The sequence below is a fragment of the Pseudonocardia charpentierae genome, assembly GCF_031845345.1.
Lineage (GTDB): Bacteria > Actinomycetota > Actinomycetes > Mycobacteriales > Pseudonocardiaceae > Pseudonocardia > Pseudonocardia charpentierae.
Genome location: NZ_JAVREJ010000004.1, coordinates 56,456 through 171,798, shown reverse-complemented (window position 1 = coordinate 171,798; position 115,343 = coordinate 56,456). Strand labels below are relative to the sequence as shown.

General features: G+C 71.1%; 98 protein-coding genes, 3 tRNA genes and 5 pseudogenes (2 of these 106 running past the window's edge). 61 read left to right on the top strand and 45 right to left on the bottom strand.

Annotated elements, in window-relative coordinates; genetic code table 11:
- Positions 1-205: the 5' portion of a hypothetical protein gene (locus RM445_RS08480; RefSeq protein WP_311555575.1), read on the bottom strand. 218 nt of this gene lie to the left of the window's left edge; the window shows 205 of its 423 coding nt (coding positions 1-205); its start codon is at positions 203-205; the stop codon falls past the left edge of the window.
- Between the two features lie 533 nt (positions 206-738).
- On the opposite strand from RM445_RS08480, the gene RM445_RS08475 reads away from it, so the two are divergent.
- Both RM445_RS08475 and RM445_RS08470 read left to right on the top strand, forming a co-directional pair.
- On the top strand, positions 739-1,317 hold the full coding sequence (locus RM445_RS08475) for a helix-turn-helix transcriptional regulator (RefSeq protein ID WP_311555574.1): 579 nt from the start codon (positions 739-741) through the stop codon (positions 1,315-1,317).
- A 57-nt stretch (positions 1,318-1,374) separates the two neighbouring features.
- A complete protein-coding gene (locus RM445_RS08470) occupies positions 1,375-1,851 on the top strand; it encodes a DEAD/DEAH box helicase (protein WP_311555573.1) in 477 nt (158 codons plus the stop codon).
- Positions 1,852-1,940: 89 nt separating this feature from the next.
- On the opposite strand, the gene RM445_RS08465 is transcribed toward RM445_RS08470, so the two are convergent.
- The 3 genes from RM445_RS08465 to RM445_RS08455 all read right to left on the bottom strand — a co-directional run bounded on the left by RM445_RS08465 (position 1,941) and on the right by RM445_RS08455 (position 6,364).
- Positions 1,941-5,270: a DEAD/DEAH box helicase gene (locus tag RM445_RS08465; protein ID WP_311555572.1), complete on the bottom strand. Its 3,330-nt coding sequence runs from the start codon at positions 5,268-5,270 to the stop codon at positions 1,941-1,943.
- 426 nt (positions 5,271-5,696) lie between these two features.
- Positions 5,697-6,107, bottom strand: coding sequence for a type II toxin-antitoxin system VapC family toxin (locus tag RM445_RS08460; RefSeq protein WP_311555571.1), 411 nt, complete (start codon positions 6,105-6,107; stop codon positions 5,697-5,699).
- On the bottom strand, positions 6,104-6,364 hold the full coding sequence (locus tag RM445_RS08455) for an MBL fold metallo-hydrolase (protein WP_311555570.1): 261 nt from the start codon (positions 6,362-6,364) through the stop codon (positions 6,104-6,106). The genes RM445_RS08460 and RM445_RS08455 overlap by 4 nt, the downstream gene beginning before the upstream one ends.
- Before the next feature lie 309 nt (positions 6,365-6,673).
- Between RM445_RS08455 and RM445_RS08450 the strand changes: the two are divergent.
- From RM445_RS08450 to RM445_RS08440, 3 genes and pseudogenes are all read left to right on the top strand, one after another.
- Positions 6,674-7,365: pseudogene (locus tag RM445_RS08450) on the top strand (TOTE conflict system archaeo-eukaryotic primase domain-containing protein); the annotation flags it as partial.
- A gap of 372 nt (positions 7,366-7,737) precedes the next feature.
- On the top strand, positions 7,738-9,096 hold the full coding sequence (locus RM445_RS08445) for a DEAD/DEAH box helicase (RefSeq protein WP_311555568.1): 1,359 nt from the start codon (positions 7,738-7,740) through the stop codon (positions 9,094-9,096).
- Positions 9,063-10,202 (top strand): hypothetical protein, encoded by a 1,140-nt coding sequence (locus RM445_RS08440; RefSeq protein WP_311555567.1) that lies wholly within the window; start codon positions 9,063-9,065, stop codon positions 10,200-10,202. The genes RM445_RS08445 and RM445_RS08440 overlap by 34 nt, the downstream gene beginning before the upstream one ends.
- A gap of 644 nt (positions 10,203-10,846) precedes the next feature.
- Here the strand turns inward: RM445_RS08440 and RM445_RS08435 are convergent.
- From RM445_RS08435 to RM445_RS08405, 7 genes are all read right to left on the bottom strand, one after another.
- A complete protein-coding gene (locus RM445_RS08435; protein ID WP_311555566.1) occupies positions 10,847-11,011 on the bottom strand; it encodes a PIN domain-containing protein in 165 nt (54 codons plus the stop codon).
- Positions 11,012-11,014: 3 nt separating this feature from the next.
- Entirely contained in the window at positions 11,015-11,203 is a 189-nt protein-coding gene (locus RM445_RS08430; protein WP_311555565.1) for a hypothetical protein, read from the bottom strand.
- 20 nt (positions 11,204-11,223) lie between these two features.
- On the bottom strand, positions 11,224-11,421 hold the full coding sequence (locus tag RM445_RS08425; RefSeq protein WP_311555564.1) for a hypothetical protein: 198 nt from the start codon (positions 11,419-11,421) through the stop codon (positions 11,224-11,226).
- Between the two features lie 163 nt (positions 11,422-11,584).
- Positions 11,585-12,082: a helix-turn-helix domain-containing protein gene (locus RM445_RS08420; RefSeq protein ID WP_311555563.1), complete on the bottom strand. Its 498-nt coding sequence runs from the start codon at positions 12,080-12,082 to the stop codon at positions 11,585-11,587.
- Complete coding sequence (locus RM445_RS08415) at positions 12,025-12,321, bottom strand: helix-turn-helix domain-containing protein (protein ID WP_311555562.1); 297 nt, start codon at positions 12,319-12,321, stop codon at positions 12,025-12,027. Before RM445_RS08415 ends, RM445_RS08420 begins: the two co-directional genes overlap by 58 nt.
- Positions 12,322-12,430: 109 nt before the next feature.
- Positions 12,431-13,696: an IS701 family transposase gene (locus RM445_RS08410; RefSeq protein ID WP_449619175.1), complete on the bottom strand. Its 1,266-nt coding sequence runs from the start codon at positions 13,694-13,696 to the stop codon at positions 12,431-12,433.
- A 219-nt stretch (positions 13,697-13,915) separates the two neighbouring features.
- Positions 13,916-14,209 carry a hypothetical protein gene (locus RM445_RS08405; protein WP_311555561.1) on the bottom strand — a complete coding sequence of 98 codons (294 nt, stop codon included), beginning with the start codon at positions 14,207-14,209 and terminating at the stop codon, positions 13,916-13,918.
- Positions 14,210-14,486: 277 nt separating this feature from the next.
- On the opposite strand from RM445_RS08405, the gene RM445_RS08400 reads away from it, so the two are divergent.
- Positions 14,487-15,650: an MFS transporter gene (locus RM445_RS08400; protein WP_311555560.1), complete on the top strand. Its 1,164-nt coding sequence runs from the start codon at positions 14,487-14,489 to the stop codon at positions 15,648-15,650.
- Positions 15,651-16,031: 381 nt separating this feature from the next.
- Entirely contained in the window at positions 16,032-16,421 is a 390-nt protein-coding gene (locus RM445_RS08395) for a GNAT family N-acetyltransferase (RefSeq protein ID WP_311555559.1), read from the top strand.
- A gap of 3 nt (positions 16,422-16,424) precedes the next feature.
- Here the strand turns inward: RM445_RS08395 and RM445_RS08390 are convergent, their stop codons facing one another.
- Complete coding sequence (locus tag RM445_RS08390) at positions 16,425-17,633, bottom strand: hypothetical protein (RefSeq protein WP_311555558.1); 1,209 nt, start codon at positions 17,631-17,633, stop codon at positions 16,425-16,427.
- Positions 17,634-17,697: 64 nt separating this feature from the next.
- The gene (locus RM445_RS08385; RefSeq protein ID WP_311555557.1) at positions 17,698-18,804 is read right to left on the bottom strand and encodes a helix-turn-helix transcriptional regulator; all 1,107 of its coding nucleotides are present in this window, start codon (positions 18,802-18,804) and stop codon (positions 17,698-17,700) included.
- A gap of 358 nt (positions 18,805-19,162) precedes the next feature.
- Between RM445_RS08385 and RM445_RS08380 the strand changes: the two are divergent.
- The 3 genes and pseudogenes from RM445_RS08380 to RM445_RS08370 all read left to right on the top strand — a co-directional run bounded on the left by RM445_RS08380 (position 19,163) and on the right by RM445_RS08370 (position 22,538).
- Positions 19,163-20,004, top strand: a pseudogene (locus RM445_RS08380) (transposase family protein).
- A gap of 231 nt (positions 20,005-20,235) precedes the next feature.
- Positions 20,236-21,039, top strand: a complete 804-nt coding sequence (locus RM445_RS08375) for a hypothetical protein (protein ID WP_311555556.1) — start codon at positions 20,236-20,238, stop codon at positions 21,037-21,039.
- A gap of 131 nt (positions 21,040-21,170) precedes the next feature.
- Positions 21,171-22,538: a hypothetical protein gene (locus RM445_RS08370; protein WP_311555555.1), complete on the top strand. Its 1,368-nt coding sequence runs from the start codon at positions 21,171-21,173 to the stop codon at positions 22,536-22,538.
- A 127-nt stretch (positions 22,539-22,665) separates the two neighbouring features.
- On the opposite strand, the gene RM445_RS08365 is transcribed toward RM445_RS08370, so the two are convergent.
- The gene (locus RM445_RS08365; RefSeq protein ID WP_311555554.1) at positions 22,666-23,064 is read right to left on the bottom strand and encodes a helix-turn-helix domain-containing protein; all 399 of its coding nucleotides are present in this window, start codon (positions 23,062-23,064) and stop codon (positions 22,666-22,668) included.
- A gap of 768 nt (positions 23,065-23,832) precedes the next feature.
- Here RM445_RS08365 and RM445_RS08360 point away from each other — a divergent pair.
- Positions 23,833-24,342 carry a GNAT family N-acetyltransferase gene (locus RM445_RS08360; RefSeq protein WP_311555553.1) on the top strand — a complete coding sequence of 170 codons (510 nt, stop codon included), beginning with the start codon at positions 23,833-23,835 and terminating at the stop codon, positions 24,340-24,342.
- Here RM445_RS08360 and RM445_RS08355 read toward each other — a convergent pair.
- Positions 24,320-25,543, bottom strand: a complete 1,224-nt coding sequence (locus tag RM445_RS08355) for a hypothetical protein (protein ID WP_311555552.1) — start codon at positions 25,541-25,543, stop codon at positions 24,320-24,322. The genes RM445_RS08360 and RM445_RS08355 overlap by 23 nt on opposite strands.
- Positions 25,540-26,607, bottom strand: coding sequence for a helix-turn-helix domain-containing protein (locus RM445_RS08350; protein WP_311555551.1), 1,068 nt, complete (start codon positions 26,605-26,607; stop codon positions 25,540-25,542). The genes RM445_RS08355 and RM445_RS08350 overlap by 4 nt, the downstream gene beginning before the upstream one ends.
- Before the next feature lie 520 nt (positions 26,608-27,127).
- Between RM445_RS08350 and RM445_RS08345 the strand changes: the two genes are divergently transcribed.
- From RM445_RS08345 to RM445_RS08325, 5 genes are all read left to right on the top strand, one after another.
- Positions 27,128-27,868, top strand: a complete 741-nt coding sequence (locus RM445_RS08345) for a hypothetical protein (RefSeq protein ID WP_311555550.1) — start codon at positions 27,128-27,130, stop codon at positions 27,866-27,868.
- 30 nt (positions 27,869-27,898) lie between these two features.
- On the top strand, positions 27,899-29,284 hold the full coding sequence (locus RM445_RS08340) for a hypothetical protein (RefSeq protein ID WP_311555549.1): 1,386 nt from the start codon (positions 27,899-27,901) through the stop codon (positions 29,282-29,284).
- 399 nt (positions 29,285-29,683) lie between these two features.
- Positions 29,684-30,034, top strand: a complete 351-nt coding sequence (locus RM445_RS08335; RefSeq protein ID WP_311555548.1) for a hypothetical protein — start codon at positions 29,684-29,686, stop codon at positions 30,032-30,034.
- Between the two features lie 32 nt (positions 30,035-30,066).
- Positions 30,067-30,783, top strand: a complete 717-nt coding sequence (locus RM445_RS08330; RefSeq protein ID WP_311555547.1) for a hypothetical protein — start codon at positions 30,067-30,069, stop codon at positions 30,781-30,783.
- 229 nt (positions 30,784-31,012) lie between these two features.
- Positions 31,013-31,189 carry a hypothetical protein gene (locus tag RM445_RS08325; protein ID WP_311555546.1) on the top strand — a complete coding sequence of 59 codons (177 nt, stop codon included), beginning with the start codon at positions 31,013-31,015 and terminating at the stop codon, positions 31,187-31,189.
- Positions 31,190-31,439: 250 nt separating this feature from the next.
- Here RM445_RS08325 and RM445_RS08320 read toward each other — a convergent pair whose 3' ends face one another.
- Positions 31,440-31,640, bottom strand: a complete 201-nt coding sequence (locus RM445_RS08320) for a hypothetical protein (RefSeq protein WP_311555545.1) — start codon at positions 31,638-31,640, stop codon at positions 31,440-31,442.
- Positions 31,641-32,898: 1,258 nt separating this feature from the next.
- Between RM445_RS08320 and RM445_RS08315 the strand changes: the two genes are divergently transcribed.
- Both RM445_RS08315 and RM445_RS08310 read left to right on the top strand, forming a co-directional pair.
- On the top strand, positions 32,899-33,555 hold the full coding sequence (locus tag RM445_RS08315) for a hypothetical protein (RefSeq protein ID WP_311555544.1): 657 nt from the start codon (positions 32,899-32,901) through the stop codon (positions 33,553-33,555).
- Between the two features lie 7 nt (positions 33,556-33,562).
- Entirely contained in the window at positions 33,563-34,093 is a 531-nt protein-coding gene (locus RM445_RS08310; RefSeq protein WP_311555543.1) for a cysteine hydrolase family protein, read from the top strand.
- Positions 34,094-35,419: 1,326 nt separating this feature from the next.
- Here the strand turns inward: RM445_RS08310 and RM445_RS08305 are convergent.
- The 3 genes and pseudogenes from RM445_RS08305 to RM445_RS08295 form a co-directional block, all read right to left on the bottom strand.
- Positions 35,420-35,704, bottom strand: a pseudogene (locus RM445_RS08305) (IS3 family transposase); the annotation flags it as partial.
- A gap of 71 nt (positions 35,705-35,775) precedes the next feature.
- Positions 35,776-37,404 (bottom strand): tyrosine-type recombinase/integrase, encoded by a 1,629-nt coding sequence (locus RM445_RS08300; RefSeq protein ID WP_311555542.1) that lies wholly within the window; start codon positions 37,402-37,404, stop codon positions 35,776-35,778.
- Positions 37,405-37,482: 78 nt separating this feature from the next.
- A tRNA-Arg gene (locus RM445_RS08295) sits at positions 37,483-37,558 on the bottom strand.
- A gap of 226 nt (positions 37,559-37,784) precedes the next feature.
- On the opposite strand from RM445_RS08295, the gene RM445_RS08290 reads away from it, so the two are divergent.
- The 6 genes from RM445_RS08290 (at position 37,785) to RM445_RS08265 (ending at position 42,763) form a co-directional block, all read left to right on the top strand.
- Positions 37,785-38,195: an STAS domain-containing protein gene (locus RM445_RS08290; protein ID WP_311555541.1), complete on the top strand. Its 411-nt coding sequence runs from the start codon at positions 37,785-37,787 to the stop codon at positions 38,193-38,195.
- Positions 38,196-38,243: 48 nt separating this feature from the next.
- Positions 38,244-38,936 (top strand): response regulator transcription factor, encoded by a 693-nt coding sequence (locus RM445_RS08285; RefSeq protein ID WP_311555540.1) that lies wholly within the window; start codon positions 38,244-38,246, stop codon positions 38,934-38,936.
- A complete protein-coding gene (locus tag RM445_RS08280) occupies positions 38,933-40,360 on the top strand; it encodes a sensor histidine kinase (RefSeq protein ID WP_311555539.1) in 1,428 nt (475 codons plus the stop codon). The genes RM445_RS08285 and RM445_RS08280 overlap by 4 nt, the downstream gene beginning before the upstream one ends.
- A gap of 636 nt (positions 40,361-40,996) precedes the next feature.
- Positions 40,997-41,851, top strand: a complete 855-nt coding sequence (locus RM445_RS08275; protein WP_311555538.1) for a S1C family serine protease — start codon at positions 40,997-40,999, stop codon at positions 41,849-41,851.
- A 206-nt stretch (positions 41,852-42,057) separates the two neighbouring features.
- A complete protein-coding gene (locus RM445_RS08270) occupies positions 42,058-42,555 on the top strand; it encodes a MogA/MoaB family molybdenum cofactor biosynthesis protein (RefSeq protein ID WP_311555753.1) in 498 nt (165 codons plus the stop codon).
- 7 nt (positions 42,556-42,562) lie between these two features.
- Positions 42,563-42,763 carry a hypothetical protein gene (locus RM445_RS08265; RefSeq protein ID WP_311555767.1) on the top strand — a complete coding sequence of 67 codons (201 nt, stop codon included), beginning with the start codon at positions 42,563-42,565 and terminating at the stop codon, positions 42,761-42,763.
- A gap of 24 nt (positions 42,764-42,787) precedes the next feature.
- Here the strand turns inward: RM445_RS08265 and mscL are convergent, their stop codons facing one another.
- On the bottom strand, positions 42,788-43,258 hold the full coding sequence (gene mscL / locus RM445_RS08260; protein WP_311555752.1) for a large conductance mechanosensitive channel protein MscL: 471 nt from the start codon (positions 43,256-43,258) through the stop codon (positions 42,788-42,790).
- A gap of 31 nt (positions 43,259-43,289) precedes the next feature.
- Complete coding sequence (locus RM445_RS08255; protein WP_311555537.1) at positions 43,290-43,961, bottom strand: SAF domain-containing protein; 672 nt, start codon at positions 43,959-43,961, stop codon at positions 43,290-43,292.
- A gap of 69 nt (positions 43,962-44,030) precedes the next feature.
- Here RM445_RS08255 and RM445_RS08250 point away from each other — a divergent pair, with 69 nt between their 5' ends.
- On the top strand, positions 44,031-44,318 hold the full coding sequence (locus RM445_RS08250) for a hypothetical protein (RefSeq protein WP_311555766.1): 288 nt from the start codon (positions 44,031-44,033) through the stop codon (positions 44,316-44,318).
- Between the two features lie 14 nt (positions 44,319-44,332).
- On the opposite strand, the pseudogene RM445_RS08245 reads toward RM445_RS08250, so the two are convergent.
- Both RM445_RS08245 and RM445_RS08240 read right to left on the bottom strand, forming a co-directional pair.
- Positions 44,333-44,473 (bottom strand): annotated as a pseudogene (locus tag RM445_RS08245) (FmdB family zinc ribbon protein); the annotation flags it as partial.
- A 56-nt stretch (positions 44,474-44,529) separates the two neighbouring features.
- Positions 44,530-45,144 (bottom strand): 5-formyltetrahydrofolate cyclo-ligase, encoded by a 615-nt coding sequence (locus tag RM445_RS08240; RefSeq protein ID WP_311555536.1) that lies wholly within the window; start codon positions 45,142-45,144, stop codon positions 44,530-44,532.
- A gap of 148 nt (positions 45,145-45,292) precedes the next feature.
- On the opposite strand from RM445_RS08240, the gene glp reads away from it, so the two are divergent.
- The 4 genes from glp (at position 45,293) to RM445_RS08220 (ending at position 48,543) form a co-directional block, all read left to right on the top strand.
- Positions 45,293-46,516, top strand: coding sequence for a molybdotransferase-like divisome protein Glp (gene glp, locus RM445_RS08235; protein WP_311555535.1), 1,224 nt, complete (start codon positions 45,293-45,295; stop codon positions 46,514-46,516).
- Positions 46,517-46,576: 60 nt separating this feature from the next.
- Positions 46,577-47,185: a GNAT family N-acetyltransferase gene (locus RM445_RS08230; protein ID WP_311555534.1), complete on the top strand. Its 609-nt coding sequence runs from the start codon at positions 46,577-46,579 to the stop codon at positions 47,183-47,185.
- 168 nt (positions 47,186-47,353) lie between these two features.
- Positions 47,354-48,424 (top strand): divisome protein SepX/GlpR, encoded by a 1,071-nt coding sequence (sepX, locus tag RM445_RS08225; RefSeq protein WP_311555533.1) that lies wholly within the window; start codon positions 47,354-47,356, stop codon positions 48,422-48,424.
- A 46-nt stretch (positions 48,425-48,470) separates the two neighbouring features.
- Positions 48,471-48,543 (top strand) — tRNA-Ala (locus tag RM445_RS08220).
- A gap of 13 nt (positions 48,544-48,556) precedes the next feature.
- On the opposite strand, the gene RM445_RS08215 is transcribed toward RM445_RS08220, so the two are convergent.
- Positions 48,557-50,017, bottom strand: coding sequence for an MFS transporter (locus RM445_RS08215; RefSeq protein ID WP_311555532.1), 1,461 nt, complete (start codon positions 50,015-50,017; stop codon positions 48,557-48,559).
- 97 nt (positions 50,018-50,114) lie between these two features.
- On the opposite strand from RM445_RS08215, the gene RM445_RS08210 reads away from it, so the two are divergent.
- Positions 50,115-50,735: a cyclodeaminase/cyclohydrolase family protein gene (locus RM445_RS08210; protein WP_311555531.1), complete on the top strand. Its 621-nt coding sequence runs from the start codon at positions 50,115-50,117 to the stop codon at positions 50,733-50,735.
- Positions 50,732-51,595, top strand: coding sequence for a bifunctional 5,10-methylenetetrahydrofolate dehydrogenase/5,10-methenyltetrahydrofolate cyclohydrolase (locus RM445_RS08205; RefSeq protein WP_311555530.1), 864 nt, complete (start codon positions 50,732-50,734; stop codon positions 51,593-51,595). Before RM445_RS08210 ends, RM445_RS08205 begins: the two co-directional genes overlap by 4 nt.
- 20 nt (positions 51,596-51,615) lie before the next feature.
- Here RM445_RS08205 and RM445_RS08200 read toward each other — a convergent pair whose 3' ends face one another.
- Together RM445_RS08200 and RM445_RS08195 are read right to left on the bottom strand one after the other, a co-directional pair.
- Positions 51,616-52,755 (bottom strand): polysaccharide lyase family 7 protein, encoded by a 1,140-nt coding sequence (locus tag RM445_RS08200; RefSeq protein ID WP_311555529.1) that lies wholly within the window; start codon positions 52,753-52,755, stop codon positions 51,616-51,618.
- A 289-nt stretch (positions 52,756-53,044) separates the two neighbouring features.
- Complete coding sequence (locus RM445_RS08195) at positions 53,045-53,659, bottom strand: helix-turn-helix domain-containing protein (protein WP_311555528.1); 615 nt, start codon at positions 53,657-53,659, stop codon at positions 53,045-53,047.
- Between the two features lie 109 nt (positions 53,660-53,768).
- On the opposite strand from RM445_RS08195, the gene RM445_RS08190 reads away from it, so the two are divergent.
- Positions 53,769-54,593 carry a DMT family transporter gene (locus RM445_RS08190; RefSeq protein WP_311555527.1) on the top strand — a complete coding sequence of 275 codons (825 nt, stop codon included), beginning with the start codon at positions 53,769-53,771 and terminating at the stop codon, positions 54,591-54,593.
- Positions 54,594-54,626: 33 nt separating this feature from the next.
- On the opposite strand, the gene RM445_RS08185 is transcribed toward RM445_RS08190, so the two are convergent.
- Positions 54,627-56,216 (bottom strand): dolichyl-phosphate-mannose--protein mannosyltransferase, encoded by a 1,590-nt coding sequence (locus tag RM445_RS08185; RefSeq protein ID WP_397469262.1) that lies wholly within the window; start codon positions 56,214-56,216, stop codon positions 54,627-54,629.
- An 82-nt stretch (positions 56,217-56,298) separates the two neighbouring features.
- Here RM445_RS08185 and rsmI point away from each other — a divergent pair, with 82 nt between their 5' ends.
- Positions 56,299-57,174, top strand: coding sequence for a 16S rRNA (cytidine(1402)-2'-O)-methyltransferase (gene rsmI, locus RM445_RS08180; protein WP_311555526.1), 876 nt, complete (start codon positions 56,299-56,301; stop codon positions 57,172-57,174).
- 77 nt (positions 57,175-57,251) lie between these two features.
- Here the strand turns inward: rsmI and RM445_RS08175 are convergent, their stop codons facing one another.
- From RM445_RS08175 to RM445_RS08165, 3 genes are read right to left on the bottom strand one after another with little or no spacing between them, the layout of a single operon-like run.
- Positions 57,252-58,448 (bottom strand): cation:proton antiporter, encoded by a 1,197-nt coding sequence (locus RM445_RS08175; protein WP_311555525.1) that lies wholly within the window; start codon positions 58,446-58,448, stop codon positions 57,252-57,254.
- 4 nt (positions 58,449-58,452) lie between these two features.
- On the bottom strand, positions 58,453-58,935 hold the full coding sequence (locus RM445_RS08170) for a cation:proton antiporter regulatory subunit (protein WP_311555524.1): 483 nt from the start codon (positions 58,933-58,935) through the stop codon (positions 58,453-58,455).
- Positions 58,936-58,986: 51 nt separating this feature from the next.
- A complete protein-coding gene (locus RM445_RS08165; protein ID WP_311555523.1) occupies positions 58,987-59,397 on the bottom strand; it encodes a CoA-binding protein in 411 nt (136 codons plus the stop codon).
- Positions 59,398-59,450: 53 nt separating this feature from the next.
- Between RM445_RS08165 and metG the strand changes: the two genes are divergently transcribed.
- The 10 genes and pseudogenes from metG (at position 59,451) to RM445_RS08115 (ending at position 73,160) form a co-directional block, all read left to right on the top strand.
- Complete coding sequence (metG, locus tag RM445_RS08160) at positions 59,451-61,256, top strand: methionine--tRNA ligase (protein ID WP_311555522.1); 1,806 nt, start codon at positions 59,451-59,453, stop codon at positions 61,254-61,256.
- A gap of 17 nt (positions 61,257-61,273) precedes the next feature.
- On the top strand, positions 61,274-62,158 hold the full coding sequence (locus RM445_RS08155; RefSeq protein ID WP_397469261.1) for a TatD family hydrolase: 885 nt from the start codon (positions 61,274-61,276) through the stop codon (positions 62,156-62,158).
- A 199-nt stretch (positions 62,159-62,357) separates the two neighbouring features.
- A complete protein-coding gene (locus RM445_RS08150; protein ID WP_311555521.1) occupies positions 62,358-63,761 on the top strand; it encodes a transglycosylase family protein in 1,404 nt (467 codons plus the stop codon).
- Positions 63,762-63,989: 228 nt separating this feature from the next.
- On the top strand, positions 63,990-64,832 hold the full coding sequence (rsmA, locus tag RM445_RS08145; RefSeq protein WP_397469260.1) for a 16S rRNA (adenine(1518)-N(6)/adenine(1519)-N(6))-dimethyltransferase RsmA: 843 nt from the start codon (positions 63,990-63,992) through the stop codon (positions 64,830-64,832).
- Positions 64,833-64,966: 134 nt separating this feature from the next.
- Positions 64,967-66,439 (top strand): DHA2 family efflux MFS transporter permease subunit, encoded by a 1,473-nt coding sequence (locus tag RM445_RS08140; protein ID WP_311555520.1) that lies wholly within the window; start codon positions 64,967-64,969, stop codon positions 66,437-66,439.
- A 35-nt stretch (positions 66,440-66,474) separates the two neighbouring features.
- Positions 66,475-67,443, top strand: a complete 969-nt coding sequence (locus tag RM445_RS08135; protein ID WP_311555519.1) for a 4-(cytidine 5'-diphospho)-2-C-methyl-D-erythritol kinase — start codon at positions 66,475-66,477, stop codon at positions 67,441-67,443.
- The gene (locus RM445_RS08130) at positions 67,443-69,248 is read left to right on the top strand and encodes an ABC-F family ATP-binding cassette domain-containing protein (protein WP_311555518.1); all 1,806 of its coding nucleotides are present in this window, start codon (positions 67,443-67,445) and stop codon (positions 69,246-69,248) included. The genes RM445_RS08135 and RM445_RS08130 overlap by 1 nt, the downstream gene beginning before the upstream one ends.
- Positions 69,249-69,472: 224 nt before the next feature.
- Positions 69,473-70,431, top strand: a pseudogene (locus RM445_RS08125) (ATP-binding cassette domain-containing protein).
- A 68-nt stretch (positions 70,432-70,499) separates the two neighbouring features.
- On the top strand, positions 70,500-71,246 hold the full coding sequence (locus tag RM445_RS08120; protein ID WP_311555517.1) for an ABC transporter permease: 747 nt from the start codon (positions 70,500-70,502) through the stop codon (positions 71,244-71,246).
- Between the two features lie 81 nt (positions 71,247-71,327).
- Positions 71,328-73,160, top strand: coding sequence for a DUF2339 domain-containing protein (locus tag RM445_RS08115; RefSeq protein ID WP_311555516.1), 1,833 nt, complete (start codon positions 71,328-71,330; stop codon positions 73,158-73,160).
- Here RM445_RS08115 and RM445_RS08110 read toward each other — a convergent pair.
- The 3 genes from RM445_RS08110 to RM445_RS08100 are packed head-to-tail and all read right to left on the bottom strand — an operon-like array spanning position 73,091 to position 77,535.
- Positions 73,091-74,785, bottom strand: a complete 1,695-nt coding sequence (locus RM445_RS08110; protein WP_311555515.1) for an ATP-binding protein — start codon at positions 74,783-74,785, stop codon at positions 73,091-73,093. The two genes, RM445_RS08115 and RM445_RS08110, sit on opposite strands and share 70 nt — an antisense overlap.
- A gap of 17 nt (positions 74,786-74,802) precedes the next feature.
- Entirely contained in the window at positions 74,803-76,140 is a 1,338-nt protein-coding gene (locus RM445_RS08105) for an AfsR/SARP family transcriptional regulator (RefSeq protein WP_311555514.1), read from the bottom strand.
- Between the two features lie 21 nt (positions 76,141-76,161).
- Positions 76,162-77,535: a dipeptidase gene (locus RM445_RS08100; protein ID WP_311555513.1), complete on the bottom strand. Its 1,374-nt coding sequence runs from the start codon at positions 77,533-77,535 to the stop codon at positions 76,162-76,164.
- 80 nt (positions 77,536-77,615) lie between these two features.
- Between RM445_RS08100 and RM445_RS08095 the strand changes: the two genes are divergently transcribed.
- A complete protein-coding gene (locus RM445_RS08095) occupies positions 77,616-79,262 on the top strand; it encodes a fatty acyl-AMP ligase (protein WP_311555512.1) in 1,647 nt (548 codons plus the stop codon).
- A 132-nt stretch (positions 79,263-79,394) separates the two neighbouring features.
- On the opposite strand, the gene pth is transcribed toward RM445_RS08095, so the two are convergent.
- Positions 79,395-79,979 (bottom strand): aminoacyl-tRNA hydrolase, encoded by a 585-nt coding sequence (gene pth, locus RM445_RS08090; RefSeq protein WP_311555511.1) that lies wholly within the window; start codon positions 79,977-79,979, stop codon positions 79,395-79,397.
- Between the two features lie 3 nt (positions 79,980-79,982).
- Positions 79,983-80,606, bottom strand: a complete 624-nt coding sequence (locus RM445_RS08085; protein WP_311555510.1) for a 50S ribosomal protein L25/general stress protein Ctc — start codon at positions 80,604-80,606, stop codon at positions 79,983-79,985.
- Positions 80,607-81,001: 395 nt separating this feature from the next.
- On the opposite strand from RM445_RS08085, the gene RM445_RS08080 reads away from it, so the two are divergent.
- From RM445_RS08080 to RM445_RS08040, 8 genes are read left to right on the top strand one after another with little or no spacing between them, the layout of a single operon-like run.
- The gene (locus tag RM445_RS08080; RefSeq protein WP_311555509.1) at positions 81,002-82,477 is read left to right on the top strand and encodes a cation:dicarboxylate symporter family transporter; all 1,476 of its coding nucleotides are present in this window, start codon (positions 81,002-81,004) and stop codon (positions 82,475-82,477) included.
- A gap of 46 nt (positions 82,478-82,523) precedes the next feature.
- Positions 82,524-85,208 carry a pyruvate dehydrogenase (acetyl-transferring), homodimeric type gene (gene aceE / locus RM445_RS08075; protein WP_311555508.1) on the top strand — a complete coding sequence of 895 codons (2,685 nt, stop codon included), beginning with the start codon at positions 82,524-82,526 and terminating at the stop codon, positions 85,206-85,208.
- Positions 85,209-85,228: 20 nt separating this feature from the next.
- Entirely contained in the window at positions 85,229-86,542 is a 1,314-nt protein-coding gene (gene aceF / locus RM445_RS08070) for a dihydrolipoyllysine-residue acetyltransferase (protein WP_311555507.1), read from the top strand.
- A 35-nt stretch (positions 86,543-86,577) separates the two neighbouring features.
- Complete coding sequence (gene lpdA / locus RM445_RS08060) at positions 86,578-88,458, top strand: dihydrolipoyl dehydrogenase (protein ID WP_397469256.1); 1,881 nt, start codon at positions 86,578-86,580, stop codon at positions 88,456-88,458.
- A gap of 14 nt (positions 88,459-88,472) precedes the next feature.
- Positions 88,473-90,191 (top strand): NAD-dependent malic enzyme, encoded by a 1,719-nt coding sequence (locus tag RM445_RS08055; protein WP_311555506.1) that lies wholly within the window; start codon positions 88,473-88,475, stop codon positions 90,189-90,191.
- 25 nt (positions 90,192-90,216) lie between these two features.
- Complete coding sequence (locus RM445_RS08050; protein ID WP_311555505.1) at positions 90,217-91,401, top strand: acetyl-CoA C-acetyltransferase; 1,185 nt, start codon at positions 90,217-90,219, stop codon at positions 91,399-91,401.
- A gap of 4 nt (positions 91,402-91,405) precedes the next feature.
- A complete protein-coding gene (locus tag RM445_RS08045) occupies positions 91,406-92,155 on the top strand; it encodes a response regulator (protein ID WP_311555504.1) in 750 nt (249 codons plus the stop codon).
- 35 nt (positions 92,156-92,190) lie between these two features.
- Positions 92,191-92,916: a beta-ketoacyl-ACP reductase gene (locus RM445_RS08040; RefSeq protein ID WP_311555503.1), complete on the top strand. Its 726-nt coding sequence runs from the start codon at positions 92,191-92,193 to the stop codon at positions 92,914-92,916.
- Positions 92,917-93,052: 136 nt separating this feature from the next.
- On the opposite strand, the gene RM445_RS08035 is transcribed toward RM445_RS08040, so the two are convergent.
- Both RM445_RS08035 and glmU read right to left on the bottom strand, forming a co-directional pair.
- Positions 93,053-94,024 carry a ribose-phosphate diphosphokinase gene (locus RM445_RS08035; RefSeq protein ID WP_397469259.1) on the bottom strand — a complete coding sequence of 324 codons (972 nt, stop codon included), beginning with the start codon at positions 94,022-94,024 and terminating at the stop codon, positions 93,053-93,055.
- A gap of 5 nt (positions 94,025-94,029) precedes the next feature.
- Positions 94,030-95,532 carry a bifunctional UDP-N-acetylglucosamine diphosphorylase/glucosamine-1-phosphate N-acetyltransferase GlmU gene (glmU, locus tag RM445_RS08030; RefSeq protein WP_311555501.1) on the bottom strand — a complete coding sequence of 501 codons (1,503 nt, stop codon included), beginning with the start codon at positions 95,530-95,532 and terminating at the stop codon, positions 94,030-94,032.
- A 228-nt stretch (positions 95,533-95,760) separates the two neighbouring features.
- Here glmU and RM445_RS08025 point away from each other — a divergent pair, with 228 nt between their 5' ends.
- Positions 95,761-96,198, top strand: a complete 438-nt coding sequence (locus RM445_RS08025) for an OsmC family peroxiredoxin (protein WP_311555500.1) — start codon at positions 95,761-95,763, stop codon at positions 96,196-96,198.
- An 84-nt stretch (positions 96,199-96,282) separates the two neighbouring features.
- Here the strand turns inward: RM445_RS08025 and RM445_RS08020 are convergent, their stop codons facing one another.
- The 5 genes from RM445_RS08020 to RM445_RS08000 all read right to left on the bottom strand — a co-directional run bounded on the left by RM445_RS08020 (position 96,283) and on the right by RM445_RS08000 (position 100,282).
- Positions 96,283-96,501: a hypothetical protein gene (locus tag RM445_RS08020; RefSeq protein WP_311555499.1), complete on the bottom strand. Its 219-nt coding sequence runs from the start codon at positions 96,499-96,501 to the stop codon at positions 96,283-96,285.
- Positions 96,502-96,605: 104 nt separating this feature from the next.
- The gene (locus RM445_RS08015) at positions 96,606-97,799 is read right to left on the bottom strand and encodes a Gfo/Idh/MocA family protein (RefSeq protein WP_311555498.1); all 1,194 of its coding nucleotides are present in this window, start codon (positions 97,797-97,799) and stop codon (positions 96,606-96,608) included.
- Complete coding sequence (locus RM445_RS08010) at positions 97,796-98,797, bottom strand: LacI family DNA-binding transcriptional regulator (RefSeq protein WP_311555497.1); 1,002 nt, start codon at positions 98,795-98,797, stop codon at positions 97,796-97,798. Before RM445_RS08010 ends, RM445_RS08015 begins: the two co-directional genes overlap by 4 nt.
- Before the next feature lie 74 nt (positions 98,798-98,871).
- Complete coding sequence (locus RM445_RS08005; RefSeq protein WP_311555496.1) at positions 98,872-100,170, bottom strand: glycosyltransferase 87 family protein; 1,299 nt, start codon at positions 100,168-100,170, stop codon at positions 98,872-98,874.
- Between the two features lie 41 nt (positions 100,171-100,211).
- A tRNA-Gln gene (locus RM445_RS08000) sits at positions 100,212-100,282 on the bottom strand.
- A gap of 164 nt (positions 100,283-100,446) precedes the next feature.
- Between RM445_RS08000 and RM445_RS07995 the strand changes: the two genes are divergently transcribed.
- The 5 genes from RM445_RS07995 to RM445_RS07975 are packed head-to-tail and all read left to right on the top strand — an operon-like array spanning position 100,447 to position 104,621.
- On the top strand, positions 100,447-101,718 hold the full coding sequence (locus tag RM445_RS07995) for a class I SAM-dependent methyltransferase (protein ID WP_311555495.1): 1,272 nt from the start codon (positions 100,447-100,449) through the stop codon (positions 101,716-101,718).
- 4 nt (positions 101,719-101,722) lie between these two features.
- A complete protein-coding gene (locus RM445_RS07990) occupies positions 101,723-102,547 on the top strand; it encodes a sugar phosphate nucleotidyltransferase (RefSeq protein ID WP_311555494.1) in 825 nt (274 codons plus the stop codon).
- A gap of 21 nt (positions 102,548-102,568) precedes the next feature.
- Positions 102,569-103,255, top strand: coding sequence for a PIG-L deacetylase family protein (locus RM445_RS07985; protein WP_311555493.1), 687 nt, complete (start codon positions 102,569-102,571; stop codon positions 103,253-103,255).
- Between the two features lie 25 nt (positions 103,256-103,280).
- Complete coding sequence (locus RM445_RS07980; protein WP_311555492.1) at positions 103,281-104,306, top strand: NAD-dependent epimerase/dehydratase family protein; 1,026 nt, start codon at positions 103,281-103,283, stop codon at positions 104,304-104,306.
- A gap of 45 nt (positions 104,307-104,351) precedes the next feature.
- Positions 104,352-104,621 carry a DUF2277 domain-containing protein gene (locus RM445_RS07975; protein ID WP_311555491.1) on the top strand — a complete coding sequence of 90 codons (270 nt, stop codon included), beginning with the start codon at positions 104,352-104,354 and terminating at the stop codon, positions 104,619-104,621.
- Between the two features lie 148 nt (positions 104,622-104,769).
- Here RM445_RS07975 and RM445_RS07970 read toward each other — a convergent pair whose 3' ends face one another.
- Positions 104,770-105,978 carry a PQQ-dependent sugar dehydrogenase gene (locus tag RM445_RS07970; protein ID WP_311555490.1) on the bottom strand — a complete coding sequence of 403 codons (1,209 nt, stop codon included), beginning with the start codon at positions 105,976-105,978 and terminating at the stop codon, positions 104,770-104,772.
- Positions 105,979-106,041: 63 nt separating this feature from the next.
- Here RM445_RS07970 and RM445_RS07965 point away from each other — a divergent pair, with 63 nt between their 5' ends.
- Positions 106,042-109,374, top strand: a complete 3,333-nt coding sequence (locus tag RM445_RS07965; RefSeq protein ID WP_311555489.1) for a S41 family peptidase — start codon at positions 106,042-106,044, stop codon at positions 109,372-109,374.
- Positions 109,375-109,503: 129 nt separating this feature from the next.
- On the opposite strand, the gene RM445_RS07960 is transcribed toward RM445_RS07965, so the two are convergent.
- Positions 109,504-110,430 carry a phytanoyl-CoA dioxygenase family protein gene (locus tag RM445_RS07960; RefSeq protein ID WP_311555488.1) on the bottom strand — a complete coding sequence of 309 codons (927 nt, stop codon included), beginning with the start codon at positions 110,428-110,430 and terminating at the stop codon, positions 109,504-109,506.
- A gap of 213 nt (positions 110,431-110,643) precedes the next feature.
- Here RM445_RS07960 and mfd point away from each other — a divergent pair, with 213 nt between their 5' ends.
- Positions 110,644-114,198, top strand: coding sequence for a transcription-repair coupling factor (gene mfd / locus RM445_RS07955; protein ID WP_311555487.1), 3,555 nt, complete (start codon positions 110,644-110,646; stop codon positions 114,196-114,198).
- A gap of 32 nt (positions 114,199-114,230) precedes the next feature.
- Positions 114,231-115,343, top strand: partial view of a sensor histidine kinase gene (locus RM445_RS07950; protein ID WP_311555486.1) — the 5' portion only. It continues 60 nt past the right edge of the window; only the first 1,113 of its 1,173 coding nucleotides appear in the window; the start codon lies at positions 114,231-114,233; its stop codon lies beyond the right edge, outside the window.

The following is a 115,343-nucleotide window of genomic DNA, read 5'->3' as shown; positions in this document are numbered from 1 at the left end:
AGCCGAGGGCATCGAGGTAGAACAGCGCGGCGAAGAACCCGAGCGCGGCCGCGCCGCCGGCTGCGGCTGTCGCCTCGGGCTGGGTGGCCACCATGACGTGGGTGACCACACCCAGGTAGATGTGGCACACCGCGGTTGCCGCGGCCAACACGCAGATCGCGATCTGCAGTGCACCGAACCGCGTTGCATTGCGGGGGAGAGTCACCGTCATCACCTCGTCGGGGATCGCGGGAGAAGCTGTCGCCGGATCAGACGGCGGGAAGCTCCGAATCTCATCGATCAGCCGGACAACCCGTCTTCGCAGAGTCCATGACGTCTTCGCAAGGACGATCGGTCATGCGAGGACGCAACGGCCTCTGCGAGGACGTGGTCAGGAGGCCAGGCGCCGCAGGATTCGGGCGGCGGGCTCGTCGGTAGCGTCGCGCCAGCCGACGCCGGCCCACCTAGGATCGTCGAGATGCTGGTGCACGGCCACGAACCCGACGGCGCCCCGGACGGGCTGCCGTCACGGCTGGTGCGATCCAGCGACGCGCTGGGCTGGAGCACGGTCCGGGCCCTCACCTATGCCGATCCCGTCGAGACCGACCCGTTCGTCTCCAGCTCGGACAGCCTGCTCGTCGTGCTCGTCACCAGCGGGCGGTACCGCATCGAGAGCCGCCACGGGTCCTCCTGGCGGGCCGCCTCCTACCGGCCCGGGTCGATCGGGGTGACGGCCCCGGGCAACACCAGCGTGCTCCGGTGGCGCAGCACCTCGCAGGAGCCCATGACGTCGCTGCACCTCCGGCTCGATCCGGCCGCGGCGGCCGGCCTGTCGTTCCCGACGCGCTCAGCCTGGACGACCCGTACGTCGCCGTGTCGGTGCGCACCCTCGCCCAGGCGCTGGCCGCCGAGGCGCCCGCGCTGTACGCCGACTCCCTGGCGCAGGCGCTGGTCGCCCGTCTCGCCTTTCTGGCCGGCCAACCGGTGCGGCGCCGCGAGGCCCCGCGTGCGGCGGCGCTGCCGCTGAGCGAGGTCGAGACCAGGCGGGTCGTCGACCACATGCGGGCGCACCTGGGAGACGACACCACCGTCGACGACCTCGCCGCGCTGGCCCGGGTCAGCAAGTTCCACTTCATCCGCGCTTTCGCATTGGCGGTAGGGGTCACGCCGTACCGCTACCTGCGGCGGATGCGGCTCGAGACGGCGGCGGAGCTTCTGCGGCGCACGCCCGACAGCGTCACGCGGATCGCCTTGCAGTGCGGGTACCGGAGCACGGGGCAGTTCGCCCGCGCCTTCCGCGCCGAGTACGGCGTCCCGCCGACCCTCTTCCGGCGCTGAGCTTCGCAATCTTCGGTCGCAGACGAGTGCCGCAATCATCAGCTGGTTGCCGACATCGTGGCCGCACTCGATCGGGGCCGCCACTGCCTGCTTTTGACCCAGTGGACCGCGCACGTCCACCTGCTCGCAGAGAAGCTGCGCGTGGCCGAGTGCGGCCCGGTAGTGCTCCGCGGAGGCATGGGCGCCCGCGAGCGGGCTGGCGCGCTTGACCAGTTGAGGCCCGAAGACGGGCCGTTGCTGGTCGTCGCCACCGGTCCTTACGTGGGGGAGGGATTCGACTGCGCCGCGCTCGACACGGTGTTCCTCGCCGCACCGTTCCTCGCCGCACCGATCGCCTTCAGGGGCCGTCTGGTCCAGTATGTCGGGCGGATCCTTCGGCCCTACCCCGGCAAAGAAGTCGTCGAGGTTCACGACTACCACGACGTCGACACGGGTGTGCTGGCCTCGTCCCTGGCCAAACGCGCTCCTGGGTACACCAGCCTCGGCTTTCCCGATCCACGAAGGCTGCAGCACCTACCGCCGGATCGCACCTGAAGCGCCAGGAGTCTGTCGCCAACCGGTGCGGCGAGCCTGCCCGCCATGGGCCCGCCGCACGGGAGCAGTAGTTCGGGGCTCGGCGCCACTCAGGCGAGCAGGGCCTTGATGTCGTCGGCGTTCAGCTTGGAGCCGAACACCGCGCCGTCGTCCATTACTCCGGTGAACAGTTCGGCCTTCCGTTTTGCCAGGGCGAGCACCTTTTCCTCGATGGTGTCCTTGGCGATGAGGCGATACACCATGACGTTGCGGGTCTGCCCGATGCGGTGTGTGCGGTCCACCGCCTGCGCTTCCGTTGCGGGGTTCCACCAGGGGTCGAGCAGGAAGCAGTAGTCCGCCTCGGTGAGGTTCAGCCCGAAGCCGCCCGCCTTGAGGCTGATCAGGAACACCGGCGCCGCGCCGTTCTTGAACCGTCGGATGACCGACGGCCGGTTCCGCGTCGTGCCGTCGAGGTAGTTGTACTCGACGCCGGCTGAGTCGAGGCGCTCCCGGACGTGGGCGAGGAAACCGGTGAACTGGCTGAAGACCAGGGCGCGGTGCCCGCCGTCGATGACGTCGCGCAGCTGCCCCACCAGTGCGTCGACCTTGCTGGCGCCGAGGTGTGCGTGCTCCGGCTCGACGAGCGCGGGATGCAGGCTGAGCTGGCGCAGCAGGGTGAGCGACCGCAGGATGGTGAACCGGTTGCGGTCCACGTCGTGGACGAGCCCGAGGACCTTCTGTCGCTCGCGTTGCAGGTGCCGCTGGTAGATGCGGCGGTGGCGCGGGTCGAGGTCCACCTCGAGGACCTGCTCCTGCTTCGCCGGCAGGTCGGCGGCGACCTGCTCCTTGGTCCGGCGCTTGACCAGCGGCTTGATCCGGCGCCGCAGCCGGGCCAGCAGCTCAGGGTCGGTCTGTTTCTCGATGGGGCGGGCGTAGTGCTCGCGGAAGCGGGTGGGGCTCGGGAACAGGCCCGGCGCTGTGATCGACAGTAGCGACCACAGCTCCATGAGGTTGTTCTCCATGGGGGTACCGGTGATCGCCAGCTTGAACGGAGCCGGCAACTGGCGTGCGCACTGGTAGATCCGGGACTGGTGGTTCTTGACGAACTGCGCCTCGTCGAGGAGCAAACCCGACCACGTGACCGATGCGTATGCGTCGGCGTCGAGCCGGAACAGGGTGTAGGAGGTGACGACGATGTCTGCTCCGGTGATGACGTCGTTGAGGTCCTGGCCGCGCCGCCGAAAGGTGTCGGTGATCGTCACTACCGCGAGATCGGGTGCGAATCGCGTAGCTTCGGCCGCCCAGTTGGCCACGACGCTCGTCGGAGCGACGATGAGGAACGGGTCTCCGGTGGGGTCGACATGCTTGGCGTGACAGATGAGCGCGAGCGCCTGCAGGGTCTTACCCAGACCCATGTCGTCGGCGAGAATGCCACCGAGCTGGTGGCGCCAGAGGAAGCACAACCAGTTGAATCCCTCGCGCTGGTAGGGCCGCAGCTGTGCGGACAGGGTCGCGGGCGGCTCGGTTTCGGTGAGCTGGTCGAGCGACAGCAGGCCGGCGACCTGCTGCTGCCACGCCCGCGCCTGGCGCTCGACGACGCCCAACGCGGCCAGCTCCTCCCACAGGCCCGCCTGGAACCGGCTGATCCGCAGCGGGCCGCCGGTCCGGTCCTGCAGGGCCCGCGCCTCCTCGATGAGTGTGCGCAGCGCTTGCAGCTCGGGCTTCTGCAGGGAGAAGTACGCCCCGTCGGCCAGCAGCAGGTGCGACTCGCCCGAGGCCAGCGCCATGAACATGTCCGCGAAGGGGACTTCGCGTCCCTCGACGGTCACGGTGACGCCGAGGTCGAACCAGTCCGTCTCGCCTCTCACCGTGCTTGTCGACACGCCGATCTGCAGCGAGTCGCCCGCCTCTCGGTAGGCGGGAACGTCCCCGCTGAGCTCGATGACGACATCGGGGGCGTCGGCCAGCAGCGGGAGGACGTCGGTGGAGAACCGCATTGTGTCCAGGCCGGTCAGCCGTGCGTCGGGCGTGGGCTCCTGTTCCGGCCCGTCGCCGCGCAGCCCCAGCCGCTCCAGCGGGACGTCGAGCGCGTCCAGCACGGCTCGTTCCGCGACCGGGTCCCGGATGTCCTCGTCGACGACCGATGCCAGCGGGAGCCGCTTCTTCGCATCGCCTACCTCGTAGGCCCACTCCCAGCTCATCGTCAGGTCGTGACGGTCGCCGTAGGTCGCCCGCAGGACAAGGGTGGGCCCGGAGATGGCGGGCGGGGTGAAGGACCCGTCGGACGACGTGACCGCCCCGAGTCTGCGCAACCGCGGGTAGAACTCGTCGCGGAACCGGGCCTGTTGCCCCGCCGGCACCGGCAGGCGCTGATTCTCCAGGACCATCCGTTGGAGCGGCACCGTTGCCGGGGTGGCGAGCTTTGCGAGCCGGAGGCTCCAGTCGGCAGGGGCGTTCCTCTGAACCTGCGTTCGGGACACCAGCACGGCGCCATGACCCTGGGCGCCGATGAACAGGACCGGGATCGTGTCACCATGATCGTCGCCGGAAGGGCCGTCGACCTGCAGCATCGGCGCAATAGTCAGCGAGCCAGGATCTGCTCCCGCCCTGACGTCGAGGCACAGCTGTGCCTCGACGTACCGCTCGACCGGTCCGAGCCGTTTGCGGGCGTGCACGAGCTGCAGGCCGATTTCGGCGGCCTCGTCCAGCAACGGCCACAGCCGCCGGCTGTCGAATGCGGCGAGGTCGATCGTCTTGTCGTCGCGGGTGGAGTAGTAGCTCGGCGCTCCGGCGCGCGAGGTGTGCAGCGCGTACAGCTCCCGCAGTAGCTGCAGGTGCGAGGCGCGGCAGCCGCTGAAGTAGTAGGAGGTTTGGAGCCTGCCCCAGCTCATCTGGTCGCCCACCCACCCGGTGCGACCTGGCCGCACGAGTCGGGCCAGCAGTTTCGGCTTCGCCGACGCTCGGTTGCGCTGCGCCGCGGGAACCGGCGGCACGGAGAGGGAGAGTTCGAGGGCGAGCGGGACGTCGGCAGCGGATTGCGGTGAGTCCGGCCGGCCCGGTGGAATCAGCGCTCCCAGGCTCTGCTCCCACGACGGCGCCGGCTGCGCGCGCCCGGCCGCCGCGGTGGGAGCGGCCGCACCCGTCGCGGTGACTGCTGCGGCGACAACATGCTTGCAGTTGATCCCGACCGGGCACGTGCACTCGCCGAACGTGAACGCGAGTTCCGCTCCGCCCCGTGATGGCTTGAAGTACACGCTCGTCTCGTAGGCGTCGCCACTGTTGCCTCGCACCAGCGCCTGCAGCAGGGAGTCGACGTCGTCCCACTCCATGTGGAGAACCGCGCGCTGCCGCGCGTACGCGACACCCCTGCTGTACGTCTGTGCCCCGACCGCCAGCCGGAGGCTGGTCGGATCGATGCCATCGATGGTCACGAGCTGCATGCAGGCGACTCCTCGGACGGGTGGTTTCGCTGCGGGCGACCGTAACCACCGACCCCGACAAGACTGCGGCGGCGCGCCCGCGTCCGGCGAGCATCAACGCTCCGGACCAGCGGCTTTCCGAACTCGGATGCGACAAACGCCCAGGTAGGGGGCCTGCCCGGCGGATTCGAGTACGTGACGCCCGGTTTGAATCCATCCCCCAACTGCGTCTGAAGCAGGCCGGGCCCGCGGAAATCGCAGGTCACACGCGGTGCCCCCGGCAGGATTCGAACCTGCGACACACGGTTTAGAAAGGCTCGCAACATTGCCGACCGTGGCCGCTGCCAGCAACTTTCGTCGCGCCGTCTCTCGCTGTGGCCTCGTTGGCGTCGCTGGTTAGCTGTGGTTCATCCCCCAATCCGTTCCCCACGCCGGTGACCGGTGGCGCTACGGGAGCAGCTCGAAGGCGTCGACGTGGCGGGGGCGGACGATCGAGAAGTGGGTGCGGTCGAGGGTCAGGACCTGCCGGATGCCGAGGCGCTCTGCGACGGCGACGATGCTGGCATCGGCAGCGCCGAGGGGCAGGTCGGCGTAGCGCTCGACGAGCTGCGCGCAGCGTTCCAGGTCCTCGGGGGTGAGGGCGATGAGGTTGAAGGAGCCGACGGCGATGGAGCGCAGGAAGGCGGCCTCGGCCGCGGGTGTCGCCCGAGTCGAGAGGAAGTAGCAGACCTCCATCACCACGAGGGGTGTGATGAAGGGTGGCTCGCGCAAGCTGCTCAGTGCGGCGAGACAGGTGGCGTGGTGTTCGTCCCGGGTCGACGCAGCGGCGACGATGGGGCCTGTGTCGACCAGGATCACTTCTCGCCGAACTCGGCTCTCATGACTTCACGAGCGCGGCTGGCGAGGTGCTCGTCGTCGGTGACGATCGAGTCGACCCAGGCGGGCGGCCAGGGCTCGTGCCGTGTCGGTGCGCCGCCGTCGGCGAGGCCTCCTTCGATGACCTCGAACCGCACCCGGTCGCCGGCGTGCAGGGGTACGCCGAGCCGCTCGGCGACCTCGGCCAGCTCGGGCGCGACGACGAACTCGTGAGCGCCGTCGCCGGCAGGCATGCTCATCGTTGTCCACCTCCCCGTCCATCATCGCACCATCATCGGCGGTGTTGTACGTGTCGACGTGTCGACCCGATTGAGGTGGCCGATTCCACCGAGAATCTCGGACCGACGCTCGCCGGGCGTCGCTGCGTACTTCCTGTAGAAGCCGGTGGAGGCACCTACACCTCTCGCACCCTCAGGGTCACGGACGGCGTGAGCAGACCGGCAGCGTGAAATGGTGTCGGTGTGGAGCCGTCCGACCGAGCTGCGGAGCTTGAGCGGGAGTTGGCCCGGCTGCGGTCGGAAAATGTGCGGTTGCTCCGGCTGTTGGAGATGACGCCGCAGCAGGCGCGTCTACCGGAGGCGGCCCAGACGGGGTTGTTCCTCGAGCGGCCGGGTCCGGTCACGGCGTCGTCGCCTGCGGGAGACAAAATCCGGTTCTTCCGTTCGTTGTTCGCGGCCCGGCGGGATGTGTACGCGACTCGGTGGGAGAACGCACGCTCGGGCCGGTCGGGGTGGGCGCCGGCCGTCGCCGGCGGCTGGCGGAAGGGGTCGAACCGGCCCTATCTGGCCTTGACCGATGACATTGTCGCCGCGCATCTCATAGGCGAGGTGCACGTCGGGCTCTATCCGCTTCTGGACGGGGACACGTGCTGTTGGCTGGCTGCGGACTTCGACGGCCCGGCGGCCATGCTCGATGCGCTGTCGTATCTGAAGGCGGCTCGGGCGATCAGCGTGCCGGCGGCGTTGGAGGTGTCCCGGTCGGGGATCGGGGCGCATGTGTGGATCTTCTTCAGCGGTGCGGTGCCAGCGACGACGGCGCGGACGCTGGGGTCGGGGCTGCTGCGGGAGGCCATCGCGTTGCGCGGCCGTATGGATCTGTCCAGCTACGATCGGTTGTTCCCTCCCAGGACGCGCTCCCCGCATCGGGCAGCATCGGCAATCTGATCGCAGCGCCGCTGCAGGGGCGCTCGCGGAAGGAGGGCGCGACCGTCTTCCTCGAGCTGGGTACCTTGGAGCCGCAGGAGGACCAGTGGGCGTACCTGTCCAGCTTGCACCGGCTGTCGCCGCGGGAGGTGGACCGTCTCGCAGCGCGGGTGGGCCCGGTGCGGGTGGGTGCGGCGGTGGACCGGCTGACTCCGGCGACCGCGACGCGCACCCGGCCACAACCCGCGCCGCTGGTGCGCGCGACGCTGGGTGCGGGCGTCGCCCTCGATATGGCCGAGCTCACTCCGGCGGCGTTGGCCACGCTGAAGCACGCGGCGTCGATGCCGAAGCCTGCGTTCTTCGACCGGCAGCGGCGCCGGTTCTCCACCTGGGGGATCCCGCGGTTCCTGCACTGCTATGACGAGACCCTCGACGGCAAGTTGGTGCTGCCCCGAGGTTTGGCCGACGTCGTGGCCGCCGTCGTCGAGGAAGCAGGCAGCAAGCTCGAGTTCGCCGATGAGCGGGTGGGTGGGGAGTCGCGGCAGTTCGGGTTCACCGCCAGGCTGCGCGATGACCAGGCAGCGTCGGTTGCGGATCTCGCGGATCATGAGCTGGGGGTCCTGGTCGCACCGCCCGGCGCGGGGAAGACGGTGATCGCCTGCGCCGTGATTGCTCGTCATGCGACCTCGACACTTGTGTTGGTCGATCGCAAGACGTTGGCCGATCAGTGGCGGGCGCGCCTGCAGGAGCATCTCGGCGTGACCGCGGGCCAGCTCGGCGGAGGTCGGGCGAAGATGCGGGGAACCGTCGACGTCGCGATGCTGCAGACCCTGGCTCGGCGCGACGACCTGGCTGAGCTGACCGCCACGTATGGGCTGGTGGTGGTCGACGAGTGCCATCACATCCCGGCGGCGGCGTTCGAGAACGCGGTGCGGCAGATCGGGGCAAAGCGGTGGCTGGGTCTGACTGCGACTCCCTACCGGCGCGACCAGCTGGACGACATGATCGCGCTGCAGCTCGGCCCGGTCCGGCACACGATGTCGGCGCCCGCGCCTGGCACCTTGGCCGCTGCGGCGGCCGGGGGATCCCCGGACCGATCGCTCACCGTTCATCTGACCGCGTTCGTCTACTGCGGAGACGTCGATCCGTCGGCGCCTGGTGGGATCGCCGCGATCTACCGCGATCTCGTCGCGGACGAGAGCCGCAACCAGCAGCTGGTAGCCGACGTCGTGGCGGCACTTGACCGGGGCCGCCACTGCATGCTCTTGACCCAGTGGACCGCGCACGTCGACGTGCTCGGGGAGAAGCTGCGCGAAGCTGGCCGCGACCCGGTGGTGCTCCGTGGCGGCATGGGTGCCCGCAAGCGGGTTGGCGCGCTTGACCAGTTGAGGCCCGAGGACGGGCCGCTGCTGGTCGTCGCCACCGGTCCCTACGTCGGGGAGGGATTCGACTGCGCCGCGCTCGACACGGTGTTCCTCGCCGCGCCGATCGCCTTCAAGGGCCGTCTGGTCCAGTACGTCGGGCGGATCCTTTCGGCCTTACCCCGGCAAGGAAGTCGTCGAGGTTCACGACTACCACAACATCGACACCCGCGTGCTGGCCTCGTCCCTGAGCAAGCGCGCTCCCGGGTACACCAGCCTCGGCTTCCCCGATCCACGAAGGCTGCAGCACCTACCGCCGGATCACACCTGAAGCACCGGGAGCCTGCAACCGACCGAGCAACGTGTTGGCCTGCCGGCGGCGCTGACTGCCGCCCGGATAACCTCCGTCAGTGGCGGGGACGAGCCGGACCGACGTGGACGCCCTGGTTGTGCGCAGTGTCGAGCTGAAGCGGGAGCTGCTCGAATTCTCCCGCCAGCCCCGGTTCGACAGGGCATTCCAGGAGGCGATGGCGGCGGCCGGCCTGCATCCGGTTGTCACCGACGAGCAGCGGTTGACGATGGTGATCGATCATTTCCTGCTCGAGTTCCGGCTGCGGAACGGGCGGACCGTCGTGGAGCAGTTCGTCGCCGCGCGTCCGGACCTGCCCGACGCCGAGCGGGAGATGCTGCTGGGTTGGCGCGACGTCGTAGAGGGCATCTTCGAGGTGCAACGCCGCGACGGCGCGGGGCTTGTCATGGAGAACCTGATCGACGAGTTGACCTACCGAGTGCGGTCGAACACGGGGACCGCGGTGTTCCGGCAGATGCCGCGCCGCTCATACGTCGTCACCCGGCTGGTTCCCGTCGGCGACGAGTGGCTGATCAGCGGAGCGACGAGCGTGTTCCCGGCCCGGTACCGCGCGGAACTCCATCGGGCCGCCGCCGAGCAGGCCATGCGGTCCCCCGAGCTGGGCTTCCGAAACCCGGACAAGCTCGCGCAGGCCTGGGAGCTGCAGCGCGCGGACCGCGACCGGTTCGTCCGCTTCTTTGGTTCGGACCTGGTCGTGCTGCGGGGGGAGGAGGTCGAGGACCGGATGCGCGCATTCCGGGAGTTCTGTCACCGAGAGATCACGGCAGATCTGAAGGGTCCCGTTCCCGCGGTCGCCGAGTTCGGCGTCGACTCCGAATTGGCCGACGCCGAGTCCGTGGCCCTGGTCTACGACGAGGAGGACGGGCTGGGCTACTACGTGGAGTTCGGACTCGTCGAGAAGGCGTTCACCGATCCGTCGCTGCTACGCCGCCGGCTCTACCGGGAGCGGGTGCTCGACTATCTCGACGACGACAGCGTCCCGCCGCACGTGTTTCGCCGGCTCGCCACGCGCGATGTCGCCTGTGCCTCGGCGGTGTTCCGGACGCTACTGCGACGGCCCGGGTTCGACTGGACACGCGACGGGGAAGCGCTGCTGCGGGAGCGCAAGAAGCGGCACTTCGCACGGCCGCTCCGCCCGTCGATGAGTGCAATCGCGGAGCGGCTGCTGCCCCACCTCCCGTTGGCGGGGTCGCCGGCACGGTGAGGGCCGCCGCCCGCGCGCGCGTTCTCCGAGTGCTTGTCACCGTCGCCGCGTTGGCACCACGCGGAGCATTCGTCCGGATGGGGAGATCGTCCGGATGGGGAGATGACGCCTGCCTGGCGGGGACACCTTCTCCGCCCGCCGGGTTCAGGTGATCAAGCTCGTGCACAGGCGCTGGCCCGGATTCGCGGCGACGTAGGAACCAGTAGGCAGTCGTTCGCCCGGCAGGCCGACCCCGCTCCTCCCCGACAGCGACACGGTGATCGAGATAAGCGCGAGACCTCGCAATCCAAGCCGCAGAGTCTGTGGCCGAAGGTGATGAGGCTCCGAGGCTTGAGGTCACGTCCCTGGTAGAGAGGCTGCGCAGGAGGATTCGAGCGCGTGACGCCCGGTTTGATTCCATCCCCCACGAGCGTCCACGACAGACCGAGCCTCAAATAGTCGCAGTTCAGGACGGTGCCCCCGGCAGGATTCGAACCTGCGACACACGGTTTAGGAATCGCTCGACTGGGTCGTGCATGGCTGCTGATCTGCGGATTTACGAGCAGTGCTCCGCACGTTGTTGGCTCCACGGGCAGCAGTTGGCGGCAGTTCGCTCCACGAATGGCTCCACGGTACGGAGCCGGTCGCGAGTCCACGGTCCAGCGTCAGGTGCCGATCAGCGTCAAACCCTCGTGCTCGGCAAAGTCCTTGAAATCCTTGACGTTCAAGGTCGCGAGGGGAAGGTCGTAGGCCAGGCAGGTGGCCGCAATCCAGGTGTCGTTCTGCGGGCGGGGACGACCGCGTCGGGTCGCGTGGGCGGCACGGCGCATTTCTCAGGCGACATCCGAGCGGCGCATGGCGTAGAGGTCGGCCAGGAACTGCTCCACTTCGCCGTCATCGAATATGCCGTTGTGTGCGAGGACTTCGGCCTTCTGCACCGGATTGCTCGCGCCGAATACGTCGTCCACTGTCGGCATCGACGCTTGCCGGCGATTTGGTCGTTGCGAGTCGTCCGTGGTCATCGCGACCTCCTAGTGGCGCGTCACGCAGCCTTGGCCGGGTAATCGGTCCAGGTTCGGATCGGTGAGTCGGTGGCGAAGTTGACCTTCGGCTGTGCTCGGATGTTGTGCCAGCGGACGTAGCCGGCGATCGCGCTGTTCTGCTCGGCGTGGCTGCGGTGGTCGGTGCCGTTGAGGGCGAAGTAGCGCAGCGCCGCGAACTCGGCCTCGATCCAGTTCAACCACGAGCCGTAGGTCGGGCAGGAACACCAACTCGACGTCGTGGGCGGCGCACCATGCCTGGACGCGGGCGTGACGGTGCGGGGAGAAGTTGTCGCAGACCACGTACAGCTTCTCGGCCGGCCATCGCTCCCGCAACGCCTTGAGCAGGCCGAGGAACTCCATTCACCGCTTCCGTGTCCGGATCCGGTAGAACAGCTTCCCGGTGGCCAGGTCGAGTGCGGCGAGCATGTGCATCACCCCGTCGGTGCGGGTGTAGGTCGCCCGCAGCCGCCGCGGCGTGCGGCGCGGCCTCCACGCTTTGCCTTTGCGGGGCAGCAGGTTCAACGGCCCGAACTCATCGACACACACGACCCGGCCGTCCTCGGGTGGCTGGTCGTAGAGGTCCAGAATCCGGCGCATCTTCGGGATGAAGTCCGGGTCGGGAGAGGCTTTCCAGGTGGTCGTGGTCTGCCAGGAGATCCCGCCGTCGTGCAGGATCCGGCGCAGGGTCTCCCGGGACAGTTCGGCGACGATGCCCTCGGCGAGCAGGTGGTCACGCAGCTTGGTCAGCGACCAGGTCGAGAACCCGGTCAGGCCGCACTCGGCGGGGGACGTGCGGGCGATCAGGCAGATCCACTCGCGGATCTGCTCACCGATCCTCCTCGGGCGTCCCCGCTCCATTTTGGGTCCAGCGCGTCGAACCCGCGCTCGTTGAACGCGTGGATCACATCGCGCACGTAGTCCTCGCTGACCTGCAGCAACGAGGTGATGTCGCGGACGGTCTGGCCTTGGCCGGACATCATGACCACGATCGCGCGGCGCATCCGGACCGGGTCCTTGGACGTCCGGGTGATTCGCTGCAGCTTGCGGCCCTCGTCCATCGACAACGACCGGACGAACACGCTCGGTTTGCGCGCCACTCCTCACCTCCTGCACTCGTCGTGCAGGCAGGGTGGCCGCGTCGGCTAGCGAGATCAATTACCCGACCAACGATGCGTGTCGGGCCACTAGTACTCCAGCCGTAGATCGTTACGGTCGTCGCTGGGCTGCCTCCTGGCGGCTGTAGTGGCTGGTTCGGGCTCGGTGTTGATGACGTCGTCGCCAGGCTGACCAGGCTCGCGGGCAGGACGCCCGGCGGCGGGGTGTCACGACGAGGGCCAGGAGCAGGCGGCGGATCTCGCTGCAGGTCAAGGGGATCATCCCTGCGGGTGCGGGCTGGCCGGCATGCTCGTTAGCTGCAATCACCACGAGCAGCGCGTGGGCGATCATCGCCAGCAGTGTCCAGCGCTGCCACGACGTCCAGCGGCGAACCTGGTGCTCATCGAGTCCGGCCAGGCCCTTGCCCGCCTGGAAGGACTCCTCGATGCTCCAGCGGCGGCCAGCGACGCGGACCAGCTCGCGCAGCGGCACCACGTGTGGGGAGTAGCAGCGGTAGAACGCCAGCTTGCCGGTGTTGCGGTGGCGCCGGACCAGCAGCCACCAACACCCCGTGTCCTCGCTGTCGGTGTCACTGCTGGCGGCGTTGTCGGGGGGCAGGGTGATCCAGGCCCAGTCGTAGTAGCGCTCTCCCTTCGCACCCGCGCCGGCGGAGAGTTGCTGCCATGCCCAGCGGGGCAAGCTGGCGACCAGAGCGTCGGCGCGGATCGGACCGGCTGAGGTGCGGACGTGGCGGTCGCAGCCGATGGCCAGCACGTAGCCGATCTGCTGGGCCTCGCACTCGACGCGCAGGCCCGGATCGTTGCCGTAGACCTCGTCGCCGGTCACCCACCGGGCTGGGGTGCCCGCGCGCAGGGCGCGGGTGAGCATGCCGGTGGCCAGCGCGGGCTTGGTTGCGAAGTCGACCTCGTCGGGCACTCCGGCCTCGACCAGTCGGTCGGGGGCGTCGATCCAGCACTTCGGGAGGTAGAGCTCGCGGTCGATCATCGCGTGCCCGCGGCTGCTGGCGTAGGTCAGGTAGACCGCGACCTGGGCGTTCTCGATCCGCCCGGCCGTGCCGGTGTACTGCCGTTGGACACCGACCGTCGCGGCGCCCTTCTTCAGATCGCCGGTCTCGTCGACCACCAGCACCGCGTCGGTGTCGCCAAGCGCACCGACGACGTAGTCGCGCAGATCCTCACGCACTCCGTCGGTGTCCCAGCTTGCCCGGGCCAGCAGGTACTGCATGCCGTGCGGATCGGGGTCTCCAGCGTGCTCGGCGATGGTCCAGCAGCTCTTCCGCGGCAGATCGGCCAGCAACCCCAACACGAACCCACGAACCCGCCGCCGGGGCTCGACCCGGCCGAACCGCCCAGCCATCCGACCCAGCAGCCGGTCGGCCTCGGCGTCCCACCGCCCTGGTCCTACGCTGTGGCCCGCGGCCACCGCTTGATCTTCTGATGTCGACACAACGGACGATGATCACGCGGTGGCCGCGCCGCGTTCCGGGCCACCCCACCAGCAAGATCACGACTTACGGCTGTAGTACTAGCAGTGTCCGGCAGCCTGGTAGGCCATCCTAGCGTTTTCGTCCGACGGTCAGGCGGTCCTGGCCAATCTGGTGAACGAGAGCAGGAAGATCGAGGAGAGCACCCAGCCGAGGAGCGTGGCGAGGTTGAGCCACGTGTCCACGGCGGCTCCCCACGGTGCGGCACGGTTGGGGTACCAGGCGCTGCGCTGCCCGAGGGTGACGAGCGGGACAACGGTGTCGACCGCGTAGAACACCGGGTTGAAGCAGCGCACCTGCCCGTCACCGCAGGGGTCGGCGGTGGGCGGACGTCGGATACGAAGGGTCCACCACCTGCGGACCATCGTCTCGGCCACCACGGCCATCGATGAGGTCCGAATCGCTCTGCCCCGGCGGTGACCCGCCGTCTCGCGCGGAGCGAGATGTGCCGCTCCGGCCGTTGCCTGCCGAGGTAGTAGAGGCAGGCGGGGTCTCGGAGTCGACATCGCGGCGCTTCTTGAGGAGTTCCTGTCGCAGGTTGAGCCTCGCCCAAAATGAGATCGCCCGATCTCGTGGCCCGTCTGCGGGCCCTGTCCTCGCGGTGGTGGTTCGATTCTATCGATGACACCGGGCCGAAGTGACCGTCTTGGGGCGACCGCACGCTTGCGTCTTCCCTTCGACGTCCGGTTGCTGGTCGGGGCGGGCTTTGTGGTCGCGGTGGGCTACGGAATCGTCGCGCCGGCACTGCCCGAGTACGCGCGCAGCTTCAACGTCGGGATCACCGCGGCTGCGGCAGTGGTGAGTGGCTTCGCGCTGGTCCGGCTGGCCTTCGCCCCAGTGAGTGGCCAGCTGATCGACCGTCTCGGCGAACAGTTCGTGTTCTCATGCGGCCTGCTGGTGGTCGGTGCGTCCAGTGCGGCTTGCGCGTTCGCTAGGAGCTACGCGGAGCTGTTGATCGTCCGCTCCCTGGGGGGCGTCGGATCCACAATGTTCACCGTCGCCGCGGCTTCGCTATTGATCAGGAGGACGCCGTCCGGTATGCGCGGGCGGGCCATGGCTGCTTGGGCGACCGGCTTCCTCGCCGGCACCGTCGCGGGCCCGCTGGTCGGGGGCGCGCTCATTGGGATCAGCCTGCGCGCACCGTTCCTGGCCTACGCAGGCGTGCTCGTGGTCGTCGCTGCGGTGCTCGGCACCCGGTTGCGCGAACCCGGCGTCGGCCCGGCCGTCGTGCGGCGGGACGCCATACCGTCGCCGACCTTCGTCGCCGCGTTGCGGAGCTGCACCTACCGGGCCGCGCTGACGTCGAACTTCCTCGACGGCTGGGCCGTCTTCGGGATCCGCGTCGTCTTAGTGCCGCTCTTCGTGGTCGACGAGGTGGCTCGGTCGGGCAGTTGGTCGGGTCCCGCGCTGACCGCGTTCGCGGCGGGAACGGTCGTCACACTGCCACTCGGCGGGCATCTGGCGGACCGTTGGGGGCGCCGGCCGACTGTGATCGTCGGAACGCTGATCGTCGCGGTCACGACGCTGTGGCTGGGGGTCAGTACGTCGGTGGTCGAGTTGCTGATCGTGTGTGCCGTATCGGGTGCGGGCACCGGTCTCATGACACCACCGGTGGAGGCTGCGGTGGCGGACGTGGTGGCCGACGACGGCAATCGCGGCGGCCCGGCGTTGGCCGCTTTCCAGATGGTCGGGGACGTCGGCGCGATTTTCGGGCCCGTGCTGGGTGGGTGGGCCGTGGAGCTTGGGGGGTACCCGGCTGCATTCGGATTGACGGCCCTGATCGCGTGCGGGTCGATGCTGTGCTGGATTCCTGTATCAAGGAACTAACCAACAGATCCTACTCACAGGGCGTGAGGACTTGGTCGACGGTGCGGCACGCTCTGTAACAAGTCGACGCTACGCTTCGACCAGAACACAGCAGAGCGATCAGTCAGGCGATACAGTTCGCGCCGCCAGATTCGACAGCCACGTCGGCATCGGTGGCGGTGGTGGTGGTGCAGGTCCGGGCGGGCATGGCGCGCCCCGAGCAGACTCGGCGGCGGCGATGGACACTAGGTCATGACTCAGGTGCTCTCGCCCCTGGATGCGCTCGCGAGCGTGGTCGGCGATCCGGAGCCCTCGACGACATTCTCGTTCCTGCAGCCTGCCGACTGGGAGCACCTCAAGGTCATGCGCCTGGCGGCGCTCCGGGACGCACCGGAGGCGTTCGTGACGACCTTCGACGCGGAGGCGCGGCGGCTGCCCGAGGAGTGGATCGACATCCTCGATCGGTCGTCATGGGTGGTGGCCCGTCGGGGTGGCGAGACCGTCGGGATCGCGTGCCTGGCCGCGCCGGACGAGGAAGGACCGAAGAAGCGGTTAATCGAGTCCGTCTGGGTCGCGCCGAACCGACGCCGACGAGGGCTGGTGCGGCAGATGGTGCAGGAGTTGGAAGACCGGCTCGGCGCGACGGTGCCGAGAGCCTGCAGCTCTGGGTTCTCGACACCAACGACTCGGCAGCCGACGCCTACCTCAAGCTGGGGTTCGAGTGGGTGCACGATCGGGTGCAGGATTCCCCGAAACTCTGGCCTCAAGGTGAACCCGTCACGGAACATCTGATGATCAGGCCGCTGTTCCGATGAAGACCTGTCCTCGCGAATAATCGCTTCGGCCGATCACGTCCCACGTCGGCAGGTCCAGCTCGCGCATCACGTCCGTCGTCGCTGCGACGGAGCGTACGCGTTGGGTGGACCATTCCCACTCGCGAAGGTCACCCGCCCACGCGGCAACGTAGTCGGCACAAATGAGGGCCGACAACCGATCCAGCTGGCCTATTGCGGCGTCGAGGGAGTGCAGGGCGGCTGCGCAGCGGTCGGCGTCGTGGGCGTATTCGACGGCGCTTTCCAGGCTGAGGCTCGTCAGGGCGAGCGTCTCCCGGCGGGCCTCGATGTACCACTGCCAGTACCGCTCGTCCGCTGCGTCGAGTCGCTCGAAGTAGTCGATCTCCGGCGCCTGCTTCTCGAACAATGTGTAAAGGCCCTCGGCCAACAGGTCGCCGAACTCCTCCTCTCGGGCGCGCTGCGGGTCCGCGAACGGGTCGTAGGGCGCCTGTGTGGCGGTGCCCGCCAGGCCGAGTCGGCGCTCCGCCACCAGCGGCGAGAAGAAGAACCAGTCTTCGTTGTAGATGTCGGGGAAGAAGGGCACGGGCTGGTCGTTGCAGTTCACCGCCAGCGCCGCGCCGGACACGAAGGTGTCCTGCCGGTACCCGGCGAGCCGTCGAGCGTGGCAGACCACCGAGTTGTCCGGGAACTCGCGGCAGGTGAGGCCGGCGATCTGGCTGACGTCGAGCTCCGCGGCCAGCCGCCGCACGATCGGGGGCGGCACGCTGACCGGGGTTCCGTCGATGCTGTCGCCGATGTCGTCGTCCAGGAAGAGGATCTTTCCCCAGCCGTACAGCCGGGCCATCAGCAGCCCGAGGTTGCGCTTGAGGCTGGTATCCGACCGCCGGTGGGCGTTAGCCCCGCGGAGCCGCGGGGCGGTCGTCCTAGCCGGCAGCCAGTCGTGTCGGTAGGTCGTCGGGACGTCGACGACCAGAGCGCGGCAGCCGCGCACGTGGGCGACCCGGGCCGCCGCCTCAACGGCGCGCGTGTCCTTGCTGCACAGCGCGACGAGCGGAACCCCGAGCCGGGCCGACAGGTGCGCGGCACCGTTGAGTGCTGCCGCGCCGCGCGCCGCCGGGACGATGATCGCGTCGAACCGGCCGGACGGGGCATACGCAGACGGAGGCCGGATGCGCGAGACGTCGTGCGCCAGCGCTCGGTGCGACGACATGTCCGAAGCCATCGGCGGACCACACCGCTGAACCGGCGCAGCGGCGCAAGGAGCGGCCATAGGTTTAATACTCCTCCGCCGTCGGCTCCGGTGACCATTCGAAGAGTCGCGAGTGCGAATTCTGGAGATCGGCGGCGATCGGGTGGCCCGACACGACGGGCACTCGGACCAGCATGGCGAAGTCGCCTTGGGGGAAACGCTCGGCCAGGTACTCTTCGTTCGTCGGCCGAACCGTCTCGTCGGTAATGGCAAGTGCAGCACCGAGAACACCCTTGCTGAATATTCCGTTGCAGATCGTCATGGTGCGGCCGAAGTTGAACGAGTTGGGCAGGCGGGCGAGCAACCCCACGTCCTCGACCAGTTCTCTGTCGCCGTTCCCCTCGTCGCCGTCGAATATCGGCAGGTACGTGTGCTCGTCGCGGTCGATGCCCTTCCGGACGCGGAAGACTTCGCCCTCGGGCACGTTCACATCATCGATCTGCTCGATCGGCAACTCCGCCTTGAGGTGGAACAGGATCCGGCGGGTCGTGGAATTCCAACCGATACCACCGAGCAGGACGATGTGGCTCTGCAGGTCGGACTGCTTGACCTCGGACGGGAGTCGGTGGAAGACCTTCAGGTCCGGGTTCAGCGCGCGGATGTGTCCGAACACCTCGAGCAGCGCGTCCGCGTCGGCGAACCGATGCAGTCGGGTGTGGTTGAGGCTCTTCTCGTCAGCGAGTGGGCCGAGGGAGTCGAGCGGTGCTGCCGGGCAGACGATGACGACCGGGTCTGTGCCTGGGAACTGCAAGATCTGGCGCCGCCTAGGCTCGTCGGCGACCGGCTCGACGACCGGCTCCTTGTCGATCGCGGTATGCAGAGCGAACAGTTCGGTCTTGAGTTGCTCGAACCGCTCGCGTTCGTCTGGAGTGAAGCTTGAGATGTCGCAGAGCGTCGGGCCCTTCCCGTTCACCGACCGGCGGGTGGCGAAGAACTGGGCATAGGCGGTGAGGCGGGCGGTGGTCGGCGTCTTGGGAGCGGTTGGCGACTCGTAGGAGCTGACCGTGGCCGGCGACGCGTCCAGAGCGGTAGCCACATGGGCCTGCCGGACGGTGACTTCGTCCCACTCGCGCTCGCGCAGCTCCCGGAGGCGTTGGGCGAGGCGTAGTGCCGCGCCGCTCCCCGATGCCATGGCGTGCCCTCCACGTCAGCGACGAGCGGCAGAGATCACCGATCCCCCTCGTCCGCGAGGACTCTACCGTGGTGACTCGCACTACACGAGAGTGAAACTTGAAGTCAGAAGAGATCAGTGTTGACGATCAGTCAGTGGTGTCGCTATCGAGCTGAATTGTGATCATCGATGGCCTTTGGCGGTGCCCTGGCGATGATCGTCGGCACGAGGTTGCATCAGCGAGGTGATCTCAACAAGATCGGCGCTGGCTGCGGTGGCGACACGCCCATAACGGGCAATCGGAGCGGTGATGGTCGAGGGCGCGGGGTCCTCGATAGGGAGTTCTCACCACAAGATCGACCCTGCACGAGGACCCCGCGTGATCGCTTATCCTGCCATGCTCGACGTGCCTCGCGAACTGGTCCGGGAGGTCGCCCGGCTGCTACGCGCCGAGCGACGCTCGCGCGGTACCCGGAAAGGTGCGCGGGCGTTGACCTGCTGGTCCCAGGCGCTGCTGGGCCTCGCCTGGTTCCGCAGCCGGGCGGAGATCGCCCTGGTCGGGGCCGGGTTCGGGGTGTCGCGGGCGACCGCGTACCGCTACCGCGACGAGGTCATCGACGTGCTCGCCGCGCAGGCCCCGGACCTGCACGAGGCGTTGCAGGAGGTGGCCGAGCAGGGTTGGTCGCACGTCGTGCTCGACGGCAAGCTGATCAGTACTGGCCGCTGCGCTGAGACCACCGAGAGCGTCAAGGGCGAGACGATCAACGCCTGGTACTCCGGGAAACACCGCGCACCCGGCGGGAACATCCAAGCCGTCATCCGTCCGGACGGGATACCGATCTTCGTCTCCGATGCCGCGCCCGGTCACCAGCACGACCTGACCGTGGCCCGTGACGCCGGCGTCATCGCGGCGCTGAACTGGCCGCCGGCCAGCTCGACCTGCCCACCCTGGCCGACTCCGGCTACGAAGGCGCAGGCTAGGGCATCAAGACGCCGATCAAACAGCCCGCCGACGGGCATAACCTCGCCCCGGACAGCCGGGCCTACAGCACGCTGTTGCGCTCGACCCGCTGCCTCGGCGAACGCGGCTTCGCCCTGCTCACTGGCCGCTGGCGAGCCCTCCAACGCGTCACCGTCAGCCCCCGCCGAATCGGCGAACTTGCCCAAGCCGCACTCGTGCTCACACGAATCGATAACATCCACCTACGCACTTCTTGTTGAGATCACCTCAGCGACCGGGCGTGGTATTCGGAAATGGTTACTCAATTGTGCGGTGAATCTCGCGACGGTGGTTCCTGTCGTTCTATCCGTGTTTTACGAGTAGTTCGAGGCTTGACCGGCACGAAATCCGGGAACGTCCTATACGCTTGATCCGGCGCCGGTCGGAGTGATATCCGGAACTCCCCGGAGCCCGTTCAAGGAGGATGCCCCACCGTCCCGAGGCGGTTCGCCATGACTCAGCCCGATGTCCCCGTCCCCGTCCGGCTCGAACGTGTGGTCGACAGTCTCTTCCGTGGCGACTGGCGTACTGCGAGGGGGGAGCTGCGCCGCGGCGGTGACGCGGAGGGGCAGCGGGCGCTGGTCGATGTGATGAGCTGCCTCCGCCGTGTGGCCAACTGCCAGTGGCTGCAGTGCGCCCTCGGCGACGTGCAGGCGGCGATGGGTGAGCTGGATCGGGCAACGGACACGCTCGTCCGGCTCGGTGCCAAGTCGGCCGGAGGTGGCCGGCTGCTGATCGTGGCGGAACCCGCCTGCAGCACGCAACCGCAGCACCTCATGCGGACAACGACGCGGCTGGTCGTCCGGGAGCGCGCCGAGCTCGACGCACTTCGTCTGATCTTCAGCGACATCACGCGTGGCGGCCGCGAGCTGGTCTACGCCTGTGCCGAGCACCTGACGTGGGTTGAGTTCGACCCGTTCACCGTCCTGGTGCACGAGCACGATCAGGAACTGCTCGGCTTGGGCGACGCCGCATACCGGCGGTTCCGCATCGCCAACCCTCAGGACATCAGCGCCCGTGCCACCAAGCTGCGCCAGTTTGCCGCCGTCCGTCGGGGCTCGGTGACGTCCCAGACGTGGCACAGGATGGGTGGCTACGGGAGCGTGCGCGAGGCTGCCCTAATGGTGCTCGCCGGTGAGCAGCTCACCCGCGGCCGTGCTGACCTTTCGGTACGCCTCGGCCGCGCGTGTGCGGTGCAGTACGCCAAGCACTGGGCGAAGACACTTCGGCCCGACTTTGACGCAAACCTGGTCTGATTCCACAACACGATGCGACACTCAGCGCCGGTAGTGGTTGGGTGAATGCGGTCCGCCACCGGTCTCGCACGGTGTCGGGCGCCAGAACGCGTACGGGATCGGGTCGTGGACCGACGGAGGCGAGGCCGCGAATGTCCACCACGGTGAGCGCCCTTGGCGCGCGGTTGGCGTACACCGATCTCGCGGTCGAGCGGTCGGGTGCCCGCCGTGGCGAGCTCGAGTTCGCCGCCGAGGTCGTGCCCGGAGTAACGGTGACCTGGGATCCGGCGACGCCGGCCCGGTGCGTCGCGCTGTCGATCGGCAACGGCTCAAGAAGGGCGGCACCGGACGACCACCGCGATGTCGACCGCACGCCGTGGCTGCGGCTGGCCGCTGTCACCATGCTGGACCACCGGCTCTACCTGCCGCTGAACCGTGCGCTACTGAACGCCGAGATAGCGGTGGCGCAGGTCGGTGCCGCCCGAACGCTCGCCCGGGGCGAACCGACGCGGCGCGACCTCATCGACGGGGCCCTGGTGCGCGCGCGCTCGGCCGCCCACGAGCTGGTGGCGTACCTCGACCGGTGGACACGGCTCGACCAGCGCGCGCCCGCACCGCTGGCGGCCTCGCTCGCTGTGCTGGCCCAGGGCCTCAGGGCGATCGCCGCCGAGGTGGACGGTTACGACAGCGCTCTGGCCGCGGCAATCGAGGCCCTGGACCGGCTGATTAGCGGCACACCCCTGCGCGCACGTGGCCGGCGCGGGGCTGCACCGCCACCGGATGCGCCGTCGGGTACGGCCCGGATCGACCCGCGCTCGGTGCGAGCGCGGGTGCTGCGGCTGGGGCCGGCCGCCGACTCCGCGGAGATCCAGGTGGTGCCGGTGCGCCTGGCGGACCGCGCAGCGCTGCGCGTCCGCGTGCCCGCATTCGAGCCGCTCCCGAAGGCGATCGACCTTCCGGACCTCGCGGTGCGGCTGGTTCACCGACGCTCCGGACGGATCCACGGCTACGGCCTCCTCGGGCTGCTGGACCGCGTCAGCGACCGGTGCTTCGAGGTCGTCGTGTGCCTCACCGCCGCGGCCGGCCCGCGCGACGTCCGGGTCGAGCTGCACGACGCAGAGCGGGAGCCGCCGCCGGTGCTCACCGACAACGCCGAGCTGTGTCGTGTGCGGCGGGCCACGTTGTTCCTCGCCGGCTGGCGCGCGCTCGTGGCCGACACCCGACTCTGGGGCGCTAACGCCGCACCGACGTCCCGCCTGCAGGCGGTTGTCGGCACGCTCGCGCCCCACGGCGACGAGCCGCTCTGGTCCTGTGGCCCCTCGGTCTCTCACCTGAAGCGGATCGCCGAGCTGGGGGACCGCCCGTTGGCGGCCGTGTTGCGCGGCGGCAAGCCGGTTGCGGCCGGCGCGATCGCCGGTGACGACGGCGGCGCGGCCGAAGTCGTGAACTCCGTCGCCGGCCCCGGGGACCTGCTCGCCGCCGAGCTGGCGGCGGCGTACGAGCGCGCCGTCCCGGCGTAGCCCCGCAGAAAGTCGCCGGGCGCGACAGTCGTCCCCACCGGACGCGTCCGCGTCGTCTCCTGACACCGGGAGGCGGTCAGGATGAGCGAACTGGATGTGCGGTCGGCGCTGCCAAGCGGTGGGGCGCTCAGCGACTTCGTCGCGACGACCCGGCGGTGGACCGGGGTCCAGGTCGAGCTCGCGCCGGGTCCCGGCCGATCGCGGCATGCAGGGCGAATAGCTCGGCCTTGAGCTGCACGAACCGCTCCCGTTCGTCAGGGGTGAAGCTCGTGAGGTCGTGGAGCGTCGGGCTGTCCCCGTCGACGGACCGGCGGGTGGCGAAGAACTGGGCATAAGCGGTGAGGCGGGCGGTGGTCGGCGCCTTGGGAGCGGAGACCGACTCGTACGAACTGACGGTGGCCGGCGAGGCGTCCAGAGCAGTGGCGAGGTGGGCCTGACGGACGGTGCGATCGTCCCACTCGTGCTCGCGCAGCTCGCGAAGGCGTTGGGCGAGGTGTACCGCTGCGCTGCCGCTCCCCAAAGCCATGGCATGCCCCTCCCGTGAACTGACGAGAAGCAACTATTGCGGATCCGCCTCGTCCGCAAGGAGCTTAGCGTGGTGACTCGCACTCCACGAGAGTGTAAAGAGGAGTCCGGAAGCGACCGGTGGTGGCGATCAACCACAAATGCCATGCGCGAGATCGCCTGTGAGTACGGAGGCTTCACCTCCGCCAACGAGCGCAACGCAGCTAAACCATAGCCCCACAATGTTTGCGTCGGCTAGCGCGAGCAGTTCTTGCACTCAATGTGCTTCACTCGGAGGCGGCATATCGGTCAACCAGAGTCGGCTGGGCGATCTCGCGGTTGTGACCGGCGGCCCTCGGTCAGAGTAGCAGGTTCCCCTTGGCCGTGACCGTGTCGGAGGCAGAGGGAGCGAGCTGCGTGGAACTAGGCTGCGCCGTCCGCAGGCGCCGACTTGATCTGCGGCGAGAGCAATCCGGCGATTTCGCTTCCCAAATGTACGGTTGCGTAGTGTCGGGTACAGACTCTGCAGGTCAGCGTGAGGCCGTCCATCGGCCTGGCTGTCTCTGTTGGGCCGGAGGACGGAATTCGCTGCCACGTTGGATGGCCATCTCGTCTACTATGGATGATCAGGCTCCGGAGCGGCGGGCCCGGCCCCCTGCAAGGATGACAGTGAGCGCACTCACACAGGCTTTGACGACGGGGGCGACCCGTGCTCTGGTTCGAGCGGCTGGGGCGAGTCACTATGGAATGACATGCCCCGGCAGTGCGGGCTACACACCGTTGGGACTCAATGACGAACTCCATGTGGAACGTGCGGGAGCTGGTTGACGACGAATGGGAACTCCTGTGCGAGGCCCGTCTCGAGGCGCTCAAAGAATCACCCCAGGCGTTTCTCTCACGACACGATCACGTGTCGTCGTGGGGCGAGCCGGAATGGCGTGCCACATTTATCGCAGCGCGCTGGGTGGTCGTGGCGCCCGACTGCGACATCGTCGGGCTGCTGCATTCTGTCCGCGATCGCGCCACCCCGCGTTCACGGGAGGTCCAGTCGATCTGGGTCAGGCCTGAGTACCGCAAGCGCGGCGTCTTCCGCTCGATGTTGAACACGTTGGCGAAATGGGAGTGGGCCGCAGGGGCCCGCGACCTGTGGCTCTGGGTGCTGGAGGACAACCACGATGCCCAGCGGGCCTACGAGCACGTGGGGTTTTGCCTCGAAGGCGAGCCGCAACCGCTGCCCGATGTACCGAATCAGTCCGAGAGACGGATGCGAATGCCGCTCACCGGCTCGCCGAGTAGCTGAGCTGCAAGGAGCGGGTTCTCAGCCGCTGCGCCGAGCCGGCGTATGCGTCACCCCCGACCGCGTGACGCCACTTCCGTACGCCGAGCACGGCCATGGCTTCCCAGTAGTCGGACACCATGTTCACCGCGGCCGACGACATAGCCCAGTCCTTCAGGTCGGCTCGCCAGGCATCGAGGAACGCCACGCAGGTGTCGGCCTTGATCGTCACCAGCTGGTCCTCGGCGGCCGACAGCGAGCGCATCGCCTGCCGGGTCTCGACAGTGTCCGAGTCGGCAAGGTAGCTCTTGATGATCTCGTGGGTTTCCCTGCGGCCATCGATCCAGTCGTGCCAGAACTGCCACGTGGCCAGGTCCAGCAGCGCGTCGTAGCCCAAGGCTGCGCCGCCCGCGTCACCGATCAGCGAGTAGAGCCCCTCGGCCAGCAAGTCGCCGAACTCCTCCGACCGGGCCCGGCCCGGGTCGGCGAAGGGCTTGTAGGGAAGCTGGGTCGCGTCGCCGACACTGGTCAGCTCGTGGTTGACCACTGCTCGGCTAAAGAAGAACCAGTCCTCGTTGTAGATGTCGGGGAAAAAGGTGAGTGGCAGGTCGTAGCAGTTCACGCCCAGTACGGCTCCGGAGACGAAGTTGTCTTGGTGAAATCCGGCAAGCCGCAGCGCGTGGCATACGACGGAGTTGTCCGGATAGTCGCGACAGACCATTCCGGCCATATTACTGGTATCGAGGCTTTTCGATAGGCGTCGAAACACCGCCGTGTCGGTCAGCGTAATGTCGTCGTCAATGAAGGCGATCTTGCCCCAGCCCATGAGCCTCGCGAGGAGCAGGCCGAGGTTGCGCTTCGTGCTGAGGTCGCTGGCGCGGCCCCCGCTCGCATCCCGGAACTCGGGCGCCGCCGTCCGTCTCGGCATCTGCCGCAGCTGGAAGCCCTTTGGCACATCGATCATGAAAGCCTCCGCGAGCGGGTTTCTAGCCACCCGGTCGGCGACGTCCTCGACGGTGCTGTGCCTGCTGCACAGCACCACCAACACGGCCCCGAGCCGGGCCGACAGGTCGATGAGCAGGTCCAGCGACGACGCACGGCGAGCGGACGGAACGACGATCGCGTTCAGTCCGCCTGCCGATTCGACGTACGAGTCCTGCACGTCCGCCAGCAGTTCGGAGTGCGAGGACCGGTGACGCATCGGGCCGTCGAGAGGCCGGCTCATCCGCGTATTTCTGTGCTAGGAGCCCACTCGTAGAGCCGGGCATATGGGTCCTGAAGGTCGGGCGACAGGCTCGCGTTGGACACCACGGGCACGCGCAGGAGAAGGGCAAAGTGGCCCTCCGGGAAACGCTGGATGAGGTAGCGCTCGTTGGCCTCGCGAACCAATCTGTCGGTGAGACAGCGGACGCCACCGAGGACGCCGCGGCTGTGGATGCCGTTGCAGATTGTGAGCGTGCGGCTACTCTGGAACGGGCTACGCAGTCGGACGATCTGCGCGACGTCCTCCACGAGTTCGCCGGTGCCATCGGGGCCGTCGTCCCAGATCGGGTAGAACCGGCGTTCGCCCTCGGTGTCCTTCACCTTGAAGATGTCGCCGGTCTTAAGCGAGGGGTCATCGACCTGAGTAATGGGAACCTGCTTGATCGCCGACTGGATACGGCGGGTCATGTCGTTCCAGCCGACGCCGCCCAACAGGACTACGTGCGCCTGGAAGTCGTCCGCAGCAAGCTCGTTCGGCAGACGGAACCGCACCTCGAGGGCGGGGTTCTCAGCGCGGATGTGCCCCCAGATCTCTAGCAGCGCATCAATGTCGGCGAACTGCTGAAGGCGGTTGAAGTTGGGTTTGGTCTTGTCGGCGAGCGGGCCGCGCTCCTCCTCGGGCAGCTCCGGGCAGATGATCGTGATCGGGCCTTCGTCGAAGGAGAACGTGTTGCGCTGCTCGGGACTGCCCGTGTGGAACAGACCGAGAAGATGCTCTTCGAGTTCTTTGAACCGGTCGTGCTCGTCCGGAGTGAGCTGCTCGACGGGGAGCAGGTGCGGCTTGGGCTCCAGAGAACGGCGGCTGGCGAAGAACCGTGCATACGCGCTGAGCCTGCTCGGGGGTGGGGCCTTGGGGTTGCTGAGCGACTCCCACGAGCTGAGCGTTGCCGGGGCGACGCGACTTCTCTCCGAGCTCAACGCGGCGGCCAGCTGAGCCTGAGTGAGCGAGCTGTCGGGCCACTCCGACTCGCGGAGCTCACGCAGGGCGCGGGCAAGCCGTACGGCCTGGCGCGGCGCTAGCGCCACTGCGCCTCCCCTGCTCGTCGCGGTGCACTGCCGTGCCTGGTCGATACGGCTCGAAAGCCGCGGATTCTAGCTGACTCCAACAGACTATGCCACCTTTCACCGAGATCGGCCCGACTCGCCCACGGTGCCGCCCACTACGACTGACACCGCCAACCCTCCACTAAACCGGCCGCTGTCGGCCAACTCTACCCAACATTGGGAGAGCAAACTTCTTTTGCCGTGTTACGCTACCGCACTGAGACGACCTGGGTATGAAGTGGGGTGGGTCGTAATGATGTTCGGGTCTGACCACGGTTGGGTGTTGGCTGCCACTCCCACATCGTCGCCAGGTGTAGGCGAGAAGATCATGCCTTACGGCCCAGCCACCACCTATGGCACGACGGACGTGTACGCGCTGCCAGAAGGGACGTCCTGCGCGGGCTTCCGTTCCCCGGCATCAGTACGTCTCGGCTCCGACGCGTAGGCCATGACAGGCCCGGGCGTCCGGCCTCCCCGGCCACCCGAGTGGCTGGACGCGGCCGTGTGCGCGCTCGAGGCCGGAAACTGGCGCGATGTGCTGTACGTGATCTACCCACAGGTCGTGGGCGAGGCGCAGGGGCAGGCCGCGCGGCTTCTGTCAATGGTGCACGCCATCACCCGGGGAATGCGGTGGCGAGCTCTTGGCCAAGTGGTCGAGGCATGGGCGGAGTTCGGGGACGCCGCGCGGATGCTGCCGACGTCGTTCTGTCCGACGCGCGATGGCCAGGCCATCCCGTTGGCCGTCCTGGCCCCAGCACCCGAAGGGGACTTCGGGCACGCGATGCTGACGTGGCGGGCTGCGCAGACTGTCGTCCGCGAGCAGCAGGATCTCCTAGCCCTGCGGGCGCTCCTGGTCAAGCCGGGGTTGACGTTGTACGAGGTGCTCGTCTACGCCTACGCCGACTATCGCAGGTGGGTGGAGGACGACCCGTGGACCTGGCTCGAGCCATCGGCTGACACGCCGTCCGTCGTGCGGAACACGCCGATGACGTTCTGCGCGCGCGCGACCCGGATCCGGCGGTTCGGCAGGCCGTTCGCGGCGGACGTCGATCCGGCGGCGCTGCGGCGGGCAAAGGGGTTGCCGGGGCTCTACGCCGACACGATGCGCTACCTTGCAGCGGCCGCCGCTCCCGCCGAGGGCATTCCGCCGCGGCTCGGTTGGACGCGCGCCCACGAACTAGCGATCCGTTGGCTCGACGATGTTGAGAAGCGCTTAGATCTGTTAGCCTCCGGAGACCCGTGAATTGAGCCGTCCCCAGGGGGGCCATTCTCGATGATGGCCTGCGACGCTCATCTCAATTCCGTGCTGGCTTACGCTGCGCACATTGGAGCGGGTGTCTGTGTCGACGTCGATCTTGCGGCGCCGTGGCGGCCATGCCCGGTCTCCGCCGACGCGGTAGACGGCACCACGAATCCGCTGCTTAAAGCCCTGGTCGGGCCGCAAGCCATGCGCAGAGTCGGCCGCTCGGCGGAGCGTCCGCCGACGTTCAAGCCCAGTTCGGCGCCGCTGTGGGCCCGCGTCGCCATGATCGATGCACTGAACTTCTGGCTTCCGTCGGCGTTGGACCAGTCGCTGGTGGACGCGGAGCGCGGCGTGGCACGAGGGCGGGCTGCAAAGACCCTTCCGGTCGATTCTGAGGTCCGCGGCGTCATCCTCGGCGAGGCCGTGAATCTCGCGCGACGCGCGTCGCGCGGTGTGGTCCGCTATCTCCGGGCGCTGGCCGCCCACCGCGGTGTGCTGCCCGTGGGGCTCGTCCGCGTGTTGGAGCCGCTGGTCGCGGGCTACGGCGAGCTGCTCGCCGACGTGGACAATGCCGCCGACCGGCAGCTGTCCGACGTGCGGCGCGCCTGGGAGGCCGTCGCCGCGCTCCGGACGTCTTCGTATACGATGACGCCCGAGGCGCCGGCGCGGCGACCGCGACGGCACCCGACGCGCCCCCGACGGGCGAGCATGATCGATCCACGACAGGTCCAGGCGCGCGTTCTCGCGCTTTCCCGCAATCCGGGTGCAGCCGAGATCACGGTGGCCGATACGCAATTGGGAGACCGTCCCGCGCTTCTCGTCCGCGTCCCCGCCTATCGGCGCGCGCTCGACCAGCCCGTTGTGCAGCGCCTCCGGGTGCGGCTCCTCGATGGGCGCTCGGACGCGCCGCGCGGGCAGTCGCTGCTGACGGTAGAGGCGAAGCCGCCGCGCGGTTCGTCCACCGTGCATCTCGAGAGCATCGTCGAGCTGCCGGGCGCGGACGTCGCGCCGCTGCGTGTCGATGTCTTTGACGCGCTCAGCAAGGCGCCCCCGGCCCTCGCGGATACGGACGAGGAGCTCCAGGAGGTCCGCCGAGCCTTGGCGTTCCTGGACGAGTGGCGCCAATTGATGGCCGCGTCCCAGGTGTCCGGCACGTCGCTCGCCCCACGGCTCCGCGAGCTCGCCGAGTGCCTCGCCCCAGGCGACGTGCTCGAACGACCGCTGTTCCCGGGTGGTCCGTCGGGCGCCGACCTCCGAGCGCTGGCTCGCACGGGGGACGCCGCTCTGCTACGTCGCACGCGGACACTTGACGAGGACGGCGGCGGGGCGAGCGACCTGTTCGGCTTGACAACGGGAGCTGCGGGACTGCTCGCGGCGGAGGTCGCCACGGCCGACGCGGAGAACACGCGATTATAGCTCTCGAGCAGTACCGAAGCGAGCCTCAGTAGCCGCTTGGTAGCAGTTGTGTGACGGGTGGTGGCCCGGCTTCGAACATGGACGGCATGCTGCCGACCCTGCCGAGGAGATTCCACCTGTGCGATCCACCGATCCGACGGTACTGCCCGTCCCGGCCCTGCGGTGCAGAGCGGGCCCGTCGGCTAATCCGCTGGCAGACCCCTGGTCCGCTCACGGCTTCCGTCTTGCCTATGACGGGCGCCGGGACGCTCGCCGCGCCGGTCTCCGCGGGCGGCGGACGTGCACTAGCCCAAGGGCGCGCGTCGAAGAAATGAAATCGGCACGCGTCACCGGCGCTTCCGGTTCGTCACCCGAAATCTGTCTTCCTGAACCAATCCAGGATCCAAGAAGGGGGGCCGCATGACGGTCCTCGAGCTTACTCACGCTTCGCTTTTGCTGTACCCAATCCCAGCCAGCACCGCGGCGGTGGATCTGACCGCCCCGCTGCCGGTGGTCGTCCTGGTCGCAGGGCTGCTCGTGCTCACTGGCTTCGCCGCGGGCATCACATTCGAGCAGCTAAACCTCCGTGTACGCGAACGGCAGCTGGCTCGGGGGCGCCGTCTCCTGGCCGCCCAGGCCCGCGGCCTTCGCCGCCAGCTCGCTGAGCTCTACCAGCCCGCCCATGGCAAGGCACCCGACCTTGACGTCGTGAGCGTCGACGAGATCGACGAGACGGGGCGGCTCGAGCCGGGCACACCCGCCACGCGCTAGGGGTGCGACGGCCGGATCTGAGGGGGAGGAGCATGCTTGATAGGGACATTCAGAACGTCGGCGGCGACGTCGACCCCGGGGACGCCACCGTGCGCAGCTGGCGCCTCAACCGATGGATGCTCGTTGTGTCCGTGATCGGCGTCGTCGTCGCGCTCGTCTTCGGCTCGTGCGGCGGGCCGCCCACCTCGCAGCAGAGCGTTTCTCGTTCGGGCAACAATGCGAACCAAGGCGGCACCCAGATCGTCAACCAGGACACGGGCTCGCAGGACAACGGGAACAACATCAACTGCGGCCACGTGGAGGCCAACGCGCACTGCACGGTGCAGATCCAGGACGCCGTCGGTCGGCTCAGTACGTCGACGCCCAACGACGGCCAGTTCAAGGCCGAACTCGCGAAGCAGTCGACGACGGCCCCGTCGGGCGACGGTCCGTGGCCGTTCGTGGTAGTTGACACCGGGCCCGAGGGGTTGTTCGCCCGGTCGTCGGCGGACGTCGCGGCCAACCGCCTGGGTTACACGACCAACCGCAGCATCGTCTGGGCCGACTGCGTGCAGAAGAGCGCCTTCACGCCCCCGAACCCGATCAACGACGTCGGGCCGGTGTGGTTGCGCGTGCACTGGAAGAACGACGCGCCCAGTAAGGCCGCCCTCATGTCCGACCCGGGAGACGCCGAGGCCGCCTACATGTACCGGGGGCTCGTCGTGCCGTACGGCCACAACGGCGCCATCCCGGCCTGCACCAGCTCGTGACCCGGTCCTTGCTCCGCCCGGTCGTCCGGTTCCCGGAGGCGAATGTGGCTCACCGCCGAACCGCAGCGCCACCGCCATGATCCTGCTGCGGCCGCACCCCCGGCCCGCGGTCGTGCTCGTCGCGGTCGACTACGAGACGCTCGCCGGGCTGGTGCTCGCCCGGGGATCACCGTGACGTGCGGCAGACGATGCACCGGAAACTGTCGGTGCCCGGACGCACGATGAGGCCGTGACCGACGAACCGACTCCACGTAGCGTGCGGGACCTGCTGATGGCGGCCGGCCTGTCTGCCGAGCGGATCGATCAGCACATGACGGCCGGGCGGCTGCGGGTCGACGGCGAGCGGGTCACCGACCTCGACGCCCCGGCACCGGATGGGACACGGGTGGTCGTCTGGACCGAGTGACCCATCGGGTTCACGGCAGGTTCACCCTCTGGTGTCTGAGCAGCGGCGGGAGATGCTGTCGCCGTCACCCGCGTACTCGCCGATCCTTCGGCTGACATTCGGCCAAAGCGATCTGGATGGCGATCTGCGTGGTCGGTGTCCTGGTCGGCTGGCAGGCGGCGCAGCCGTGGTGGGCGATCGTGTCGTTTCCGCTGGGCTTTCCACTCGGACCTGCCGTGGTCGAGTTCAAGGATCGGCGTGGGCGCGGGCGTCAGGGCTTGTAGACGTCCGGGACGCGCCGCACCAACGGCCACGGGTCCAGCACGTCGGACACCTCATCGCAGAGCCACTGCGGGATCAGGCCGTCGTCGGGGACGTCGCCATCCTCGGCGAGGCCGGCGAGAACGACCTCGATGTCGTCGGGCTCGACGTAGAGGTGGTCGGCAAGCCCGCGGGGGGTCGCATCAGCCACTCGATCACCGTAGGTTCGCAGGCGGCTGAGCGGTAGGTCTGCTTGGCGCCACGGCGGCCAGGGTGCTTCCCCCACCCTGGCCCGGCCGCAGCGGATAGACCGTAGCAGTAACCGAACGAATGTTCGACTCGGTCTGGGCGGGACCACGGCTCTTGGCGGCGCCAGCTCCAGTTGCGCCGTTCAGGTGTTGATCGGCATTGAAGGCGGGCGAAGCGCCGGGCGGGGTACCTGCGCCGTGATCCGGCCCTGTCTTGCTGGAGGGGCGAGGTGGGGCCGGGCCGCATCTCGTGGAGGAAGCGCCGGGCCGGACAGCGAGGGGGCTGCGTCCGGCCCGGCTTGCCTACCTTAGTTGCACGCTCAGCCTCACGACGATCGGCAGACTGTTGGCGCTGGACGGAGGGACAGCCCAGCGCCGACGCGCGTGGCCTTCTTTGTGGCCTCCAGCGGAGTCCTGCCCGACGTGCACGGATGGACCCGCTGTGCCACCGCGTCATCGATACAGCACGTACACGTAATGCGTTGGTCCGGGTTCGACTCTTCAAGGCGGCTCGTTTCTGCCGCCACAGGGCGCGGTCATGTCCCGCTGCACTCGCGCCGGAGCATGCGGCCGAAGATCTTCGCCGCGAGGGCTGTCGATCTTTGGCCACGGTCCTGGCCACGAACTGCTGCCTACCGATGCCACCGATGCTCAGTCTGGCACCTGCCGCGCCTACGCGTGGCCACTTATCCGGCCCGTCGAGGCGTCAGTGTTCGGACTACGGATCAGAAGGCTGGCCTGCCTGGTCACTGGTCACGCAGGTTCCGTCCCGGGTACCGAGGGCCGGTGTCCATAAACCCTCCACCGCTCGGCATGAGTGCTGCCCAATCCTTACCCGCGGTCCATTCGGACAGCCAACGCTCGAACGTGTCGATCAGTTCCTCGGCGGCTTCCGGAGTCCCACCCAGGCTTCCGTAGGCGAGGAGCCAGCGCCTGGGCTGGTGATGTTCAAGCGCTCGCGCAGTAGCGCCACTGCCGGCGCAGAGGCCGGGGCAGTTCCGACCGTGTCATAAAGGTGCCACACAGAGATTACCAGTCAATGGCAGTAGCAACAACCACCCCGGCGACTGCCGGCTGAAGTTCAAAATCGTCGAAGAGCTGAACATACTCATTCTTAGGCCTATGCTGATAGGTGTGCCCGCACGTCGAGCAGCGCTTGGTAGATGGCAGCCCCTGACCAGCATCTCGGCCGACCACCTTCGACCGACGAGCATTGCAGAAGTGACGGTATGGCGTCGGCAGTCGTACCCAGTCAACATAGAGCAGGCAGCCGTCGGCCTCGCGTCCTACGACTGCCCGACGCTGAGTGAGCCGTACGTCCTCAGTGCGTACTGGGTCGAACAGATCCCCCTGGACATCGCCCGTCGCGGCTGCGCACTGAGACTTCTTACGATTCCGCGGGTCATGACCAGTCGTGACACTCCTCACGCAATCGCCGAGTACGATTCGGAACGTCACCGTGCCGCGGTCGTCGAACAAGCACTGCTGCGCGAGGGGTTCGACCATCCAGAGATCGTCGACTTCGGCGTCCTCGGGATTTCCTCGGCGTACGCCTCGTGGTCTGGGGTGGTCTACCACCCGACGGCGACTGCACGTGCACTGACAGAAAACGAACTCTTCGCCTGCGAGCTGTCCGTTCAGGCAGCGTGGTCGTACTCAGACTACGTTCCCGCTGAGGTCGAGGCGGACCGCGATCCTGTCGTCTCCGATACCTGCGGCTGGCGCTACTTACGGGGAGTCAAGTCGAGGCTGATGACGGAGCGCCCTCAGGAAACGTCCCAACACCGTGCAATGCGGGAAGCCATCGTCAGCACGAGCGGGCTCGCGCGACGGCTTAACCAAGCTCTAGGGGCGCTCAAGGATTGCGAGAGGACGTAGAGTCGCAGTGGAGACCGGCGCAGCTGCCCTTATCGTGGTCGACGTTCAGAACGGGTTCGTCACCGAGCACTCAGCACACGTCGTAAGACTCAGCGTCGATCTCGTCAAGCGGTGGCAAGCCGCTGGCCGCGACGTCGTATTCACTCGATACATCAACCACGAAGACAGCATCTTCGAGCGGCTGATGGGATGGACGAAGCTCCAGCACTCGCCCGCAATTGACATCGTACCGGATCTACAACCTTACGTTAATGGCGCGACCGCAGTGGTCGACAAGAGGGTCTACACGTTGTTCACGGACGAGGGTGAGCAGCACGCCAAGGATCGCGGCTGGACGGACGTCTACGTGTGCGGGATCGACACAGAGGTCTGCGTTTTGAAGACGGCCGTCGACGCTTTTGAGCGCAACATCGTTCCACGGCTTGTGGTCGATGCATCAGCTAGTCACTCAGGTCCGAAAGCACACAACGCAGGGCTAATTGTGGCGGCAAAGATGCTCGGGCCACGACAGCTGGTGCAGTCGGCCGACGCGAACTAGCCAACGCGGAAAAGTTGTTCCCGCTCCCGTCGAGCGCACGCCGCGTCCCCGGCTGCGCCAATCCACTACAGCCTAGAGTCCTGCGCGTCATCACTGCGCAACCCAGCCGCGAGCGGCGGAGCTTGGCCTACAGGCGTCACCGCTTCCACGATTGACGTCCCTACGAGGTGCATAGAGGGTATTGACTTTCCGGCTCGAGGGCAATAGCTTGACAAGCGCAACGCAAGGACGTCTCCGCTTGTCGCTATTACCGTTAAAGGAGTGCATGTTGGGTGCAATTATTTTCTACGAAGGGAACAGTGGCACGCAGGACGTTGTTGACGTTTTCAACGATCAACTTCCTCAGCTCGGAAAGCGCCCCAAGAAGAACGATGAAGCGCGGTCCGTTGTGCTCGCAGAAGTACGACGAGGTACGCTGATTTGGATTTACGACCGAACGAATGGCGGCAGGGACAATTTTTGCAGCATTAGCGTCATACAGCCGCATCCGTGGTACACGGTAGACACATTTCATAGGACATACAGAGACGAGTATGTGAAGGTCACGTACAAGCCGCCACACGGCGAGGAGGATCCCGATTTGGACGGCCAGGTTTCTTGGGTTAATGTAACAAATTGGGATGTGAACCCTTGGGACGAGCCGGTTTGATAGTGTGGATCCGTTGACGATCTGACGTCGCGAACCTAAAATGGCGTCGATAACCGAATCGAATAGCACCCTGTACTGCCACCCAGTCGTCCCCTCGACGACCTTGCCGGTAATCGTCAAGAAGCCACGAGTCTCCGTGCATGGCTCAAAAGATACAGCGGAGGCCGGCGACATGATCATAATTCGGGTTAGCTTCTGAGGTCAGCCGCGGGCACTGGAGCGCTGCTTCTGCTCTGATTCTTCGTGTTCTCGTCAGTCCTGGGATACGGCGGCGCCTAGCGGATCGACCGGTTGACCGGATCGGCGCACCCCTCGGCCATGGGCGGCGCGTACATCGTGTGCCCGCATCCGCCCATGTCGTCTTGGCAGTAGCGGTAGTGGTGTCCGCCGCACTTGCACGGGTGGCCATCCGCCTGCGAATTTGGGTCCTCGGGTCGGGGCGGGTGCTGGGATGCTGTGGGGTCATGTCCAGTGAGCCGCCGCCGCGGCGATCCCGCGGTCGTGCCCGCCTTGACGCGGGGCAGCATTCTAAGGTGATGACGAATTGAATCTGCCGCCATTTGCCGATGATCCCACTCTGGGTTCTGATTCGCGTCGGTGAGGGGTGCTGGTCGGCAGGTCGGTGTCGTTCTCCCGATAATCTTGAGGTGGACGGTGACGCCGGCAGGAACAGCGGGGGCGACCCAGGTGCGGTTCGGCGCAGGCGGGTTGAAACTGACAGCCCACCAGGTCGGTCGGCCGGTCGCCGCAGCGTCGGCGTGGGTGGTGCGGTGCCGGCGGCCGCGGTGGGCTCCGGCCAGCCCGAGGTCACGCATGAGCCGCTCGACAGCGCACCGGGCGACCGATGCCTTCACCGTTGAGCTGAAGCCACACCTTCCACCGCCGTAGACCTCGTAGTTCTCCGCGTGCACCCGCGCGATCTCGGCCTTGAGCTCGGCGTCGCGCAGCTGCCGCCGAGAGGGTCGTGGCACGGCGGCGCACGCGACGTTGGCCGTGGACGCGTCCGTGGAGTCATTCGTGGTGCGAACTGCAGTCAACCAAGGTGCCACGGTGAGGCTGCTGAGGTGGGGTGCGTTGCTATTGTTGCTGGTAGAGGTGGGAGTCGACGCGAACCGCTCGTCTTACACACTAGTGGTACGGGATGAGCTACGACTCCTCGCCGACCTCGTCCAATCTCGATCAGACCCTCGTTGTGGAGGAGCGCAAGGGCGCGCTGTGCCGTCCCTGCAGCAACCTGGTACCGAGCGCCAAGATCTTTCACCGTCGGCATCGGCGTCCCGGGTTGCAGCGCCCCGCACCTGATGCTGCCGCGCAGATCGGCAGCTATGCGTTGATATGGCGCGGATCTCTCTTGTGAGTTGTCAGTCTGGTAACGCGATGCGCGCGACGTGTCGCGGAGCCAATCGCCCGCCGCGACCTCGGGAAGACGCGCCGCGAGCGACGCAGCCGCTCGCTGATCCGCCTCGGCGACCCACGCGCTGTAGACGCGCAGGGTTGTCGTCCCACCGCCGCTGTGGCCGAGGCGTCCGGCGACAGTCCGCACGTCGACGCCGGCGGCTATCAGCTCGGTCGCGGAGAAGTGGCGCAGCTGGTGGATGTGCATGTCCCAGCCGAGTCGGCTGCACATACGGCGGTACCGCTGCGTCACGGTGTCGGGCCGGATCGGCGTGCTGCCGTCGGGAAGCGGGGAGAACACGAAGGCCTCCTCCGCCAGCTCGACGCTGAGCAGTGCAGCGCGTTGGGCCCGGTGGTTCAGGTAGGCGCGAAGCAGGGCGAGGGTCTGGGCGTCGACGACGATGCGCCGACGCTGGTGGGTCTTGGTGTCCTTCTCCCAGACCCGCGTCCCGAGCTGCCCGATGCTCGACCCGACGGCAAGGAGCGCCGTCGTGAAGTCGATGTCCCGCCAGCGCAGCGCGCACAGCTCGCCGCGGCGGGCGCCGGTCGTCATCGCGAGCCAGACGAGCATGCCCCAGTCGGGGTCTCGCCAGGCTTCAGCGACGATCCGCGCCGCCTGAGCTGGTTTCGGCGGCTGCGGGTCGGCCTTCGGCAGGGCCGGCGGCTCGGCCTGGCGGACGGGGTTGCTGCCGACCCAGCGCCAGCGCACGGCCCGGGTGAAGGCGCCGTTGAGGAAGTTATGGACCTGGCGGACAGACGAGTTGCTGAGCGGGCGGCAGCGGTGCGGGCCGCAGCGCTTGTTGCAGGTGTGCTCGCCGTCGGTGTGGTGCTCGTCGAACGGGCGGCGGTTGCAGTGCGTCCGGCAGCGGCGCAGCTCGCAATAGAAGGAGTCGAGCGTCTCGCCGTCGAGGCGGCCGACGCCGAGGTGGCCGAGCAAGGGCCCGATGTGCAGCCGGACGAGACGTTCGTAGCTGGCCCGCGTCGTGTCCTCGATCTGCAGGATCTCGAGGTAGCGCTCCATCAGCTGTGCGACCGTCGCCTTCGTGCGTGGGCTGCGCTTCTCGTCGACCTGGTTGAGCAGCCGGGTCCGCGCCTTCTCGGCGAGCTTCGCGGCGTCCTTCCCGGCCGGGATGACCTCGACCAGGTGGTGCTTCTTCCCGGATAACGGGTCGATGCCCGCGTACACGCGCACGCGCAGCGAACCGCTGGGCAGTGTCTCGATCTCGCCGCGCTGGCGCTGGCGCCGCGTGGAGCCGGTGGGCGGCATGCGGGCACCCTATCAGCGGTTGGGCTCCACGTATGGCTCCACGACAAGCGGCTGACGGTGGTACTCAACGCTCTGACCTGGTGCCCCCGGCAGGATTCGAACCTGCGACACACGGTTTAGGAAACCGATGCTCTATCCCCTGAGCTACGAGGGCGGACCGGCCGATCGTAGCCGCTCAGCGGGTGGGCCCGGCCGTCGCGGTCGTCCACGGCGGCTCTGCCGTCGGCCCCGCGCAGGCGGACCGCGTCGCCCGGAAAGCCGGCGTCGGTCGATCTACCAGCTACATGATCGGGTTCCGAGGGGCGATGCCGTGACATCTTCGTCACCCACCGTAGGCTGTCGATCGGTCCGCTCCTCCCGACCGACGTCTGGACACCTGCATGACCGACTCCCGCCTCGTCATCCCCGTCCCGCGCGGCGAGGACGACGAGCCGCCCGTGCTGCAGGTGGTGGCCACGGACGTCACAGAGGGGCTCGCGGTCGTCGAGGTCCGGGGCGACCTCGACACCTTGACCGCCACCGGGTTCGACCGCTGGGTGCGCGAGCAGCTCGAAGGGCACACCGACGTCGTGCTCGATCTCGATCATGTCGCGTTCCTGGCGTCCGCCGGCATCGCCGCGCTGATCAAGCTGCGTCAGGAGGCGGCGCGGCTCGGGATGCGCCTGCACGTCACCGGCCGCGGCAACCGCGCGGTGCGGCGACCGTTGCAGGTGTTGGGGCTGGAGACAATCATGGAACTGCGCGACGACGACGCCCGCGCCGTCGTCGCGCAGCTCGTCACGTCGAGCTGATCTGGAGCCTCTCAGGTGCCTCTCAGAGGCACCGTTCACACTGATCGCATGCGCATCCTCGTCGTCGACGACGACCGGGCCGTCCGCGAATCGCTGCGCCGCTCGCTCGCGTTCAACGGCTATCAGGTGGATCTCGCCTCGGACGGCAAGGACGCGCTGGAGGCCGTGCAGCAGCGGCGGCCGGACGCGATGGTCCTCGACGTGATGATGCCGCGGCTCGACGGACTCGAGGTCTGCCGGCGGATGCGCGAGGCCGGCGACGAGCTGCCGATCCTCGTGCTCACCGCTCGCGACGCCGTGTCCGACCGGGTCGCCGGGCTCGACGCCGGCGCGGACGACTACCTGCCCAAGCCGTTCGCGCTCGAGGAGCTGCTGGCGCGGCTCCGAGCGCTGCTGCGGCGCCGCACCGTCGACGACGACGCCGCGGGCCAGGGGACGGTGCTGCAGTTCGCCGATCTGAGCCTGAACCAGGACACGCGCGAGGTGCGCCGGGGGGAGCGGTCGATCAGCCTGACCCGCACCGAGTTCTCGCTGCTGGAGCTGCTGCTGTCCTACCCCCGCCGGGTGCTCACCCGCGCCCAGATCCTCGAGCAGGTCTGGGGCTACGACTTCCCGACCACCGGCAACGCGCTGGAGGTCTACATCGGCTACCTCCGGCGCAAGACCGAGGCGGACGGCGAGCTGCGGCTGATCCACACCGTGCGCGGGGTCGGGTACGTGCTGCGCGAGTCGCCGCCGTGACCGCACCGCCCGCGACCGCACCTCCGGAGACGCGCCGGCTGCGGCTGCCCGCGCCTCGGCACGTCTCGCTGCGAGCCCGGATCGGGGTGCTGACCGCGCTGGCCGCGGCCGGCGCGGTGATCCTCGTGTCGGTCGTGGCGTTCTTCATCGTCCGACAGAACATCCTCGCCACCCTTGACGCGAACCTGCTGCAGCGCGCGACGGCCGCCGCGCAGAGCGAGCTGGTCGACCCCGAGCGGCTCGCCGGCACGCCGACCGGCGCCCTCGGGGCCGGCGACATCCGGCTCGCCCTGCTCTACGCGAACGGGCTGGCGCAGTCGGCGCGGGGCGCGGTGACGGCGCCACCGCTGGGGGAGCAGGAGCTGGAGGTGGCCCGCGGCGACGCCGACTCGTCGGTGCGCACCGCCACCGACGGTCGGGTGCAGTACCGGGTGGTGGCCGTGGCTGCGGGCGACGGCCGGGCGCTGGTGATCGGGCAGCGGCTCGACGCCACCCGGGCGGTGCTGACCCGGCTCGGCGTCGCACTACCGGCGATCGGTGGGGTGGGTGTGGCGCTGGCCGCGCTCGCCGGCGTGGCGGTGGCCCGGACTGGTCTGCGGCCGGTGCAGCAGCTGACCGCGGCGACCGAACGGGTCGCGTCGACCGGTGATCTGGAGCCCATCCCGGTCGACGGTTCGGACGAGCTGGCGCGGCTGACGGCGAGCTTCAACGACATGCTCGGTGCGCTCGCGGCGTCCCAGGAGCAGCAGCGCCGGCTGGTCGCCGACGCCGGGCACGAGCTGCGGACCCCGCTGACCTCCATGCGCACGAACCTGGAACTGCTCACCGCGGCGTCCCGGCCCGGAGCGCCGCCGCTGCCCGAGTCGGACCACGCCGAGATCCTCGACGACCTGCAGGCTCAGATCGCCGAGCTGTCGACGCTGGTGGGCGACCTGGTCGAGCTGGCGCGGGAAGACGCCCCCCAGGTCGTGCACGAGCCGGTGGAGCTCACGGACGTCATCGAGCGGGCTCTCGAGCGGGCCCGCCGTCGGGCCGGCGACGTGGAGTTCGACGCGACGCTCGTGCCGTGGACGCTCATCGGCGACGCGACCGCGCTGGAACGGGCGGTGCTCAACCTGATCGACAACGCGGCCAAGTGGAGCCCGCCGGGTGCGACGGTGCGGGTGCAGATGCGGCCGCTGGACCCGTGGTCGGTGCTGGTGGAGGTGGCCGACTCGGGCACGGGGATCGCCGAGCAGGACCTGCCGCGCGTCTTCGACCGCTTCTACCGGGCGGCCGGGGCGCGGACCATGCCCGGCTCGGGGCTGGGGCTGTCGATCGTGCGTCAGGTGGCGGTCCGGCACGGCGGCGCGGTCTGGGCCGGACGAGCCCCCGAGGGCGGCGCCCTGCTGGTGTTGCGCCTCCCGGGGCGGGCTCCCGCCTGAGAAGGGCGGTTCCGGGTACTGGTGGGTCGGGCGGAGTCGCCCGACAGGAGCCTCACGTGTGACGCCGTAGGCTCGCCGACCACAGTCCCCGATGCCGGAGAGGGCATGGCGAACGACAACCCCGATTCCGCATCCGAGACCTTTGAGCAGGGGCCCGGCACCCCACCTCGGCCCGACGACCCGGCCGCTCGGCCCGACGACCCCGCCGCACGGACCGCCGAGCACGACTACGCCACGTGGGGACCACCGAGCCCCGGTCAGCAGAATCCGGGTCAGTCGGCGTACGGACCGCCCGTGTTCGGTCAACCGCCGGCGTACGGGCAGGCCTTCGGACAGCAGGCCTACGGGCCACCGGCGTACGGGCCGGGTCCAGGGGGCCCGCCGACCACGATGCTGCCTGCCGCCACCTCCGAGGGCCCGCGGTCCCGACGCGCCGGTCTCGGGACCATCGCCGCCGTCGGCCTGGTCACGGCACTGCTCGGCGGAGGGATCGGCGGCTACGTCGGGTACGAGTCGGCGCGGGGCGCCGGGACGGGCAGCTCGGCGGGTGTTCTCGCGGACCCGCTGCCGCCGGCAGATCCCGACGCCACCCCGCTCAGCCCGGTCGAGGCCGTGGCCGCTCGTGTGTTGCCCAGCGTGGTCCAGCTGCAGGTCGAGGGGGTGCGCGCGGCCGGCGAAGGCTCAGGCATTGTGCTCAGCGCAGACGGGCTCCTGCTCACCAACAACCACGTCGTCGAGGCCGCGGCGAACGGCGGCCGAGTTGTGGCGCTGTTTCAGGACGGAACCAGCGCGCCCGCGCAGATCGTCGGTCGCGACCCGAGCTCGGACCTCGCCGTGCTGCGGGCTCAGGGTGTCTCCGGGCTGACGCCGGTGACCATCGGCAACTCCGACTCGTTGCGCGTCGGCCAGCAGGTGGTGGCGTTCGGTGCACCGCTGGGCCTGGGGGGCACCGTCACCACGGGGATCATCAGTGCGTTGAACCGGGCGGTCAGCGTCGGGCAGGAGTCCGGTGCGAGCGAGGCGACCGTGCTGAGCGCGGTGCAGACCGACGCCGCCATCAATCCGGGCAATTCCGGCGGGCCGCTCGTGGATATGCAGGGCGCGCTGGTCGGAATCAATTCGGCGATTGCGACGACCGGCGCGCAGGGTGGATCCATCGGAGTGGGTTTCGCGATTCCGATCAACCAGGCCAAGCGGGTGGCGGAGGAACTCGAACGGACGGGGCGGGCGACGCGAGCCATCCTGGGCGTCTCCCTGAGCGCGGGCGACCGGACCTCGAACGGTGCGACGATCGGCCAGGTCACTCCGGGCGGGCCGGCCGAGCAGGCGGGCCTGCGCGCGGGCGGAGTGGTCACCCGGGTGGACGACCGACCCGTCACCAATGGGAACGAACTGGTTGCCGCCATTCGAGACCATGCCCCCGGTGATCGCGTCACTCTGACGGTCGATGGTCGACAGGTGGACGTCACTCTGAGCGGCCAGACGGGGTGACTATCTCGCTCACGCCGCACAAATTGATGAAAGGGGTGGCATCATGGCGGTGAACCGTGGACGGTCCGCGGCCGTGGTGCCCCGCGGTCGGCGGACATAAGGATCGCGTCGGCGCCGGTACCCCCTCCCAGCGCCGGCGCGGTCCGCTCCCGGGCCTCCTCCCCGCCGTCGTCTCCCCGGGCCCCCGCTACGGTGACGCCATGGAGATGGTCCCGCCCCAGATCGGTCGCGCGCTCGTCGTGGTCGTGGACGACCGCGTCAGCCACGGGGAACGCGAGGACACCACCGGTCCCCTCGTCCGCGAGCTGCTCGAGGAGGCCCGGCTGCTGGTCGACGGTGTGGTCGTGGTGCCCGGCGACACTGTCCGGATCCGCAACGCCCTGAACACCGCCGTCATCGGCGGCGTCGACCTGGTGATCACGATCGGGGGGACGGGCGTGTCGCCGCGCGACGTCACCGCGGACGCGACGGCGGGTGTGCTGGACCGGCCGATCCCCGGCATCGCCGAGGCCATCCGGGCCTCCGGGTTGGCCGCGGGCGCGGTGGACGCCGGGCTGTCGCGCGGGCTGGTGGGGGTCTCGGGCAGCACGCTGGTCGTGAACCTGGCGCCGTCGCGGGCTGCGGTGCGCGACGGGATGGCGACGTTGACGCCGCTCGTGCGGCACGTCATCGCGCAGCTGTCGGGCCTCGACTCGGCCGTCTGAGCTCGGCGTGACGGGCGGGTCGAGCGACGGCGAGCCGGCGGCACCGCAACCCCCGGCACTGGCGGACCCGGTGCGCCGCCGCCTCGACGAGATCTTCGGCGAGGTGCTGCCCGAGGTCACCCGCGACGAGAAAGCCGACGCTCCGGACGAGCCGGCGACGGGGGACGAGTGGCTGCGCGCCAACCGTCCCCCGCACCACGGCGGCTGACGACCGCTGTCGGACGGAGGCGGGTCAGACGCGCCGCTCGTCGCTGCGGCCGTCGCCGACGACCGAGGCGCTCCCGCCGGTCGTGTAGCGGCCTGCGGCGACCCCGTTGCGGCCCTCGGCGAGCAGGTCGCGGATCTGGACGAGCAGCTCGACGTCCGTCGGCTCGGCGGGGCCGCTCTCCTCGCCGCTCTTGCGGCGCGCCTTGAGGGCGTTGAGCGGCAGCACGATGACGAAGTAGACCACTGCGGCGACGATCACGAAATTGATCACCGCGGTGAGGATGGCCGCGACGTCGATGTAGGTGTTCTCCTTGCCCTCCACCAGTTGGATCCCGAAGCCTGGGCTGCTCGGCGGGGTCACCGCGTTGATGAGCGGCTCGATGAGGCTCTTGGTGAACGCCGTGACGATCGTGGTGAACGCGGCGCCGACCACGACGGCGACGGCGAGGTCGACGACGTTGCCGCGCAGGATGAAGTCCTTGAAACCCTTGAGCACTCGCCTCGTCACCCCTCGAGTCGGATTCGATTCAGCGCAGGGTAACGGCGACCTGCTCGGACAGCGCGGCTGCCGCGACGCGGGCCGCATCCGCGCGGGGCAGGGCGACGAGCACCAGCCGTCCGCGTGACCCCTGCCCGGGTGAGATCGTGTCGGCTTCTGCGGCGACGACCGTGAGCACGGCGGCGTCGGCGGCGAGCACGACGGGCCGGTCGCCGTCGGGTGCCGGTGTCACGACGTCAACTCGGCTGCCGGGCTCGAGCAGTCGCGCCACGTCGGGGTCGGCGAGCCGGATCGGCACCGCAGCGTCGCCCGGCCGGCCCGTCACGCGCCCGGCCGCATCCGGCCCGGCCAGCCGTACGTCGGTGATCGGTTCTCCGGCCCGGGCCGCTCCGGCGAGCACGCGGCCGGTGCCGTCGGCCGGTGCGGTCAGCACGCCGGCAGGGACGAGATCGCCTGGCCAGGTGGCCAGGGTGAGGTCGGCGGGGGTGAGTGCGGTGCCCGACGGAAGGTCGCGTGCGGCCACCACCACCGGGCCGCGGGATCCGGCGTCAGCGGGGCGGAGCGCGAGCGCGAGGGCCAGCGCCGCGAGGAGCAGGGCCGCGGTGCGCCGCATCAGCAGCGTCCGCCGCCAGCCGGAAGTGCGCAGCGTGGCGAGCAGCCGCGCGGACCGGCGCATGCGGTGCGGTGGTTCGCGACCCATGGTCGTCCCCTCTCGTCGGGGACGACGCTAGGGCGACGGGCAGCTCACCAGGCGCGGGACGGCGAACCTGTGGACAACGGACGCCGATGTGGACAACTCGGCGCCCGGTGTGGGAAGCGTCAGGCCGACGCGGCTGCGGCGGGGGCGCTGCTGGTCGACGAGGACGAGGACGAGGACGACGACGAGGACGTCGAGCCCGAGTCGGCCTTCTTCGTGGACGAGTCGGAGGTCGAGGAGCTCTTCGCGTCGCCGGACCCGCTCGAGGCCGAGGAGTCGGCGGACACCTTCTCCTTGGCTGAACCCTCCTTGCCGGGGCCGGCGGCGTCGACCGAGGCGGCGCGGCTGTCCGTGCGGTAGAAACCGCTGCCCTTGAACACGATGCCGACCGATGAGAACACCTTGCGGAGCCGACCGGCGCACTCGGGACAGTCGGTCAGCGACGAGTCGGAGAAGGACTGGACAGCCTCGAACCGGTGTCCGCAGGCGGTGCAGGCGTACTGGTAGGTCGGCACGGTTCCTCCGCAGTTGGCACTCTCACCCAGAGAGTGCCAAGTCTACCGCGTCGGGATCATTCTGTACCGCCGAGCATCGTCACACCGGTTTCGGGAAGAAGCGCGGACGAGACGCGGCGGTCGTGCGGTTCGGCGGGCAGGGCGTCGACGAGCTCGCCCTCGTCGAGCACGACGACCAGCGGGACATCGGCGTCGACCAGGGGAAGGGTCCGGTCGTAGAAGCCTCCGCCCTGCCCGAGCCGCACACCGCTGCGGTCGGCGGCCAGTGCGGGGAGCAGCACCAGGCGGCCACGGCGCACGGCGTCCGGCCCGAGTCGGGTCCCCGAGGGCTCCCACAACCCGAACGGGCCCGCGGCCAGGGCGTCCGGGCCGTCGTACCGGGCCCAGTCCAGCGGCCCCGCCGGATCGGCGACCACCGGGAGGAGCACCTCGTGGCCGGCCGCGTGCAGTGCCTCCACCCCCGACGGCGACCACGGTTCGACGCCGACCGGCAGGTGGGCGCAGATGGGCCCGCCGATCTCGCCGGCCAGCTCGAGCGCCGCCTCGGTGAGCAGTTCGGCGTGGCGGGCGCGGACCTCGGGGTCGCGGGCGCGGCGGGCCGCCCGGATCCGCCGCCGCCAGGCCGCCTTCTCGGCCGCGATGTCGGTCCAGTCCGGTGCGCGAGCCGTCACGCCTCCACGCTACTGCCGCCGATAGGCTCCGCTCCCAGAAGCCGGACCGCGCTGCAGCATGGCCGTTCCGGAAGCGACGAGGGGTGGCGATGGAGCAGGGGGCGTCCGGTTCGGCAGGCGTGACCGAGCGGTGGGCGGTGTAGTGCCGGTGCGGTCGGTCGACGAGCAGCTCGCCCTGGTCCTGTCCGGGGCGGTCCGTCCGGCACCGGTCCGGGTGCCGATCGCCGAGGCGCACGGTCTGCGCAGCGCCGAGGAGGTGATCGCGGGCCGTCCGCTGCCGGGCTTCGACCAGGCGGCGATCGACGGCTACGCCGTGCGCAGCGTCGATCTCTCGGGGGCGAGCGAGCAGACGCCCGTCGTGCTGCCCGTCGTCGGGGAGATCCCGGCCGGGTCACGGCATCCGCTGCGCCTGCAGCCCGGTCAGGCGGTGCGCGTGATGGCGGGTGCGCCGCTACCCACCCTCGCCGACGCGGTGGTGCCCGTCGGTCACACCGACGAGGGCACGGCCAAGCTGACCGTGACGCGCGGCGTGCCGTCCGCCGCGTTCGTGCGGCGGGTCGGAGAGGACGTCCAGCCCGGCGACGTCGCCGTCCGCCGCGACGCCGTGCTCGGCCCGGGCCAGGTCGGCATGCTGGCCGCGACCGGCCGCGACAAGGTGCTCGTGCACCCGCGGCCCCGGGTGTCGGTGCTCGCGGTCGGCGACGAGCTGGTCGACGTCGCGCGCATCCCCGGAGCAGGGCAGGTGCCGGACGTCTGCTCGCACGCGCTCAGCGCCGCCGCGCGCGACGCGGGAGCCGAGGCGGGACGGGCGGGGCTGGTGCGCAGCGACCCTCGTGAGTTGGCCGCGGCGGTGCAGGACCGGCTGCCGTTCACGGACGTCCTCGTGGTGTGCGGAGCCATCGGAGGCACTGCCGGGGCACAGGTCCAGGCCGCGCTCGCGGACCTCGGTGAGCTCGACACCACCCGCGTCGCCATGCACCCCGGGTCGACGCAGGCCTTCGGCCGGCTGGGCCCGGACGCCGTTCCTACCTTCCTGTTCCCGTCGCACCCGGCCACCGCGCTGCTGCTGTTCGAGGTGCTGGTCCGGCCGCTCGTCCGGTTGGGGCTGGGGCTGACCGACCCGTACCGACGGGTGGTCTCCGCCCGGCTGACCTCGCCCGTCAGCTCGATCGGCGGGCGTCGCGGCTACCTGCGTGGCCGGCTGCTGCGCGACCGCACGGGCGACTACCTCGTGCAGCCGCTGGGCACGGCCGGTACGCACCTGCTGTCGTCGTCGGCCGACTGCAACGGACTGATCGTGCTGCCCGAGCAGGTGACGGAGGCGACCGTCGACGAGAGTGTCGCGGTGGCCTTCCTGCCGACCCGAGCCTGACGGCCGACCGTGGCCCACGCGCTACCCGAGACGGGTCGGCACCCGGGCTGGCCGGCCCGGGTGGGAGCGCTCCGTACGGCGGCGGGCGTCGTCGAGCTGCGGCCGGTATGGCTGCGCGACGGCCCCGCGTGGTCGGAGGTCCGGCTGCGCGACGAGCGCCACCTCGCGCCGTGGGAGCCGACCCCGCCGGGAGGCTGGATCGCCGGGCACTCCGCCGCCGAGTGGCCGGGCCGCTGGTGGACGCTGCGCGCGGCCGCCCGGCGCGGCTCCGTGCTGCCGTTCGCGATGACGGTCGACGGCGCGCTCGCCGGTCACGTCATGATCGGCAACGTCGTGCGGGAACCGCTGCTGTCGGCCTACGTCGGCTACTGGTGCGACACCCGGTGGACCGGCCGCGGCGTCACCACGGCCGGCGTCGCCCTGGCCGTCGACCACTGCTTCGGGCCCGTCGGACTGCACCGCCTGGAGGCGACGGTGCGTCCGGAGAACGCCGCGAGCCTGCGGGTGCTGGCCAAGCTCGGCTTCCGCGAGGAGGGGCTGTTCCGCCGCTACCTCGACGTCGACGGCGCGTGGCGCGACCACCTCTGCTTCGCGATGACGGCCGAGGAGCCACCGACGGGCGGCATCGTCGGACGGGTCGTGGCGTCGGGATGGGCCGAGCAGGTTTGAGTCGCCGTGTTTGAGCGGGCGCTGTCGATCCCGTCACGGCGAAAGACCCTGAGTCCGGCGCGTCGCACCCGGATCCGCGCGGGGCCGCTGACTACCGTGAGCAGCGGGTGATTCGCCGAGTGGCCGTCCACCCTTGCCCGTATTGCGCCGACCGGGGGAGGAGGCCGCATGCCCAGCTCGTTGATCTTCACCGGTTTGGTCGTGTTGTGGCTGCTGATCCTCGTCCCGGCGATCGCCCGGCACCAGCAGGAGGTGGCGCGGCCTAGCGGCGCCTCCCTGGCCGGACGGGTGCTGGACCGGCCGCGGCGCCGGATACAGGCGCGCCGAATCGGGCGCCTGCCGACCGAGGAGGGGGACAGCGTGGACCCTGAGCGCCTGGACCAGGACGACACGCCGACCGCCCGCGAGCCGGAACGGCCCTGGGTGTCGGCCGCGCGCGCGGCCCGGCTCGACGAGGCGGCGGCCGACGAGCACGACGAGCACGACGACGTCGACGAGCGCGATCCCGACTCCGAGCCTGACGTCGCGGACTCCGACGACGACGAGTCGGACGTCCGCTGGGAACGGCCGCCTCCCCGCTACCGGCCCGGCCGCGGCGGGTACGACCCCGAGGCCGATGCGGAGACGGCCCGCGCCCGGTACGCCTTCCGCCAGCGCGTGGTGCTGCTCCTGCTGGTGTGCGCGCTGCTCACCGGGATCGCCGCGGCGGCTGCATTCCCGGTGGTGTGGTGGGCCCACGGCGCGATCGACCTCGTGCTGGTGGTGTACCTGGTCTACCTGCGTCGCCAGGTGCGGCTGGAGGCGGCGATCCGTGAGCGCCGGGCCGCCCGCATGGCCGGGACCCGGCGGACCCAGGCCGCCGACGACCGCGATCTCGACGAGTGGGCCCGACGCGGGCGCGAGGTCACGCGCCGCCCGTCCGCGGAGAACGACGCCGATCCTGAAGCCGAGGTCGATGAGGCCGAGGTCGCGGAGGTGGCCGACACGTGGGTCGACGAGGACGACGACGCCACACGCGTCCGCGGGGTCGGCGAGCCCGTGGGCCTGCTGCCCGCCCGGCGGCGCGGCGTCGCCGACGAGAACGCCGAGCCGGAGAGCGCCCTGCCTCCGCTACAGCCGGCCCCGCCGCCGCCGCTCCCGCCGGGGACGTCCCTGGTCGTGGTGGACGACGACGAGCTCGACCTGCACGACCTCGGCACCTCGGCCCGGGCGCCCCACCGGTCTGCGGTGGGCGAGTGAGGGGCTGATAAGGTCGTCTCGTCCGTCGGCGACGGCGGGCGAGCACGGGGCTGTGGCGCAGTTGGTAGCGCGACTCGTTCGCATCGAGTAGGTCAGGGGTTCGATTCCCCTCAGCTCCACCCGTCCACGAGTTCAGGCCGAGGCGGTCTCCGCGCCGGTCGGCTCCGCCTTCTTCTCCTCGACCTGTGCGCGCACCTTCGGCATCAGCAGGCCGGCTACCACTGTCAGCAGGGCCGCCACCAGCACCCCGAAGAACACCGCGGCACCGGATGCCGTCGCGGCCGTCGGGTCGGTCTCCGGACGTCCGGATGCTGCGACGACGCCGTTCGCGACCGCGCCCAGCACCGCCGCACCCACCGCGCTGCCCAGCGACCGGGCGAACATGTTCGTGCCGGTCGCGACGCCGCGCTCGTCCCACCCGACGCTGGCCTGGGCGGCAATCAGCGACGGAGTCGCGACGAGGCCCATACCCAGACCCGTCACGAAGCAGGTGACGGCCACGATCGCCACCGAGGGCCGGTGTGCGAGCAGCGCGAGCGCCCCGGTTCCGGCGACGACGAGCCCGAGCCCGATGAGGACGGTCGGTCGGAAGCCGAGCCGCAGGTAGAACAGTCGACCGGAGACGCTGGCGGCCAGCGGCCAGCCGAGCGTGAGCGCGGCGAGCGCCAGCCCCGCGACAAGCGGCGACACGCCGAGCGCGTTCTCCAGGTAGGTGGGCACGTAGGAGGCCAGCCCGATGAGCATCACGCCGATGCCCAGCGCCAGGAAGGTCGTCGTCGCGAGGAGGCGGCGGCTGAACACCCACAGCGGGAGGATCGGCTCGACGGCGCGGCGCTCGGCGAACACGAACGCGACGAGCAGGGTGGCCCCGCCGGCGAACACCGCGATGCTGACGGCCGAGCCCCACGCCCAGGCCTGTCCGCCCTCGAGGACGCCGAGGAGGAGCAGCGACATGCCGCTCGTGAGAAGCACGGCGCCGAGGTAGTCGATGTGCTGCTCGCGGCGCTGCACGGTCTCGCGGAAGTTCCGCAGGATGAGCACGCCGGCCAGCAGGCACACGGGCACGTTGACGAGGAAGATCCAGCGCCACAGCCCCAGCTGTGAGAAGACGCCGCCGAGCGTGGGCCCGACGACGGACGAGACCGCCCAGACGCTCGCGATGTAGCCCTGGGCAGCGGCGCGCTCGGCCACGGAGTAGATGTCACCGGCGATGGTGATCGCCATCGGCTGGACGGCGCCGGCGCCGAGGCCCTGCACGGCGCGGAAGGCGATGAGGGCGGGCATGCTCCAGGCCAGGCCGCACAGCACGCTCCCGACGAGGAACAACCCGATCCCCAGCAGCATGATCGGTTTGCGTCCGACGACGTCCGCGAGCTTCGCGTACACGGGCACCGACACGGCCTGGGCCAGCAGGTACACCGAGAACAGCCAGGGGAACTGCGCGAAGCCGCCGACGTCGCGGACGATCGATGGCACCGCGGTGGCGAGGATCGTCGCGTCGATGGCGATGAGGCCGGTGGACACCATGAGCGCGAGCAGGATGGGGCCGCGCTCGGAGCGCAGGCCGACAGCGGCGCGGGACGACGGACTCACCTGTTGGGCAAGCCGTTCGAGGGACGGCGCATTCCCGCGGGCCGGCGACGGCGGGCGGTCGACGGGACGTCGGGCACGTGGTCGATAGGCTTGCGTCATGTTCGACGCACGCATGTCCGACTGGCTCGGCCAGCTGGCGGAACGCACTCCCGCTCCTGGTGGGGGCGCGGTGGCGGCGCTGTGCGCGGCATCCGCCGCCGCATTGCTGGAGATGGTCGCCAACTACACCACCGGCAACAAGTGGGCCGACCGCGAAGAGGCGATGAAGGCGATCGTCACCGAGGCCGCCGAACTGCGGGCCCGCGCGGCGCAGCTGGCCGTCGACGACGCCGCGGCGTTCGGGGCCGTCGGCGAGGCGTACGGGCTGCCGAAGGCGACCGACGAGGAGAAGGCGGCCCGCAGCGCGGCGATCCAGGACGCGACGCTCGGCGCCGCCGAGCCGCCGATCCAGGTCGGCCGGGTGGCGATGCGGATCGTGGCGATCGCCGACGAGATGGTCGAGCCGGCCAACCCGAACGTCCTGTCCGACGTGGGCGTCGCCGCGGCCACGGCGCGCGCCGCCCTGAGCGGCAGCATCACGAACATCGCCGTGAACGCTGCCTTCCTGACCGACGACGACGCCGCGCGCGGTCTGCTGGACCGGGTCGGCGAGCTGGAACGGGCCATGAAGCAGGCGGACGACGTCGCCGCCCGCATTGTCGAGAGGCTGAAGAAGTGACCCGACCGCAGACCACCCAGCTGCTCGAGGGAAAGAAGTCGGCCGCCGCGATCCGCGAGGAGGCGGCCGCGATGGTGCAGGAGCTCCGCGCGGCGGGCACCGTTCCCGGTCTGGCGCTCGTGCTCGCGACGGCGGACGAGTCGGCCGCCTGGTACACCCGCGCGATCGCGCGTGCGGGGGAGAAGGTCGGCATCGACGTGCGGGTCGAGCGGCTGGCCGACGACGCCTCGGCCGACGTCGTGAGATCGGCGCTGCAGCGGCTGTCGGCCGACGACACCGTGCACGGGATCATCCTGCAGACGCCGCTGCCGCCGGGCGTCGACGGCGTCGAGGTCGCCATCGCGATCGCGCCGGAGAAGGACGTCGACGGGGGGAACCCCGTCAGCATCGGACGGCTGACGGCAGGTCTGCCCGCCTTCGCGCCCGCGACCGCGGCCGGGGTGATGCGGATCCTCGACGACCACGGGGTCGAGCTGGCGGGCAGGCGGGTGGTCGTCGTCGGCCGGAGCCTGGTCGTCGGCAAGCCCGCGGCGATGCTGCTGCTGGCGCGCGACGCGACCGTCACGATCTGCCACTCGCGAACCCGTGACCTGGCGGCGCGCACAAGCGAGGCGGAGGTTCTCGTCGCGGCGGTGGGCCGGCCGCGGATGATCGGAGCCGAGCACGTCGGCGCGGGCGCCGTGGTGATCGACGTCGGGACCACTCCGGACGAAGACGGCAACCTCGTCGGCGACGTCGACGCGGAGGCCGTCACGGGTCACGCGGGTGCGCTGACGCCGGTGCCGGGTGGCGTCGGGCCGGTGACCACGGCGCTGCTGCTGCTCAACACCGTCACGGCGGCGGCCCGGGCGGCCGGCTGACCCGGCCGCCCGCCGCGGTTTCAGGCGTCGTCGGAGCCGGACCCGCCGGAGTGCGAGATGTCCGCCTTATAGACGACGACCTCGCCGGCTGAGCCGCTGCCCTCGCCCTTACTGGCGTTCGACTGCACGTACGCGCCGACCTTCCAGTACCAGCCCGATCCGGACAGCGGGAGCTCGGCCTTCTTCTGGCCGTTGTAGAGCACGTCCACCTTGCCGTTCGCGGCGACGATCTTCGTGTCGAACGGTGTGCCGAGCTTGTAGTCCGGGTCGAGGACGGCCTCGGATCCACCGTCGTTGTACTGCACCATCAGCGTCTTGCCCTCGAGCCGGATCTGCATGACGTCGTCCTCGGCGTCGTGGATCTGGACGCCGACGACCTCGGGCTTCGAGTCGGGCAGCTTGGTGAACGCCTCGCGGACCTCGAGGACGTGCGTGCCCGCGGTGTTCGACCAGGAGGCCTTCTCGCTGCCGTTCATCTCCCGCAGTTCGGAGCGGGGGTAGTGGCTGTTCTTGGTGGTGACGCCGTCGGCGCCGGCGTGGAAGACGATCCCGTCGCGCTTCCCGGTGAGATTGAAGAACTTGGAGTGGTAGGTCGCGAGGTTCGAGCCCTCGACGGTGTCCGGGCTGCCCTCCTTGCCGGTGGGCAGGGTCAGGTACCACTCGTTCGTGTCGATCAGCTCGCCCGGGGACTTCAGCGCGGCGCGCCCCGACTCGGGGGCGATGCGCGACCGGGGGGCGGTCGCGACGTCGGAGTCGCCCTGCGCATCCCGCTTCTCCGCGAGGCGCTTGCCCTCCTCGTTCGCCTGGCGGACGGTGTCGGCCAGCGCGCTGGTGTCGAGCACCGGCGACGGAGGCGCAACGGTCGGCTGAGTCGTGGGCTCGGGCGTGGCGTCGTCCTGTGCGTCCGCTGCTGTGTCCGCGGCCGGCGCCTGCCTGCCGTCGGCGGCGAGACCGATCGACGCGAGGTCGTCGTCCGCGTTGTCGCTGACGAACGGGATCCGGTCGACCGCGACGGCGGCACCGGCGACGGACAGCGCGCCGCCGACCACCGCGGCGACCGCGATGCCCCGGCGCACGGGGGAGGAGCTCGCCAGCACGTGTGCGCCGCCCTCGTCCCGCAGAGCGTGCCGGGTGGCCCGCTGCGGGAGGGTGTGGCGCACGTGACGGCCTTGAAGGAGCGAATGCCGAGCCACGTACCCTGCCTTCCGAAGCCACGGGCCGGTTGGACGTCCGGCGTCGGGGTTCGCCGGGCGGGTGGGGAGTCCCGCTGTCCGGTTCCGCGACCGGTCCTTCTGGCCTCGAGAAGGAATCTAGCGGCAGGTTCACCCCGGGTTGCCTGCGTTCCGGCGAGGGGGAAGATCCGCGCGGCGAGCGGTGGAACCACTGCCGCTCAGGGGATCGGGCGGCGTAGAACGGGGCGACGAGCGGTCGTCCGGCGACGTCCGGGCGTCACTCCGGCGACGCGGGGGCGATGCTCGTGGGCGGAACCAGGCCTGCGTCGCCGGGCTGCAGCACCACCATCGTGAACCGCACCGGGCCGGTGCCCACGCAGCCGTAGCGGTGCGGGGCGTGGGCCTCGAACATCACCGTGTCGCCCTCCGCGAGCTCCAGTTCGGTGCTGCCGGCGCGCAGGTTGAGGTGGCCCGTCAGCACGGAGAGGACCTCCACCGTGCCCATCGGGTGCGCCTCCCCGTCGAAGGAGTCGCCGGGCTGCAGCGACCAGTCCCAGAGCTCGACGACGTCGGGCGGATCGGTGCCGATGCGGAACACCGCGGTGCTGCCCGCCGGACTGGTCCAGAGCGGTGCGGCCTGCTCGGCACGGCGGACGACGGCGCGGGGAGCCGCGTCGCCGTCGACGAGCGAGCCGACCCCGACCCGCAGCGCCGAGGCGAGGTTGCAGAGGGTGGCGATGCTCGGGTTGCCGCGCGCGGTCTCGATCTGGATGACGGTGCCCCGGCTGAGACCGGCGGCGGAGGCGAGCGCGTCGATGGTCATCCGGCGTTGCTGGCGCAGTGCGCGGACATTGCGGCCGACGGCCGCGGCGACGTCGTCGGAGGACTGCACAAGGACAGTGTGCCGTACTTCGCGGTCTACTGTGTTGCACTGCTCGGCAACATGGTCGTAACGTGCGGCGCACTGTCCTGCTCCGTCCATTCCGCTGCACGAGGTTCTGATGTCCGTCCCCTTCGCCCTGTCCTCGGCCGTCGCCTACGGCTTCGGCGACTTCGCAGGCGGTCTGGCCGCCCGCAGGAGCCCGGTGCTGCGCGTCACGGCCGTCGCGCAGATCGCCGGGCTGGTCGCGCTGCTCCCGGCGGCGTTCCTGGTGCCGGGGCACATCTCGGCGGCTGCGCTCGGTCTCGGGGCGATCGCCGGCGTGGGCGGGATGAGCGGGCTGCTGCTCTACATGCGCGGGCTGGCGGTGGGGCCGATGGGTGTCGTCGCCCCGCTCTCGGCGGTCGTCGGTGCCGGGCTGCCGCTCGTCGCCGGGGTGCTCGGGGGAGAGCGGCCGGGCGTGGTGGGCTGGCTGGCGCTGGGCGTCGCCCTCGTCGCGATCGCGCTCGCGAGCGCGGGCAGCCGCGGTGACGCCGCGGCCGGTGCAGGACTGGTCTACGGACTGGGCGCAGGCGTCGGCTTCGGGCTGTTCTTCGTCGCGCTCGATCTCACCCCCGACGGCTCGGGGCTGTGGCCGCTGGTCGCCGGTCGCGTCGTCTCGGTGGCGCTGCTCGCCGTCGCGCTCCTGAGCCCGGCGCGCCGGGGCCCGCTGCACGGACTGCGGCTGATGCTGCTCTGCGGCGTGCTCGACACCGCGGCCAACGTGCTGTTCCTGCTGGCCACGCGCACGGGCACGCTGAGCGTCAGCGGGGTGCTGGTGTCGCTCTACCCGGTGGTCGTGGTGCTGCTGGCGCGGTTCGTGCTGCGTGAGCGGCTGAGCGGGCTGCAGCTCACGGGTGTGGGGCTGGCGCTCACGGCGAGCGCGCTGCTCGCATCAGCGACCTGATCCGGCGCGTCGTGGCCGGATCGGTCACAGCAGTTACGGACGCCACGACGGAAGCCACAGCTGCGCGTCCCAGGCGTCCGGGGTGATCGGGACGCCGACGAGGATCGGCCACAGGTAGGCGAAGTTCGCCACCGCGAGGCCGACCCACAGGCCCACCACCAGCAGTCCCGTCTGCCGGCGCTCCCACGGTGCCTCGCTCCGGCCGAGGATCTCGCCCATCACCAGCGTCGTGGCGAGCACCAGGAACGGCGCGACCGGCGCCATGTAGAAGAAGTACATCTGGCGGTCGATGTTGGCCAGCCACGGCAGGATGCCCGCGCCGTAGCCGACGAGGACGGCGCCGTAGCGCCAGTCGGACCGGATTACGGCCCGCCACAGGCTCCACGCAAGCACCGGGATCGCCGGCCACCAGAGCGCGGGGGTGCCGATCAGCATGACGGCGCTGACGCAGTCGCCGGTCCCGCAGCCTTTGACCTTGTCGCCCGAGGCGTAGTAGTAGAGCATCGGCCGCAGGCCCATCGGCCACGTCCACGGCTTGGACTCCCACGGATGCTGCCCGCTGACCTGGGTGGTGAGCCCGGCGTGGAAGTCGAGGACGTGCGCGCTGTAGAACCACAGCGAGCGCAGAGCATCGGGCAGGAAGGCCCACGGGCCGTCCGGACCGACGCCGTTCGCGCCCCGGTCGTACCCGACGACGTTGCGGTCGATGCCCGTCTCGCTGCGGAACCAGCCCCACCACGATCCGACGTAGACGAGCACCGGCAGCAGGGCCAGCACCCAGACGGCGGGCGCGAGATCGCGCACGATCGTCCCCACCCACGGGCGGCGCACGCCGGCGGCCCGCCGCGCCGTGGCGTCGAAGACGAGCGTGAGCACGGCGAACGCGGCGAGCCAGTAGACGCCCGACCACTTCACCGCGCAGCCCAGCCCGAGCAGCACCCCGGTCGCGAACCGCCACCAGCGCACGCCGAGCCGGGGGCCGTAGGGGGAGTCGTCGATCCGGCCCTCGGCCAGCACGACGGCCAGGCGGGCGCGGACGTCGTCGCGGTCGCAGATCAGCGTGGCGAAGGCGGCGAGGGTGAACAGGGCCGCGAAGACGTCGAGCATGCCCATGCGCGACTGGACGTGGGAGAGCCCGTCGCAGATCAGAAGCACGCCGGCGACGGCCCCGAGCAGCGTGGAACGGGTGAGCCTGCGGGCGACGCGGATGACGAGCAGCACCATGATCGTCCCGGACAGCGCCGCCGCCGCGCGCCAGCCCCAGCCGTTGTAGCCGAGCAGGAGCTCGCCGATCGCGATCAGCTGCTTGCCCAGCGGAGGATGGACCACCAGCTCGTAGCCGGGGTTGTCCTCGACCCCGCCGTTACGCAGCATCTGCCACGCCTGCGGGACGTAGTGCTTCTCGTCGAAGACGGGCGTGCCGCCGTCGGTGGGCCGGTTCAGCCCGATGAACCGCACGATCCCGGCGATCACCGTGAGCACCCAGGTGACGATCCAGCCGCGGAGCTGATCCGTCGGCGGCGGGGGACCCAGCCGGAGGCGGGGCGGGGCCGGCGGCTGCGGCTGCGGAGCCCCCGGACCCAGCGGCGGGACCTCGGGGACGGTGTCGCGCTCGTCGACCACGCCGGTGCGGACGCCGAGGTCGACGGGCTGCACGCCGACGACGGTGCTCTCCCCCACGGAGGCGATCGTAGGCTCTCCCACCATGGACGATGCTCCGGACAGTGACTTCCGGGATCGGGGCGTGCCCGGCGGCCTCGTCCTCGCGGCGACCCCGCTCGGCGATTCCCGCGACGCCTCGCCCCGTCTGTGCGAGGCGCTCGCGACGGCTGACGTGGTCGCCGCGGAAGACACCAGGCGGCTGCGGTCGCTCGCGGCGGCGCTGGGGGTGACGGTCCACGGGCGGGTGGTCAGCCACTACGACGCGGTCGAGGTCGCGCGGATGCCCCGGCTGCTCGCCGACGTGCGGGCCGGGCGGACGGTGCTGGTGGTGACGGACGCGGGCATGCCCGCGGTCTCGGACCCGGGCTACCGGCTGGTCGCCGCGGCCGCCGCCGAAGGGCTGCCGGTGACCTGCCTGCCCGGACCGTCGGCGGTGACCACGGCGCTGGTGCTCTCCGGGCTGCCGGTCGAGCGTTTCTGCTTCGAGGGGTTCGCGCCGCGCCGCGACGGCGAGCGGCGGCGATGGCTCGCGACGCTGGTCGCCGAGCCCCGGGCGGTCGTCTTCTTCGAGTCGCCGCACCGGCTGGCCGACACGCTCGCCGCGGCGCTGGACGTGCTCGGGCCGTCCCGGGAAGCCGCCGTGTGCCGGGAGCTGACCAAGAAGTACGAGGAGGTCCGGCGCGGGACGCTCGCGGTGCTGGCGGCCGGCGCGGTGGACGACCCGGTGCGCGGCGAGGTCACGGTGGTGCTCGCGGGGGCGGGCCCGGTCGTCGCGCCGCCCGTGGAGTCGCTGGTGGACGCGGTGCAGGAGCGGGTGGCGGCGGGGGAGCGGCTGAAGGACGCCGCCGCGGCGGTGGCGGAGGCGGCGGGGGTGCCGAAGCGGGAGCTGTACAACGCTGCGCTCGCGGCCAGGGACTGAGCGGCCGGGATGTAGCGAAAGCGGCTTTCGGTGCATTGAGTGCACCCAACGCCGCTTTCGCTACATCCGGCCCGCGGCTACGAACCGGGCGACGGCGCCGGCGCCCGCGTCGGGACCTTGCTCCGCACCCACCGCGTCACCGGCTCCACCACCCGGGCCGCTATCGGCCCGAGCACCGCCATGAGCAGCACGTACGCCGTCGCGAGTGCCGCGAGCTCGTTCGGCACGGCCGCGTACGACACCGCCAGGCCGGCGATGACGATCGAGAACTCGCCGCGCGCGATCAGCGCCGCCCCGGTGCGGGCCCGGCCGAGCGGGGCGATGCCCTGCCACTGCGCCGCCCACCAGCCCGTGGCGAACTTGGTCACCGTGGTCGCGAGCGCCAGGACGATCGCCCAGCCCAGCACGGGTGGGATCGACCGCGGGTCGGTGTTCAGCCCGAACACCACGAAGAACACCGCCGCGAACAGGTCGCGCAGCGGCTCCAGCAGCTTGGTGGCGTTCTCCGCGGTCGACCCGGAGATCGCGATGCCCAGCAGGAACGCCCCGACCGCCGCCGAGACCTGCAGCGCCGAGGCGAACCCGGCGACGAGCAGGGCGGCGCCGAGCACCTTGAGCAGGAAGACCTCGCGGTCCGGGCTGTCGACGACCATGGAGACGTAGCGGCCGTACCGCAGCGCCACCACGAGCACCACCGAGACGACGACGAGCGAGATCGCGACGGCCTCCAGCCCGCCGAAGAACGACACCCCGATCAGCAGCGCGGTGAGGATCGGCAGGTAGACGGCCATCGCGAGGTCCTCGAACACGAGGATGGAGAGGATCACCGGGGTCTCCCGGTTGCCCAGGCGGCCCAGGTCGGACAGCACCTTCGCGACGATGCCCGACGACGAGATGTAGGTGACGCCGGCCATCACCATCGCGCCGACCGGACCCCAGCCCAGGATCAGCGCCACGGCGACCCCGGGCGCGGCGTTGAGCAGGATGTCGAGCAGGCCGGCCGTCCAGGAACGGCGGAGCCCGGTGATCAGCTCGGCCGCGGAGTACTCCAGCCCGAGCAGGAGGAGCAGCAGCACGACGCCGACCTCGCCCGCCAGCGACGTGAAGTCGCCGATGTCGCCCAGCGGCACCAGGCCGCCGCTGCCGAAGCACAGGCCGCCGATCAGGTAGAGCGGGATGGGGGACAGCCCGATGCGGCCGGCGAGGCGGCCGAGGAGGCCCAGCCCGAAGAAGACGGCGCCGAGCTCGATCAGTTCGAGCGCGGTGTGGCTCATCGGTTCAGCCGCTGCGGAGGATCTTGGCGGCGGCGTCGAGACCTTCGGTCGTGCCGACGACGATGAGCAGGTCGCCCGCGGTCAGGGTGAAGGCAGGAGTGGGCGAGGGGTGCACGTGCCCGGCGCGCATCACGGCGACGATCGACACCTTGGTGCGGGTGCGCATCGCGGTGTCGCCCAGCCGCCGGCCGTCGAAGGGCGACCCGGGGGCGACGGACAGCCGCCCGGTGCGCACTCCGGGCAGGTCGCGCTGCTCCTCGCTGAGCTGCGCGACCAGTTGCGGTGCGCCCAGCAGGTTCGCCAGCGCCCCGGCCTCGTCGACCGACAGCGGCAGCTCGGCGAGCGTGGAGTCCGGGTCGTCGGTCTTGGACAGGATCAGCGACAGCTTGCCGTCGCGAGTGGTGACGACCCCGATGCGGCGGCCGTCGCGCAGGGCGAAGTCCTTCCGGACCCCGATCCCCGGCAGTGGGGTGACCTCGACGTTCACCCCACCACCGTAGGTGATGCGCCCGGAATGCCCGGTCAGCCGTGGCGTCCGCTACAGCCCCAGGCGGGGCCACTCGATCGCCGGGCAGCGGTCCATCACCATCGTCCGGTCCGCCGCGCGCACGCGGGCCGCCGCCGCCTCGTCGATCACGCCGAGCTGGAACCACACGCCGCGCGCCCTCGTGAGCAGCGCCTGGTCGGCGATCTCGCCCGCCCGCCGCGAGTTGACGAAGACGTCGACGACGTCGACCTCGAACGGGATGTCCGCGAGCGTCGCGTAGCCGGTCTCCCCGTGCACGGTCTCGGCGCGCGGGTGCACGGGCACGATGCGTTTGCCGACCGACTGCAGGAACCGGGCCACGCCGTACGCCGGCCGGAAGGTGTTGCCCGAGAGCCCGACCACGGCCCACGTGTGCGTGTCGGTCAGCAGGCGCCGGATCTCGGCAGTGCCGTCGGAGTCCATGCCCTCATGGTGCCCCGAAATGGCATTCCCACGCTGAGCCTAGGCTGGGTGACATGAGTTCCCGCGTGCTGACCGCCGTGGCGTGGCCCTACGCCAACGGCCCGCGGCACATCGGCCACGTCTCCGGCTTCGGTGTGCCCTCCGACGTCTTCTCCCGCTACCGGCGGATGGCGGGCGACGCGGTGCTCATGGTCTCCGGCACGGACGAGCACGGCACCCCGGTCCAGGTGCAGGCCGACGCGGAGGGGCTCACCCCGCGCGAGCTCGCCGACAAGTACAACCGCGTGATCGTCGACGACCTGCAGGGCCTCGGGCTGGGCTACGACCTGTTCACCCGCACCACCACGAGCAACCACTACGAGGTCGTCCAGCAGCTCTTCCTCGCGCTGCACCGCAACGGCTACGTGTTCACGCGCACCGCGATGGGCGCGATCAGCCCGTCGACGGGGCGCACGCTGCCCGACCGCTACGTCGAGGGCACCTGCCCGATCTGCGGCTACGACGGCGCGCGGGGCGACCAGTGCGACAACTGCGGCAACCAGCTCGACCCGGCCGACCTGATCAACCCTCGCTCGAAGATCAACGGCGAGGTGCCGGTGTTCGTCGAGACCGAGCACTTCTTCCTCGACCTGCCGGCGTTCGCGAACTCGCTCGGCTCGTGGCTGTCCACCCGGACGGACTGGCGGCCGAATGTGCTCAAGTTCGCCACGAACCTCGTCGACGACCTCAAGCCGCGCGCGATCACCCGCGACCTCGACTGGGGCGTGCCGCTCCCGCTCGACGGCTGGCGCGACCAGCCGATGAAGCGGCTCTACGTCTGGTTCGACGCCGTGATCGGCTACCTCTCGGCGTCGGTCGAGTGGGCCCGCCGCGGGCCGGACCCGGACGCCTGGAAGCAGTGGTGGACGGACCCGGACGCCCGTGGCTACTACTTCATGGGCAAGGACAACATCGTCTTCCACTCCGTGATCTGGCCCGCGCTGCTGCTGGGTCAGAACGGGGCGGGCGACAAGGGCGGCACGCCGGGCGCGTTCGGCACGCTGAACCTGCCTGACGAGATCGTGTCGTCGGAGTTCCTCACGATGAGCGGATCGAAGTTCTCCACGAGCCGCGGCACCGTGATCTACGTGACCGACTTCCTGAAGGAGTTCGGGCCGGACGCGTTGCGCTACTTCATCTCCGTGGCCGGCCCGGAGAACCAGGACACCGACTTCACCTGGGACGAGTTCGTCCGCCGCACCAACTTCGAGCTGGCCAACGAGTGGGGCAACCTCGTCAACCGGTCGATCTCGATGGCGCACAGAGGAGTGGGCTCCGTGCCGAAGCCGACGGCGCCGACGGAGGCCGACGCGGCGCTGCTGGCGACGTCGCAGGCGGCGTTCGACACCGTCGGCGGCCTGCTGGCGCGCAGCAAGTTCAAGCAGGCGATCAGCGAGGCGATGCGGGTGGTGACCGCGGCGAACCGCTACCTCAGCGACCAGGAGCCCTGGAAGCGCAAGGACGACCCGGACCGCCGCGACACGATCCTGCACACCGCGCTGCAGGTGGTCCAGGACGCGAACACGCTGCTCACCCCGTTCCTGCCGCACTCCGCGCAGAAGGTGCACGAGGCGCTGGGCAGCGGTGGCGTGTGGGCGGCGCAGCCGGAGATCCGGGAGGTCGACGACCTCGGCAGCCCAGGAATCCCACGGGGCCCGGCGTACCCGGTGCTGATGGGCGACTACGCGGGGGAGCAGGCGCGCTGGGCGTCGACGCCGGTGGAGGTCGGCCGACCGCTGGTCAAGCCCACGCCGATCTTCCCGAAGCTGGACCCGGAGCTGGGGGAGACGGGTCCCGACTGGGCCCCGATCGCCCGGTGAGCGTTCGCTGGGTGCCCGTGACCGGGCCGTACGGGCGGCGGGCCCGGCCGGAGCCGCCTGAACCCCTGGGCGTGCCGACCGTCGACGGGCACACGCATCTCGACGCCTGCGGCTGCGTCGACGCCGCGGACGTCGTCGCCGCGCTGGACCGGGCGTGCGCGGTCGGCGTGACCCGCGTCGTCACCGTCGCCGACGACCTCGCGAGTGCCCGCTGGGTGGTCGAGGCCGCGCACTGGGACGACCGCGTCGCCGCCGCCGTCGCCCTGCACCCGACCCGCACCGCCTCGTTCACCGAAGCCGACCGCGCCGAGATCGAGCGGCTCGCCGCCGACCCGCGGGTGGTCGCCGTCGGCGAGACCGGCCTGGACCACTACTGGGACCACAGCCCCTGGGACGCCCAGGAGCGCGCCTTCCGCTGGCACATCGACCTCGCCAAGCGCCTGGGTAAGCCGCTGATGGTCCACGACCGCGATGCGCACGACGCCGTCCTGCGCGTCCTGGACGAGGAGGGCGCCCCCGCGGCTGTCGTCTTCCACTGCTTCTCGGGCGACGCCGCGATGGCCCGGACCTGCGTCGACGCCGGATACATGCTGTCGTTCGCCGGGCCCGTCACCTTCAAGAACGCGGCCGGGCTGCGCGAGGCGGCAGCTCTGGTGCCCGACGGGCAGCTGCTCGTCGAGACCGACGCCCCGTTCCTCACCCCGCACCCGCATCGCGGCCGGGCGAACGAGCCTTACTGCCTGCCATGGACGGTCCGCGGGTTGGCCCACGTCCGGGGGGTCTCTGCCGAACGGGTCGCCGACAGCGCCCGGCGGACCGCGGAGGCGGTGTTCGGTCTCGAGGCCCTGCCGCCGGTCGCGGAAGCGCCGTCGCCGGGCGCCGGAGCCGCGCGCTCGACGTGACCGCCCCGCCGTTCGGCGATCACGGCGTGTCGCAATTCGCGTCGGATTGTCACTGGCCGTTACCGTTCTGTCATCGCCAAGCCGGGGTGGAGTCGCTCCCCAGCAGAACGGGAACGGTGGTCGGGGCGCTCCCCGGTCGTACGGCTCCGGCCACCGTGCCCGCGCTTCTGCCCCGGACCCGACGAGGTCTGGATGCCACGTGGTCGACGTCTCCCCGCGCAGCCGCCGTAGAGCGGCACCCGCGCGTGCGAGGCGTGCGCCGGTCGAACCACCGGCCGGCCTGTCGGGCGACGATCTCCTGGGCAGCGAGGGCAGCGATCTCCTGGGTGACGTCCTGCCGGGAGACGATCTCCTGGGAGACCTCGAGGACCTCGACGACTTCCTCACCGGGCCGATCCCGGTCGTTCCGGACGTCGACGACCCGCCCACCGAGTGTTTCGCGGCCGTCCCGGCTGTCGACCCCGCGCCGCCGGCCCCGGCTCGGCGCGGGCGCACCCTCGTCCGCGCGGTGGTCGTCGCGATGCTCGTGAGCCTGGTCGCCGGCACGGCGACGGCCGTGGCGGCGGACAAGACGGTGGTCGTGACCGTCGAGGGCCGCGACCGCGTGGTGCACACCTTCGCCGCCGACGTCGCCGGAGCACTCGCCTCGGCCGGCATCGCGGTGACGCCGCAAGACCGCGTCGAGCCCGCTCCGGGCACCGAGCTGGCCGACGGCGACCACGTGATCTTCGCGAGGGCGCGGCCGCTGACCCTGGTCGAGGGCTCGTCCGAGCGCAGGATCTGGACCACCGCTGCGTCGGTCGACGAGGCCCTGCGCGGAGTCGGTGTCGACGCCGAGCCGATCCAGATGTCGACGGCACCGAACACGGCGATCCCGCCCGGCGGTCTCGCGGTGGAGCTGCGGATCCCGCGGGCGCTCTCGTTCGTCGACGGCACCGGCGCCCCCGAGGCCGTGACGACCATGGCGGGCACGGTCGGCGCGCTGCTCACCGAGCGAGGTGTGACGCTGGGCGTCGACGACGTCTCCGTGCCGTCGGGCGACACCCCGTTGACCGACGGGATGACCGTGCAGGTGGTGCGCAACGGTGTCGGCGAGGTCGTCGAGGTCCATCGGATCGCGCCGCCGGAGGAGACCGTGGAAGACCCCGAGCTGCCCCGCGGGCGGCGCGAGATCGTCGAGAAGGGCCGACCGGGTGAGCAGACCGTGGTGATGCGGGTGCACGTGCAGAACGGCGAGGAGGTCCGCCGCGAGCAGGTGCGCGCCGGAGGGACGACGCCGCCGCGCAAGCGGGTGGTGCGGGTCGGGACGAACGACGACGTGCCGCCCGCAGCCGTGGCGCCGTCGGCGGGCCCGGGGTCGTGGGACGCGCTCGCCCGCTGCGAGGCGGGTGGGAACTGGGCCACGAACACCGGCAACGGCTACTACGGCGGGCTGCAGTTCGACCGGCAGACCTGGCTCGCGTACGACGGCGACCAGTACGCGCCGCTGCCGCACCAGGCCGGGCGCGACGCCCAGATCGCCGTGGCGTCGCGCGTCCGTGACGACCGCGGCGGCTACGGCTCGTGGCCCGCCTGTGCCCGCAAGCTCGGACTGCCGACCTGATGGGCCGGAACTGTCCGACCGCGACGGCGCCTCCGCCCACCCCGTGCAGCGTCCGGGTTCCGACGACGGCACGATCGGTGGGTGAGTGATGCATCGGCCCGGAGCGCCGTGGCCTCCGACGCGACGGGGAGAGCGGGTGCCGGTCCCGGTGGGGCCGCGTCCGAAGCGTCCCCCGACGGCGCCACGCCCCCCGACCCGGCCGTCGCGGGCACTCTGAACGAGCCACCCGTGGCCCGGCTGCTCGGGCCCGCCGAGGTGCGGGCACTTGCCGAGGAGCTGGGCGTGCGCCCGACCAAGCGGCTCGGGCAGAACTTCGTGCACGACGCCAACACCGTGCGCCGCATCGTGCGCGCCGCCGACCTGACGCCCGACGACGTCGTGCTGGAGGTCGGCCCCGGGCTCGGCTCGCTGACGCTCGGCCTGCTGGAGGCCGCCGCAGCGGTGTGCGCGGTGGAGATCGATCCGGTGCTGGCCGGGCGGCTGCCTGCCACGGTGGCCGAACGGGCGCCCGCGCTGGCCGACCGGCTGAGCGTCGTCACCGCCGACGCGCTGCGGGTGCGGGCCGCGGGCCTCCCCGTCGAGCCGACCGCGCTGGTCGCGAACCTGCCCTACAACGTCGGTGTACCGGTGGTGCTGCACCTGCTCGCCGAGCTGCCGTCGCTGCGGCGGGGGCTGGTGATGGTGCAGGCCGAGGTCGCCGAGCGGCTGGCCGCGGGGCCGGGCAGCCGGGCGTACGGCGTGCCGAGCGCGAAGCTGGCGTGGTTCGCGGCGGCGCGGCGGGCGGGACCGGTGCCGCGGGCGGTGTTCTGGCCGGTGCCGAACGTCGACTCGGGCCTGCTGGCGTTCACCCGGCACGACCCGCCGCCGGGGAGCCGTACCGAGGTCTTCGCGGTCGTGGACGCTGCGTTCGCGCAGCGGCGCAAGGTTCTCCGGTCCGCACTGGCGGGATGGGCGGGCTCGCCGGCCGCCGCGGAGGACGCGCTGCGCGCCGCGGGGATCGACCCGACGGCGCGTGCCGAGCGCCTCGAGATCACCGACTTCGCCCGCCTCGCGGCGCACCGCCCCGGCTGAGCCGGCCACGCATGTAGCGAAAGCGGCTTTCGGTGCGTTCAGTGCACCCAACGCCGCTTTCGCTACGAACGGGCGGCCCGGGGAGGCCGCTGGTCGGCGCGCGGAGCGACCGGAGCGGGGCCTACTGTCGAGCGGTGACGACGCGAGAGGTCTCGAATCCCTGGCCCGCCATGTGGGCTCTGGTGCTCGGGTTCTTCATGATTCTCGTCGACTCGACGATCGTGTCGATCGCCACTCCGGCGATCATGGCGGCGTTCGGCTCGGATGTCGACGCCGTCGTCTGGGTCACCAGCGCCTACCTGCTCGCCTACGCGGTGCCGCTGCTCATCACCGGACGGCTCGGCGACCGGTTCGGTCCCAAGCGCATGTACCTGATCGGCCTCGCCGTCTTCACCGTCGCCTCCCTGTGGTGCGGGCTCACTGGCTCCATCAGCGGGCTGATCGTCGCGCGGGTCGTGCAGGGGCTCGGGGCGTCGATGCTGTCGCCGCAGACCATGGCCGTGATCACCCGCACGTTCCCGCCGCACGAGCGCGGGCGCGCGATGAGCCTGTGGGGCGCGGTTGCCGGCGTCGCGGTGCTCGTCGGACCGATCGTCGGCGGTCTGCTGGTCGACGGGCTGGGCTGGCAGTGGATCTTCTTCGTCAACGTCCCGGTGGGCGTCGTCGGGTTCGTGCTCGCCGCCCGCCTGGTGCCGGCGCTGTCGACGGCGGTCCGCCGGTTCGACCCGATCGGCGTGGCGCTCAGCGCCGTCGGGATGTTCCTGCTGGTGTTCGGCATCCAGGAGGGCCAGGCCTTCGCCTGGGGCCCCGTCGCGTGGGGGCTCATCGGCGGCGGCATCGCGGTGCTGGCCCTGTTCCTCGCCTGGCAGACCCGCGCACCGGAGCCGCTGATCCCGCTGAGTCTCTTCCGCGACCGCAACTTCACCCTCGCCAACGTCGCCATCACCGCGCTCGGCCTGTCGGTCACCGCGCAGGCCTTCCCGATCACGCTCTACGCGCAGGGCGTGCGCGGGCTGAGCCCGACCGGTGCGGCGCTGCTCCTGGCCCCGTCGGCGATCATCTCGACGGTCCTCGCGCCGTACGTCGGGCGGTTGACCGACCGCGCGCACCCGCGTTGGATCGCCGCGTTCGGCCTGTCGTGCTTCGCCGTCGGCCTGCTCTGGCTCGCCGCGGTGATGCGTCCCGAGACGCCGACCTGGCAGCTGCTGCTGCCGATCGCACTCATGGGTGTCGGCAGCGGGTTCATGTGGGCCCCGATCGGCACCGCGGCGACGCGCAACCTGCCGATGGACCGGGCCGGCGCGGGCGCGGGTGTCTACAACACCACACGACAGGTCGGCGCGGTGCTCGGCAGCGCGGGCATCGCCGCGCTGATGGCGACGCGGCTGTCGGCAGTCCTGCCGGCAGGCAGCTCGGGGAGCGTCGAGGCGGGCGTCGCGCAGCTCCCACCCGCGCTCCACGAGGCGTTCTCCACGGCGATGGCGCAGGCGCTCCTCCTGCCGGCCGGCGTGCTGCTGATCGGGATCGCGGCGGTGCTCGGGTTCGCGTTGCCCCGCCATCTCGTCCGCACGCGGACGCCCGAGCCCGCCGGAGCGGCCACCGAGTGAGCAGGGCCCGACAGCCACGCACGTAGGCTGGTCGGGTGTTGTCCGCCGTTCCCCAACCGGTCACCGTGCGTGTCCCGGCCAAGATCAATCTGCATCTGGCCGTCGGACCGCTGCGGAGCGACGGCTTCCACGACCTCTCGACGGTCTTCCACGCGGTCAGTCTTTTCGACGAGGTGACGGTCGCGGCGGCCGACCATCCGGGCGTCGAGGTGCACGGTGAGGGCGCCGGTGAGGTGCCGACGGACGGCACGAACCTCGCCTGGCGGGCCGTCGAGCTGGTGGCCGCACACGCGGAGCGTGATCCCGACGTGCGGGTGGTGCTCCGCAAGGGCATCCCCGTCGCCGGGGGGATGGCCGGCGGTAGCGCTGACGCCGCGGGTGCGCTCGTCGGCCTCTCGGCGCTGTGGAAGCTCGACCTGACCCGCGACGAGCTGGCCCGGATGGCCGCGGAACTCGGCAGCGACGTCACCTTCGCCCTGCACGGCGGCACCGCGCTGGGCACCGGGCGCGGGGAGACGATCGTCCCGGTGCTGTCCCGGCACCCGCAGCACTGGGTGATCGCCCTGCACCGCGGCGGTCTCGCCACGAGCGCCGTCTACGGCGAGCTGGACCGGCTGCGCCGCGAGCTCGGCAACAGGGGGGCACGTTCCCCGGAGCGGCACGTCGAGCCGGTGCTCGAGGCCGTCGCGGGAGGCGACCCGCGCCAGCTCGCGCTCTGTCTGGCCAACGACCTGCAGGCGGCGGCGGTGAGCATGGCGCCGGAGCTCCGCCGGACCCTCCGGGCCGGGGTCGAGGCCGGCGCGCTTGCGGGGATCGTCTCGGGTTCCGGCCCGACCTGCGCGTTCCTGTGTGCCGACGCCGACAGCGCGATCGACGTCGCGGCCCAGCTCGCCGGGGTCGGGGTGTGCCGCACGGTCCGGGTGGTGCACGGGCCGGTGCCCGGCGCCCGGCTGGTCGACCCGAACGAGCCCCCGCCCGCCTCGCGGCCGCCGGTGCACGCCTGATGGCCGCGTTGAAGAGATCTGGGGCACAGAACCTCGTCAACCTCGAGTCGGTCACCGCGCACGTCCCCGGCGACGCGTCGCGGGTGCTGCTCGACGCGGTCTCGCTCGGCGTGGAGCGCGGGGAGCGGATCGGCGTCGTCGGCCTGAACGGCGGCGGCAAGACCACGCTGCTCGACATCCTCGCGGGCCGTCGCGAGCCGCAGGGCGGCCGGGTCAGCCGGGTCGGCGGGCTGAACATGTCCCACCTCGCGCAGGGCGACGCGCTGCCCGCGGGGGCACGGGTCCGCGACGTCGTGCTGTCCCGGTACGGCGCCGTGCACGAGTGGGCGGCCGATCCGAAGGTCCGCGACGTGCTCGACGGGCTGGGGCTGCACGACCTGGACCGCAGCGTTGACGGCTTGTCCGGCGGGGAGAAGCGCCGCGTCGCCCTCGCCGCTACCCTGATCGGCGACCCCGACCTCGTCGTGCTGGACGAGCCGACGAACCATCTGGACGTCGAGGGGATCGGCTGGCTGGCGCAGCACCTGATCTCCCGCCGCTGCGCGGTCGTGGTCGTGACCCACGACCGGTGGTTCCTCGACGCCGTGTGCTCCCGGACGTGGGAGGTCGCGGGCGGGCGCGTCGAGAGCTACCTCGGTGGCTACGCCGACTGGGTCTACGCCCGGGCGGAGCGCTCCCGGCAGTCCGATGCGGCCGAGGCGCGCCGCCGGAACCTCGCACGCAAGGAGCTGGCCTGGCTGCGCCGGGGCCCGCCTGCGCGCACGTCCAAGCCGCGTTACCGGATCGAGGCGGCGGAGGAGCTGATCGCGGACGTCCCGCCGCCGCGCAACACCGTCGAGCTGCTCGGCTTCGCCACGAACCGGCTCGGGAAGACCGTGCTGGAGCTGGAGGACGCGACCGTCGAGATCGCGGGCCGCGTGCTGCTCGACGACGTGACGTGGCGGCTCGGGCCGGGCGACCGGATCGGGATCGTCGGGATCAACGGCTCCGGCAAGACGACGCTGCTGCGGTCCCTCACGGGCGAGCGCCCGCTCGACTCGGGACGTCGGGTCCAGGGAACGACGGTGCAGCTCGCGCAGCTCACGCAGGAGCTGGTCGACCTGCCGAAGGACATGCGCGTGCTGGAGGCGACCGAGTCCGTCGCCAAGTTCGTGCGGCTCGGGAAGTTGGAGCTGACGGCGTCGTCGGTGCTGGAGCGGCTCGGGTTCCCCGCGTCGCGGCAGTGGACACCGGTCGGGCAGCTCTCCGGCGGCGAGCGGCGCCGGCTGCAGCTCACGCGGCTGCTCATGGCCGAGCCGAACGTGCTGCTGCTCGACGAGCCGACGAACGACCTCGACGTCGACACCCTCGCGCACCTGGAAGACCTGCTCGACGGTTGGCCGGGCACGCTCATCGTGGTCAGCCACGACCGGTACCTGGTGGAACGGGTGTGCGACACGGTCGTCGCGCTGTTCGGCGACGGCCGGATCACGCACCTGCCGGGCGGGATCGACGAGTACCTGGCACGGCGCGCGGCGGCCGGTGATCCGATCGCGTCGACGGCGTCCCAGGCTCCGCCCGCCACGCCGCGCACGTCCGGGCTCTCCGCGGCCGAGCAGCGTTCGGCCCGCAAGGATGCGCAGCGGCTGGAGCGCCGGATGGAGACGCTCTCGGCGCGCGAGGACAAGCTGCACGCGCAGCTCGCCGAGGCCGCGACGGAGCCGGCGCGGCTGCTGGCGCTCGACGCGGAGCTGCGGGCGGTGGTGGCGGAACGCGAGCAGGTGGAGCTCGACTGGCTCGCCGCGGCCGAACTCGCCGAGTCCTAACCCGCGAGTCGGCACGTTCGTCACCGCGAGTCGGCACGTTCGACAGCGCGAGTCGGCACGTTCGACGGGCTGAGTTCGCGGCTCTGACACCGCACGGGAGGACCTGAACCGGCAACTCAGGCTGTCAAAGGTGCCGACTCGCGGGAGAGGGTCACCGGCGGACCTTGTCAGCGGGGTCAGCGCGCGGTCAGCGTTCTGTCAGGCCCCCGGTGCAGTCTCGCCGCATGAACTCCGTCATCCAGGTCGAGGGCCTGGGCAAGACCTTCGGCGCGACCCGCGCGCTCGACGGTGTGGATCTCGCCGTCCGTCGCGGCACCGTGCTCGGCCTGCTCGGGCCGAACGGCTCGGGCAAGACCACCACCGTGCGCGTGCTCGCCACGCTGCTGCGGCCGGACTCGGGCCGCGCCCGCGTGCTGGGCCACGACGTCGTCGCCGAACCGGAAGCGGTGCGCTCCCGGATCGGGCTGACCGGGCAGTACGCGGCCGTCGACGAGGCGCTATCCGGCACGGACAATCTCGTGCTCGTCGCCCGGCTGCTGGACCTGTCACGCCGCGAGGCGCGCAGGCGCGCCGTCGAGCTTATCGAGCGGTTCGGCCTCGCCAACGCCGCAGGACGGCGGGTCCGTACCTACTCCGGCGGCATGCGGCGGCGTCTGGACCTCGCCGTGAGTCTCGTCGGGCGGCCAGACGTGCTGTTCCTCGACGAGCCCACCACCGGGCTGGACCCCCGCCACCGCAACGAGGTCTGGGACGAGGTCCGTGAGTTGGCTGCCGACGGCACCACCGTGCTGTTGACCACCCAGTACCTCGAGGAGGCCGAGCAGCTCGCCGACGACCTCGTCGTGCTCGACCACGGCCGGGTCATCGCGGCCGGCACGCCGGCTGCGCTCAAGGCCGAGGTCGGCGGGCAGCGCCTGCACGTGCGCCCCTGCGGCCGGCGGACCTCCCGGCCGTCATGGCGTCGGTCGCCGACCTCGTGTTCCCGGACGCACCCGCCGTCGACGCCACAGGGGAGCTGACGGCGGCCGCTCCCGAACCCGGGGTTCTGCTGCGCGTCGCGGAACGGCTCGACGCCGCCGGGCTGCCCGTCGCCGAGCTCGGCCTGCGGCTGCCGTCGCTGGACGACGTGTTCCTGACCCTGACCGGCCGACCCGCCGACGCCCCCGAGGAGGAGGCCGCATGACCACCGTCATGACATCCCGACCGACCGCGCCCACGCCTGTGCCATCGCGACGGGTTCGGGTGCCGGCCGTGCTGCGGCACTCGGCCACGCTCGCGTGGCGGGGCCTCACGAAGACCGTCCATTCCACCGAGGCGCTGCTCGACGTCACCCTCCAGCCGGTGATCTTCCTGCTGCTGTTCGTCTACGTCTTCGGCGGCGCGATCTCCGGCGACACCGGCACCTACCTGCAGTACGCGCTGCCCGGAGTGCTCGTGCAGACCGTCATCTTCGCCTCGGCGGTACCGGCACGGGGCTTGCGGACGACCTCAAGACCGGCATCTTCGACCGCTTCCGCAGCCTGCCGATCTCCCGGACCGCGCCGCTGCTCGGCGCCATCGGCGGACCTCGTCCGCTACGTCACGTCCGGCGTGATCATGCTGGCGTTCGGGTTCCTGCTCGGCTTCCGCGCGAGCGGCGGTGTGCTCGGGATCCTGGGTGCGCTCGGGCTGGTGACCGTCTTCGCGTTCGCCCTGTGCTGGGTGTTCACCGCTCTCGCGATGGTGGTGCGCGAACCTCGCTCCGTCCAGGGGATCGGAGCGCTGGTCATCCTGCCGCTTTCCTTCGGCAGCAACGTCTTCGTGCCCACCGCGATGTTGCCCGGCTGGTTGCAGGCGTTCGTCGAGGTGAACCCGGTCTCCAAGGTCGCCGACGCGGCACGCGGACTGCTCACCGGCGGCGCCGTGGCGGCTCCGACGACGGCGGCGCTGCTGGCCAGCGCGGTGGTGGTCGCGGTCTTCGGGCCACTCGCGGTGACGCTGTACCGGAAGCGCACCTGATCCCGATCGTGATCGATCCGTGACGGGACAGTGGTGCCAGCAGGGGTTACCGGTCAGTAGCCATCGGACAAGGTGTGCTCCATGAACGCACCGCGTCCCGATCGGGTCGCCGCGATCGCCACCGAACTCGGCGTGCTCGGTCGGCGGATCGACTCCCTCGCGGAGGAGCTGTCGACGTGGCATGGCGGCCCGACCCCCGGTCCGATCGCTGGCTCCGCGTGGCCCGCCGCCGGCGGGCCGCAGTCGGCGTCCCCGCCGTTCCCGCCAGGGCCCCCCGTGCACGCGCCCTTCCCGCCCGCGCCGATGCCGCCCCCCGCGCGGCGTCGTTCCCTGCGGGTCTGGCTCGCGTCGCTCTCCGGAGCCCGGTTGCTGGCCTGGACCGGCGCCGGCGTGACCCTGCTCGGGGTGGTCCTGCTCCTGGCCCTCGCCGCTGCCCGGGGTTGGTTCGCCCCACCCGTGCGGGTGGCGGTCGGTGCCGTGTTCGGCCTGGCCCTGGTGGGGCTCGGCATGCGGCTGTACCGCCGCGAGACCGCGCGCACCGGAGCGCTCGCCGTGGCCGGCACCGGGATCGCCACCCTCTACCTCATCGTCGCCGCGGCCACCACGCTCTACGGCTACCTGCCCGCACCGGTCGGCCTGCTGCTGGCCCTGCTCGTCGCCGCGGGCGGCCTCGCGCTGGCCGACCGGTGGCGCGCCGTGCTGCTGGGGTGCGGCGCCGTCGTCGGGGCGGCGCTCCTCGCCCCGGTGGTCACCCAGCGGCTGACCCCGCTGCTCGTCGCACTCGTGCTGGTACTGCAGGTCGCGGCCACCGTGGTGGCCCTGCGCCGGCGGTGGCCGGTGCTCGCCGGGATCGCCGCGGGATGGCCGGTGCTCTACGGCACGCTGGTCGCCGGGCTCGCCGAGCCCGCCGACCACTGGGGCAGCGCTGCGGCGTCGGTCGCCGTGCTCCTGGTGAGCATCGCGGCCGCCGCGTGGACCGTCCGCCCGGAGCCGTTGCCGCGCGGGCTGCAGATCGGTCTCGTGGTGGCCGCGCCACTACCGGCGTTGACCTTCGCCGCTGCCGTCGGTGACGTGCTGGGCGCCGTGCTCGCCTACCTCGCAGCCGTGCTGTTGTTCGGCGTGGCCGCCCTGCCCGGCCGCGACCACGTGCTCCGGGTCGTGGCGCTCGCCGCCGGTGCCGTCGCGCTCTTCGAGGCCACCACCGTCGCGTTCGACGGCAACGCCGAAACGGCTGCCCTCCTCGGCCAGGGCGTGGTGTTGCTCGTGGTCGCGGCGGCGCTGCGCTCGCGCGCCGTGCTCGTCGTGGGCGGAATCGTCGGGGTGACCGGCGTGCTGTCCGCGGTCGCCCGACAGGTTCCGCCGGAGGTGCTCACGTCGTATCCGGCAGCCCCGTTCGTCCTGGGCATCACCGTGCAGCGGGCGGCGCTGGTGGCCGGCGTGGCGATGTCCGCTCTGGTGCTGGCCGCGGCGGTGGCGGCGCTCGTCGGATCGGCACGCGTCGGCGTGCTGGGTTCCGACGCCCGGGCAGCGCGCCTCTGGGTTCCCGTCGGTGTGGTGGGGCTCTACGGCGCGGCCGGGCTCGTGATCGCGCTCGCGCTGCTCGTCTCCCCGTCGCGCGCGGGCTTCGTCGCGGGCCACGCCGTGGTGACGGTCTCATGGGTGGTCGTGGCGCTGGCCCTGCTCGCCCGCGGCGTCCGCCGGCCTGCGCTGCGGGTGGCCGGCCTGGTTCTGGTGGCCGCCGCCGTCGTGAAGCTGGTGCTGTTCGACCTGGTCGCGCTGGACGGGCTCGCCCGGGTCGGAGCGTTCCTCGGCGCGGGGCTGCTGCTGCTCGCGGCGGGAACCCGCTACGCCCGGCTGGTCGCCGAGGCCGAGACGGCTGCGGTACCGGAGCCCGAGCCGGCCCCGCGGGCGTAGTCCTGCAGGAGCGCCACCCCGTCGGGGCGGGGCAGCGCGCGCCCACGCGCGACCGCGGCGTCGGCCGCTGCCGCTCCGAGCGCGGCACGCACTGCCGCGACGGCGGCGCGGACGTCCGGATCGCCGAGGTCGGAGGCCCCGCGCTGAGCGGCGCCGATGCCGAGCAGGACGGCTGCCGTCTCCGGGTCGTCGGCAACGGCGTGCGCGGCCGCCAACTCGGCGACGACCGCCGTGACGGGACCGTCGCGGCTCTCGACGGTGTGCGCGACCGCGTCGGCGAGCAGTCGGGCTGCCGCCTCCCGGTCGCCGGCTGCCCCGGCGATCGCGCTGCCCGTGGCCGCGTACATGGCACGACGCTGCGGAACGCCCGGACCGGAGAACGCATCCGGATCGGCGAGGGCGAGCTCGGCGCGCGCGTCGTCGAGGTCTCCGGTGCGCCGGGCCGCGTCGGCCAGGTACATGTGCAGCGTCCACACGTGTTCGGGGTGTCGGCCGGGGAGCCCGAGGATCCGCCGCAGCTCGGCGCGGCCGGCCGCGACGTCACCGCGGCGGACGAGCAGCCGGGCCCGCTCGGCCTGGAACTGGGGCAGGTCGTCGTCGTTGCCGAGCTCGGCGGCCAGGGAGATCGCCTCGTCGAACGCCGCCATCGCGGCGTCGTACGCCCCCGCCACGCTCTCCAGGTCACCCAGCGACGACACCGTCATCCCCAGCGCCCAGCGTTCGCCGAGTGCGGAGAAGAGCTCGTGCGCGGCACGCGTGTCGGCCCGTTGACGGTCGAGGTCGCCTTCGTTCTCCGCCAACTGCGCGCAGGAGAACATCGCGAAGGCCCGCGCCCACGCGTCGGCCTGCGGATCGGCCGCGAGCTGCTCGAGCGGTCCCGGATCGCCAGACCCGAAGCCTGCGGCCATGGGAGTCATGAGCTGCAGAACGGGGTGCCGGCCCGCCGCCGGCAGGTCCGCCGCGAGCCGCTGCGCGGCGGCGAGCCGGGTCGACGCCGTGGTGGCGTCGCCGGCCCCGGCGGCCACCATCGCGCGGTAGGCGGTGCACCGCGCGTCGATCTCGAGCGGCACGGGGCCGGCGAGGGCGTCGATCTCCGCCAGGCGATCCGTCGCCTCCGTGAACAGCCCGCGGATCAACCAGAACCAGGCGGAGGCGGCCACGAGCCGGTGCGCCGTCGCCGCGTCGTCCGCCGCGACAGCGCGCCGGAACACGGCGGCGACGTCGTCCGCCTCGGCCCGCAGCCGGCCCACCCACTCCAGCTGCTCCGGCCGCCGGAGCCAGGGCTCCGCGGTCTCGACCACCTCGACGATCAGTGCGGTGTGCGCCGCCTCCATCGCCGGCCGCTCACCCGCCTCGTCCAGTCGCTGCGCGGCGTACTCGCGGATCGTCTCCAGCATCCGGTACCGGGTCGGGCTCCCCGGCGCCGCCACCAGCAACGACTTCTCGACCAGGGCGGTGAGCACGTCGAGCGTCGCGTCGCCGAGACCACAGATCCGCAGCGCGGCCTCTTCGGTCGCGCCGCCCGCGAAGACCGACAGCCGCCGGGCCAGCGCGCGCTCCGGCTCGTCGAGTAGATCCCAGCTCCATTCGACGACGGCGCGCAGGGTCTGATGGCGCGGCAGCACGGTCCGCGGCCCCGTGGTCAGCAGGCGGAACCAGTCGTCGAGCCGGCGACGGATCTCCTCGGGCGTGAGCGTGCGCAGGCGGGCGGCGGCCAGCTCGATCGCCAGATCGCCAGGGGCTGTCCGTCGAGGCGCCGGCAGATCTCGGCGACGGCGGGCCGCAGGGCGGCGGTCACGGTGAATCCCGGCACGACGGCGGCGCCCCGCTCGGTGAAAAGGCGCACGGCGTCGTCGTCGGCGAGGGCATCGACGGGATGCAGCACCTCGCCCGGCACGGCGAGCGGTTCGCGGCTGGTGGCGAGGACCTGCAGGCCCGGGAGGCGCTCCAGCAGCGTCTGCACGAGATGCGCGGCGGCGTCGACGAGGTGCTCGCAGTTGTCGAGCACGAGCAGGAGCTCGCGGTCCGCGAGCGCGGTGAGCAGACGGGTGGTCGTGTCGGCCCCGACGGGGATCCGGGCCACGATCTCCGCGGTACTGACGGCGTCCAGCACGGTCGACGCCAGCTGGTCCGCGCCTCCGAGCGGGGCCAGCTCGGCGATCCGGCTCTCACCCGGGCGGGCCCGGACGATCTCGCGGGCGAGCCGCGTCTTCCCGGCACCACCCGGACCGGTCAGGGTGACCGGCCGGCTCGTCGCGAGCAGGCCGGTGATCCTCCGGACGTCCGCCGCGCGGCCCACGAAGCTGGTGAGCGGAGCAGGTGCGGAGCGCGGCCCGGCCGAGCCGCGCAGCACGGCGAGCCGGGCCGCGCTCAGGTCCGGGCCGGGATCGACACCGAGCTCGTCGGCCAGCCGGTCGCGGGTGCGGTCGAGCACGGTCAGCGCCTCGACCTGCCGGCCGCCGGCCTGCAGGCACCGCGCCAGCAGGGCGGCCGTGGACTCGCGCAGGGGTTCGGCGGCGAGCAGCGCGCCTAGGGCGTCGAGCTCGGCCGCGGGCTCACCCAGGCGCAGCGCGGCCTCGGCGGACAGCTCGACTGCGGTCGCGTACAGCTCGTCGAGCCGGGCGGCGGCCGCTTCGGCGAAAGGCAACCGGCGGACGTCCGCCAGCGCCGGTCCGCGCCGGAGTGCCGTCGCCTGGACGAGCAGGGTGCGGGCCTGTGCGGGATCGAGCCCGCGGGCCGCGTCGACGAGCGACTCGGCCCGCAGCGCGTCGACGTCCCGCCGGTCGACGGTCAACCGGTAGCCGCCGGGCACCGTGTCCGGCGGCTCGACGCCCCACAGGCCGTCGATCAGTGCCTCGGTGGAGACGGACCGGCCGGCGTCGAGCGCGAGCCGGGCGAGCGCGCCGCGCAACAGCACGCCGCCGGGCGCCGGCATGTCGTCCGGGCCGGCGGTCACCGGGCCGAGCAGGCCGATCCGCACGCCGTCAGTCTGACCGGTGCGTCACGCCGTTCGCGGCGCAGGCGCGAGCTCGGCGAGCAGCAGCGCCTCGGCGTGCACGCCGAGCCCGAACATCTTCAGATGGAGGCTCTCGTCGATGCCGTGCCAGCGGCTCGCGGGGTCGCCGACGCCGGTCACCAGCACCGCGGCGCCCGGGAAGGTGCGGGCGAACTCCGCGATGAACGGGATCGAGCCGCCCAGCCCGCTCTCCACGACGGCCGTGCCGTACGCCGCCGAGAAGGCGCGGCGCGCGGCGTCGTAGGCGGGCCCGGTGGTGTCGAGCGCGGTCGGCTCGGCGACGCCGCGGCCGGGTGTCACCGTGACCTGCGCGCCCCACGGGACGTGCGACTCCAGGTGCTCGGCGAGCGCCCGCTCCGCCTTCGCCGCGTCGTCGCCGGGGGCCAGCCGCATGCTGACGACGGCCCGGGCGCGCGGGAGCAGGACGTTCGCGACCTGGTCGGTGCGCGGCGCGTCGATGCCCAGCACCGCGACGGCCGGCTTGAGCCACGAGCGCTCGTTGACGGAGCCGGTGCCGATCAGCTCGACGCCGGGCAGCAGGCCCGCGTCGCCGCGGTAGGTGGCCTCGTCAGGATCCGGCGCGTCGGTGGTGCCGGTGACAAGGCCGGGGACAGCGACGTCGCCGTGCTCGTCGTGGAGGGTCGCCAGCGTGCGGCAGAGCACGGTGAGCGCGTCGCCGACCGGCCCACCGAACACCCCCGAGTGCGCCTGCCGCTCCAGCATCGCGACCTCGATCGTCACGTCGACCAGCCCGCGCAGGCTCGTGGTGAGCCCCGGCACGTCGACGGCGGGGTTCGCCGAGTCGGCGATGACGATGACGTCGCAGGCCAGCGCGTCGCGGTACTCCTGCAGGAGCGCGGTGAGGGTGGGCGAGCCCGACTCCTCCTCGCCCTCGACGAACAGCGTGACGCCGACCGGCGGCCGGCCTCGGTAGGCGCGCAGCACCGCGAGGTGTGTCATCACGCCGGCCTTGTCGTCGGCCGCGCCGCGGCCGTAGAGGCGACCGCCGCGCTCGGTGGGCTCGAACGGCGGGCTGGTCCAGAGATCGTCGCCACCGGTGGGCTGCACGTCGTGGTGGGCGTAGAGCAGCACGGTCGGGGCGCCGGGCGGCGCGGGCCAGTGGGCGATCACCGCGGGTGCGCCGCCCTCGACGGCGACGATCCGGACGTCATTACCTCCCGCGTCCTGCGCGAGCGCGGCGACGGCCTCGGCGCTGCGGCGGGTGTCGTCGGCGTGCGCGGGGTCGGCCCAGATGCTCGGGATGCGGACGAGCCGTTCGAGGTCGGCCCGCGCTCCCGGCAGGACGGCGGTCACCGCGGCGACGAGATCGGTGGGGCGGTCTTCTCCCTGGTCCGGCACGGCGCCGATGCTACGCGGAAGCCCATGGATCTATGGGCGAGCACAGCGCGGGAGGTTTCGGGCGTCGTAGGCTCGCCGCCATGTCCCGGTTCCTGACGACGTTGCTGGCCACCGGCGCCGGCTCACCGCACGGCATGACCACCGGGGAACCGCGGACCCCCGTGCGTCAGTACTGGCCGGAGATCCACCAGAGCGCCCGGCAGGCCGCGGGCGCGCTCACGGAGGCCGGCATCGGGCGAGGGTCGGCCGTCGGTGTCCTGGCCGGCGAGCCGGCCACGATCGCCCCGGCCGCGCAGGCCGTCTGGCTCGTCGGCGGCAGCGTGACGATGCTGCACCAGCCCACTGCGCGGACGGACCTCGCGCTCTGGGCGAAGGAGACCGTCGGGGTGCTCACGATGATCGGCGCGAAGCTCGTGCTGCTCGGGGCGCCGTTCGAGGCGCTGGCGTCGGTGCTGTCGCGGCACGGGATCCCGTGCCGCCTGCTCACGGACCTCGACCGTGAGCCCGTCACCCCGGACCCGGACGTCGCGGGCGAAGACGACACCGCGCTGCTGCAGCTCACCAGCGGCTCGACCGCGGAGCCCAAGGCCGTCCGCATCACCCACCGCAATCTGCACTCCAACATCGGCGCGATGGTGCAGGCCGCGCGGCTCGACACCGACACCGATGTGATGGTCTCCTGGCTGCCGCTCTTCCACGACATGGGAATGGTCGGCTTCCTGACGATCCCCATGGCCGTCGGCATCGAGCTGGTCAGCGTCACCCCCACCGACTTCCTCGGGCGCCCGATCCTGTGGGCCGAGCTGATCTCGCGCCACCACGGCACTGTGACGGCCGCACCGAACTTCGCCTACGCGGTCCTCGCCCGCCAGCTCGCCCGCGCCGACGAGGGGTCGCTGGACCTGTCCACGCTGCGGTTCGCGCTCAACGGCGCGGAACCCATCGATCCCGCCGCGGTCAACGCCTTCACCACGGCAGGGGCGCGGTTCGGGCTGCGCCCGGAGGCCGTCGTGTGTGCGTACGGGATGGCCGAGACCGCTCTGGGGGTGTCGTTCGCACCGATCGACACCGGGCTGCAGGTCGACGAGATCGACGCCGTCGAGCTGGAGGAGCACCGGCGTGCGGTTCCCGCCGGCGACGGTCCGGCGCGGCGGTTCCCGCTGCTCGGGCCGCCGCTGGCGGGCATCGAGGTCCGGGTCGTCGGCGACGACGGTGCTGTGCTCGGCGAGCGCGAGGTCGGGGTGCTGCAGCTGCGCGGCGAGTCGGTGACGCCGGGCTACCTGACCGTCGCTGGTCCGGTCGCGACGCAGGACGCCGACGGCTGGCTCGACACCGGCGACGAGGGCTACCTGACCGACGGCGCCGTGGTCGTCTGCGGCCGCCGCAAGGACGTGATCATCATGGGCGGCCGCAACATCTACCCGACGGACATCGAGCGTGCGGCGTCGGAGGCCGACGGTGTGCGCGCCGGCAACGCGGTGGCCGTGCGGCTGGAGGCGGACGCAGACCGGCACCGCGAGTCGTTCCTCGTGGCGGTCGAGTCGCGGCTCGCCACGGAGCCCGAGGCCGTGCAGGGGATCGCGAAGGACGTGACGTCGCGCGTGGTGTCGGCGGTGGGGGTGCGGCCGGCGGAGGTCGTGGTGCTCCGTCCCGGGAGCCTGCCGAAGACGCCCTCGGGGAAGCTGCGCCGGGCGGCGACCCGCGCGCTGCTCGCCGCCCGTAGCTGAGCGTCGCGGACCGGCCGGTTTCGGCGGGTGCCGGGGACGTCAGCATGGTGGCTTTGCTGCGGTCGGAGTGCAGCAAAGCCACCATGCTGCAGAACCGAACCCCCGCGCCGACGACGGTGCGTAACCGGTGGGTCAGCCCGACAGCGCGTGGAACCGGTTCTGCGCCGGCTCCAGGCCGTCGTGCAGCAGCGCCTCCGCGGCGTCCGCCGCGAGGTCGACCGCGAACTCCAGCTCCTTGCGCTCGGCACCCGAGAACCGCTTGAGGACGAAGTCCGCCGGATCCTGCCGCCCGGGCGGGCGGCCGATGCCGAAGCGGACGCGCAGGTAGTCCTTGGTCCCGATCGACGCACTGATCGACCGCAAGCCGTTGTGGCCGCCCTCGCCGCCGCCCTGCTTGAGGCGCACGACGCCGAACCCGAGGTCCAGGTCGTCGTGCACCACCAGCAGGTCCGCCGGCGCAACGCCGTAGTAGCGCAGCAGGCCGGCCACCGGGCCCCCGGACACGTTCATGTAGGTCCGGGGGACGGCGAGCACGACCCTGCGGTCGGCCAGCCGTCCCTCCAGCACGTCCGCGTTCGCCTTGTGCTTGGAGAACCGGCCGCCGCCCGCCCGCGCCGCGAGTACCTCCGCGACGCGGACGCCGACGTTGTGCCGGGTCTCGGCGTACTCCGTGCCCGGATTGCCGAGCCCGACCACCAGAGCAGGACCCGGCGCCACAGGTCAGTCCTCGTCGGAGGAGTCCGAGGGCTCCTCCACGACGCCCGCGCCTTCGAGGTCCATCGAGGCCTCGACCTGCGCCGCGGTCGGCGCCGCGACGACGTTCACGACGAGGATGTCGGCGTCCGTGCGCAGGGTGGTGCCCTCGGGCAGCGGGACGTCCGAGGCGTGGATCAGGGTGCCGGGGGTGAGACCCTCGACGGAGACCTCGATCTGCTCGGGGATGTTCGAGACGTCCGCCTCGACCTCGATCGTGTTCAGCTCCTGGTTGACCAGGGTGTCGACCGCGGCCTCGCCGGTGATGACGATCTGGACCTCGACGGCGACCTTCTCGCCGCGGCTGATCACCACCAGGTCGACGTGCTCGATGTAGGGGCGGATCGGGTGGGTCACCACGGTCTTGGTGAGCGCGAGCTGCGGCTTGCCGGCGATGCTCAGCGTCAGCACGGCGTTGCGGCCCTGCTCACGGACGACGCGGGCGAACTCCAGCGAGGGCAGTGACAGGTGCTGCGGGTCGGTGCCGTGCCCGTAGAGCACGGCGGGGATACGGCCAGCACGGCGGGTACGGCGGGCGGCGCCCTTGCCGAACTCCGTGCGGACGTCGGCGTCGATTCGGGCCTCGGCCACGGTGAAACTCCTCAATCGTCGTGCGTGGAATGCGCGCGCGACGAGGGCATACCGGAAGGCCGGATACGTCGATCACGGCGGGCTCCTGAGCACCCGCCCTCGCCGCGAAACCGTCGATCAGTCTACGTCATGCGGCGGGACGACCGGCCACCGGCCTGTTCGGCCAGGAGGTGGGGGAGGGGACCCACCTCCTAGCCGAACCGAGCTTCCGGCAGACGTTGCCTTCGATCAACTGCCCGAGAGTGCTAGCACGCCGAGCCACGACAACCGGTCAACGTCGCTCCCGGTGTCCGTTATGAACACAAGCATCGCTATTCGTCCCGCAACGAGCATGCTCCTCGAGGTTGTCGCCGGCGGGCGATGCCGCCGGAGTCGTCGGTCATCGGGAGGACGTCGTGTCCGTTTCAGCCAACACTGCCCAGGACGGTGGCGCGCCACCCCCCGCCAAGAAGAAGGATCGCACCCACTACCTCTACATCGCGGTGATCGTCGCCGTGGTGCTGGGCATCATCGTCGGCTTCGTGTCGCCGGAACTCGGCAAAGCGCTCAAGCCGCTGGGTACGGGTTTCGTCGAGCTGATCAAGATGATGATCTCGCCGGTCATCTTCTGCACGATCGTGCTGGGCATCGGCTCGATCCGCCAGGCCGCGAAGGTCGGCAAGGTCGGCGGGCTCGCGCTGCTCTACTTCATCGCGATGTCGACCGTGGCGCTGATCATCGGCCTGCTGGTCGGCAACATCCTGCACCCGGGTGAGGGTCTGGTGATCAGCGAGGCCGGCCGGGCCGCGGCGGAGAAGGCTGCCGGCACCGAGGCGCAGACCACCTCGGAGTTCCTGCTCAGCATCATTCCGACGACCCTGGTGTCGCCGCTGACCGGCGAGTCGGTGCTGCAGACGCTGTTCGTCGCGCTGTTCGTCGGGTTCGCGATCCAGAGCCTGGGCAACTCCGGCCAAGCCGTGCTGCGCGGGATCAAGCACTTCGAGCGGGTCGTCTTCCGGGTCCTGTCGATGATCATGTGGGCGGCCCCGATCGGCGCGTTCGGCGCGATCGCCGCGGTCGTCGGTGAGACCGGCTGGTCCGCCCTGGTCGCGCTCGGTCAGATCATGCTGGGCTTCTACATCACCTGCTTCCTGTTCGTGGTCCTGGTGCTGGGCATGCTGCTCCGCGTCGTGACCGGTCTGTCGATCTTCAAGCTGATGAAGTACCTGGGCCGGGAGTACCTGCTCATCGTCTCGACCTCGTCGTCGGAGACCGCTCTGCCGCGGTTGATCGCCAAGCTCGAGCACATGGGTGTCTCGCGGCCCGTGGTCGGTATCACCGTGCCCACCGGCTACTCGTTCAACCTCGACGGCACCGCCATCTACCTGACGATGGCGTCGTTGTTCATCGCCTCGGCGCTGGGTGACCCGCTGTCGGTGAGCGAGCAGATCTCGCTGCTGCTGTTCATGATGATCGCCTCGAAGGGTGCCGCCGGGGTCACCGGCGCCGGCCTGGCGACCCTGGCGGGTGGGCTGTCGGCGCACCGGCCCGATCTGGTCGACGGCGTCGGCCTGATCGTCGGGATCGACCGGTTCATGTCCGAGGCCCGCGCCCTGACCAACTTCTCGGGCAACGCCGTGGCCACGCTGCTGATCGGCAAGTGGGTCGGCGAGATCGACAGCGACCGGGCCAAGTTGGTGCTCGACGGCGGCGACCCCTTCGACGAGGCCACCATGATCGACGACGAGGAGCCGCCGCAGCTCGCCGAGCGCCCGCTGCCCGGGCACGAGCACAACGGCGCCGACGCCGAGCCTGGGCCCGCACCGTCGACGGGGGCCGTGCCCGTCGGATCCGGGTCTGGAACCGGCACCGGGTCGCAGTCGAAGTCCTGATCCTCCACCCGGACCCACCGATCACGTGAAGGAGAGCGAGCCTGCGATGCCCGAGGACCTGGATCCGAGCGAGACCTGCGAATGGCTGGATGCCCTGGATTCCGTGGTGGAGTTCGACGGGGCGGACCGGGCGGCGTTCCTGATCGGCGAACTGCACGAGGAGGCCCGCCGCCGCGCGGTGGCGGTGCCCTTCTCGGGGAACACCCCCTACCTCAACACCATCCCGGTGGACAGGCAGCCGTCGCACCCGGGTGACCGGGAGATCGAGCACAAGATCCGTTCGCTGATCCGGTGGAACGCGGTGGCGACGGTGCTGCGGGCGAACAAGGAGTCGTCGGAGCTGGGCGGGCACATCGCGAGCTTCCAGTCCGCCGCCACGCTCTACGACACGGGATTCCAGCACTTCTGGCACGCGCCGAGCACCGAGCACGGCGGCGACCTGATCTTCTTCCAGGGTCACGTCGCTCCGGGCATCTACGCCCGCGCGTTCCTGGAGGGGCGGCTCACCGAGGAGCAGCTGCTCGGCTTCCGGCAGGAGGTCGCGGGTGGGGGCCTGTCGTCCTACCCCCATCCCTGGTTGATGCCCGAGTTCTGGCAGTTCCCGACGGTGTCGATGGGTCTCGGCCCGCTGATGGCGATCTACCAGGCCCGGTTCCTGAAGTACCTGGGTAACCGCGGGCTGGCCGACACCGGACCGCGACACGTGTGGGCGTTCCTCGGCGACGGGGAGACCGACGAGCCCGAGTCGCTGGGGGCGCTCTCCCTGGCCGGCCGGGAGAAGCTGGACAACCTGATCTTCGTCGTGAACTGCAACCTGCAGCGGCTCGACGGGCCGGTGCGGGGCAACGGGAAGATCATCCAGGAGCTGGAGGGCGTCTTCCGCGGCGCCGGGTGGAACGTCATCAAGGTCGTCTGGGGCTCGGGTTGGGACCCGCTGCTGGCCGCGGACAAGTCCGGGCTGCTGCTCAAGCGCATGGAGGAGTGCGTCGACGGCGAGTACCAGGACTTCAAGTCCAAGAACGGTGCGTACGTCCGCGAGCACTTCTTCGGCAAGTACCCCGAGCTGCTCGACCTGGTCAAGGACATGACCGACGACGACATCTGGGCGCTGTCCCGCGGTGGGCACGATCCGTCGAAGGTCTACGCGGCGTACAAGGCCGCCGTGGACAACGTCGGCACCCCCACCGTCATCCTGGCCAAGACGGTCAAGGGTTACGGGATGGGTGAGGCAGGCGAGGGCCAGAACATCACCCACCAGCAGAAGAAGATGGGCGAGAACGTGCTCCGCGCGTTCCGCGACCGCTTCGGTATCGACCTTCCGGACGAGCGGATCGCCGAGGTCCCGTTCCTGCGGCTGACCGAGGGCGGTCCCGAGCAGACTTATCTGCGGGAACGGCGGGAGGCCCTCGGCGGCGCATTGCCCACGCGGCGTCCGACCAGCGACCCGCTCCCGGTGCCGGAGATGTCCGCCTTCGCCGCGCAGCTGAAGCCGACGGGGGATCGGGAGATCTCCACGACGATGGCGTTCGTCCGGATCCTTACCACGCTGTTGCGCGACAAGCAGATCGGCAAGCGGGTGGTGCCGATCGTGCCGGACGAGTCGCGCACGTTCGGCATGGAGGGCCTGTTCCGCCAGTTCGGGATCTTCTCCCAGGTCGGGCAGCTGTACCGGCCCGAGGACGCGAACCAGCTCATGTACTACAAGGAGGACAAGTCCGGCCAGATGCTGCAGGAGGGCATCAACGAGGCCGGCGCCATGTCGTCCTGGATCGCGGCCGCCACCAGTTACTCGGTGTCCGACACCCCGATGATCCCGTTCTACGTCTACTACTCGATGTTCGGTTTCCAGCGCATCGGCGACCTCGCCTGGGCCGCGGGTGACAGCCGGGCCCGCGGGTTCCTGCTGGGCGGTACGGCGGGGCGGACGACGCTGAACGGCGAGGGCCTGCAGCACGAGGACGGTCACAGCCACCTGATCTCGGCGACCATCCCGAACTGCGTCTCCTACGACCCCACCTACGCCCACGAGGTGGCGGTGATCGTCCAGGACGGGTTGCGGCGCATGTACGCCGAGCAGGAAGACGTCTTCTACTACCTCACGATCATGAACGAGAACTACTCCCACCCCGGCATGCCCGAGGGGCGGGAGGACGAGGTGGCCGACGGGATCCGCCGCGGCCTCTACCTGCTGACCGAGAGCGGTCTGACGCCGAAGGGGCGCGGCGCGGCTCCCCGCGTCCAACTGCTGGGCAGCGGCACGATCCTGCGCGAGGTCGAGGCGGCCGCTGCGCTGCTGGAGCAGGACTTCGGCGTGGCCGCGGACGTGTGGAGTGCCACCAGCTTCACCGAGCTCGCCCGCGACGGCATCGACGCCGACCGCTGGACCATGCTGCATCCCGGGCAGGAGCCGCGGATCGGCTGGGTGACGCAGCAGCTGGCCGGGCGCCCGGCCGGTCCGGTCGTCGCCGCGACGGACTACATGCGGGCCTTCGCCGAGCAGATCCGGCCCCAGGTGACGGGACGCCGGTACCGGGTGCTGGGCACCGACGGTTTCGGCCGCTCGGACTACCGCACGGCGTTGCGTCGGCACTTCGAGGTCGACCGCCATCACGTCGTTCTCGCCGCGTTGACCGAGCTCGCTGCCGAGGGCGCTGTTCCGTCGACGGCCGTCACCGATGCGATCGCCCGCTACGGCATCGATGCCGACAAGCCCAACCCGGCCCGGGTCTGAAGAAGGGGAACGCTCCACACATGACTGCCACGACGACCGGTATCGAGGTCAAGGTTCCCGACATCGGCGACTTCAGCGCTGTGCCGATCATCGAGGTGCATGTCGCGCCCGGTGACAAGGTCAACGCCGAGGACCCGTTGCTCACCCTGGAGTCCGACAAGGCGACGTTGGACGTCCCCGCGCCGTCGGCGGGCACCGTGGGCGAGGTGCTGGTGAAGGTCGGCGACGAGGTCAGCGAGGGCACGCCGATCCTGCTGTTCAGCTCAGGGGAAGGCGCGAGTACGACTCCGCCGTCGCTGGTCGAGCAGCAGGAACCGGCGTCCGGTCCGGCGGCGGCGAAGCCGGTCGCGGCGGCGGTCGGGGCACCGCTGGCCGCGCCGCCCGCGGTGGCCGGCGCTGATGGTGGCCAGGCGCCGGCCGGGGCGCATGCGGGTCCGAGTGTGCGCCGGATGGCCCGCGAGCTCGGGATCGACCTGTCGAAGATCGACGCGTCGGGTTCGAAGGGTCGGATCACCAAGGACGACCTGCTGGGGTTCCTGAAGGGCCCGGCGTCGCCCGCTCCGGCGGCGGCTCCGGCGGCGGCGCAAGGCAGCGGGATCCCGGAGGTCCCGGCGCAGGACTTCTCGAAGTTCGGGCCGGTGGAGATCCAGGCGTTGCCGCGGATCAAGAAGGTGTCGGGTCCGTTCCTGCACCGGTCGTGGCTCAATGTCCCGCACGTCACGCACAACGACGACGCCGACATCACCGAGCTCGACGCCTACCGCAAGCAGCTCGACACCGCCGCGAAGGGCGACCGCAACCCTTATCGGGTCACGTTGTTGGCGTTCCTGGTCAAGGCCGTGGTCGGGGCGTTGAAGAAGCACCCGGAGTTCAACTCGAGTCTGAGCCCGGAGAAGGACTCGATCATCCTCAAGCAGTACTACAACATCGGGATCGCCGTGGACACCCCCGGCGGGCTGGTGGTTCCGGTGGTGAAGGACGCCGACCGCAAGGGCATCGTGGACCTGAGCCGGGAGTTCATGGAGATCTCGGCGAAGGCCCGCGACGGGAAACTCGGCCCTGCCGACATGGCGGGTGGCACGTTCACCATCTCCAGCCTGGGCGGGATCGGCGGCACCAGTTTCACCCCGATCGTCAACGCCCCCGAGGTCGCGATCCTGGGCGTGGTGCGCTCGGCGATGAAACCGGTGTGGAACGGCACCGAGTTCGTGCCGCGCAACATGCTGCCGCTGTCGGTGTCCTATGACCACCGCGTCATCGACGGCGCGCTGGCCGCCCGGTTCACCCGACACCTGTGCTACCTGCTCGAGGACGACCGACGCCTGCTCCTCTGACCGCCCCCCACACCTACCCCTGGAAGGAGTGCGGCATGGCCGCGCAGGAGATCCGTGTCCCCGACATCGGCGACTTCACCGACGTTCCGATCATCGAGATCCTCGTCAGCCCGGGCGACACGGTGGCGGCCGAAGATCCGCTGCTGACCCTGGAGTCGGACAAGGCCACCTTGGACGTGCCCTCGCCGGTGGCCGGGACGATCGTCTCGCTCGCGGTCGCCCTCGGCGACACGGTGTCCGAGGGCACGGTCATCGGCACCGTCGAGGCGGCGGGCGAGGCCGGCGGGGGTGCGCCGAAGGAATCGGTCACCAGCCAGCCTGCCGTGGCCGGAGCGGCCGTCGACGCGGCGGCGAACGGCGCCGGACGCCGCGAGGACCTGACGGCACCGGCCGGGTACGGCTCGTCGGCTGCTCCGCCGAGCGGGCACGACCGGGTCGCTGCGCCGGTGAGTGCTCCCACGCCGTACACCGGGACCAAGGGTGATGTGCACGCCGAGGTGCTGGTGCTCGGCGCCGGGCCGGGTGGCTACACCGCGGCGTTCAGGGCGGCGGACCTGGGCAAGAAGGTCGTGATGGTCGACTCCCGCGGCCCGCTGGGCGGGGTCTGCCTCAACGTCGGCTGCATCCCGTCGAAGGCACTGCTGCACGCGGCGAAGGTGATCGCCGAAACCAAGGAGATGAGCCACGCCGGGCTGTCGTTCACCCCGCCCACGATCGACCTGGACGTGCTGCGCGGCTGGAAAGACGGGGTGGTCACCCGGCTCACCGGCGGGCTGACCGGGCTGGCCAAACAACGCAAGGTCCAGACCCTCGTCGGGACCGGCACCTTCACCTCACCCAACATGCTCTCGGTCGCCGGCCCCGACGGATCCACCACCACCGTCAGCTTCGACGCGGCGATCATCGCCGCCGGGTCGGAGCCGGTCGCGCTGCCGTTCATCCCGCACGACGACCCCCGCGTCATCGACTCCACCGGCGCCCTGGACCTCGACACCATCCCCGAGCGGCTCCTCGTGCTCGGCGGCGGGATCATCGGGCTGGAGATGGCCACCGTCTACTCCGAACTCGGCTCCAAAATCAGTGTGGTCGAGTTGATGGACCAGCTGATCCCCGGCGCGGACAAGGACCTGGTCACCCCACTGACCAAGCGGATCGCCCAGTCCTATGAGGCGATCTGGCTGGGCACCAAGGTCACCGCCGTCGAAGCCGGCCCCGACGGGTTGACCGTCACCTTCGACTCGTCGGCGAGCAAGGACAAGGCCAAAGCCCCGGACACCGCGGTGTTCGACAAGATCCTCGTCGCGGTCGGGCGCCGGCCCAACGGCCGCGCGGTCGGCGCCGACGCTGCCGGGGTGTTCGTCGACGAACGCGGCTTCATCCCGGTCGACAAGCAGCAACGCACCAACGTCGGCCACATCTTCGCCATCGGCGACGTCGTCGGGCAGCCGATGCTCGCCCACAAGGCCACCCACGAAGGCAAGGTCGCCGCGGAGAACACCGCCGGGCACACCTCCTACTTCGACGCCACCGTCATCCCCTCGGTGGCCTACACCGACCCCGAGGTCGCCTGGGTCGGGGTCACCGAGAACGAGGCCAAAGCCGCCGGGGTCAAGTACGGCAAGGGCGTGTTCCCCTGGGCCGCGTCCGGCCGCTCCCTGTCCCTCGGGCGGGACGAGGGCCTGACCAAGGTGTTGTTCGACGAGGCCAACGACCGGGTCATCGGCGCCGGGATCGTCGGCCCCAACGCCGGAGACCTCATCGCCGAAGCCGCGCTGGCCATCGAGATCGGCGCCGACGCCGCCGACGTCGGGCTCACCATCCACCCCCACCCCACCCTGTCCGAAACCGTGGCCATGGCCGCCGAAGCGTTCGAAGGCACCATCACCGACCTGTACATGCCCAAGAAGAAGAAGTGACGGGGAGCCCGCAGATGCCCGAGGGAACCTACGAACTGATCCAGTCCGCGGACGGCTACACCGCCCGCATCCACTCCCGCGGCGCGGCCGTGCTCGCCGCCCCCACCGTCAACCGCGGCACCGCGTTCACCCTCGCGGAACGGCGTGAACTGGGACTGACCGGCCTGCTCCCGTCGGGAGTCTCGACGCTGGACGGCCAGCTGCGACGGACCTACGCCCAGTACCGCGAGCAGGCCAACAACCTGCGCAAGTGGGTGTACCTGGCCAACCTGCGCGACCGCAACGAGGTGCTGTTCTACAAGCTGCTCTCCGAGCACATCGAGGAGATGCTGCCGGTCGTCTACACCCCGACGGTCGGGTTGGCGATCGAGCGGTTCAGCCACGAGTTCCGTCGGACCCGCGGGGTCTACCTGTCGGTGAACCACCCGGACGAGGTCGAGACCGCCCTGCGGAACACCGGGCTGGGCGCCGAGGACGTCGACCTGCTGGTGGCGACGGACTCCGAAGGCATCCTCGGGATCGGTGACCAGGGCGTGGGCGGGATCGAGATCTCCGTCGGCAAGCTCTCGGTGTACACCGCCGCGGCCGGCATCCATCCCAGCCGCGTGCTGCCGGTGGTGCTCGACATGGGCACCGACAACCTCAATCTGCTCAACGACGAGATGTACCTGGGGGAGCGGCACGCCCGGATCCGCGACGAGCGCTACGACCAGCTCATCGACGCCTACGTGACCGCGTGTCAGAAGCTGTTCCCGCAGGCGATGCTGCACTGGGAGGACTTCGGGGCTTCCAACGCGCGACGGATCCTGAACCGCTACGCCGACCAGGTGTGCACCTTCAACGACGACATGCAGGGCACCGCCGCCGTCGTGCTGGCTGCGGCGTTCTCCGCCGTGCGGGCGGCCGGGTCGCGGATGCGCGACCAGCGCGTCGTCATCCACGGCTCCGGAACCGCCGGGCTGGGGATCGCGGACATGATGCGCGACCAGATGGTCCGCGAGGGCCTCTCGCACGAGGAGGCCAGCCGGCGCTTCTACCCACTGGGCCGCAACGGCCTGCTCGCCGACGACCGCCTCGAGAAGCTGTACGACTTCCAGGTGCCCTACGCCCATCCCTGGGCCGAGGTGAAGGAGTGGGGTAGCCGGGGGTCGCGGCCGGGCCTGGCCGACGTCGTCCGGCACGTGCACCCGACCATGCTGATCGGCACCTCGACCCAGGCCGGCGCCTTCACCGAGGAGATCGTGCGCGACATGGCCGCGCACACGAAGCGGCCGATCATCATGCCGCTGTCCAACCCCACCAGTAAGGCCGAGGCCCTACCGGCAGACGTCCTGCGCTGGACCGACGGTGCGGCGCTGGTCGCCACCGGCAGCCCGTTCGCACCGGTGGAGCTCGACGACGTGACCTACCACGTCGCCCAGGCCAACAATGCGCTGGTCTTCCCCGGTCTCGGACTCGGCGTGACCGTGGCCCGGGCCAGTCGGATCAGCGACCGCATGATCGCGGCCGCGGCGGACGCCGTCGCGAAGCTGTCCGATGCCACCCGCCCGGGCGCCCCGCTGCTGCCGCCGGTGAGCGACCTGCGCCCGGTCTCGGCCGCTGTGGCCATCGCGGTCGCCCGCGCCGCCGCCGAGGAGGGCCTGGCCCAGGTGACCGTCGACGACCCGATCCAGCAGGTGCACCAGGCCATGTGGCGCCCGGAGTACCCGCGCATCGAGATCAAGCCCCTCTGACCGCTCCGTTCCCAGGAGGAAAATCATGCCCGGTTCTGTGATCGTCGGCGGTGCCCGCACCCCGATCGGGAAGCTGTCAGGTGCGCTCAAGGGTTTCACCGCGATGGACCTCGGCGGGTTCGCCATCTCCGCGGCGTTGGAGCGCTCAGGGATCTCCGGTGACCAGGTCGACTACGTGATCATGGGTCATGTGATCCAGGCCGGGGCCGGGCAGATCACCGCCCGCCAGGCCGCGGTCAAGGGCGGGATCCCGATGAATGTGCCCGCCGTGACGGTGAACAAGGTGTGCCTGTCGGGGTTGAACGCGATCGCGATGGCCGATCAGCTGATCGGCGCCGGGGAGTTCGACGTCGTCGTGGCCGGTGGTATGGAGTCGATGACCAACGGCCCGTACCTGTTGCCCGGGGCGCGGGGGGGTTACCGCTACGGCGACAACAAGATCGTGGACGCGACCTCGCACGACGCCCTGTACTGCGCGTTCGACCTGCGCGGGATGGGTAACTCCACGGAGTTCTACAGCAAGCAGCGCCAGTTGACCCGTGAGGATCAGGACGCCTACTCCGCCCAGTCCCACGAACGTGCCATCACCGCCCGTAAGAACGGGTTGTTCGACGACGAGATCGTCACCGTGAGCGTGCCGCAGCGCCGTGGTGACCCGATCACGGTCACCGACGACGAGGGTGTCCGCGAGGGCACCACCGCCGCCTCTCTGGCGAAGCTGCGTCCGGCGTTCGCCGCCGACGGCACGGTGACCGCGGGGTCGGCGTCGCAGATCTCCGACGGTGCGGCGGCGGTGGTGGTCATGTCGCGGGCGAAGGCGCAGGAGTTGGGGGCGCCGATCCTGGCCGAGATCGGGGCGCACGGCAACGTCGCCGGCCCGGACGCCTCGCTGCTGTCGCAGCCGGCCAACGCGATCCTCAAGGCCCTCAAGCGCGAGGGGAAGACGGCGGCGGAGGTGGATCTGTTCGAGATCAACGAGGCGTTCGCGGCGGTCGCGTTGCAGTCGATGCGTGATCTGGACATCTCTGATGAGAACGTGAACGTCAACGGTGGCGCGATCTCGATGGGGCATCCGGTCGGCGCGTCGGGTGCCCGGGTCGCGCTGCACCTGGCCCTGGAGCTGGGCCGTCGCGGTGGCGGGCTCGGCGCGGCCGGCCTGTGCGGCGGTGGCGGCCAGGGCGAAGCCCTGCTGCTCCACGTCGCCGGCTGACGAGATGACCAGCGCGCCGACCAGGGTCCTCGTCGTGGAGGACGAGGCCGCCGCGGCGCGCGTCCTCATGGACGAGGTCGGCGCGGCAGCCGGTTTCGTCGTCGCGGGCCACACCTGCAGCGGTGCCACCGCGCTCCGCCGCGTGGTCTCCGACGACGAGGTCGACCTCGTCCTGCTCGACATCCAGCTACCCGACATCTCCGGCATGGACGTCCTGCGACGGTTGCGGGCGGCGGGCTGCGACGTCGACGTGATGGCCGTGACCGTCCTGCGCGACCCGTCGATGCTGCAGGCCGCGATGGCGCTGGGCGTCGTGCACTACCTGCTCAAACCGTTCACCGCGGCCACCGTGCGGCAGAAGCTGGAGCAGTACCGCGCCTTCCATGCGCGACGTCGCGCGGTCGCCGGCCACGCGATCGTCCAGCACGAGATCGACGACGTGTTCACCGCACTGAGGGCGATGGCCGTCGACTCGCTGCCGAAAGGGGTCGGTCCGGAGTCGCTGCATGCGGTCGTCACACAGTTGCGCCGCTCGGGCGCGATGTCCGCGACGCAGGCCGCCGAGGTCCTGGGCACATCCCGGGTCACCGCGCGGCGCTACCTGGAGTACCTCACCGAGTCCGGGCTGGCCGAACGGCGGTCCCGGTACGGCGGAGCAGGTCGGCCCGAGGTCGAGTACCGGTGGTCGGGTGACGACTCCTCGCCGGTACCACCGACCTCCGCCCCGGACGGGTGTCCGGACTCCTCGACCTGATCAACCCGACGAAAGGACTGCACAGCATGGCAGACATGACCGGACAGGTAGCCCTCGTGACAGGAGGTGTGCGGGGAATCGGACTGGCGATCAGCGAACGACTCGCCGCACGCGGAGTCACCGTCGCCGCGGGCTACTCCCGCGGCAAAGACGTCGCCGACGCCTTCTGCGAAGCCCACCCCGGCGCCAGCGCGCACCAGGGCAACATCGGCTCCGCCGAAGACTGCGAACGAGTCATCCAGGAAGTCCTCGACACCCACGGCCGCCTCGACATCCTGGTCAACAACGCCGGCATCACCCTGGACAAGACCGTCCGCAAGATGACCGTCGAAGACTGGGACCGGGTCATCCAGGTCAACCTCTCGGGCGCGTTCTACCTCTCCCGAGCCATCCTGCAGCACATGCTCGACCGCGGATCGGGTCGCATCATCAACATCAGCTCGATCATCGGCGAGGCCGGCAACATCGGCCAGGCCAACTACGCCTCCTCCAAAGCCGGCCTGTTCGGCCTGACCATGAGCCTCGCCCAGGAGACCGCCCGCAAGGGCATCACCGTCAACTCCGTCGCCCCCGGCTACATCTCCACCGAGATGGTCCAGGCCGTCCCCAAGGAAGCCCTCGACAAGGTCATCGCCAAGATCCCCGTCGGCCGCCTCGGCGAACCCGACGAGATCGCCCGCGTCGTGGAGTTCCTCGCCGACCCGGAATCGGCCTTCATCACCGGCCAGATCTACTCCGTCAACGGCGGCCAGTACATGTAGCCGGCGGGCTGCGCCTTCCCACCGAAGGCGCAGCCCCTCCGTTCGCCCGCCCCGGCGGGACACCGGTGTCCCGGTCGGGTGAAGGCCGACCCCGACCGGGATTCCGATGACGACACGGCCAGGTCGGCCGTGACGGTCAGGCGTTGCCGTCGAACAGGCTCGTCACGGAGCCGTCTGCGAACACCTGGTGGATCGCCTCGGCCAGCAGCGGTGCGATCGGCAGCACCGTCATGTGCGGGAACCGCTTCGCGTCCGTGATCGGGAGCGTGTCGGTGAAGATCACTTCACGCGCCCCGCACGTCGCGAGCTTCTCCGACGCGGAGCCGGACAGGATGCCGTGCGTCGCGGCGACGATCACGTCGGAGGCGCCGTCGCGCAGCAGGATCTCGACGGTCTTCGACACGGTTCCACCGGTGTCGATCATGTCGTCGATGACGACGCACAGCCGGCCCTCGACCTCGCCGACGACCCGGTTCGCGATGGCCTCGTTCGGCTTGCGGGGATCGCGGGTCTTGTGGACGAACGCCAGCGACGTGCCGCCGAGGGTGTCGGCCCAGCGCTCGGCCAGCCGCACGCGCCCGGAGTCGGGCGACACGACGGCCAGGGGCTGGCCCGGGTACGTCTGCTTGACGTACCCGGCGAGCACCGGAAGGGCGAAGAGGTGGTCCACCGGGCCGTCGAAGAACCCCTGGATCTGCGAGGTGTGCAGGTCGACCGTCATGATCCGGTCAGCACCTGCGGTCTTGAACATGTCGGCGACGAGCCGCGCGGAGATCGGCTCGCGGCCACGGTGCTTCTTGTCCTGGCGGGAGTAGCCCCAGAAGGGCATCACGACGGTGATCCGCTTCGCCGACGCCCGCTTGAGCGCGTCGACCATGATCAGCTGCTCCATGATCTGGTCGTTGATCGGCGCGCAGTGCGCCTGGATCACGAAGGCGTCGCAGCCGCGGACCGACTCCTCGAACCGGACGAAGATCTCGCCGTTCGCGAAGGAGTAGGCCGACTGCGGGGTGAGGGTGACGTCGAGATGCTTGGCGACCTGCTCGGCCAGTTCCGGATGGGCGCGGCCGGAGAAGAGCATGAGGTTCTTCGTCGTGGTGACCGACATGGAACTCATTGCGGGGGGCCTCCTCGGCCGTCGTCTGGTCCGGTGTCGGACGAGGCTCCCGAGCGGTAGCGGCCGGCTGCCTCTGCTGCAGGTGTACCCGGCCGGTTCTTCTCGACCCAACCCTCGAACGTGCGTTGTGACCCGGCCGACACCGCCAGCGCCCCGGCGGGCACGTCGTGCCGGAGCACCGTGCCTGCACCGGTGTAGGCGCCGTCGCCGACGACCAGCGGTGCGATGAACATCGTGTCCGAGCCCGTGCGCACGTGGGAGCCGACGACCGTGCGCTGCTTGCGCACGCCGTCGTAGTTGACGAACACCGACGACGCGCCGATGTTCGACTCCTCGCCGATCGTCGCGTCGCCGACGTAGGTCAGGTGCGGCACCTTGCTGCCCGCGCCGATCTCGGCGTTCTTGACCTCGACGAACGTGCCGATCTTCCCGCGCGGTCCGAGTCGGGCGCCGGGACGCAGGTAGGCGAACGGGCCCACCGTCGCGTCCGGGCCGATCTCCGACGAGCTGCCGTGCGTCCGCACCACCGTCGCCCCCGCGCCGACCAGGACGTCCGTGAGCGTGGTGTCCGGGCCGATCTCGGCGCCGTCGTCGACGAGCGTCGCTCCGTGCAGCTGGGTGCCCGGGTGCAGCACCACATCACGGCCCAGGCGGACCCCCGTGTCCACCCACGTCGTCGCGGGGTCGACGACCGTCACCCCGGCGAGCATCCACTGCTCCAGCAGCCGCCGGTTCAGCTCGGCGCGCACCTGCGCGAGCTGCACCCGGTCGTTGACGCCCTGGACCTGCCACACGTCGAGGCACTGCACGGCACGCACCGGCAGCCCCTGTGTGGCGGCGGCCGCCACGAGATCGGTCAGGTACAGCTCGCCCTGGGCGTTGTGGCTCGCCAACCCGGACAGGCCGGCGGCTAGGAACGCGGCGTCGAAGACGTACACCCCGCTGTTGATCTCGCGGACGGCGCGCTCCTCGTCCGTCGCGTCGGCCTGCTCGACGATCCCGGTGACCGTGCCGTCCGGCCCGCGCAGCACCCGCCCGTAACCGGTGGGGTCGGCGAACTCGGCGGTGAGCAACGTGACGGCCGCGCCGCCTGCAGTGTGTTCGTCGAGCAGCGCCCGCAGCGTGGTCGCCTCGAGCAGCGGGACGTCGCCGTAGGTCACCACCACCGCGCCGGTGAGCCCGGACGGCAGCGCCTCGAGCCCGCACCGCACGGCGTGCCCGGTGCCGAGCTGCTGCTCCTGCACCGCGGTCGCCAGCGGCAGACCCAGCCGGCCGCCGACCGCCTCGACCTCGGCGATGACCTGATCGCGCGCGTGCCCGACGACGACGGCGAGGTGTTCGGGCGCGAGCGCGGCGACCGCGCCGATCGCGTGTCCGAGCAGCGTGGCACCGGCGATCGGGTGCAACACCTTCGGCACCGCGGAACGCATCCGCTTGCCCTCGCCCGCTGCGAGCAGCACGGCGGCTGTCGGGCGCGGACCGCCGTCGGTCTCGGGCATGAGCACTCCCCGCTCGCGTCGGCCGGCCTGCGGCCGGTGTTCGGACGGGCCGATCCTACGGGGCCCCTCCGACGCAGCCCGCGGCCTCGGACGGGTGGGCCTCGTCCGCGCTCCGTACCTGGCCGATCGACGTGGTGCGGCGTTCATCCGTCCACCGAGCCGGGTAGCACCGGCTTGCACAAGGTGCGAGGCTCCGGCCCAGCACGTCGACGACATGGAGGTCATCACATGCCCACCCGTACCGCCCGAACCGCCTGGAACGGCGGGCTCCAGGACGGCTCCGGCCAGGTCGAGCTCAGCAGCAGCAAGGTCGGCACGTTCGAGGTCAGCTTCCCCAAGCGCGCCGCGGACGACGCCGGCGGCACCACGAGCCCGGAAGAGCTGATCGCCGCCGCGCACTCCGCGTGCTACGCGATGCAGCTCTCGGCCAACATCGCCGAGGCGGGCGGTACGCCGCAGTCGCTCGACGTCACGGCCGACGTCTCGCTCGGACCGGACAAGGCCGGCGGTTTTCGAATCACCGGTATCACGCTGAAGGTCCGCGGTGAGGTCGAGGGGCTGGACGCGGCGGGCTTCGAGAAGGCGGCGCAGGCGGCCAAGGACGGCTGCCCCGTCAGCAAGGCGCTCACGGGCACGACGATCACCCTCGACGCCGCACTGGCGTGACGCCGGCGGCGAGCCGGGCATGAAGCGAAAGCGGCTTTCGGTGCGTTCAGTGCATCGAAAGCCGCTTTCGCTACGTCCGAGTGCTCACGGGTACGACCAGCAGCTCACCGAGAACGAGTAGTGACTGTTCAGCGCCTGCTGCGCGGTGGTGGGGTGGCTCCGGACCCCGACCCGCACCCCGCGCGCCTCCCCGGGCTCGACGGCCGCGATCTGCACGCCCCGGTCCGACCAGTAGCGCAGGTCGGCGAGCACGGCGAGGACTGCCGCGCCCGCCGGGGGCTCTGCAGCGTCGTCGCCTGCCATCGCGAGCCCTCCGAGCCGATCGGGGATCCGCGCCACCCTGCCCGGACCGGCCGACGCGGAGCAAGCATCGGCCGATGCCCATCGGTACTACGACCAGCCGCGGGTCAGCGCGGCAGCGACACCCAACCCCCGGTCCGCGCCGACTCGGCCATCGCGTCGAGCGCGTCCGCGCTGCGCACGGCGTCGTCGAGCGTCGTGCCGTGCGGCGTGCCGTCGGCGATCGAGCGCAGGAAGTTGTAGGCCTCGATGACCTTGAGGTCGTCGTAGCCCATGCTCGAGGCAGAACCGGGCTGGAACGCGCCGTAGAAGCCGTGCGACGGCCCGACGTACACGGTGGTGACCGCTTGGTCCTGGTAGGCGGGGTTGCCGCCGCTGCCCAGACTCACGCCCAGCTCGTTCATCCGACGGAAGTCCCAGAACACGGCGCCCTTCGTGCCGTGGATCTCGAACCCGTAGTTGTTCTGCTCGCCCACCGAGACGCGGCTCGCCTCGAGAACGCCGCGGGCGCCGGAGGCGAAGCGCACCAGGCTCGTCACGTAGTCCTCGTTCTCGACCGGGCCCGTCTCCCCGCCGCTGACCCGGGTGTGGCCCGCCGTGGCGCCGGTGGGACGCGCCCGCTCGGGCACGAAGACCGCCGTGTCGGCGGCGAGGGAGTCGATCTCGCCGAGCAGGTACCGGGCCAGGTCGACGCCGTGCGCGGCCAGGTCGCCCAGGACCCCGCTGCCGCCCCGCTCACGCTCGAAGCGCCAGCTCAGCGCGCCCTCCGGGTGCGCGGCGTAGTCGCTGAACAGCCGGAACCGGACGTGCGTGATGGTGCCCAGCTCGCCGCTCGCGATCATCTCCTTGGCGGCGGCGACGGCCGGGGCGTTGCGGTAGTTGAACCCGACCGCCCCCGCGACACCGGCCTCCTTCACCGCGTCCGCGACGGCGCGCGCGTCGTCCGCGGTCAGCCCCACCGGCTTCTCGATCCAGATGTGCTTGCCGGCCTTCGCCATCGCGACGCCGATCTCCCGGTGCAGGAAGTTGGGAGCGGCGATGCTCACGGCGGCGACGTCCGGGTCGGCCGCCACCTCACGCCAGTCGCGGGTGGGCTTGGTGAATCCGAACTGCTCCGCGGCCTCCTCGGCGCGCCCGGGCACCTCGTCGGCGACCGCGACCAACTGCGGGGCCACGGTCAGCTGCGGGAAGTGGTGCAGGACCCGGGCGTAGGCCTGGGTGTGCACCCGACCCATCCAGCCGAATCCCGCGATCGCCACGCCCAGGGGGCGGCGGCTCGACGTCGAGGTGCTCGCGGTCATCGTGTTCCTCCATGCGGTACGGGGCCGGTGCTCGACCGGACGATCAGTTCGGTGGGCAGTACGACGCGTGATGCCGGTGTGCCGCCCGGGTGGTCGACGGCATCGGCGAGCAGCCGGGTGGCCGCGGCGCCTGCCTCGGCGCAGGGCATCCGGACGGTGGTGAGAGCGGGGGTCACCTGGGCGGCGATCCAGATGTCGTCGACGCCGACGACGCTGACGTCCGCGCCGACCCGCACGCCGCGTTCGGTCAGCCTCCGGACGACGCCCAGCGCCATCTGGTCGCTGAAGGCGACCACGGCGGTCGAGCCCTCGCCGATCACCAGATCGGCTGCGCGGACCCCGGACTCGAAGCCGGGGGAGAACGGTCCCAGGACGGTGAGCTCGATGCCGGTGCGCGCGCAGGAGGTCTCGATGTTCCGGCGGCGGTCGATGCTGGTGAACATCGAGGTGGGCGCCGCGTCGAGGTAGACGAGGCCGCGATGGCCGAGCGCGGCGAGGTGGGCCACCGCCTGGTCGACGCCCTCGGCCGTCGACATGACCACGTGCGGCACGCCCTCGACGGGGCTGTCGATGAGGACGGCCGGGCCGAGGCCGGCGGTGGCGGCGCGGAGCGCGTCGTCGGCCGGCTGGCTGGGGTAGAGCAGCAGGCCGTCGACGTGCCGCGCCATCTCCTTCGCCAGCGTGAGCTCCTCGTCTGGCCGGTCGCCGTAGTCGGCGCAGAAGAGCGCGAGCCCGCGATGGCGCGCCTCGAGCTGGGCCGCCTTGGCGATGGTGGCGTAGAAGGGGTTCGCGAGGTCGTGGACCAGGAGTCCGAGGTAGCCGGTGCGGCCCCGAACGAGGGCGCGCGCGGATGTGTTGGGGGCGTAGCCGAGCTCGCCCGCGGCGGCGAGGACCCGGTGCCTGGTGGCCTCGGCGACGGCGTCGGGGCGCCCGAAGACGCGCGAGACGGTCGCGATCGACACGCCTGCGCGGCGGGCGACGTCGTGCACCGTGGTCATGCCGTTTACTGTAAACGCTTACAGCTGCGTGTCAAGAGGTTCCGCGTGAGAGCCGTGCGGGGGCGGGAAGTCGATCAGCGGGACGTGACGAACACGTCGCGACTCCAGGACGTGGTGGTGGCGGGCGCCGCTTCCGGGTCTCGGGCGGTTCTCAGCCACCAGGCCGCGAGCAGCATCGTGGCGAGCACGGCCAGCACGTAGACGTGCTCGCCGAACCACTGCACGGGCTGGTCGTGGCGGTAGGCGACCCAGATGACGCCGTTGGGGGCCCGGGCCTCCTCGGGTCGCGCCTGCAACGGCCACATCAGCAGGACCATGGTCCACAACGGAGCCAGCCCGGCGACGACGACCTGCGCCCACCCGTCCATGCGCAGCGCGACGTCCATGAGCAGCGGCAGCAGCACCACGACCCACACCCAGTGGTGCGACCAGGACACCGGCGACACGAGCAGTGCGGTGAACGCCACCGTGACCACGGCTGTGGTCTCCTCGCCGCGGCGGTCTGCCAGCACCGCGAGCGCGAGCCCGGCGACGGCCACCACCAGCGCCGAGACTACCCAGAACACCGCCGCGCCGGTCGTCTCCCCGAAGCTGCGCAGGGCGAGCCCGCGCAACGACTGGTTCGCGACGAAGGCGGGGCCGTTGCCGCCCGAGACGCGCGTCGAGTCGAGGAACAGGCCGTGCAGCCAGTACGCCGTGGACGCCTCCGGGGCGGCGAGCCAGCCGATCAGGGTCATCATGGCGAAGGCGCCGCACGCGACCGCGGCCGCGCGAAAACGACGAGTCAGGACCAGGTACACCACGAAGATCCCGGGGACGAGCTTGCAGGCCGTCGCGACACCGACGCCGATCCCTTTCCAGCGCACCCGGTCGGGCAGCGCCAGATCGGCCACGACCAGCAGCATGAGCAGGACGTTGATCTGCCCGAGGCCGAGGTTCTGGCTGACCGGCTCGAGCCACACCGCGAGCCCGGTGATTGCGAATGCGACCCCGATGCGGCCAGGGGTCCCGTGATGGCCCATGAGACCGCCGGCGATCCAGACCGTCGCCATGATCGCGGCGACGCTGATCGCCGTGAGGACGTGCAGTGCCCGGGGCATGTCCAGCCCAGCCAGGGGCGCGAGCAGCGGCAGCGTGATCGGCGGGTAGGTGTACGGCAGGTCGAGAGTGAAGCGGAGGTCGTACACCTGGAGGCCGTCGAGAAACGCCTGCGCGCCCTGGCGGTAGATGCCCAGGTCGAGCCCACTGGCGGGGTAGTCGCGCTGGTACTGCACGTAGAAGGCGAGCGACGTGAGAAACGCGCCGAGCCCCGGCAGGAGGAACCAGGCGGGCACGATCGTGGCGATACGTGTCCGACCGGTGGCTGAGGGCACGGGCGCATGTTAGGCCCAGGTTCCCTGATTCGATGATTCCGCTCCGCCGCCAGGATTCGAACCTGGACCATCGGAACCAAAATCCGAGGTGCTGCCTTTACACCACGGCGGACCGGACTTCCATGGTCCCACGACGCCCGAAGTGTCCGTCGTCCGCATCCACACGCGACGCCCCGGAGCACCCCCGGCGGATCGAATGATCGTGCGTGTAACACTCGTCGCCGTGCCGACAGCTGAGCCCGCGGCGGCGGGTGACCCGACCGGAGGACGCGCCGGATGCTGACCGAGACGGCGCCGCGCGCCGCCCCCGACACCACCGCATCGGCGTTGACGTGCCGGCTGTGTGGATCGGGCCACCTACGCAGTTTCCTGGATCTCGGGGCCACGCCGCCGTGTGAGTTGTTCCTGCCTGCGGAGGCGGTCGAGCAGCCGGAGATGACCTACCCGTTGCATGTGCGGGTGTGTGAGAGCTGTCTGCTGGCCCAGTTGCCGCCGTTGATCACGCCGGAGGAGACGTTCACCGAGTACGCGTACTTCTCGTCGTTCTCCACCAGTTGGGTGGAGCATGCGCGGCGGTTCGTCGACGGTGCGGTGGAGCGGCTCGGGCTGGGTCCGGAGTCGTTCGTCGTGGAGGTCGCGAGCAACGACGGCTACCTGCTGCAGCACGTGGTCGGGCGCGGTATCCAATGCCTGGGCGTCGAGCCGTCACGCAACGTCGGCGAGGCGGCCCGGGAGAAGGGCGTGCCGACGTTGACGGCGTTCCTGACCCCGGAGACGGGCGCGCAGGTGCGGGCGGAGCACGGGCCGGCTGATCTGGTGGCGTTGAACAACGTCTACGCCCACATCCCGGACGTGGTGGGGTTCACGAAGGGTCTGCGGTCGCTGGTCGCGGACGACGGCTGGGTGTCGATCGAGGTGCAGCACCTGCTCACGCTGGTCCAGCGCACCCAGTTCGACACGATCTACCACGAGCATTTCCAGTACTACACGGTGCTGACCGCGCAGCGGGCGCTCGCCTCCGGTGGCCTCACGCTGGTCGATGTGGAACTGCTCGACACCCACGGCGGCTCGGTGCGGCTGTGGGCACGCCCCAGCGAGGTGGCGGGTGAGCCGTCGCAGGCCGTACATGACGTGCTCGCCGCCGAGCAGGCGGCCGGACTGGACACCGCGGCGGGGCACGACGGATTCGCCACCGCCGTCTCGCGGGTGCGCGACGATCTCGTGGCGTTCCTGATCGAGGCGCGCCGGGCCGGGAAGACGGTGGTCGGGTACGGGGCGCCGGGCAAGGGCAACACGCTGCTGAACTACTGCGGGATCCGGCCCGACCTGCTGGCCTACACCGTGGATCGCAATCCGTACAAGCACGGCCGGTTCACTCCCGGCACCCGGATCCCGGTGCTCCCCCCGGAACAGATCGCGGCCGATCGGCCCGACTACGTGTTGGTTCTGCCGTGGAATCTGCGTGTCGAACTCACCGAGCAGCTCTCCTACGTGCGGGAGTGGGGGGGCCGGTTGGTCTTCCCGATCCCGACCCTCGAGGTGGTCTGAACACATGAAGGTCGTTCTGTTCTGCGGTGGCTACGGGATGCGGATGCGCGATGGCGTGTCGGATCTGCCCAAGCCGATGCACCAGGTGGGTCCGCGCCCGCTGATCTGGCACGTGATGCGCTATTACGCGCATTTCGGGCACAAGGATTTCGTGTTGTGTCTGGGGTACGGGGCGCATCACATCAAGGACTTCTTCCTCAACTACGACGAGACCGCGAGCAACGACTTCGTGCTGCGGGGCACCGATGTGGAGTTGTTGGGCAGCGACATCAAGGATTGGACGATCACCTTCGCCCACACCGGGTTGGACTCGCCGATCGGTGAGCGGCTGCGGCGGGTGCGCAAGCATGTCGAGGGCGAGGAGATGTTCCTGGCCAACTACGCGGACGTGCTCACGAACGCGCCGCTGAACACGATGATCGAGAAGTTCCGGGAGTCGGACAAGGTGGGCGGGCTGCTGGCGGTGCCGCCGCAGTCGGCGTTCCACTGCGTCAACCTCGGCGAGGGTGACGAGATCTCGTCGATCTCGACGTTGCAGGAGATGCCGCTGTGGGAGAACGGCGGCTACCTGATGTTCCGCCCGGAGGTGTTCGAACACCTCGAGGAGGACTGCGACCTGATCGGCGACGTGTGTGCGCCGCTGGCGAAGGAGGGCCGGATGATGGCGTTCCGGCACCGCGGGTTCTGGCAGCCCGCCGACACCGTGAAGGAGCGCACGGCACTCGAAGCGGCCTACCAGAGCGGCACCAGACCGTGGATGCTGTGGGACGCCCCCGACCGGGACCCGCTGCAGGCCGCGATCGCGGAGCTGCAGCGGCTCGACTGCTAGGAGCCCCGTGCCGAGTACACCTTGCTGAGCCTGCTGCCCGAGCGGCTCGACCGCATGCTGCTGCTCGGGGCCCACTGCGACGACATCGCGATCGGCGCCGGCGGCACCCTGTTGGAGCTGTGCCGCTCCCACCCGGGTGTCGTCGTCACAGCTCTCGTCCTCACCGGCGGTGGGTCGCTGCGCGAGGAGGAGGAGCGCGCGGCGCTCGCGGCCTTCTGCCCGGGAGCGCAGCTCGACGTGGCGGTCCTCGATCTGCCCGACGGCCGGGTGCCCACCCGCTGGGAGCTCGCGAAGCTCGCCCTGGAGGAGCTGCGCACCCGTGGCGAGCCGGATCTGATCCTCGCGCCGTCGCCGCACGACGCGCACCAGGATCACCGCACCCTCGCCGAGCTCGTGCCCACGGCGTTCCGCGACCACTTGATCCTCGGCTACGAGATCCTCAAGTGGGACGGCGACCTCGCCCAGCCCACCGTGTACCTCCCGCTCGCCGAGCCGGTGCTCCGGGAGAAGATCGCCAAGCTGCACGAGCACTACGGCTCGCAACGCGACCGCAGCTGGTTCGATCCCGAGGTGTTCGGCGGCCTCGCCCGGGTGCGCGGCGTGCAGTGCCACGCGCGGTACGCCGAGGCCTTCCACGTCGCGAAGATGGTCCTGGGCGCAGCGCCGCTGCTCGGTGTCGACCTGTCCACCCCGCCCTTCCCGTCCTGAGTTCGTCTTCGAGGAGAGTTCCGCCGTGCGTGTTCTGTTGACCGGTCACCAGGGCTACCTGGGCACCGTGATGGCCCCGATCCTGGCTGCGGCCGGGCACGAGGTCACCGGGCTCGACAGCGGGTTGTTCGCCGCGTCCGTGCTGGGCTCGCTGGACGTCCCGGACGCGCCGACGCTGGCGGTGGACCTGCGGGATGTGACCGTGGAGCAGCTGCAGGGCTTCGACGCGGTGGTGCACATGGCCGCGTTGTCCAACGACCCGCTGGGCTCGCTCGCACCGGAGATCACCTACGACATCAACCACCACGCCTCGACACGGCTGGCGCGGCTGGCCAAGGACGCGGGGGTTGAGCGGTTCGTCTACGCGTCGACGTGTTCGGTGTACGGGGCGCAGTCGGGCGACGAGCTGGTCGACGAAGATGCCCCGCTCAAGCCCGTCACCCCGTATGCGGAGTCGAAGGTGCGGGTCGAGGACGACCTGGCCGAGCTGGCCGACGCCGATTTCGTGCCGGTGTCGATGCGCAACGCCACGGCGTTCGGGTTCTCCCCGCGGCTGCGCGCGGACATCGTGTTGAACAACCTGGTCGGGCACGCCCTGTTGTCGAACACGATCAGGGTGCTGTCCGACGGCACCCCGTGGCGTCCCCTGGTGCACGCCGACGACATCGCCGCGGCGGTGGTGACGGCGCTGGCGGCGCCGGCGGAGGTGGTGCGGGCGCGGGCGTACAACGTGGGCACCGAGCGCAACAACCGCACGGTCGCCGAGATCGCCGAGGCCGTCGCGGACGCGGTGCCGGGTGCCGAGCTGCTGATCACCGGGGAGAACGGCAACGACCCGCGGTCCTACCGGGTCGACTTCTCCCGGGCCCGCAAGGAGCTGGGCTACGAGGCGCAGTGGACGATCCCCGACGGCGCCCTGCAGCTGGCCCACGAGTACCGGGCACGCGGGCTGACGCAGGAGGCGTTCGACAAGCGGTTCACGCGGCTGGCGGTGCTCAACGCCCGCCAGCAGGCCGGCGAGCTCGACGCGAGCATGCGCGTCGTCCGCTGAAATAGTCCGCACTCCTTCTCCGGAGTGCGGGCTACCGTAGAACGCATGTGCCGCAACATCCGCCCGCTGCACAACTTCGCTCCGCCCGCGTCGGACGTCGAGGTGCACGAGGCCGCCCTGCAGTACGTCCGCAAGCTCAGCGGCTCGGCCCGGCCGTCACAGGCCAACGCCGACGCCTTCGACCGGGCCGTCGGGGAGGTCGCCGCCGCGACACGGCGCCTGCTCGACGAGCTGGTGACCACCGCGCCGCCGAAGAACCGCGAGGTGGAGGCGGCCAAGGCGCGGGCCCGCGCCGAGGTGCGCTACGCGCGTTGATCGTGCGGGCGTATCCGGGCCGGATGCGGCCCGGCAGGTCCCGCACGATCAACTGAGCTGATCGTGCGGGCGGAATCAGCCCCGGATCCGGGCCGGCAGGCCCCGCACGATCAACTGAGCTGATCGTGCGGGCGGAACGGCGCCCGCCTCAGACCGGGTCGATCCGCAGCACGCGGTCGTCGTCGCCGTTCGACGTGCTCACGAACAGCGCGCCGTCCGGGCCCGTCCGCACCGCGCGCAGACGGCCGAACGTCCCGTCGAGCGGTCCCGGCTCCGCCACCGACGTCACGGCGCCGTCCGCCCCGATGGTCATCAGCAGCAGCTTGCTGCCGCGCAGCGCCGCGACGGCCAGCGCCCCGTCGAGGTCGCCCCACTGCGGGCCCGATACGAACGCCGCGCCGGCCACCGCCTCCACCGGGCTGCCGGAGCTCCACGCGGCCGCCACCGCGTCGGGGAAGCGCCCCAGGTCCGTCATCGGCACCGACTCGTCGTAGCCGCCGACGGTGCCGCCCTGCCCCGGATCCCAGCCGTAGTTGCCGCCGGGCCGCAGGAGGTTGACCTCGTCGTCCGTCGTCGGACCGTGCTCGGCGGTGTACACCGCGCCGTTGGACGGCCGCACCGCCACACCCTGGACGTTCCGGTGTCCATACGTGTAGACGAGGCTGCCGTCGATCGGGTTGCCGGGCGCGGGACGTCCGGTGGCCAGGTCCGCGCGCAGCACCTTCCCGCCGAGCGAGCCGAGGTCCTGCGGCAGGTTCCCGCGCGCCGTGTCGCCGGTGCCGACGAGCAGCGCACCGTCGGCGGCGAGCGTCGGCCGGCACCCCGAGTGGCGTCCCGACGGGTTCACGGGCAGGCCACCCACGAGTGGGTCGACCACCCGCTCCGCACGGGTTCCGTCGGCCGAGAGCGTCCACGTCACCAGCCGGATGTCGACGGGCCGTCCGCCCTCGGTGTGCGTCTGGCAGGTGGTGAACCGGCGGCTCTGCGCGAAGTCGGGATGCACGACCAGGCCCATCAGCCCGCCCTCACCGCGGACGAGCAGATCGCCGAAGTCGGCGGCGACCGGCGCCACCGTGGCGCCCTCTGCCGTCCCCGACAGCAGCACCAGCCGTCCGCCGCGCTCGGTGACGAGCATGCGGCCGTCGGGCAGGAACCCCACGTCCCACACCTGGTCGAGCCCGGCGGCGACGGTGCTCACACGCAGCTCGGGAGTCCCGGAGCGGCTCGGCTGAACCGTCGGCGTCGCGGAGGCGGTACCCCCGCCGCCGGGGGCGGCCGGGGGCGCTGCAGGAGCGCTACACGCGGCGACGACGAGAGCGGCGAGCGCCGCGAGTATCGGTCCGATTCGTCCCGTCACCGCGTGATCGTGGCCACGAGAGGGTGAGGCGGGCGTGTGCCCGCGCGTCGCTACGGTCTCCGCATGGCCGGCTACCTCCGCTTCCCCCACCTGCGCGGCGACACCCTGGTCTTCGTCGCCGAAGACGATGTGTGGACAGCGCCGGTGTCCGGCGGCCGGGCCTACCGGCTCACGGCGGACGACGTGCCGGTGGCCACGCCACGGCTGTCGCCGGACGGAACCCGCGTGGCGTGGACGTCGACGCGCGAGGGTGCGGGGGAGGTCTTCGTCGCCGACGCGGACGGTGGTTCCGCGCGGCGGCTGACCTGGTGGGGCGGTGCCCGCTGCCGCGGCTGGGCGCCGTCGGGCGACGTGCTCGCCCTCACCTCCGCCGGGCAGTCGCTCGGCCGGTCGACGTGGGCGTGGGACGTCCCGGTGGACGGCGGCGCCCCGCGGCGACGCGAGCACGGGCCGTTGTCCGACCTGGCGCTGTCGGCCGACTCGCCCGGGGTGCTGCTGGCCACGACCCGGTCGCTGGAGTCGGCGTGGTGGAAGCGCTACCGCGGCGGGACGGCCGCGAAGCTGTGGTGGGACGCGGACGGCTCGGGCGGGTTCGTCCGGCTCCTCGCCGGGATCGACGCCCAGCTCGAGTCGCCGATGCAGGTGGGCGACCGGCTGGCGTTCCTGTCCGACCACGAGGGCTGGGGCAACCTCTACTCCGTCGACCGGTCCGGGCGCGACCTGCGTCGCCACACCGACCACGGCGGCCCCGACGCGCCCGCGTTCTACGTACGGCACGCGAGCACCGACGGCGGCCGGGTCGTGTTCGAGTCGGCAGGCGAGCTGTGGATCCTCGACTCCCTCGAGTCGGATGCTCGGCCGCTCGACGTCCGGCTCGGCGGCCCCCGCACGGCCCGGGAGCCGCACCGGATCACCACGTCCGCGTGGCTGTCCGATGCGGTGCCCGACCGGACCGGCCGGACGAGCGTCGTCAGCGTCCGTGGCACCGTCCACCGGCTCACCCACCGCGACGGTCCGGCCCGGACCCTGATCGCCGAGCCGGGTGTCCGCGCCCGGCTCGCCGAGCCGCTGGGCGACGACCGGGCCGTCTGGGTGGACGACGCGGACGGCGAGGAGGCCGTGACCGTCGCCCCGATGGACCCGCGCGCCGAGGAGGCGCCGCCGCTGGTCCGGTACTCCGTCGGCGGGCGGGTGCTGCAACTGGCGGCGGCCCCGGACGGCCGGAGCGTCGCCGTGGCGATGCACGACGGGAGGCTGCTGCTCGTCGACCTTTCCGCTGGTGAAAGCGACGAGGGCGAGGTGCGCGAGCTCGCCCGCGGAGCCGACGGCGAGATCTCGGGTCTCGCCTGGTCGCCCGACTCGCAGTGGCTCGCGTACACCGATCCGATCGAGGCGGGGATCAGCCGAATCGCCGTGATGCGACCGGCCGACGGTGTGCCCGTCGCGGTCACCGAACCCCGGTTCGTCGACCGCTCCCCGACCTTCACCCTCGACGGTCGCTACCTGGCCTTCCTGTCGCGGCGCAGCTTCGACCCGATCTACGACCAGCATTCGTTCGACCTCACGTTCCCGGCGTCCTGGCGGCCGTTCCTCGTCCCGTTGGCCGCCCGCACGCCCGACCCGTTCGGCGCGAGCCCCGACGGACGCCCCACCTCGCACGCCGACGAGAAGGCCGACGACCTTCGCGCCCCCGACCCCGACGACCCGTCCGCGGAGGGCGCCGAGAACGTCCCGAAGCCGGAAAAGGACGCGGAGAAGAAGGCGCCGCCGGAGGTGCTGATCGACGTCGACGGGCTGGTCGACCGGGTCGTGCCGATCCCGGTGGGGGAGGGCCGTTACTCCGGGATGAGTGCGGCCAAGGGGTGCCTGCTGTGGTTCCACTCGCCCGTCGAGGGGGTGCTCGGATCCGGGCGACCGGACGACGAGAAGCCGGACCGGCCCGTCCTCGAGCGCTACGACCTGGTGCGCCTGAAGCTCGACGTGATCGCGGACCCGGTGAGCGCTTACGCGGTGAGCGGCGACGGCACCCGCCTCGTCGTCCGTGACCGGGAGACCTTGCGGGTGCTGCGCTCGGACCGTACGGGGTCGACGGCGCCGGAGAAGGGCGACGCCGACGAGTTCGAGATCGACACCCGGCGCATCGTGGTCACCGTCGATCCGACGGCCGAGTGGCGGCAGATGTACGACGAGGCGGGTCGCCTGATGCGCGACCATTTCTGGGTCGCGGACATGGCCGGGGTCGACTGGGCGGCGGAGCTGGCGCGTTACCGGCCGCTGGTCGACGCGGTGGGCAGTGTCGACGACCTCGTCGACGTGCTGTGGGAGGTGAACGGCGAGCTCGGCACCTCCCACGCGTACGTGTCCGGGGGCGGTGGGGGCGACTGGTCGGGCCGGCCCGGCCTGTTGGGTGCCGACCTCGACCGCACGGACGACGGCTGGCGGGTGGCACGGGTGCTGCCGCCCGAGACGTCGGCACCGGACGCGCGGAGCCCGCTGGCCGGCCCGGGTGTCGACGTCCGGGCCGGCGACGTGATCCTCGAGGTGGGCGGACGGCCCGTGGACCCCGAGTGGGGGCCTGCCCCGCTGCTGGTGGGCACCGCGAACCGGCTGGTCGAGCTCACGGTGCGGACCGGTCCCGGGCATGCCGCATCCGGGCGCGAGGGCGAGGTGCGCCGGGTCGTCGTCAAGCCGCTCTCTTCGGAGTCGGAGGTGCGCTACCAGGATTGGGTGGCGGGCAGGCGGGCGTTCGTCGCCGACGGCTCGGAGGGCCGCCTGGGCTACCTGCACGTCCCGGACATGGTCGCCAGCGGGTGGGCGCAGCTGCACCGCGATCTGGGGCGCGAGACCGCGCGCGACGGCCTGATCCTCGATGTGCGCGGCAACAGCGGCGGGCACACCTCGCAGCTGGTGGTCGAGAAGCTCGCGCGGCGGGTGATCGGCTGGGACGTGCCGCGGCACCGTCAGTCCTTCCCGTATCCCGACGACGCCCCGCGCGGCCCGGTCGTCGCCCTGGCCGACGAGCACTCGGGCTCGGACGGCGACATCGTCACCGCCGCGATCAAGCGGCTGGGCATCGGGCCCGTGATCGGGACGCGGACCTGGGGCGGGGTGATCGGGATCGACGGCCGCTACCACCTGGTGGACGGCACGCGCGTGACCCAGCCGCGGTACGCGTCGTGGTTCGACGACACGGGCTGGGAGGTGGAGAACCGGGGGGTCGACCCGGACATCGAGGTGGTGACCACCCCGCAGGACCACGCCGCGGGCCGCGACCCGCAGCTGGAGCGCGCGGTCGATCTGGCCCTGGAGCGGCTCGAGGAACGCCCCGCGGCCCGCCCCCCGGACCCGGCGACCCGCCCGTCCCGCCGCCGTCCCGACCTCCCGCCCCGCCCGTAGTTCCGCGAGTCGGCACGTTCGACAGGCTGAATGCGCAGTTCCGCGAGACCGAAAACTGCCGACTCGCGCTGGTGAACGTGCCGACTCGCGCGTTTGCGGCGGGAGGCGGGTGCGGGTGCGGGTGCGCGGTCAGCTGGTGGGGACGAACTCCTTGATGCCGGCGGCGCCTGCGGCGCTCTCGCTGTCGTAGGGCGCGATCTCGTCGTCGGTGAACGACGCGCCGTCGGTCATGCGCTTGAAGTCGCGCATGGCCGTGCCCGTGCAGGCGACGTCCGCGACCGGGGCACCGATGCCGGCGTGCACGTCGTCGATGTGGACGGTGCGGAAGTCGATGCTGTAGCGGGTGATCCCGCTGGTGTTGGGGATCGAGGCGTGCAGCTGGTCACCGGAGAACAGCATGATCCCGCCCAGCGGCGGCACCACCGTCAGCCGCGTCGCGTCGGCCGGGATCCCGTTCACCGGTGCGGGGTGCACCCGGGCGTCCTTGCCGCCGCTGAAGTCCTTGATGTTCCCGCGCCAGGTGTTGGCGACGTAGTAGTCGTAGTCGCCGGAGTTGTTCTCCACCTGCGCGCCGAAGCCGTGCGGGTAGAACTCCATGATGTTGTTCTCGGCCACCGGCCACACCGGCATCCACCAGTTGATCTGCGCCTTGGGGGCGGCGTACCAGGTGTCGCGGTGGGCCTGGAAGGCGTAGGCGATGCCGGTGGACAGCCCGCCCTGGGGGAAGGCGGTGCGCAGCTTCGGCACGTCGGCGTGGATGTTCCCCGGCTCGCAGCCGAGCGCCCGCGCGATCGTGCGCACGTGCTCCATGGACCGCGGGTCGTGGATCCAGCGCGGCTTGAACTCGATCAACATGTCGGCGAGCTCCTCGGGGGAGTACACCGTGCTGATCGTGAGCGGGTCGTGCGGCGCGAACAGCTCGGTGATCATCTCCCGGGTGTACGCGGCGAAGGCCGCGATCTCCGGCACCTGGGTGTAGATCAGGACGTCGCCGCCGAACAGGCGGCGCCGCCGCTCGCCGTCATCGAAGGCCGGGTCGATGTGAACGTTGACCATGCAGCTTCCTTCGGTAGAGGGGTGGGGAGCTCCCCCTACCAACGACGCTCCACCCCGACCGACGTTGCTCAGATCCGGCACCTGAGCGATCACGCCGCGGCGACGGGGGCGCTGGGCGTCCGGGCCGGTCGGCGGCGGGCCGCGTAACCTGGGGGTAGACCCCCATCCGTCCCGGGCAGGGGTCTGTCCTGCGTGCCTGCTGCAAGGGGAATCGTGGCCAAGCTCTCCGGTCTGCTCACCACCTCGGACCCCGAACTCGGCGCACTGGCCGCCGCAGCCCGCGACGTGCGCGCCGCCGGTGTGCCGGCGCTGGCCGTCGAGGGTCCCGCGGCACTGCGGCCCTTCCTGGCCGCCGGCCTCGCCCAGGGCCGGACGGTCCTCGCCGTCACCGCGACCGACCGCGAGGCCGATGACCTCGCCTCCGCCGCCGCGGACCTGCTCGGTCGCGACGTCGTCGCCGTGCTGCCGAGCTGGGAGACCCTGCCCCACGAGCGGCTCTCGCCGCGCCCGGACACCGTCGGCCGCCGGCTGTCGATCTTTCGCGGGCTGGCCGACCCCGCCACCGCGCCCCGGCTGGTCGTGGCGGCCGCCCGCAGCCTGATCCAGCCGATCGCGCCCGGTCTCGGCCGGCTGGAGCCGGTCAGCCTGCGGGTCGGCGACACCCACGACTTCGACGACCTGCTGGTCCGGCTCGTCGAGCTGGCCTACACGCGGGTGGAGATGGTCACCACCCGCGGTGAGTTCGCCGTCCGCGGCGGGATCGTCGACGTGTTCCCGCCCACCGCCGAGCACCCCGTGCGCGTCGAGTTCTGGGGCGACGAGGTCAGCGAGCTGCGCAGCTTCGCCGTGGCCGACCAGCGTTCCGTGGCCCCCGTCGACGAGCTGCACGCCCCGGGCTGTCGCGAGCTGCTGCTCACCACCGAGGTGCGGGCCCGGGCCGCGGTGCTCGCCCGCGCCCACGAGAACAACCCGCCGCTGCGCGAGCTGCTGGAGCACCTGGCCGAGGGCATCCCCGCCGAGGGCATGGAGTCGCTCATCCCGGCGCTGGTCGGGGCCGAGCTCGAGCTGCTCACGGACCTGCTGCCGGCCGGCGCACCGGTGCTGCTCGCCGATCCCGAGCGCATCCGCACCCGCGCGGCGGACCTCGTGCGAACGGGTCAGGAGTTCCTCGAGGCGAGCTGGTTCACCGCGGGGATCGGCGGCGACGCCCCGATCGACGTGGGCGCCAGCGCCTACCGCGGCCTCGACGACGTGCTCGGCCACGCCGCGGCGACCGGGCACCCGGTCGTCACCCTGAGCCCGCTCGTGTCGGGCCGCGACCAGGAAGACGACAGGGTCTTCGCGCCTGCGGTGCACGAGGTCGAGTCGTACCGCGGCGACACCGACCGGGCGCTGACCGACCTGCGCGGCCACGTCGCGGCAGGCGGCACGGCCGCGCTCGTCGTCGCCGGTCCTGGGACCGCGCAGCGCGCCATCGAGCAGCTCCACGACGCGGAGGTGCCCGCCAAGCTCGTCGAACGGCTGTCCGCCGCGCCGGAGCCCGGCCTCGTCACCGTCACCTGCGGTTGCCTGACCGAGGGCCTGACCACGGGCAGCGGCTTCGTGCTGCTCACCGAGGCCGACGTCACCGGCAACCGCGCCGCCGCGACCACCGACTCCCGCACCCTGGGCAGCAAGCGCCGCCGCAACGCCGTCGACCTCGTCACCCTGCAGCCCGGCGATTACGTTGTCCACGCCCAGCACGGGATCGGCCGCTTCGTCGAGATGCGGGAGCGCACGGTCAGCGGCGCGACCCGCGAGTACCTCGTGCTCGAGTACGCGTCGTCGAAGCGGGGCCAGCCCGCCGACCGGCTGTTCGTGCCGACGGACGCCCTGGACGAGGTCAGCCGCTACGTCGGCGGCGAGGTGCCCGCCCTGAACAAGCTCGGCGGCGCCGACTGGGCCAAGACGAAGGGCCGTGCCCGCAAGGCGGTCCGGGAGATCGCCGCCCAGCTCGTGCAGCTCTACGCCGCCCGCCAGTCCGCGCCCGGGCACGCGTTCGCCCCCGACTCGCCCTGGCAGCGTGAGCTGGAGGACGCCTTCCCGTTCACCGAGACCCCGGACCAGCTCTCGGCGATCGACGAGGTCAAGGCGGACATGGAGCGGCCCGTCCCGATGGACCGGGTGATCTCCGGCGACGTCGGGTTCGGCAAGACCGAGATCGCCGTGCGCGCGGCGTTCAAGGCGGTGCAGGACGGCAAGCAGGTTGCGGTGCTCGTGCCGACGACATTGCTGGCCACCCAGCACCTGCAGACCTTCACCGACCGGATGCGGGCCTTCCCCGTCACCGTCAGGGGGCTGTCGCGGTTCACCGACGCCGCGGAGGGCCGCCAGACGATCGCCGGGCTCGCCGACGGCACCGTGGACGTCGTGGTCGGCACCCACCGGCTGCTGCAGACCGGGATCCGCTGGAAGGACCTCGGCCTGGTGATCGTCGACGAGGAGCAGCGCTTCGGCGTCGAGCACAAGGAGCACATCACCGCGATGCGCACGCACGTCGACGTGCTGACGCTGAGCGCGACGCCGATCCCGCGCACGCTGGAGATGAGCCTGGCGGGCATCCGCGAGATGTCGACCATCACGACGCCGCCCGAAGACCGCCACCCGACGCTCACCTACGTCGGCGCCTACGACGAGAAGCAGGTCGGGGCGGCCATCCGGCGGGAACTGTTGCGCGACGGCCAGGTGTTCTTCGTGCACAACCGCGTGTCGACGATCGACCGCGCGGCGCGCCGGATCCGCGAGCTCGTGCCCGAGGCCCGGGTCGCGGTGGCGCACGGGCAGATGAACGAAGACCTGCTGGAGCGCACGGTCAACGGGTTCTGGCACCGCGAGTACGACGTCCTGGTGTGCACCACGATCGTCGAGAACGGCCTGGACATCTCGAACGCGAACACCCTGATCGTCGAGCGGAGCGACACCCTGGGCCTCTCGCAGCTGCACCAGCTGCGCGGGCGGGTCGGCCGCGGCCGCGAGCGCGGCTACGCCTACTTCCTCTATCCGCCCGAGCACCCGCTGACCGAGACCGCCCACGACCGCCTTGCCACCATCGCGCAGCACTCGGAGCTGGGCGCGGGCACGGCCGTCGCGATGAAGGACCTGGAGATCCGCGGCGCGGGCAACATCCTCGGCGCCGAGCAGAGCGGCCACATCGCCGGAGTCGGGTTCGACCTCTACATCCGGCTGGTCGGGGAGGCCGTCGCCGCGTTCCGGTCGGCTGCGGGGGCACCGGAAGGCGCCGAGGAGGCGGAGCTGGTCGAGGTGCGGGTGGACCTGCCGATCGACGCGCACGTCCCGTACGACTACGTCACCGGGGACCGGCTGCGGCTGGAGGCCTACCGCAAGATCGCCGAGGCGCCGGACCAGGACGCGCTGGACGCGATCGTCGAGGAGCTGACCGACCGCTACGGCGAGCCCCCGACGCAGGTGCGCAACCTGCTCGCCGTCGCCGCGTTCCGGCAGCGCTGCCGGGCGCAGGGAGTGGCGGAGGTGGCCCTCGCCGGGAACAACATCCGCATCGCCCCGGTGGACCTGCCGGACTCCGCGCAGCTGCGGCTGCGCCGGCTGCACCCGAAGGCGCTGTACAAGCCGGCGACCAAACTGGTCACGGTGCCACGGCCGGTCGAGGGCGGCCGGCTGGGCGGCGCTCCACTGCGCGACGTGGAGCTGCTCGACTGGTGTGCCGCGTTGATCAGCGACGTCCTGGTGCCGGTCGCCGCCGCCAGGTAACACCTACCGGCGGCAGGTCGACCATGATCGCGATGTCCGACTCCGCCGCCGCGCCGGTCTCCCGCGGCCTGCGGCGGTTCGGCCGCCGCTATCCGGCGGTGGGACGCGCCGCGGTCGGCGTGCTCTGTGCGGTCGCGAGCCCGTTCTCCCTGCCTCCGCGGGGACCGGGCCTCGCCGTGGCGGCCGCTTCGGCGGTCGTCGTGTGGAACCTGGTGTACCTCGGGGCGCTGCTGCCGGACGGGCGCTCCTGCCGCCTGTACCGCGCGGTCTGCGCGGTGGACGTCGTCCTGGTCTGTGGCCTGTGCCTGGCCAAGCCGGTCCTGGTGGACCCGGGACAGCAGATCGCGTCGCTGGGCTGGGTGTCGCCGATCGCGTCGTTCACCGTCGTCGCGGTCCAGTTCCAGCTGGGCATCCCGGCCGCTGCCGCCGCTACGGCGGCCGTGTGCGCCGCGTTCGTCGCCGGAGCGGCGATGTCGCCGGGACTCACGGTGTGGGACGGGGTCTTCGCCGGCGGCGGGGGCTGGATGGTGGTGGAGGCGGTCCTCGCGCGGCTGCTGTGGGTGCTGTTGCAACGGGCCGGGCGCGAAGCCGACCGCCTGATGCGGGCGCGGTTCGACGCCGAGCGCACCGCCGCGACCGCCGCCGCCCGTCGGTCCGCGCAGCGCGCGCACTGGGCCACCCTGCACGACACCTCCGCGAGCACGCTGCTCATGATCGGTCTGGGTACGGTGCGCGGCACGGAGGCCTGGCTGCCCGGCCAGGTCCGGCGCGACATCCGCCTGCTCGGCGGCGTCCGTGACGGGCCGCCGGACGCCGAGGGCGCCGAGGCCGCGCTGGAACCCGCACTCCACGAGGTGGCGCGAGCCGCGCGCGTGCGCGTCGAGCTCGACTGCCCGGCCGACCTGACGGCGCCTGCGGCCGTCGTCCGGGCCCTCGCCGGGGCGGCGGCCGAGGCGCTGGAGAACGTCGCCCGGCACGCCGGCGCCGAAGATGCGCGCGTGCACGCGCGACGCGACGGGGAATCCGCGGGCATCGAGGTCGTCGTGGCCGACGACGGCGTGGGGTTCGACCCCACCGCGGTCGGCGCGCACCGGTTCGGTCTCGCCCTGTCGGTCCACGACCGGATGGACGCCGCGGGCGGGTAC

Coding starts and splice junctions, on each gene's coding strand:
- RM445_RS08040 (WP_311555503.1), top strand. CDS start 92,191: ATGACCGGACAGGTAGCCCTCGTGACAGGAGGTGTGCGGGGAATCGGA.
- RM445_RS07995 (WP_311555495.1), top strand. CDS start 100,447: ATGCTGACCGAGACGGCGCCGCGCGCCGCCCCCGACACCACCGCATCG.
- RM445_RS08255 (WP_311555537.1), bottom strand. CDS start 43,961: ATGGGTCGCGAACCACCGCACCGCATGCGCCGGTCCGCGCGGCTGCTC.
- RM445_RS08015 (WP_311555498.1), bottom strand. CDS start 97,799: ATGACCGCGAGCACCTCGACGTCGAGCCGCCGCCCCCTGGGCGTGGCG.
- RM445_RS08190 (WP_311555527.1), top strand. CDS start 53,769: ATGTCCGTCCCCTTCGCCCTGTCCTCGGCCGTCGCCTACGGCTTCGGC.
- RM445_RS07965 (WP_311555489.1), top strand. CDS start 106,042: ATGGCCGGCTACCTCCGCTTCCCCCACCTGCGCGGCGACACCCTGGTC.
- rsmI (WP_311555526.1), top strand. CDS start 56,299: ATGGACGATGCTCCGGACAGTGACTTCCGGGATCGGGGCGTGCCCGGC.
- RM445_RS08360 (WP_311555553.1), top strand. CDS start 23,833: ATGACGAACTCCATGTGGAACGTGCGGGAGCTGGTTGACGACGAATGG.
- RM445_RS08115 (WP_311555516.1), top strand. CDS start 71,328: ATGAACGCACCGCGTCCCGATCGGGTCGCCGCGATCGCCACCGAACTC.
- RM445_RS08390 (WP_311555558.1), bottom strand. CDS start 17,633: ATGTCGTCGCACCGAGCGCTGGCGCACGACGTCTCGCGCATCCGGCCT.
- RM445_RS08465 (WP_311555572.1), bottom strand. CDS start 5,270: ATGCAGCTCGTGACCATCGATGGCATCGATCCGACCAGCCTCCGGCTG.
- RM445_RS08055 (WP_311555506.1), top strand. CDS start 88,473: ATGCCCGAGGGAACCTACGAACTGATCCAGTCCGCGGACGGCTACACC.
- RM445_RS08335 (WP_311555548.1), top strand. CDS start 29,684: ATGACGGTCCTCGAGCTTACTCACGCTTCGCTTTTGCTGTACCCAATC.
- lpdA (WP_397469256.1), top strand. CDS start 86,578: ATGGCCGCGCAGGAGATCCGTGTCCCCGACATCGGCGACTTCACCGAC.
- RM445_RS08165 (WP_311555523.1), bottom strand. CDS start 59,397: ATGGACTCCGACGGCACTGCCGAGATCCGGCGCCTGCTGACCGACACG.
- RM445_RS08285 (WP_311555540.1), top strand. CDS start 38,244: ATGCGCATCCTCGTCGTCGACGACGACCGGGCCGTCCGCGAATCGCTG.
- aceE (WP_311555508.1), top strand. CDS start 82,524: ATGCCCGAGGACCTGGATCCGAGCGAGACCTGCGAATGGCTGGATGCC.
- RM445_RS08435 (WP_311555566.1), bottom strand. CDS start 11,011: ATGCGCCGTGCCGCCCACGCGACCCGACGCGGTCGTCCCCGCCCGCAG.
- RM445_RS08035 (WP_397469259.1), bottom strand. CDS start 94,024: ATGTCGGTCACCACGACGAAGAACCTCATGCTCTTCTCCGGCCGCGCC.
- RM445_RS08300 (WP_311555542.1), bottom strand. CDS start 37,404: ATGCCGCCCACCGGCTCCACGCGGCGCCAGCGCCAGCGCGGCGAGATC.
- RM445_RS08370 (WP_311555555.1), top strand. CDS start 21,171: ATGTCCACCACGGTGAGCGCCCTTGGCGCGCGGTTGGCGTACACCGAT.
- RM445_RS07990 (WP_311555494.1), top strand. CDS start 101,723: ATGAAGGTCGTTCTGTTCTGCGGTGGCTACGGGATGCGGATGCGCGAT.
- RM445_RS08365 (WP_311555554.1), bottom strand. CDS start 23,064: ATGGCTTTGGGGAGCGGCAGCGCAGCGGTACACCTCGCCCAACGCCTT.
- RM445_RS08355 (WP_311555552.1), bottom strand. CDS start 25,543: ATGAGCCGGCCTCTCGACGGCCCGATGCGTCACCGGTCCTCGCACTCC.
- RM445_RS08175 (WP_311555525.1), bottom strand. CDS start 58,448: ATGAGCCACACCGCGCTCGAACTGATCGAGCTCGGCGCCGTCTTCTTC.
- RM445_RS08420 (WP_311555563.1), bottom strand. CDS start 12,082: ATGGAGCGGGGACGCCCGAGGAGGATCGGTGAGCAGATCCGCGAGTGG.
- RM445_RS08330 (WP_311555547.1), top strand. CDS start 30,067: ATGCTTGATAGGGACATTCAGAACGTCGGCGGCGACGTCGACCCCGGG.
- RM445_RS08375 (WP_311555556.1), top strand. CDS start 20,236: ATGACTCAGCCCGATGTCCCCGTCCCCGTCCGGCTCGAACGTGTGGTC.
- RM445_RS08385 (WP_311555557.1), bottom strand. CDS start 18,804: ATGGCATCGGGGAGCGGCGCGGCACTACGCCTCGCCCAACGCCTCCGG.
- RM445_RS08010 (WP_311555497.1), bottom strand. CDS start 98,797: ATGACCACGGTGCACGACGTCGCCCGCCGCGCAGGCGTGTCGATCGCG.
- RM445_RS08410 (WP_449619175.1), bottom strand. CDS start 13,696: ATGGCTGGGCGGTTCGGCCGGGTCGAGCCCCGGCGGCGGGTTCGTGGG.
- aceF (WP_311555507.1), top strand. CDS start 85,229: ATGACTGCCACGACGACCGGTATCGAGGTCAAGGTTCCCGACATCGGC.
- RM445_RS08455 (WP_311555570.1), bottom strand. CDS start 6,364: ATGAGCATGCCTGCCGGCGACGGCGCTCACGAGTTCGTCGTCGCGCCC.
- sepX (WP_311555533.1), top strand. CDS start 47,354: ATGCCCAGCTCGTTGATCTTCACCGGTTTGGTCGTGTTGTGGCTGCTG.
- RM445_RS08290 (WP_311555541.1), top strand. CDS start 37,785: ATGACCGACTCCCGCCTCGTCATCCCCGTCCCGCGCGGCGAGGACGAC.
- RM445_RS08405 (WP_311555561.1), bottom strand. CDS start 14,209: ATGGCCGTGGTGGCCGAGACGATGGTCCGCAGGTGGTGGACCCTTCGT.
- RM445_RS08045 (WP_311555504.1), top strand. CDS start 91,406: ATGACCAGCGCGCCGACCAGGGTCCTCGTCGTGGAGGACGAGGCCGCC.
- RM445_RS08050 (WP_311555505.1), top strand. CDS start 90,217: ATGCCCGGTTCTGTGATCGTCGGCGGTGCCCGCACCCCGATCGGGAAG.
- RM445_RS08430 (WP_311555565.1), bottom strand. CDS start 11,203: ATGACCACGGACGACTCGCAACGACCAAATCGCCGGCAAGCGTCGATG.
- RM445_RS08340 (WP_311555549.1), top strand. CDS start 27,899: ATGATGGCCTGCGACGCTCATCTCAATTCCGTGCTGGCTTACGCTGCG.
- RM445_RS08130 (WP_311555518.1), top strand. CDS start 67,443: ATGGCCGCGTTGAAGAGATCTGGGGCACAGAACCTCGTCAACCTCGAG.
- metG (WP_311555522.1), top strand. CDS start 59,451: ATGAGTTCCCGCGTGCTGACCGCCGTGGCGTGGCCCTACGCCAACGGC.
- RM445_RS08025 (WP_311555500.1), top strand. CDS start 95,761: ATGCCCACCCGTACCGCCCGAACCGCCTGGAACGGCGGGCTCCAGGAC.
- RM445_RS08270 (WP_311555753.1), top strand. CDS start 42,058: ATGGTCCCGCCCCAGATCGGTCGCGCGCTCGTCGTGGTCGTGGACGAC.
- RM445_RS07975 (WP_311555491.1), top strand. CDS start 104,352: ATGTGCCGCAACATCCGCCCGCTGCACAACTTCGCTCCGCCCGCGTCG.
- RM445_RS08095 (WP_311555512.1), top strand. CDS start 77,616: ATGTCCCGGTTCCTGACGACGTTGCTGGCCACCGGCGCCGGCTCACCG.
- RM445_RS08020 (WP_311555499.1), bottom strand. CDS start 96,501: ATGGCAGGCGACGACGCTGCAGAGCCCCCGGCGGGCGCGGCAGTCCTC.
- glmU (WP_311555501.1), bottom strand. CDS start 95,532: ATGCCCGAGACCGACGGCGGTCCGCGCCCGACAGCCGCCGTGCTGCTC.
- RM445_RS07960 (WP_311555488.1), bottom strand. CDS start 110,430: ATGGTCAACGTTCACATCGACCCGGCCTTCGATGACGGCGAGCGGCGG.
- RM445_RS08210 (WP_311555531.1), top strand. CDS start 50,115: ATGTTCGACGCACGCATGTCCGACTGGCTCGGCCAGCTGGCGGAACGC.